A 113,985-nucleotide genomic window follows, 5' to 3' on the forward strand; every position below is an offset into this window, starting at 1 on the left:
CACGTACACGATCATTACCGGCGAACCGGGCAAGGTGGGCGGTGATATCCACGACCGGCAGCCGGTCATCCTCTCGCCGGATGCGTGGGAAGAGTGGCTGCTCGGCACCGCGGAGCAAGCCGTCGCATTGCTCGAGGCAGCCAACGAACCGGATCTCGTCTACTACCCGGTAACGAAGGCGGTCAGCTCACCAAAAAACAATGGGCCCGAACTGGTCGAGCCCATCGAGATCTAGATCTGGCGCATCGCAATCAGAGGCAGGAAATCGCTTCGTCGCGGTAGCTGCTGTTGTAGTCGCCCTTCACCTTCTGCAGTTCGTACATCACGACCTGCGAGCCGGAGCCGTTGGCGGTGATCTCGAGGCGCTCATGCGCGCCATCCTTGCTCGCGGTGACCGTACCCTTGTCGTCCTTGCCGTCGCCCTTGGCATCCGGCGACAGCGCCTGCCACTTGGGCACCACGCACTGCACGTAGGCCGGCACGGTCTTGCTCGACTTGCTGCTGAGCTTCGGCAAGGTGTCCTTCATGCCGCTGGTGGCACAACCAGCGAGGAGGACGGCGGCGGCGATCGCAAGAACGTGTTTCATGCTGGATTCCACGGTTAGGTCACCGGGATTCTAGCGGGTTCGGGCGCTTGCCATCAGCTACCCGCGCGCGCGACCGCATTGGCTTCCACATGCGCGAGCTGGCCGTTCGTGCATTTGAGGTAGCCGGACGACGAAAGCCAGCGCTTGTCGGGGTAGTACGAAAACACCATCTGGCCGCCCTTGAGGGCATCGATCAGCTGGTGGGCAATCGCCGTACGGACCGCCGGGCAACCCCAGCTGCGACCGATACGACCGGCCATCTTCGCCATCGCCTCGTTCACGTAGGCAGCACCATGGATGACGATGGCACGGGCCAGAGCCTGATCGTTCACCCCGGGCTCCAGCCCGGTCAGCCTCAGGGAATACCCGTTCTTGCCCATGTAGGTATCTGACGTGCGAAAGAGGCCAATACTGGAGGCGAGACTTTCCGGCGCGTTGGAGAATCGTGTGGCGTTCGCATCACCGCTGTTCTTGCCATGGGCGACCAGCTCCTGGAACAGCAGCTTGCGCTTCACGGTATCGAACACCCACAGGCGCGGCTCCGAGGAGGGCCGGGAATAATCGATCACGGCAAGGCGGTCCGAAGGCGCACCGCCCTGGGTCTGCGCGCACTCGGAAGCCTGGACAGCGAGTCCGATGACCTTGGGGTCGGCGTTGGGAGCCAGCTTGGCCAGTGCATCACCGAGCGTATCGGCAGCGTGGGCCTGGGCGGGGAGGAAAAAAGCGGCGCCGAGGAGCGGCGCGGACGCGAGGAGCGTTCGGAGCGATCGAATCATGCGGTGAGCCGGGGTGGTGTTACGACGGGGCATCCTAACGCGCTGATCATTTATTGACCACAACACCGTCACATCATTGCCCTTGAAGTATGTGAAAGCGTGCAGCTACGCCAACGAATTCGGAATCGATAGATCATGACTATGGAAAAACGCGTGCACGGTCGGCTGGCTATATCAGTCCTGGTCGCCCTTCTTCCCATCTGCGCGGCGGCCCAGGCCCCGCCGACAGCCGCTTCGGCGGCTGCACCACCCCCGATCGTCGCCCAGCTACCGGCGGTCCCGAGCACGGTCGCGGCGCCTCCTCCGCCCTCGGCAGACGACCCCGTGGCCACCGCCATCTACGGCCGCCTCCAGCAGATGACCCCTCTGCAGGGCGGTCCACTGAGCCGTCCTGATGCCGCGCTCGGCAAAGCGGTGAGCGACTTTTATGCGCAACGGCACTTCACGGCCGCCTGGTCCAACCCGACCAACGTTCAGCAGCTGCTCGCCAGCCTTGCCTCCGTCGATGGAGATGGCCTGCTACCCGACGACTACGACCTCACCGCTCTCAAATCCACCACGGAGGCGCCGGACTGGAGCACGGCGTCACCGGAGCGACGGGCCGATTTCGACGTCGCCGCCACCGGCGCCTACATCACCGCGCTGGTCCAGCTCGCACGCGGCAAGGTCGACCCCATGCGGCTGGACCCGACCTGGAACTTCGACCCCGCCGTGATCGACGCACAGCAAGGCATGTCGGTGCTGCAGACCTCGATCGACGAAAGCAGCGTGGACCAGGCCTTTGCCATGGCCCGACCGCAGAACCCCCTGTACGCCCAATTGCGTGATGCCCTGACGCAGCTACGGGCCACCGCGGCGCAAGGCGGCTGGCCGACCGTCCCCGATGGTCCCTCGCTGAAGCCGGGCATGAAGGATCCGCGCGTAGGTGCCCTTCGGGCCAGGCTGGTCGCTGGCGGCTATCTGGACACGACGCTCGCCCATGGCGATCACTACGATTCGCCGCTCACCGACGCCGTCAAGCGCTTCCAGACCGACCAGTACCTCGACGCGGACGGAAGCGTTGGCGCCGGTACGCTCGCTGCGTTGAACGTACCGATCGAGACGCGCATCGGGCAGGTGCGTGTCAACCTCGAACGTGCGCGCTGGCTGCTCCACGCCCTGGAAGGCACCTTCGTGGTCGTCGATGTCGCTGGCTACAAGATCAGCTTTTATCGCGACGGCAAGCCGGTGTGGAAGTCGCGTGTGCAGGTCGGCAAACCCTACCGCAGCACGCCGATCTTTCGTTCGCAGATCACCTACATCACCTTCAACCCGACCTGGACCGTCCCACCGACCATCCTGAAGAACGACATCCTGCCGAAAGTGCGCGCGAACGGCGCCTACCTGGCGAACAACCGCATCCGCGTGCTCGATGCCAATGGCAATACCATCTCTGCCGCCGGCGTTAACTGGTCCAACCCGCGCGGCATCACGCTGCGCCAGGACGCCGGGCCGGGCAATTCATTAGGCCAGGTAGTCATTCGTTTCCCGAATTCGTTCTCCGTATATCTGCACGACACACCCCATCAGGACCTCTTCTCCAAGGCCAAGCGCGATACCAGCTCCGGTTGTATCCGGGTCGAGCACCCTCTCGAGCTGGTGCAGCTGCTTTTCAACGACGACGCGAAGTGGAATCGCCAGGCCATCGACGATCGCATCGCCACGAAGAAAACGCAGAACGTGACGCTGCCGACCTCGGTGCCGGTGCTGCTGGCCTACTGGACTGTAGACATCGGCGACGATGGCAAACTGGCGTACAAACCCGATGTCTACGACCGCGACGGCCCGCTCCTGACCGCGCTGGACAAGCCGCAACCGCTGCGTACACCCTGAGCGGGTCGTATACTGCCGTCATGAACGTCCCCCTCGAAGCGACCGAAACGACCCTCCACGACCAGGTGCGAGATGAGGGCTTCGCCTTCGTACGTGGCGACGACATGCGCCGGCTGGTCGAGCACATCGCGCCCCTGGCCGACTGGGAAGCGTTTGCCGCCAGCTGGAATGCGCTGGAACCGGACACCTACCTCGCGGCAACAGGACGCTTCCGTCGACGCCGCCACGCGGTGTTCGCCGCGTCGCCCTTCGGGCACGTGGAAGAACGCCCCCATCAGGCGCACTTCCAGACGCTCTCGTACAACACCCTGCAAGGCGATATCGCGCGCTGGTTCGAGCCGATGCTCCCCGAAATCGTGCAGGGCGCGACGATGCGCGCGATCCTCGACTTCTGCCGCGACTTCTTCGGCGGCCTTTCGCCGGATGTCGCCCAGTGGCATGTCGAGGCTCATCAGTTCCGCATCGAAGCCACGGCGGGCGCCGCCGGCGAACCCACGCCCGAAGGCAGCCACCGTGACGGCGTCGACTATGTACTGGTACTGCTGATCGATCGCGAGAACATCGCCCGCGGTACGACCACCATCCACGCCCCGGACGGCCGCTCACTCGGCGAGTTCACCCTCGCGCATCCGTTCGACGCTGCACTGATCCACGATCCCCGCGTGTTCCACGGCGTGACGCCGGTGACGCCGCTGGACGAGGACAAGGCCTCGCATCGCGATGTGCTCGTCGTGACCTTCCGCGCAACCTGACCATCGCGCCGGCTGCACCGGCGTTTCACGGTCGCTGAGGCGTACTGCGCGCACCGCAGCCACGGAGCCTCACCGTGACCATCCGTTCGACCGCCCTGCTCCTTGTCGCCACCCTGGCGGCCACCTCCGCGTTCGCCCAGGACGCCTCCAAGGTCGACAACACCAGGATCAACCAGCGCGACCGGCAAGGTGCGAATACCACACCCTTCGACCAGCCGAACGACGCCGAAAACATCAAGGTCGCCGCTGCCGTGCGCAAGGCGATCATGGACGACGACTCCCTTTCGACGACGGCACACAACGTCAAGTTCGTCGCTTCCGACGGCACGGTGATCCTCCGTGGTCCTGTGAAGAACGACGCCGAAAAAGCGCGCGTCGAGTCGATCGTCAAAGGCGTGCCCGGCGTGGCGACCGTCCAGAACCAGCTCGACACCAAACACTGACCCGCGAGGCCCGTCATGAAAGCATCCGTCTATTGCACGACCCGCACCGTCGAACAAGCCGAGCATATCGTGCTCGAACTCAAGCAGGCCGGCTTCACCAGCGACGACATCTCGGCCCTGCTGCCCGATCGCCGCGGCACGCGCGATTTCGCGCACGAACACCATACCAAGGCACCTGAAGGTGCGACCACTGGCGGTGTCCTGGGTCTCGGTCTGGGTGCCGGGCTGGGCTGGCTCGCCGGCATCGGCGCGCTGGCGATTCCCGGCGTCGGTCCGTTCATCGCCGCCGGGCCGATCATGGCTGCGCTCGGCGGCGCAGCAGTCGGCACCGCCACCGGTGGCATCATCGGCGCGCTTGTCGGCATGGGCATCCCCGAGTTCGAAGCCAAGCGCTACGACGCCAAGGTCCGCGAAGGGAGCATTTTGATTTCGGTACACACCGAAAGCGGACACCAGCGCGATGTCGCGCGCGACGTGTTCAAACGCAACAACGCCGACGACATCTCCAGCGGCTCCGAAGCCAGCGTTCCCTCCTGAGCAAAGGCTCGTATTGCTTGGTTGTGTGGGAGCCGATTCATCGGCGATAAGGCTAGTGTGGGAGCCGATTCATCGGCGAAAAGCCAACGGAGCGGCGAGACCATGTGCCCAATCGCCGATGAATCGGCTCCCACAGAAAGCGCGCTTCAGTCAAACAGCGCGCTTCTACAGCAGGTTTAGGGCTCTCCTACAGCGCGCTGTCGAACAGCGCTTTCGCCTTCGCCAACGCCTCGGCGTGCGTCGCCTCCTGCGGCAGCTTCACATCGGCACAAATCGACACGCTCGCCTTCGCAGCAGCCGTACATGTGCTCAGAAAATCGTAATGCCCGACGCCGGGCAGACGCGTGATCGTCGCGCCAGGAATGGCCTTCACGGCGATGTCGCCATTGGTCGCCGGCTCGGCAACCTTGTCGTCCACACCCAGCACGATCGCCGTAGGCACATGGATGCGCGCAAAGCTATCAGGCGCAATGGCCTGCACAAGAGCCGGCGCGATGGCGAAAACCGCCTTCACCGCAGGAATGGAATGGTTGTCCTTCGCATGCGCAAGTTGCGCCTGCAGCACCGGATCGCTATAGACGCTGTTCCGCAGAGCAGGCCCGGAGATCTCCGGCGCTTCCTTCTGCGGTTTACACACCCCGTCGGCCGGATGCGCATCGCAGAATGCCTCCAGCCGAGGAAGATCGACGGTCGCCCCGGCCAGCAAGAACGCCGTGAACCCTCCGGCTGAGAATCCAGCAACGCCCAGACGCGCGGGATCGATATGCGCCGCAATGGTCTTGTCCTTGCGCACCGCGGCGAATGCAGCCTTGAGGTCTTCAGCACGCTCCCACCACAGCGCCGCACCCGCCACCGTCATCGGCCCCATGCCGTTGTTGCCCGGATGATTCACGCCGACGACGACATAGCCATCCCGAGCCAGTTCCGTGCCGAACCAGCTCATCATGCGTGCCGTCCCGCCGAAGCCATGCGACAGCAGCACAACCGGATGTTTGCCCGGCGCGAACGGCGCCTCCTGGGCGGCCTTTCCGGCCAGAAACAGCGGATGGCCGGGCGAGCCCATATCGAGTGGCTCTTCCCTGGCACCATCGATCGCGGGATACCACACCGTGATGGCCAGTGTGTCCGAGTGCGCCGCGTCTCGCAGGGCTGCGGTCGGCGTCGTCGTGCTGCGATGCGTCTCGCCGACCGTCGTCGCCGAAGCGACGCCGAGCACCGAGGTCAGGGCGAGCGCCAGACTGGCGCGCTTGATCATTGGCATGGTGAATCCCCTCGTTGGATAACGGATTGGATGGTTCAGGGCACCAGGGGCACCCAGATCTCGACGCCACCCATGCCTGTCAGGGGGTCGAAGTCGGCATCGTAGCGCTCGAAATCAGGCGCGTCGGCGGCCATAAGTCCCGAGGCAGGCAGCCATGTTTCGAGGAACGCGCGCCAGGTCAGCGGGATCGAGCCGATGTGCCCGGTGTGCCTGACGACGGCGTACGGCTGCCGGGCCAGGCGGAGGCGTGTGAATTCCGCGGGCACCGAGGTAAAGTTCTGCACTTCGTGGCCGCAGAGATAGTCGAAGTTGCCTTCATCGTCGTAGTTGAAGCACGCGCCATAGGCGTACTTACCCTTCGGGCGCGATCGCGCGTCGTGTTCATAGCGTTGCCACTGCGAGGGAATGGCCGCCGAGTTCGAGGCGAGATAACGCGCTCCGAGCCCTGCGATCAACAGCGGTCCGGCCTCCTCCACGCGCGGCACCTGGGCCTCGGGCACCGGTTCCTGCATCACGCGCATGGCCTCGACAACCGCCAGCCCCTCCAGCGATCCACCCTGTCGAACGTCCTCCGGGGTGCGTCCGAACTGGTCGCGGAACGCGCGGGTAAAGGCCTCGTGCGAGCCGTAGCCCGCTGAAAGCGCCACCTCGAGAATGTCGGACGCGCCGCCGGCCAGCACGCGGGCTGCCTCGGACAGCCGACGGGCACGCAGGTAACGCACCACGGGCCAACCTGTCGCTGCCTGGAAAACCCGCGTCAGATGAAACGGCGATACCCCGGCGGCCACGGCGACATCGTTCAGGGCCAGCGCGCCGCTGAAATGGGTTTCGATGTACCAGAGGGCTTTCTGCGCGGCCGCCATGAAGATGTCCTTCTCGGAGTAGGCGCAATCCTAGCGCCGTGTCGGCTATGGCACTTGATCGCGATTGCGGGGCAATGCCTCCACGAATCGTCCCGGCGCCCGTGCGACAATGACCCGACTTTTCGATCGAAGCAGTGCCATGAATTCGTCCGGTAAATATGACTTCAAGCAGTTCCAGGACGAACTCGCCGCCCTCGACCGCCAGAACGCTTCGAGCAAGCCCCCGGTGGTCGCCGCGCCTGTGGAGCCCCCGGCCCCGAAGATCCCGGAAAAACCCGTGGAGAAGCCACGCCGCGGCCGTCCGCCCAAGGTCGATCCCCTTGCCGAAGCCCGTGCGGCGTTCAACGCCCTGCGCGTGAGCTACGGCCTCAGCGTAGCCGACGTCGTGGCCTGGTTCCCGCCGGAAGAAGGCATCGCCTACCTGCAGTCGCTTATCGCCAGCGCGGAACCCAAGCCGCGCAAACCCCGGACCAAGCGCGTGCCGGACGCCGAATAAGCCACCGCGCCATGACCGTCCACTCACGCACCCCGACCGTCCGTTCCATCCTGTTCGCCCTCAACGGATCCATCATTCCGGTGATCTGGCGCCGGGTGGCGTACACGATCCTGCTCTCGGTCGTCGTGGTCCTGGCCGATTTCCACCTGTTCACGATGAAGGTCGGCCTGAACTCCGCACCGCTCACGCTGATGGGCCTGACCCTGGCGATCTTCCTCGGCTTCCGCAATACGGTGGCCTACCAGCGCTGGTGGGAAGCACGCACGCTGTGGGGCGACCTGATCATCGCCTGCCGCAACATCGCCCGGCAGGCGCTGGCCTTCCTGCCCGACGCCAGCGCGGCCACCCGCCGTGAGCTGGTGCACCCGTTGATCGCCTTCACCTACGCGATGCGGCACCACCTGCGCGGCAAAGACCCCGCCGCCGACCTCGCCCGTTGGGTGACGCCGGAGACGCTCGCCGCGGTCATGGCCTCGCCAAACCGCCCCGACGCCCTGATCGCCCACATGGGCGTGGCGTTCGCCACGGCGGCGCGCACCGAAGGCACCAGCCCGATCCTGCTGGCAGCCATCGACAAGGAGCTCGGCACCCTTGCGCATACGCTCGGCGGCTGCGAGCGGATCCAGGGCACACCCCTGCCCTACGCCTACATCCTTCTATTGCACCGGACGGTGCACATCTACTGCTTCCTGCTGCCGTTCTGCCTCGTTGGCCTGGTCGGCTGGTTCACCCCGCTGCTGGTGGGCGTGCTCGCGTACACCTTCTTCGGGCTGGACGCGCTGGGTGACCAGATCGAAGACCCGTTCGACATCCTGCCGAACGATCTGCCGCTGGATGCTTATTGCCTCACGGTGAAGAACGATCTGGTCGCGATGGTCGGCGACGCGCCCGCGGACCCTCAAGCCACGTAACGGAACACCCAGAACAGGCACGCCGAGAGCGCGACGGATGCCGGCACGGTCAGCACCCAGGTGACGATCAGCCTGACCACCGTCCCCCGCTGCAGGCCGGACCGGTTGCCCACCATCGACCCGGCCACGCCCGACGAAAGCACGTGCGACGTGCTCACCGGCGTCTCCAGCATTTCCGCCCCGCAAATGGTCAGCACCGTGGCGACTTCGGCACAGGCGCCCTGGGCGTAGGTCATGCGCTTCTTGCCAATGCGCTCGCCCACCGTGCGAGAGACCCGACGCCAGCCCACCATGGTGCCAAGCCCCATGGCCACGGCGACCGCCACTTTCACCCAGGCGGGAACGAAGCGCGTCGAGCTGTCGAGCAGGCCACGGTATGTCTCGAGCAGCTCGCGATCGTCTGCCGAGATCGGAATGCTTTCATCATCGTCCATCAGGCGTAGCGCCTCGGACGTCAGGTACATGCGCGTGCGCAGGTCGCCCACTTCGTGATGCGACAGATCGGCCAGCGAGCCGCCCTTGGCTACCTGCTGCGCGATACCGCGGGTGATCTGCGCGAGCGCACGGAACGTAGCGGGGGTAACCACACCCGTCTGGATGTAGCTTTCCACTACCTCGCGTTGCGCGACTTCGGTCATCCCAGCGTGAGGCACCGCTCCCGACGCGTACGTCGACAAGGTCTCGCTGGCGACATTCGCCACTGCGATGAAGATGCGTGTCTCGCCGGGCGTTACGGCGTGGTTTAGCGCATACGCTCCGGGCACCGCACCGACCAGAACCAGCATGATCAAGCCCATGCCCTTCTGCCCGTCGTTGGACCCGTGCACGAAGGACACGCCGGTGCAGGTCAGGATCAGCACGAAGCGAATCCAGAACGGCGGCGGTGCGTCGCCTTCAGGCGCCGCGAAAATGTCGGGGAGTGTCACGCAGCGCCGGAGCAGCACCAACAGTACGAAGGTCAGAACAAAACCGATCACTGCCGAGAAACGCATGGACTTACCTATTGCCATGGCCTGCGACCAGTCCACCTGTGCATCGACATCACCGGCATGCATCAGCTGGTTCATCAGCGCCACGCCGAGGATCGCGCCGATCAGGCTGTACGAACTCGACGAGGGCAAACCGAGATACCAGGTCCCCAGGTTCCAGACGATCGCAGCCAGCAGTACCGCGAAGACCATGGCGAACCCGACCGAGGATCCCGCGTTCAACGACAACGCGATGGGCAGCAACTGGACGAGAACGTAGGCGACGACACCACTGGAAAGCACGGCGCCGACGAAGTTCCAGCACCCTGCCCAAGCCACCGCAAACGACGGGTGCAAGGCGCGCGTGTAGATCACCGTGGCTACCGCATTCGCGCTGTCGTGGAAACCGTTGACGAACTCGAAACCCAGGGCCAGGGCGAGCGCGATGCCGAGAAGCAGGTACTCGACGGCGGTGTTCGAAGGCGCAAAGGCGAGATCGCTGCGCACCGCGACGATGACATAACAAGCGGCGCCGATGAGCACACCAGCGAACGCAACGCGGAGCAACACACGCACGCGACGGGACTCAATGCCCGATCCTTCCCGAATGATGTAAGACATGCCCGATCCTTGGCTACGGCGCGGCTCCAGACTAGCCGCGCCCAGCGAAGGATGTCTGTCGGTGACTGCTTACGTCCCTAGGTCGCGGACCTAGAAGACCTTGAGCAACATCCAGAACAGTCCCGCCGAGAGTGCGATCGACACGGGCAAGGTCAGCACCCAAGCCATCAGCATGCTGCGCACCGTGCTCCATTGCAGGCCCGAGCCATTGGCGACCATCGCACCGGCGACGCCTGACGACAACACGTGCGTAGTGCTCACCGGCAGGCCGAAGCGATCGGCGGCACCGATGGTGATCATCGCCACCACTTCGGCCGAGGCACCCTGTGCGTAGGTGAGATGCTGCTTGCCGATACGCTCACCCACGGTACGCACGATGCGACGCCAGCCCACCATCGTGCCCAGGCCCAGCGCGATCGCCACGGCCACCTTGACCCACGTCGGGATGAACTTCGTCGATTTGTCGAGCAGGCCGTGATAGTTGTCGAGCACCGCCTGGTCCTCGGGCGCGAACTGAGGCTGCTTGCTCTTGGCCATCAACCGCAGCGCCTCGGAACTTAGGTACATGCTGTTGCGCACGTTGTTGACCTCGCCCTGCGGGACATCGGCCAGCGTCGGACGCTGCGCGACCTGATCGCCGATGCGATTGGTCAGCGCGACCAGCGCGGAGAACGTCGCCGGCGTGGCCTGCCTGGTCTGGATGTAGTGCTCGATCTCGTCACGCGGCGAAGCGACCGCTTGCGCACCCGTCGCGTACTTGGCCAGCGTCTCACTCGCGTGGTGCGCGACCGAAACGAAGGTCTGCGTTTCGCCCGGCGTCACGGCCTTGTTCAGAGCGTAGGCGCTGGGCACCGTGCCGATCAGGATCAGCATGATCAGGCCCATGCCCTTCTGCCCGTCGTTCGAACCATGCGCGAAGGACACGCCGGTGCAGGTGAGGATCAGCAGGCTGCGAATCCAGAACGGCGGCGGCTTGTCACCGTGCGGCTCGGCGTAGAGCTCCGGTGCCTTGACGAAGTGCTTGAGGATCATCAGCAAGCCGAAGGCGAGACCAAAACCGATCAGCGGCGAAAAGAGCAGCGACTTGCCGACACTCAGCGCCTGGCTCCAGTCCACGGCCGCGTTGGCGTTGCCGGCATTCATCATCTGGTTCATCAGGCCCACGCCGATGATCGAACCGATCAGCGTGTGCGAACTCGATGAAGGCAAACCGAGGTACCAGGTGCCAAGGTTCCAGACGATGGCCGCCAGGAGCAAGGCGAACACCATCGCAAAGCCGACGTTCGTGCCCACGTTGAGAACGAGTGCGATGGGCAGCAGCTGCAGCACCGCGTAGGCCACCGCGCCACTCGAGATCAACACGCCAACGAAGTTCCAGCCACCCGACCAGACCACCGCGAAGGTGGCCGGCAGTGACCGCGTGTAGATCACCGTCGCCACCGCGTTGGCGGTGTCGTGGAAGCCGTTGACGAACTCGAAGCCCAGGGCGATCAGCAAGGCGACGCCAAGCAGGACATATTCGAAGGTGGGACTGGTGGGCGCTACCGTGAGATCGTGGCCCAACTGGGAGCCGACGTAGATCGCCGCGGCGAGCAGGACGGCGGCGAACACCCCCAGGCTCAGGTAGCGGGTAAGCGAGGAGCCGGCGGTCGGCTCGCTCAAAACCGTACTGTTCATGGTGCGCCTCCGGTTAAGACAGACCAGAGGTACCAACGGCGTGTGACCGTCTTGTGTCAGTTAGTGAAAATCAAGCTGAATGGCTGGGTTCGACGGGGGTGGTCCTGTGCACCCATCACGTCCATGGGCACGAAGCACCTACACGATCACTCAGGTCGAGATGCAGACGAATGCATCAGCATGATCGGCTGCTCGTACGCCTCCAGGTTGTCACTAATCCATTGCTCGTCGGTACGTTGCGACGTTAATTGCCCCCGGCAGCAACGCGATAAGCAAGTGACATTCATCCACGCAAACAAAACCAGCCTCAGCGATCGCCCGAAGTGAAGCGCTAGAGATACGGCGAGAGGGTACCCCTTCAACAAGCTCGCATGGGCGTATTAAGCTTGATGATGACGTTTCAAGGATCGAACGTCACCATATCTTGTACCAGGGGCGCTTCTTCTCAGCAGCGGACGAAGTACCCGAAAGAACTGGCGGAACCATCTTGCAACCTTCGATGAAGCCGAGGACCGCGACGTTGAACCCGACCACAGCACCGATCGTCGCCGCACACTCTTTAACCATGAACCCTGTAGCTACCGCTGCACAAAGGGCGGCATCTTCCAGACCAAGACCATTGGTGCGTACGATTTCCAGGGCATCGTGCTGCAGGGCCGAGAGAGATTGCATGACCGTAAGGTTTGGCTCGGCGCCGCGCTGAACGAGCTCGCTCCTCATCAATTCCTCGTCAAGCGAGACACTCGACTTGGATAGGAATGCAACCATCGCTCGAATGAGCAATGGCCCCTTCTCGTTGGCCTCGGTTGAGATGAGGATGGCACCGGGCTCGAGTGCCTCGACACCCAAGCTGAAAGATCTCAACAACAGAGATCCTGCAAGCCGCGCCCCGGTCGATATTGCCGTCTCGGGGTGAATTGCTCTACCTGATCCGAGCTTGCTCGCGACCAGGTCGACGAACTCACCAATCGTCTTGTCCTGCACATCTGAACTCGCCAATGAATCTCTCCTGGATTTCCAGTTTATGCCTGCATTGCCGCCGCCGAAGGCGCATGGGAACGCGTAGCTCCATACAGCGAAGGCACTACGCAACGTGCCTGCCATGCGCGCATTCATCATTCTAAACAGTTGACTTCTTAAGGATGAACGTAGACCAGTTGCTTTGCTGCATTCCGGGCTAGATACCTGCTGACGGGCCCTGAAGTTCGCGGACATTCATCGGGCACGATCAAGGGAAATGCGGTCCACGAATCCGGAAACAGCATCGACAAAATAATGAATCCGTTCGTCGCTCTCCGCCTCAGTCGCCGCTCTTCGGAAACCAGAAGATCGACGTACCGCCGATGCCTCCGATCAACGAAGCGACGACGCCTCCCGGGAAAAAATTGTGAACCAGGGCCGACAATGCTTTGGAAAAACCTGATTCAGCGCCTTCGATTAGGACGATCGCAAACAGGACAAAGATTGCGCCACCCATGAAGCTGAAGAAGTATTGACGTAGTGATGGATTCTCAACCTTTCGGCCTGATGTAAGGAGTCCAAATAGTACGGCTAACATCGATTCCATCGTAAGCTTCCCCGTCAAGCAGACATTTCAAAACTAGAGCATCAGGCGGCTTGTTGACGGTACTCGCTGGGTGTCATGTTGCCCAACGAGGCGTGCGGTCGTTGCTCGTTGTAGTCGATGATCCACCAGTGCGCTGCTTCGCGTACGTCTTCGAGGCGAGCGAAGAGGTGTTGATCGAGGACTTCCTCGCGGAAGGTTCGATTGAACCGCTCAATGTACGCGTTCTGGTTGGGCTTGCCTGGCTGGATGTATCGCAAGGCCACGCCGTTAACCTTGAGCCATTGAACGAAATTCTCGCCCAGGAACTCCGGGCCGTTGTCCGAGCGAATCACCTGCGGCAATCCGTGGTCGCGCTTGATCTGCTCGAAGATGCGCACCAGCCGGGCCGATGTGATCGAGGTATCGACCTCGATGTGCAAGGCTTCCCGATTGAAGTCGTCGACGACATTGAAGGTGCGGAAGCGTCGGCCGCACGCCAGCGCGTCGCTCATGAAGTCCATCGACCAGACAGTGTCCGGATGCCTTGGCACGTAGAGCGCGACCCGCTCGCGCTTGGGAAGCCGCCGTCGCGCAGCACGTCGAAGGTTGAGCTTCATCGCTTTGTAGACTCGGTATATTCGCTTCGGATTCCAGTCCGGACGCGTGCGCCGCAGGATGGCGCAGCACTTCCAGAAGCCGCGACTGGGTCGGTCCTCGACCACCTTGGACAAGGCCGCGATCAGCTCCGCATCACGTACCGCGGGGTCAGCCGGCGGCCGGTAATACGCGGCGCGAGAAAGCCCGACGCATTCACAGGACCGGCGGAGCGGGCGCGCATGCACCTCGATGAGGTACTGCACCGCCTCACGCTTGCGCGCCGGCCCTAGAGTTTTTTTGCAATCAGGTCCTTCATCGCGACGTTGTCCAACGCCAGTTCCGCGTACATCCGCTTGAGCTGGGAATTCTCCGCCTCCAGCTCCTTGACCCGCTTCAAATCCGACGCTTCCATGCCACCGTATTTACTCTTCCACTGGTAGTACGTCGCCGAGCTGATCGCTGCCTGTCGGCAGATATCCTTGATCGGCACGCCTGCATCGGCTTGCTTGAGAATGGAGACAATCTGCGTCTCGGTGAACTTTGATTTCTTCATGGATCCTCCGGAGGGAAAGATGCCAGAAGTTCTAGTTCTTGTGTGTCTACCTATTGGGGAAGCTTACGCGCGCACCTGTCGTCGGCTCCTTGTATGAGCGCAACTGAGCGCACCCACCCAAGGCGACCATGACGATCGTGGCGAGCAGAGGTAAGCGCCACTTGGCAGTTTTATTCATAGTTTTCCTTTACCCCGCGAGTTAGCAAGATCGTTTCATGGAGATCAATCTTCATCGTAGAAGCCATCATTCGAGATCAACGAGGACTCATATCATCTGGCATAGACGTCATTGACTTTTGACCGCTTCGGTCGACAACAGCCTCGAACCGATGGTCCACTCAACCGCACCGTACGGGGCCAAGTGGTCGAGACTCGACTTCATACTCAGCGCCCCTGCATCATCTTTCTTGACGTACTTCAGGTAGGCGCCTCGAAAGAAATAGAACTCTGCGAGCGCATCCTGTCGATCAGCGCCGCTGCGAATCGCCGCTATCCGCTCAGCCAGTTCCTCGGTGTTGTCGCTACCGTTCCACATGCTCAAGAGTGAGCTGCGATACCCAACATCATATGAGGCAAGAGCGGTCGCGTAAGATTCGAGTCGGGAGCTAGTCGCCAACGGATCATCCGTCCGGGCCCGGATATAGCGGTAATAGAGCGCCTTATAGGCCTGAAAGGATCGGCCCTCAATGAGGTCTTGCGATTCCTCGAGTGCGTGGACGGCGTCCTGCCACCGCTCAAGCTGCATATAGGCAAGTGCCGCGCCGAAGAATCCCTCGCTATCAAGGCTTCTCATCAGAGCGACATCGAAATTAGTCCTCCCCACCTCCGCTTCCTTTACCCTTGCCAGTATTGGCTTGAGCAATGCCAAGGCCCCGACCGGGTCATTCAGACTCAGGAGAATGCTGGCTTTGGTAAACGCAAAAGGCTTAGGCTGCGGCGCAGGAATCATGGATGTCGCGCGATCAATAGTGATAAGCGCCTCTTTTGATCGGCCCAATGAGTCTAGTGCGGCGGCCTGCGTCTTGACCGCAATCGCCTTCTCGATCGGAGACTTGGCGTCCGATTCCCTCTTACGTGCTACGCGCAGCGTCTCTTCCCATGATTCATGGAGATAGTTCTGGCTACTCGCTAATGGCGCACCGACCTGGATCGGCCGAACGACTTGTTGATTCTTCGATGCGCAGCCACTCAGGAATACGAGAGTGGACGCAACAGTGATAAGAACTCGATTCGTAGACATGCAACTCACTTGGTATCCATTCGTTGAAATTCATCTATGCCACGCGATATTGCGACTCACTTTTTTCGGAAGCGCGCCCATCAGTGCGTGATATTGCTACGGGTCTGCTCACTTCCTAAGCGACCCTGCAATAAACTGCAGAACGCATATGGCGCATCCCGTAAGTGCGGCTCCTCTTGAGGTCTTGACCAGTGCTATCGAGAACATGAACTCGACGTCGTTAAAGAAGCACTTGATATAGGTTGCAACCGGGACCAGAGCAAACGAAGCCGCAAACGCACGGCACTCGACATTAGCGACGCGGATAGCCGATTCATGGGAGATTCGTCGTCTGAACCGGGCGTAGCATCCTGCTGTTCCTGAAGCGCGCGCTCACGCTCCTGCTGACGCAACAACTCCTGAGCAGGAGACTGCTGGGCGATGGCCGTCGGGCCAAACGCAATCGTCAAAGCAATGGCAAGCGTCAACTTGCCGGCACCATGGCCTTTCATTCGAGTCGCATCCCTGCATTTCTTGATACGGCACGCCGCCGCCTACTGCCGGCGGCAATCGTGTCATTGATTGATTTCAGTGGTTTCCGCGACTACAGCAACCACCGTGGCGCGGTTGCAGTCCGTGCATGTGTCGCAAAACGTGGCGCATCTTAAGCGACCATTGCACAGCCGACAAGACACGATTCGTGCTATTTAGTTCCGATGCCACAGACACCCGCGCCCAGCATCCAAGCCGCCCTCGCCGCGCTGGCCGGTAGGGAATGCCGCGGTGCGGCGCGCGCCCTGGCTGACGTGAAGGATCGGCATCGCGGCATCCATGAAGCGCGCAAATCGTTACGACGGCTTAAGAGCCTACTTGCCCTCGGGGCGGACCCCTTCGCGAACCAGCTCCCTTCGCTGAACGAACGCATCGGCAAACTGGCCACCGCGTTATCACCGCTACGCGATTCCCACGTGGCGGTGCATACGGCGCAGACCCTGGGCGGTCCCGGCCCGTCTCCCGAGTGGCGACAAGCGATCCATGCTTTAGAGAACCGTCGTGACGGCCGCCTCGCTGCCGCACTGACGAAAGATCCGCGGTTCCTCAAGCGCCGCCACCAGATACGCGACCTCGGCGATGCGATCGAGGTGCTGCCCTGGAAGTCAGTCACACGGCGCAGCATCGAAGAAGCCATCGCGCGGTCCGAACGTCGGGTGGCTCGTGCCGAGAAACGGGTCCGCAAGGACGGCTCGGTCGCCAACCTGCACCGTTGGCGTCGACGCGCCAGGCGCCTCCGCATGCAGCTGGAATTCTGGCGCAAGGTGCTGAAAGCCAGCGGCAAATCCGCCCATAAGCGCGGCGCCAAAGACAAGGCGGCGGTGCATGCGATGACCCACCTTTCCGACGCCCTGGGTGCGAAGCAGGATCTGCGTGCCTTGCGGGCGACCTTGCGCACACTGAAGGCGCCCCTGACGCTGGAACCTCTGCTCGAACGCATCGCCCATGAACTGAAGGCGCGAAGAAAGATCCGATGATCGCGGGCGCGATGCCCTAAGATCGCCGTATGACCAATCTCTCCCCGGCCGCATCCACGGCCCTGATCGACGTACGCAAGGCCGCGACGGCCATGAAACAGGCCGCAACCGACACCGCCACGGTGGCCGACGAGCTGCGCCGTTATCAGAAGTTCGCCAAGCCCGGCCAGCCGTCGCCGCACCTTGTGCAGGTCCGGCAGAGCCAGGCGAAGGTCCGCCAGGCCAGCAATCACGCCAAGCAGGCGTTCCTGAAGGCATCCACCGTGTTCATTCGCGAGGCTGCCCTGAAGGTGCCTACGCATCAGTCGCTCGAAAGCTACATCAGCGTGTGGCTGGCAGCTCACCCGGAAGCGTAATCACCGCCCACCAGGCCGGGTGGCAAGCCCTCAGGGCTTGCTGCCGCTGAGCGCCTGGATGACTTCGGGATGGGTTTTCTTCATGTCGAGGTCCCCGGCGAGTTTTTCGCCGTGTGCTGCGAGGAACTTGCAGCCGTCGAGCGTCGTCGAGCCCGCATTCTCCTTTGCCGCGCTGTCCTGCAAGGCCTGGCGAACGTCGGGTTCCGACGAAGCGATCGTGCCCTTCAGCCTTGCCATCACCTCGGGCTCGGAGATTCCGTGCGCCTGCAGGACCGACATGGCCTTGGCATAAACACCGGCGTTTTCGTTGACGAAGGTATTCACGAAGACGCTCACATCGACCGCCTGCTTGTCGCAGACCTGCTTATAGGCCACGCGGTTGAACGTGTAGAACGAGACGAAGTTCTTTGCCGCTTCGAACTGTGGGTCGGCGGGCTTCTGCGCGGCGGGTGCTGCCGGCAACGCGGACGCCTGGGGCGCTGCCTGCGCGGCTGCCACGGAAACAGCGAAGCTGGCGATGAAACCTGCGGCGATCATGGTCGAACGGAACGGCATGCGTTGTTGCTCCTGGCCGGATCGGGTCCCGGTATCGGCTCACGGTGACATATCCGGTCGATCACGCCTACCCGGCGCTGAAAACCACTGGCCGTCGTTGTCATTCCGGACATTTGACGAGACAAGACAATTTCTCGCGGCTGCCGCGATGCATCAGGGCGTTTCGACGCGCCTGTAGCGCAGGAAGCGCAAACGGCGCGCTGGCGCCATTGCAGCGCCGCAAACGGTGTTAAATCGGTCTTCACGTTCACCGTCACATTTCGCCGAATGGCAAATAGACAACGTTGTCATCGAGGACTACATCAAACGCCACCAACCCAGGCAGGAGGCGTTCGATGTTCACGAAGACGACGAAGGTGCGGTCCCATGCGGTGCTCGGCGGTTGCTCGGGCACGTTGGGTGTAGCGATTGCTCTGGCCCTTTCCGCGGCTGTGCCCATGCAAACGGCCCATGCCGCCGGCGCATGTGCTGCAGCATGGACGGCTGGCTCGGTTTACACCGGAGGCAGCACGGCCAGCGAGAACGGGGTGAACTACCTCGCCAACTGGTGGACCCAGGGCGATGACCCTGCGACACACAGCGGCGCCAGCGGCTCCGGCCAGCCATGGACGAACCAGGGCTCGTGTACAGGGGGCGGCACCACACCCCCGCCCGTCGACCCGCCGCCGCCGACCAATCCGCCGCCGGCCGCAGGCGACCTGCTGTTCAGTCCGTACAAGGACATCACGATCAACCTCGACTGGAACACCAACATCATGTCGACGCTGGTCACCGGAACGCGTATCCCGGTCGTCGGCAGCGGCAGCCTGGTTTCGACCCAGGTGCCCAACCTCGGTGCGATCACGCTCGCCTTCGCCACCGGCGAATGCGGTAGCGAGAACTGGGGCGGCCTTCCCGCTGCATCGTTCGCGAGCGCCAATATCAGCCGCCTGAACAGTGCCGGCATCAACTACGTCGTCTCGACGGGTGGCCAGGCGGGTAGCTTCACCTGCGGCAGCAACGCGGGCATGGCGAAGTTCATTTCGACGTATATGAGTCCACACATGGTCGGCGTCGACTTCGATATCGAAGCCGGGCAGACACCGGCGCAGATCAACTCCCTGATCGCCGGGGCCGTCGCCGCACAAAGCCAGTACCCCAACCTGCGCTTCTCGTTCACGCTGGCAACACTCGCCGCTTCGGATGGCAGCTTTGGCGGCGTGAATGGCACGGGCGACATGGTGGTTCGTGCGGTCAAGGCGTCCGCATTGAACAACTACACGATCAACCTGATGGCCATGGATTACGGCTCGGGCGCGAGCGCCGGCATCTGCGTCGTCAGCAATGGCGCCTGCGACATGGGCCAGTCCGCGATCCAGTCGGTCACCAACCTGCAGCACACGTATGGCATTCCGCTGAGCAAGATCGAGATCACGCCGATGATCGGGGTGAACGATGCCTCCAGCGAAGTGGTCAGCCTGGCCAACGTCGACAAGATCGCGGCTTACGCCTCGACCAACAAGCTCGCCGGCGTGCACTTCTGGTCGCTCGATCGCGACACGCCGTGTGCCGGCGGCTCGGCATCGCCGACCTGTAACTCCGTGCCGAGCACGACACCACTGCAGTACACCAAGCGCTTCCTGAGCGATCTGGGGCGCTGAGTAACACCCCAGCCATCCCTCATGGCTGGCACCCTGTCCCCGGCGTCCGATAGCGGACTCCGGGGGCATTTCGTGTCAGGGATGCAAGCTTCAAGAACGCCATTGCAACGCGGAATCGGCAAATGTGTGGAAAGTGCTTAGAACGATCCACATGGCGCCAGGGTTCGTTGGCAGACTTAACTGAATAACACTTCGTAAGGATCAGGAGGTGGGCGTGGAAGGAACCAACAACGACCGTGTCTTGTGGACGCAGATGGCGGCCGTGGCCGCCGCGTATGCCGCTTGCTACGAGCTCACGCGCCATTTTTCCTCTTCACACTGGATCCTGCCGACCGGCCTGCGACTCGCCTGCGCGCTGCTGGTGCCGCGACGATTCTGGCCGGCCCTGGTCATCGGCGAGACCCTGCCGGTGCTCGAGAGCGCGGCACTGTGTATTCCCAGGTTCGGCATGCTTTGGGGTCTGCTCGCCTCCACCCCGCTTATCGCTCCGTGCATGTTGCTGGTTGCAGGGATACGGCGATATGCCGGCATTTACCGCGCCACCGGCGAAATCAACATGCCAACGATTCTCGTCGCCACTGCGGGCGCCGCTCTCATCACCGCGGTGTTCACCGAGGCGGCCCTGCTGGCCGCACTCGCCACGGCCCCTGGCGCATGGCCGGAGATCGATCCGGCCGGCTATTTCCGGGCGTATCTGCTGGGTGCCTTCCTCGGGGCGCTCGCCATTACACCCACCGTCCTGGCATTGCGCGAACGCTATGCGCGGGCAGGAACGGTTTCACTGTCCGTCGTATGGACCAGCCCCCTGGTGCGCGAACTGCTCTTCGGCGCGTTGCCCGTGCTGTTCGTGCTTGCACTGGGATCGCTCTCCGCGCAGGGCGCGCTGCAGCAGTGGCTTCGTCTTGCGATCGTGGTCCCGGTGGTCATCCTCACTGTCCGGCACGGTTGGCACGGCGCCGCCGTGGCCGGCATGGTCGCCAGCATCGCGCTGGCCACCACATCGTCGACGCTCATGGACCCGAAAATGATCCAGGCACAGGTCCTGCTGTCGCTCGTTGTTTCCGCTTCGCTCATGGCGCCTCACGGAAGCCGACGCCGACGCTCGGTGAGCGTCGGCGCGGCAAAGCCATCAGGGACCGTGGACGCTGCACTCGGCCGGATTGGTGCAGTCGCCGATGACTAGCGTGCGAAGGCCTCCCGTCGGCTGCGGCACCACCTGGACGCGGCTGCTGCCGTCCTGATAGACAGTCTCGCCCGCCGTCCCCGTAGTGTCGGCCGGTACGGCCGAAGGTTCCGTCGGTGTCTCCAGGCGATTGGCGTCCAGACCGATCGGCAGGCCAAAGAAGTTGCCACCCGCATTGCCGAACGCAGCGCGCACATTGCCGTTGAGATCGTTGATCTGTACATAGCGCACGCCCAGACGCTCGAACACGTACACGTGGTAGTGCGGGCTGGCGCTGACGTCGGTCGCGTTAGGCCACGCCTGGCCAAGGCCGGTTGACGGCGGCGCGGCAGCGGATGCAGTCGAGGCGAGACCAGCGGCGACCAGGCCGGTCAGGAAAAGCTGTTGCATGCGTCCCATGATGATTCCTTATCTGCGGTGAGTTCCTGGCCCGCGCGACCGCGCGGGCCGTCCGTCGGCCACACATCTCGCATGACGTCGCGACCGACTTCGCAACTTTCTCGGAAGCGGGTGACAAACGGGGGCCACGTGCCGAATCTGCACACTTCTGGCGGGGATTTCCGCCTTCCATGTCCGAAGTGTCCGGACGTCGGCCCTGCTTTTGAATGCACCGCGGGGACGCAGCTTGTGCACATGGCGCATCCAGCGCCCCACCTGCACGAGGTCAATCCCATGTCACGCATCGTCCTGTTCGAACGCTATGGCGCTCCCGAGGTTCTTCAGTTCCGCGACGTCGAGGTAGCGGCACCCGGACCCAACGAAGTCCGCATCGCGGTGCGGGCGATCGGCCTGAATCGCGCGGAGTCGATGTGGCGACTGGGCAACTACGTCGAGGAAGTGCGCCTGCCCGCGCGCCTTGGCTATGAAGTCGCCGGCGTCGTCGACGCGGTCGGCGCAGCAGTGACGCACGTCAAGGCGGGCGACAAGGTGACCACCATTCCCTCGTTCTCCCAGAACGATTACGGCCTCTATGGCGAGGTCGTTCTCGCACCGGCACACGCGGTAGTCGCCATCCCGGCAGGGCTCTCGTTCGAAGAAGCCACGGCTATCTGGAATCCGTACATCACACCGTACGGCGCATTCGCGGAGCGCCAGACACTGACACGCGACGACGTGGTGCTCGTATCGTCCGCATCGAGCAGCGTGGGCCTTGGCGCGATCGAGATGATCAACATGCTCGGTGCAACATCCATCGCTCTCACGCGCACGAGTGCCAAGCGCGACGCCCTGCTTGCCGCTGGCGCGAAGCATGTCATCGCCACGGAGGAGCAGGATCTCGTCGCCGAGGTGAAGCGCATCACTGATGGCAAGGGTGCCACGTTCGCCTTCGAAGCCGTTGGCGGCTCGCAGTTCCCCACCCTGCTCGCCTCACTCGCACACGGTGCGACCGTGTTCGTCTACGGCGCGTTAAGCGATGAGGTCACACCGCTGCCGCTGCTCGACATCATTCCGAACGAGCCGGTGATCCGCGGCTATAACCTCTTCGGCACGACAACGGACCCGGAGCGCCAGGCGCGCGCGGTGAAGTTCATCAGTGAGGGTCTGGCCAGCGGCAAGCTGAAGCCGCGCATCGCGCAGACGTTCGCCTTCGACGACATCGTCGAGGCGCATCGCACCCTAGAGAAGAACCAGCACGTGGGACGCATTGTCGTCACCGTGTGAGGGCGTGAACGGGTCGCCTGCCGCATCCGTTGCATCCGGACGCGGCAGGCGTGCGTATCACTTGGTACCCCAATCACGGGGACCGAGGATTCGCCATGAAGAACCGTTCGCTTGCCCGCACCCTCCAGTTCGCTCTCGCGCTCACCGCTGTCTGCGGCGTGGTCAACGTCGCCTTCGCGGACGACGCGATGGGTAGCCAGAAGACCGTGATGGTCGGTGGTGCCGCGATGTATCCGAACAAGAACATCGTGCAGAACGCCGTCAACTCGAAGGATCACACGACCCTCGTCGCCGCCGTGAAAGCCGCTGGTCTGGTCGACACGCTGTCGGGCCCAGGCCCCTTCACCGTCTTCGCGCCCACGAACGAAGCCTTCGACGCGCTCCCGGCAGGTACCGTCGACACGCTGGTGAAACCTGAGAACAAGGCGACCCTGACCAAGATCCTCACCTACCACGTGGTGTCGGGCCGTTATTCCGCCGCGGACCTGATGGCTCTGGTCGCCAAGGGCAACGGCAAGGCCAGCCTGACCTCGGTGGAAGGCGAGCCGCTCACCGTCATGCAGACCGGCAAGACCCTCTCGGTAACTGACGCCAAGGGTGGCGTGGCCCAGGTCACCATCGCCGACGTCATGCAGTCCAACGGCGTTATCCACGTCGTCAATAAGGTCCTGATGCCGTAATCCGGCACCGTAGCGGTTGCATGGTGGTTGTTGCCCCTAGGCGGATGGTGGAATCTCGATCATAATGCGAGCGATTCTCATTCCGCCCTCAGGACCACCATGCACACCGCGCTTCCGGCCCGCCGCCGTCTGACCCTCTCCATCCGCGCTGCCGTGCTCGGTACCCTCCTTGTCGCCGACGCCGTTCACGCCGCCGACGAGACCGACGATACCCAGCGGAAGACTCAGGACAACGCCACGACGCTGTCCGGCATCCAGGTCCGGGCTGATGTGGTGGCACCGACCGCCGCCTATGCAGGCGGTCAGGTGGCTCAGGGCGGCCGCTTCGGGGTCCTTGGCAACCAGGACATGATGAATGTTCCTTTCGCCATGACCAGCTACACGGACAAGTTGATCCGCGACCAGCAGGCTCACACCCTGGGCGACGTGGTCGCCAATGACCCGGCCGTCCGTACCGGCTTCGGCTACGGCAACTACTCGCAGACCTTCGTGATCCGTGGCTTCCAGCTGTTCAGCGACGACATCGGCTTCGACGGCCTGTATGGCCTGCTACCCCGCCAGCTGCTCGCTCCCGAGCTGGTCAGCCGCGTTGAAGTGTTCAAGGGCGCCAGCGCCTTCCTCAATGGCGTCTCGCCAGGCGGTTCGGGCATCGGTGGCAGCATCAACATCGCGCCCAAGCGTGCCACGGTGGACCCGATCACCCGCGTGGGCGTCGATTACGGCAGCGATGGCCAGATCGGCGCCACCGCCGATATCGGCCGGCGTTTCGGTGCGAACAACGAGTTCGGCGTTCGCGTGAATGCTGTATCGCGCAACGGCGGCACGGCGATCGATGGCGAAAATCATCGTGTAAACGCCCTTTCCGTTGGCTTCGACTACACGGGCGAGCGCCTGCGGGTCACGACCGATCTCGGTTACCAGAAGCAGACGATCAACGACGGCCGTTCGACGGTCTTCGTCGGTAGCGTCGTTCCGAAAGCGCCTTCGGCGAAGACCAACTATGCACAGTCTTGGTCGGGTTCGCAGTTGGAAGACACGTTCGGCGTGGTCCGTGCGGAATACGACATCAACGACTGGTTGACCGCGTACGCAGCGGCCGGCGCGCATCATGGCAACGAGTACGGTGACTACGTCAGCCCGACGGTAAGCAACGCTGCGGGGGATGCGACTGAATCCCGCTTCACCGTTCCGTACGTGGCGAATACCGCCACGGGCGAAGCCGGTTTCAATGCGCATTTCAACACGGGTGACGTGTCGCATCATGTGACGGTCGGCTTCTCCGCGCTGAATACGCGGAAGAAAGTTGCTTATGCGTATTCGGGCACCTTCGCCACGAATATCTACGACCCGATCGCCGTGTCGCGTCCCGAGTACGTCGGCGACTCCGGTGCGCCCGACATCACCGGCCGCACGATCACGCGTAGCCTGGCGATCTCCGACACCCTTGGTTTCATGGACGACAAGCTGCAGGTCACAGCGGGTGTTCGTCGCCAGCGCCTGCACACCATCGGGTACGACTACAGCAACCTCGGCGGCGGCAAGAACGCCGAGTACGACCGTTACACCAATAGCCCGATCCTCGGCGTGAACTATCGGATCAGCGAGCAGTTCTCGGTATACGCCAATCACATCGAAGCCCTCACCCAGGGCGACACGGCGCCGGTCCAGTTCGGCAACGTTCCGCTGACCAACGCAGGCAAGGTCTTCGCACCGTATAAGTCGAAGCAGAACGAAGTTGGCGTGAAGTGGGATGCCGGCGCTTTCGGCAGCACCTTCGGCCTGTACCAGATCAAGCAGCCGAGCGGCTACGTCGATACGACCACTAATACCTACACGATCGCCGGCGAGCAGCGTAACCGCGGCGCCGAGTGGAGCTTCTTCGGCGAGCCGACCCAGGGCGTTCGCGTCCTTGGTGGTGCCAACTACATCCAGCCCGAGCTGACCAAGACGGACGGTGGCGTCAACAACGGCAACGACGCGATCGGCGTGCCACGCTTCCAGGCTAACCTCGGTGCGGAATGGGACATCCCGAACACGCCGGACATAACCCTCAGCGCTCGCGCTGTGCGCACGGGCAAGCAGTACGTCAACGTCACCAACACGCTGGATATCCCGGCATGGACGACGTACGACGTGGGTGCCCGCGCAACCGCCACGCTGGAGAACACGCCGGTGACCTTCCGCCTCACGGTGCAGAACATCACCAACAAGGGCTACTGGGCGTCGGCCACGGGTGGTTACCTCACCCAGGGAACGCCGCGCACGTTCCTGGTCTCGGCGACGTTCGATCTCTGATCGGCAGTGTGTGGGAGCCGCTTCAGCGGCGATTGAGGTCACGGTGTCATCGCTCCGTTGGCTTTTCGCCGATGAATCGGCTCCCACATTTACTCTTCGCCGATGAATCGGCCCCCCATTTGCCCTTCTTGCTACCGCGAGGCGTGGATCTCGGCGACGTAGCCGCCGGGGAACTGGAGCATGGCGGCGTGACGGTCGCCCTCGGCGTGTGCCGGGACCACGACTTTCGCACCGGATTGCGTGGCGCGGGCCAGCGCCGCGTCGAGGTCGTCGACCTCGTAGCCGGTGACTTCGCTGCCATAGGGCCAGACCAGATGGCCGTCGGTCACCAGGACAGTTGCCTTACCGTAGCCGGACTCGAGACGGATGCGGCGATAGGTTCCCGAGGTGCCGCCGATGTCGCTCGTCGGTGCCTTCGCGTCGTCGGACACGACCTTGCCGTGCGCGAAACGTATGAATGCCTGGACGAACTTCGTCGCGCTTGCGGCGGGCAGGTAGATACGATTCTCAGGCACATGGCGTAGCGCGTCGTAGCTCGGCTTCTTTGTGTGCCAGTAGAGCTGCATGTTCACGCCACCCGGCCAGCTGATCACGGCGTCGCGCCCGATCGGGTCGTCGAACGCGGTCACGACCGTGGCGGCACCCGCCTGCTCCGCGGCCTTGATCGCGGCGTCGAGATCCGTGACGAGGTAACCCGTGCGTTCAAGGCCGAACGGATATGGTACCGGCGTGCGGAATCCAAACACCGACACCGCGCCGGAAGGACTCTGCACGAGCTGGGTAGAGGTGCTCGACGGCGTCGGGGTGACCGTGGCGATGCCCTGCTTCGTCGACTGCCCTTCGAAGGTGGCTGCGAAACTGCGCACGAAGGCGTCGACATCCTGAGGCGCGATGTAGACGTGGGTGGTGTCGTACTGGGGTCCGACTGAGAAATCGGGGGGAGTTGCGGCGAATGCGGACACGGGGACGGCGGCTAGCGCCATGCTGAGGAACAACGAGCGAAGGCGCATGAACGTTTCCTGCGGAGTATGGGAGTCCATCCGCACTATGCCATCACCCGCTCTTTGTGGGAGCAACTGTCTTTTTCAGACAGCCGCCTCATGCCGCCAGCCGACCTGGTCACGGACCATCGCATTGATCGCCGTGATCAGCCATCGCATGCAGGCGACGAGAGCCACCTTGGCCACTTTTCCTCGCGCCCGTAGGGCGCGGTAGCGCTCTCCGAGGGCGCTGCCTTTGGTTCGGATGGCTCCCCAAGCCGCCATATACAGCGCGCGCCGCACGATCCAGCGGCCGGCACGCACATGCCGGGCGCCGTCGCGGCGACCGCTCTGGTCGACGTAAGGCGCCACACCGACCAGGGCGGCAATCTGCTGCCGTGTCAGCTGGCCCAGTTCGGGTAAATACGCGATCAGCGTCGCTTGCACGACGGGTCCGACGCCCGGCACCTCGCGCAATCGCGATGCCGGATCAACGTCCTTCGTCGCCGTTGCAATCTGTCGGTCCAGGTCGCGGATTTGCATGCTGGCCGCATCGATCATGGCCTGTAACGCTTGGCGAGCCGCCGTCAGCCTCGTCTGCTTCAGCCGCCGGAAGTTATCGTCGCGCTGGCTCACCATCTGCAAACGGCAACGTACCAGCTCGGCCAGGTCGGCGCGCTCGGGTGCCGGCGTCTGATAAGGCTGCGGCGTGATATGCGCGGCCATCCGCGCCAGGATCTGCGCGTCGAGCGAGTCGTTCTTGGCGAAACGCCCCATCGCTCTTGCGTAAGCCGTGGCGCGATGCGATGCCAGCCGGGTGACGCAATAACCCGCTTGCGCCAAGGCATCGACGATGCCTCGCTCGTAACCGCCCGTCGCTTCGATCGCGATATGCGGCACGTCCAAAGGCGCCAGAACGTGCAGTAAAGCACGGTGGCCTTCGGCCGTATTAGCGAAGCGCTCGCAGCGCTCCCCAGGAAAAAAACCCACGTCCAGCATGGATTTACCGGTGTCGATTCCTACATGGATGCTCATGACTTCACTCCGGAGTACGATCGGAAGTGAGAGCACCTCCACCATGCCCCGGCTTGTGAATTCGAGGTACGACTCGGGCAACTGTTCGGGCTATTGGTGGAGGGAGTGCGGCAGCCCCAGCTCCCACACGTGCTCGCAGCACCGCCGATGACGGGCTTGCCGCACTCCGCTCTCACCCCTAAGCCTACGCCGGTCCTAAGACACAAGCCGATGAATCGGCTCCTACAGGAAGGCTACTTGTCGGCGACGGTCCACAGGAGGGGCAGATGCAGGTCGTCACAGCCTTTCTCGCAGACGAAGCTGCTCTGCTTGCCGGAGAAGGCCAGGTGCCGGCCGCTGCTCAGCTTCAGGTCCATCGTGCCGCTCCAGCCTGCCGGCTCGTGCGAGATATCTTTCTTCGCCAGCGTAAAAGGTTGCGCATAGGCTTTCGGACCCCAGTGCCAGCTCACCGTGCCGCGCGCGCCATCGAGGACGATATCTGCCCCGTCAACGGATTTGCCCGAGAGGTGAAAGTCGTCGCCGGTGCAGCCGGCGGCAAGGATCGCGAGAGCGGAAACGAGAGGCAGGAGGCGAAGGGTCACGGGCATTCCTGGTGCAAGGTGGCAGGATCATCGGCCTGCCAACCTCAAACTTGAGTGAGTCTGCCGAATCGGCCTGTCGATGATTCCGGCCCGTGGTGATGGGAATGCACAATCCACAGGTCTGGAAACGGGGGACACTGGGGGCCGGCTCCCCATGCACGGACTTTCGCGTGAACGTATCCGAGACGGCGCTCCTGCTCGCCCGCTGGCAGTTCGCCTTCACCGTGTCCTTCCACATCATGTTCCCGGCCATCAGCATCGGGCTGGCCAGCTTCCTCGCCGTTCTGGAAGGCCTGTGGCTAAAGACCGGCAAGGTGGTCTACAAGGAACTGTTCTTCTTCTGGTCGAAGATCTTCGCCGTCGGCTTCGGCATGGGCGTGGTCTCCGGCGTGGTCATGAGCTACGAGTTCGGCACCAACTGGGCAGGGTTTTCTACCTTTGCCGGTGCGGTCACCGGCCCCCTGCTCGCCTACGAAGTGATGACGGCCTTTTTCCTCGAGGCCGGCTTCCTCGGCATCATGCTGTTCGGCTGGAAACGCGTCGGCCCGAAGGCCCATTTCTTCGCCACGCTGATGGTGGCTACCGGCACGCTCATTTCCACCTTCTGGATCCTCTCGTCCAATAGCTGGATGCAGACACCGCAAGGTTACGAGGTGATCGGCGGCCGGGTCGTGCCGGTCGACTGGCTCAAGATCATCTTCAATCCCTCGTTTCCGTATCGCCTCGTGCATATGGCGCTGGCTGCCTTCATCGTGGCGGCGATGCTCGTCGGCGCGTGCGCGGCGTGGCATCTACTTCGCGGTCGGCGGGACCCGGGCATTCGCAAATCCTTCTCCATGGCCCTGTGGATGATCCTGGTGGTGGTGCCGATCCAGATCGCCGCAGGCGACGCGCATGGTCTCAATACCCGCGAACACCAGCCCGCGAAGATCGCCGCGATCGAAGGCCTGTGGGAAACCGAGCACGGTGGCACCTCGCTCAACCTGGTCGGCTGGCCCGACATGGAGAACGAGACCACCCACTTCGCGGTGAAGGTGCCGCACCTGGGCAGCCTGATCCTGACCCACAGCTGGAACGGCGAGATCCAGGGATTGAAGTCCTTCCCGCGTGAAGACCGGCCCAACTCGACCATCGTCTTCTGGAGCTTCCGGATCATGGTGGGCATGGGTCTGCTCATGCTGCTGGTCGCCGTTCTTGGTCTGCTGCTGAGGCGTAACGCACGTCTTTACGAAACACGATGGTTCCAGCGTTTCGTGCTGTTCATGGGACCCAGCGGGCTGATCGCACTGCTGGCCGGGTGGATCACCACCGAAGCGGGGCGCCAGCCGTGGGTCGTCTACGGCGTGATGCGCACACGCGATGCCGTCTCGCCAGCGCTGACGGTGGACCAGGTCGGCACCTCGCTGATGATTTTCATCATGGTGTACTTCCTGGTCTTCGGCACCGGCATTTACTACATGCTCAAGCTCATGGCGAAGGGTCCCGACCTGCCGCACGACGAGGCCGAAGGTTCCTCCTCCGGCGATACCGGCCTGGGTCGCGATCGCTTCGATCATCGTCCGCTGTCCCGTCCCACCGACCCCATCGACGAGTAGCCACGCCATGCATATCGACTTGCCTATGATCTGGGCGGCCATCATCGGCTTCGGCGTCTTCCTCTACGTCATGCTCGACGGTTTCGACCTCGGCATCGGCCTCATTTTTCCGTTCTTCGACCGCGAGGGCGAGCGCGAGGTGATGCTCAACACCGTCGCGCCGGTCTGGGACGGCAATGAAACCTGGATGGTGCTGGGCGGCGCCTGCCTGTATGCCGTGTTTCCCGTTGCGTACTCGGTGCTTCTTCCGGCCACGTACCTGCCGGTGATCGCCATGCTCTGCGGGCTGATCTTCCGCGGCGTGGCTTTCGAGATCCGTGCAAAGGCACGCCGTACTCAGTACCTCTGGGACCTCGCCTTCATCGCCGGCTCGGGCGTGGCCACGTTCGCCCAGGGCGTGATCCTCGGCAGCCTGTTGCAGGGAATCGACGTACGCGATGGCAAGTTCGTCGGCGGCCCGTTCGACTGGTTCTCGCCGTTCAACCTGTTCACGGGTATCGGGCTCCTTCTGACCTACGCCACGCTCGGCTGCGGCTGGCTGCTGATGAAGACCGAAGGCGAGCTGCAACGTCGCATGGCCGTGCTGATGCGGCCGCTCACCCTGTGTCTTGCCGCCGCGGTAGGCATCGTGAGCATCTGGACGCTACTGGGTCAGCCCTCCGTTGCCACGCGCTGGCTGACCATGCCGAACCTGCTGTTCTTCCTGCCGGTGCCGGTGCTGGTCATCGCCTGCGTGGTCGGCATCCTGGTCAACCTGCGTCGCGGCAATGACCGCGCACCGTTCCTGCTGACGCTGGGTATCGTTTTCCTTGGCTATAGCGGGCTGTTGATCAGCATCTTCCCGAACATCATTCCGCCGTCGCTGACGATTTATGCCGCCTCGGCGCCAAGGTCGAGCCAGGTGTTCACCCTGGTTGGCGCCGCCATCGTCATCCCGATCATCCTGGCGTATACGATCCTCGCGTACTGGGTTTTCCGGGGCAAAGTGCGGCAAGGCGACGAGGGTTACCACTGATGACGAAGCATCCGCGCCTGCGCCAGACCGCCTGGTTCGTCGTGCTTTATCTCGGTGGCGTCGCCGCGGTAGCCTGTGTTGCCGGCCTGTTCCGGCTGCTGGTGCCGCACTGACACCATCCGGAAGGGGATCGTCGTGAACGGAATCATCGACCTGCACGTATCGCACTATGCCGCCCACGGCGCCATGGCTGCGCACGCCCACGACGAGCCCTGGTTCTGCCTCGTGGTCGAGGGCCGCTATGAAGAACGTATCCTCGGCGAGACCAACGCCCATGATCCGGGCGACCTGCTGTTCTGTCCGGCCAACGCGGCGCATGCCCAGCGTTTCGGCCAGGAGGGCGCCCGCAAGGTGATCTTCTCCGCCGGTGAACAAACCACGGCGCTGCTCGCGGAACACGGGACACGACTCAATGGCCGGCCCCTGCTTCGCCGCTCTGCCGCCTTGCTCACGTTGGGCCGGAGCATCGTCGCGCAGCTCGCGCTGGATGACGCGTTCGCCTCGCTTTCTGCCGAAGCCCTGACGATGGAAGCACTGGCACTCACGGCGCGCGGCCTGGACCGGCGCTCGCGCCAGGAGCCCGCGTGGCTTCGCCGGGTGCGCGAGTTCCTGCAGGACGACCCGGCGCGCGAGGTGACGCTGGACCAGCTGGCCGTCGTGGCCGGGCGTCACCCCGTGCACCTGGCACGTACCTTCCGCACCGTGCACGAGTGCACGATCGGCGACTATGTACGTCGCCTCCGCGTGGACCGTGCAGCTGCCTTGTTGCGTACGACACGCCGTCCTTTGCTGGACATCGCGCTGGATTGTGGCTTCGCCGGCGCGGCGCAGTTCTCGCGTTCGTTCCGCGCCGTGCATGCCACCACGCCGAGTGCATGGCGTGTTAATCCGGGTAAAGCAGGTGGCCTTCGCGCTTGATACCGTCCAGGCATGCGCACACCTAGCCTGCTCCTCGCCCTGCTCTGCTCCCTGCCCGGCTTAGCCGTCGCCGAAACCTATCGCATCGACCCGGCAGCCTACTTCGCGTCCGCCGCGGACGAAGCCAGCGAACGCACGGCACTCGAGGCCGAAATCGCCGCCCTGCCCGTCCTGGCTGCGCCGTCGCCACCCGACCTGCTCGTCTATCTCCGTCGCGCAGAGTCGTTGCTGTCGCGCGATCAGCGGCACCTTGCCTACCTCCACCTGCGCACGGCGCTCGACATCGACGACCACGCTGCGGCCACTGCGTCCAACGCCGCGCAAAGCGACTCCAATGACATCGTCACCAGGGTCCGCAACACGTTGCGCGCCCTGGGCAAGCCGGGCTTCGACGAGGCAGTCCGCGCGGAACCCGCGCTGGGCCATTACAGCTACGTGCTGGATCGCGCGGTTCGTAGCCTTCCGCACGAGTTACCCGCCGAGCAACAGGCCATCCTCGACGAGGTTTCCGACGAGGGAACCACGGCCTTGTGGACCACCTACCAGAAGACGCGCCGGGCGACCGTCTACGGCAGCGTGCACACCCGGAACGGCGATCTCGATGCGGGCAAGGACGCCGAGCGGCTGGCCGTCGATCCGGATCGCGAAGTCCGGAAGCAGGCATGGCAACAGAAGCAGGCTGCGATGGCTATCAATGCGGAAACGTACGCGGCGCTGCTGATCGGCATCGTGCGTATCAACGACAAGACCGCTCATCTTCAGCACTTTAACAACGCACCGGAAGCCACCTACTTCGCTCGCCAGTTCGATCGGGCGGATGTGGATGCGACGGCTCACGCAGTGGAACAACAGGCATCGGTCCTGAAGGAGTACCAGCGTCTTCGTGCCAGCCGCATCGCCCGGGCCGCTAGCCTCGACGAAGCGCACAGCTGGGACATGACGCTGCCGCCACCGGGATTCACCGCGCCCACGTTCGATTACGCACAGGTGCGTCGCACCGTGCCGGCAGCGCTGGCGCCCCTGGGCAGCGACTACGTGACGCGTTTCACCGCCTTGCTGAATCCTGCCGCGCAGCGCACGGATCTTGCCACCGAGCGTGGCACGCGCGTCGACGACAACTTTTCGATTGCCGCACCCGGTGTTCCCCCTGGCCTTTTCCTGAGCCAGTGGAACCCGACCCTGAAGGGCGCAAGCGTCGTGGCGCACGAGGGCGGCCACGCCCTGCACAGCGAACTCATGGATGCACACGGGGTGTCGCCGTTCTACAACCGCGGGCCTAGCTGGATGCAGGAAGCGGTAGCGATCCTCAACGAGATGCTGTTTTACGAGTACCTTTACAAGCACGCTCCGGATCCCTCGACGCGCGCGTACTACCTGCAGGCGCAGCTGGATGAGATGACGTTCGAGATATTCACCTCCGCAGAGGAGGCCCAGCTGGAAGAAGCCATCTACGACGGCGTGGTCGGCGGAACGATCCGCAAGGCGGCCGACCTGGATGCGCTCACCCTGGCCACCACCAGCCGCTTCGAGATCTGGCCCGGCATCGATCCGGAGCTGAAGCACGCGTGGATCGGCAAGCGACTGATGTTCCAGGACCCGCTCTACCTGGCCAACTATCTCTATGCCGGGCTGCTGGCGACGAAGATGTTCGCCATGGCGACCCACGATCCGCGCGACTTCCAGAAGCGCTACGAAGCGCTGATGACCTCGGGTTTCGACGCCCCGCCGAAGGAGATTCTTCGTCGATTCTTCGGCCGTGACCTGAGTCCGGCCGATCTGGTCGGGGCGGACATGGAGGTCATCCGCAGCAAGACCGCTGCGCTGGGAAAGATTTCGAATCCTTGAGAGGCTTCACATTCTCATGACGCCCCGAACCGCTCTTGCCATGTATCCTTCACATGGGTCGATTCAGGGACTTATACCGTGCACCGCCAGGAAACCGACAGCTTCACGATGGGTGAAATCATCTTCGATGCCGTGGCCATGAATGAAGCCGCGGTCGCGGGCGACCTGGACGAAAGCCGCTTCCGCGCGCGCCGCATCGCCTCCCTGGCCGCACCCGAAGGCTTCGACGGTATCGCCGAAGCCGCGTCGCAGCTCAGCCGCCTGCTCGGGCCGCCGGGCAGCGAGCCGAAAGCCGGCTACGGCGCCGCCATGGTGGCCATCTCCAACGAGATCGACCTAGCCTTCGGCGATTAACGCGCCGGACAATCGTCCCGGCTGTTGTCCGCGATCCCCGTAATCAGCCAGCGACCGTCGACACGCGCCAGATTCACCGCGTCCGTACCGCAATGCTTCACCTGCCCGTTGACCAGGAAATCGTAAGGCGCCCAGACGATCGCGAGATCGCCATCGACGCGGACGAGCGGACTGTAAATACGCTCCTCGATACGGTCCTTCGCCGGCTTCATGTGATCGGCGAACTCGCCCAGCGTCATCCGCACGACCTTGCCCTTGCGCAACAGCGCCACGCTGCCTTCCGGCTGCACCGTGGCGCGTATCGCCGCGCTGTCGTACTTCGCCATGCCATCGAAGAAGGCCTGCACAGGCGCAAGGACGGCCTTATCGTCGGCATCCGCCGCTGAAGCGGATGCGGCGGCTGACAGACCAAGGAAGGTGAAGGCAACAGAACCAAGCAACCTGACGTTCATTGGGCAACCCGCGTTGAAAACGAGTCACACCAATAACGCCAGGCCGCAAGGGGGTCAAGTCAGAAACAGAATTCCTGACCCCTTGTGGGAGCCGCTTCAGCGGCGATCCCGCGGCAGCGGGCACCCCACCAAATCCCTCCCTCAACTCAAGCCAACGTCCTCACCCCAGCCTCCCGGGCAAACTGCCGAGTCATCGCCAGCTTCACAAACCCGTCGGCCTCAGATGCCTTGACCACCCCCGCGTCCGCCTCCAGGCCCGCCTTGGCAAACAGCGCCCTACCACCATCATCGAGCGCAATAGCCTTGAGGTGACCGAACGCATCACGAACGAAGTCGATCGCCGCAGCCTCCTTGATCAATGCGGCCGCACCGTCTGCCGACAGCACCACAGCCACCGCATCGAAATTAATCGACGGCGTACCAGCCAACTGGCCGTCCGCGACAAGCAGCTTTCCATCCGCCAGCTTCGCGCCGCCGACCTTGGGTGCAACGATCTTCACGGTGGCACCCGCCGCTTCCGCAGCTGTGCGCAGCTTCGCCACCGCGGCCGCATCCGAGCCATCATTGACAAGAATGCCCACGACACGGCCCTGCAGCGTCGCCTTCATCTTGCCGATGATCTGCAACGCGGGTGACGGCTTCATCGGCACGACCGGAGCCGCCGCCTTGGGCGCCTTCGGTAGCGGAGACATGGCCAGGCCAGCAGCAACGCGCTTCGCAAGATCCTCGTCGACATGACGCAGGTGGCCGACGATCGCCTCGCGCACATGCACGGTGTCCACCTTCGAAAGTTCGAACACGAAGGCCGAAGCGATATGCGCCTGCTCGAACGCCGTCTGGCTGGTGAAGAACAAGCGGGCCTGGCTGTAATGGTCCGCGAATGTCTCGGCACGAACGCGCTCACGCGTGCCGTCCTCCTGCACCGCCGCGCTACGGAAACCGCGGGCGGGATCTTCGCGCGGCGAGTCGGCTTGCAGCGAACTCGGCTCGTAGGCGACGCGGCCCTTTGGCACCTGCGTCTGCATATGACCGTCACGCTGCTGGTTGGCGAATGGGCACTTCGGCGCATTGATCGGCAGCTGGTGGAAGTTCGGCGAACCCAGGCGCGAAAGCTGCGTATCGAGGTAGGAGAACAACCGCCCCTGCAGCAACGGATCGTTACTGAAATCGATGCCGGGCACGAGATGCGATGGACAGAACGCCACCTGCTCGGTCTCCGCGAAGAAATTGTCCGGCCAGCGATCCAGCACCATCCGGCCGATGATTTTCAGCGGGATGAGTTCCTCCGGAATGAGCTTGGTCGAGTCGAGATGGTCGAACGGGAATGTCGCCGCCTGCGCCTCGGTGAAGAGCTGCACACCAAGTTCCCACTCGGGGAAATTGCCGGCCTGGATCGCCTCGAACAGATCGCGCCGATGGAAGTCCGGATCGGCACCTGCCAGCTTGACCGCTTCATCCCATACCGTGGACTGCAGGCCGAGCTTCGGCCGCCAGTGGAACTTGACGAAGGTGGACTTGCCCTTGGCGTTGAGCAGACGGAACGAATGGATGCCGAAGCCTTCCATCATGCGCAGCGAACGTGGGATCGTCCGGTCCGACATGGCCCACTGGATCATGTGCATCGACTCGGGGGTGAGCGAGATGAAGTCCCAGAACGTGTCGTGCGCGCTGGCTGCCTGCGGGAAGCCGCGATCGGGTTCCATTTTCACGGCGTGAATCAGGTCCGGAAACTTGATCGCATCCTGGATGAAGAACACCGGGATGTTATTGCCGACGAGATCCCAGTTGCCCTCTTTGGTGTACAGCTTCACGGCAAAGCCGCGCACATCGCGAGGCGTGTCCACCGAGCCCGAGCCGCCGGCCACTGTGGAGAAACGCGTGAACAACGGTGTTCTTTCGCCGACTTCGGTAAGGACGCGTGCCGTGGTGTACTCGGCCAGCGAGGCCGTCAGTTCGAAGAAGCCATGTGCGGCCGAGCCACGCGCGTGTACGATGCGCTCGGGAATCCGTTCGTGGTCGAAATGGGTGATTTTCTCGCGGAGGATGAAGTCCTCGAGCAGCGTCGGGCCTCGCGCGTTGGCCTTCAGCGAATTCTGGTTATCCCCGACGACCAGGCCTTGGTTGGTGGTCAGCGGCGCGTGCTCCCCGCCAGCCGTCTGGTGAAGTTCATCGCCATTCCCGCGTCGGTCTCTGGCGGTGTCTTTAGGAGCGGCATTCGCTACCGGCGCTGGAGCTTTCTTGGCCATGGCACACCTCGGCTTGGTCGGGCGCCTACCATGCACCACGTGCCGTCAAAGGGGCGTTCACCGTTGTGAATCGTGGCGCGAGGCGATCACGCGGTACGGTTGCGACCCGCTGCCTTGGCGCGATACACGGCCTCGTCGGCCAGATTGAGGAGCTTCTCGGCATCCACGGGGTCGGGCGCCCGATGGGTGGCGATGCCTGCGCTGATGGTCACCAGGCCATCTATGCCATGACGGTTCGCGATACCGAGCGCGTAGACCTCCCCACGCACGACCTCGACGATTTCCATCGCCGCGTCCGCACCGACGCCTGGCAGCACGGCAACGAATTCCTCGCCACCGTACCGCGCCACGAAGGAGCCCGGGACCATCACGAGAGCCGCACGAAGCGTATGGGCAACACGTGCAAGGCAGGCATCACCCGCCAGGTGGCCGTAAGCGTCGTTAAAGCCTTTGAAACGGTCCACATCGAGCATGGCCAGGCTGACACTGGGATGTTCATCGTCGACGCGATCAAGCGCGCGCCGCAGTGCCAAAAAGAGGCCACGGCGGTTCTGCAGGCCGGTCAGTTCGTCGTGATTGGCCGAGTACTGCAGCCCCCGCCGAAGCGTTCGCAGTTCGTCTTCGACAGCCATGTGGTATCCGATGACGATAGCGTTGCGCGCCGCGTAAACCGTCAGCGCGACGGCGAGGGTCACCATCGCCAGGACCGGCTCTGCCTTCAGCAGGAAAAAAGCCAGCGCGCACAGCGCCAGGCAGAGTACGAAGGGACTGACACTCCCCGATACATAAATGGCCGCCCGCGACGGGCGATAGCCACGCAGCCAGCCGATACTCCGGCGACTGACGAGCACGCCGAGAACAGCCAGGGGCAGCGACAGCAGGAGTTCGGGCAGGTACGACTCGGTGAGCGACAGCAGGCGGTTATGCGCAGCGGCGCAGATACCGTCTACCCATGCAAACGTCGTCAGGACGAAAAAAAACCGGCGCTCGTCCTTGCGACGCGTCCCGACCAACCGGATGGTCGCGAATACGGCGACGAACGCGTCGAGGCCATCGAACAGAAGGATAAGAAACATGGCCGACGACGCGGGAACCGCCGGGTCGAGAGCGCGATGCAACGTCACGTAGAACATCGCGGCGAGCGCCGCCGCCAGCAAGGTATCCGCCGCCGTGGTCCAGCGGAACATGGGGCCTGCCGGGTTATACGTCGCGGCGGCGATCATCAGCAGGCTGGCTACGCAGAACCAGAAGCTGGGATCGACCATCACCAGCGTGCCCTCCGCGTGCTGCAGCGAATCCACGAAAAGCAGCGCCAGCGCTGTCGTTTTTGCCAGCACCGCCCCCAGCAGGATCCACCACAGGGGCTTGTTATGTTCGACCGCCTGAACAATACGACGGCCACAGAGATACACCGCCATGACGGCCACGACCAGCACCGCCGCATAGCTCCAGCTGAGGGTTCCGGTCGTGACTCCAAGCGCGATGCCTGCGTGCACGCCGAGCAGCAGCCCGGTCACTCGCGGTGCCCACCGCTGGGTTATCAAGTGACCATCACCACTTTGCCGATCGCGGCGCGGCTCTCGAGGAAGGCGTGCGCTTTCGCACCATCGCGCAAGGCAAACGTTCCGGCAATGGTCGGTACCAGCGAGCCCTTGCGGATAAGGCCGAACAGTTCCGCCGCGCGCTGTCTGCGCACCTCGCCACTGACCAGCACGTTCCAGAGATCGCCCCCGGTGAGGGTGAGCGAGCGGTCCATCAGCAGGCGCGGGTCGACCGGGTCGGGATCGCCGGCGGCCATGCCGTAGAACACCACGGTGCCACCCGTGCGCGTAGCGGCCAGGCTGTCACCCAGCGTGCGACCGACCGAGTCGTACGTAACATGCACGCCGGCGCCTTCCGTAGCGTCCTGCACGCGCTCGACCAGATCCTCGTAGCCCATGACCATGTCGGCGCCGGCACGTCGCGCAGCGTCACGCTTGGCATCGGACGACGCCACGCCGACCACGAGCACGCCCTTCGCCCGGAGCATCTGCACCAGCAGGAGCCCAACGCCACCGGCGGCGGCATGGACAAGAGCAACCTGCCCCGGCTGCGGATTCGAGCTGTCCGTCACGAGGTATTGCGCGGTCAGGCCTTGCAGCAGCACGGCGGCGGCTGTTTCGGAGGAGATGTCGTCAGGTAGTGGAATCAGCTTGTCCACGTCGACGGCCACCAGCTCCGCATTCGCGAACGGCATGTCCGCGAAGCCCACCCGGCTACCCTGGGGGTACGGACTACCGGGCGACGCGATCACGCCGGCCCCTTCGTAACCGAGTATCCAGGGCGCCGATCCGGAAAGGTGATAGGTGCCGTTACGGCGATAAACGTCCGCGAAGTTCAGGCCGACGGCCTGCGTGCGGACCAATACCTGGCCAGGGCCCGGAACCGGGTCGGCGATGCTATCCCAGCGCAGGACGTCGGTACTGCCGAAACGGTCGAACAGGAGGGCATGCATGGGCGGACCTGTGGCCTTGTCGTGGGACGTGGGCCACATGGTAGGGCAGATATCGCCCGTTACGTCCGGGCAGCGTATAAATCGTGACGTCCGTCCCATCACCGCTTCCGGAGGCCCCATGACCAGTACTTTGTCGCTGCAGCACGCCAGTGGAAGTTTCACCGTCGAGGTCAAACCGCAGACGCCGGACAACCCGGCAGCCGAGACCTCCGGGGTTTCCCGGCTGTCGCTGCAGAAGCAGTTCCAGGGCGACCTGGAAGGAACGGGTCAGGGCGAAATGCTCGGGGCCGGGGATGGCAAAACCTCCGGCGGCTACGTCGCGATGGAGAAAATCAGCGGCACCCTGGGCGGCCGAAAGGGCAGCTTCGTCATGATCCACCGCGCCCTCATGGCTGGTGGCGTTCCCACGGAATGGACCATCGACGTGGTGCCGGATTCGGGGACAGAGGAGCTCAAGGGCCTTAGCGGCTCACTGAAAATCACCGTCGCCGACGGAAAGCACACCTACGAGTTCGCGTATTCTTTACCCGAGACCCCGTGACACCGCTGCCCCTGTGGGAGCCGCTGCCCCTGTGGGAGCCGCTTCAGCGGCGATGCCCCTGTGGGAGCCGCTTCAGCGGCGAACCCGCGGCAGCGGGACTCTGTCGCTTGCGCCAATCGCCGCTGAAGCGGCTCCCACAACATCGTCAGTCCCCTCATTGTCACGCCAGGGCGCTGGCGTATTTCCGGCAATGTTCGAGATAGCCGCCTTCGTGGGCTTGTACCAACTCGACGACGCTGCGCCACAGCCAGGAGGGCGCATCGATGTTCTGCGGACGGTTACGGGCGAGTTCGGCCAGCCAGCTCTTGCGCTGGTCACGGCTCAGCTGGGCCGCATGCGCCCTGCCCACCACGTTGCCAAGGTAACGGGCGACTTCCATGGCGTCGGCGGATTCCATGCGTTCGAGGTCGATCTTCAGGTCCTGCGGGCGTAGCTCGCGCACGAACACCGTCTTGCCCTGCACGCGTGCCGTCATCATGCGCTGGCCGAGATTAGGTGCGAGGTGCAGCGCGCCTTCCTTCACGCGCAGCGCGTTGTCGCGCGGCATGTCGGCCGACGCACTTCGCGGTGCGGCGGCACGCAAGGCCTCCTTGATGTCGACCAGGCACAACTCCTTCCCACCACTCACGCGCATCAGCAAGGCGTAGCGAAGCCGGCCCAGGGAGCTGCAACCTTTCACCCAGTACTTCGCATCGACCAGTTCGACCGTCGCGTCGTCCTCGCGGTGGACCAGTTGGGTGACCAGCTTCTGCATGTCGGCTCCGGACGCCAGCGCTTCCAGCTCGGCGCGCTCCTCGTCGGTGACGTCCCAGAAGCGACGGCCCAGCGGGATCGACGGTTTCGGACCCCGGATGCGTTCGTCCGCCAGGTGTTTCCAGCGGCGCTTCGTCGCCGCCTTCATGACCAACCGAATGCACGAGGGACGCGCGACGAGACGATATTCCTTCCGTCCGCTACCCATGGCTCGCTCGTAGCCGTCGATGAGCTGTTCGACCATGCGCGCCGTGATGACGCCGGGCAGATCGGAACCGCGTGCGGCGGTGGCAAGCGAGACAGCAAGGCGCACGATGTCATGCGCGGGGTTGCCCATGACGGTCTGGTCGAGGTCGCGGATCTGGACATCGATGCCGCCACTGTTGTCCGCGACGGGGCCGATGTTGCTGACGTGGCAATCGCCGCAGATCCAGATGTCCGGACCCTTCGGCAACGTTCGCCCCGCGTGCTCGAGCCAGTCGTAGAACTGCAGCGTATTGCCGCGGACGAAGGCGTGTGCGGAACGCGCCATTTTAAGGTTGCGCAGCGCCGTGAGGCGTTCCGCGCGGTCCTGCGGTTGAACGGGTCCGTTGACTGCCACGCTTGCCTCGTAAGTTCTTGCGCCACCGAATGGAGCGCAATGCAATGACGGAGCGTGTCGTGGGGCGTGTGAATCTGCTGCGACGTTGTTGGAAAGTCGTCCGCTGCGCGGGATCGCCGATGAATCGGCTCCCACAGGGAGCGTTAGCGTGCGGCTAGGTGGGGCGGGTGGAGACGAGGCGGAGGAAGGCCTCGTGCTGGTAGCGGCTCATGCGCAGCTTCTGGCCGGTGTCCATGGTGACCACGTGATGGCCGTTGAACCAGGGATGGATTGCTTGCACACGGCGGACGTTGATGATCGCGGAGCGATGGATGCGCGCGAACTGATTGGGATTGAGACGCTCGGCGAGGCCGGCCATGGTTTCCCTCAGCTCGTACTGCCGATCGGCCAGGTGGATCTGCACGATGTTCCCGCTGGCCTTGATCCACACGATATCGCCAACGTCGACGAAGGCGACGTGTTCGTCCGTGCGTACGGGAATACGTTCCAGGTAATTGTCGCGCTGGCGGAGCGCGTCGAGCACCTGCTGGATGCCCGAGCCTCCCGCCGCGTGTACGGCCGCGGCGGACAACCGTGACTTGGCGCGCTGCAGGGTTTCGGCAAACCGTTGCCGGCTGAAGGGCTTGACGAGGTAATCGACCGCGTTCGCTTCGAACGCCTTCACGGCGTATTGCTCGAAAGCCGTCACGAACACGGTTGCCGGCATGCGCGCCGCGCCGATCGTCGCCACGACATCCATGCCGTGGATGCCGGGCATCTGGATGTCGAGAAAAACGAGGTCCGGCGACTGATCGCGGATGGCCTGCACGGCGGAAACACCATCGCCACATTCGGCCAGCAATTCGACCTCGGGATCGTCGCGCAGGAGACGCACGATCGCGCTACGCGCCAGCGGTTCGTCGTCGACGACCAGCGTCGTGATCGTCATGCGATCTCGACCTCGGGCGCGTCGTCGATCTCCTCCACCTCACGGAACGGCAGCTGGATACGACACACCACGCCCTCCGGCCAGATCATGTCCAGGCGCACGTGCGCTGCATCGCCATAAAGTTCGCGCAGGCGCAGTTCGGTGTTGGACAGGCCGATGCCGTGCCCTGCACTCTTGCCCATCGCTTGCCCGTCTTTCTCCAGCGTGCTGTTGCGGTTGCGCACTTCGATACGCAGCGTGTCACCGTCACGCCGGCTCTCGATCTCGATGCAGTCCACGCCCAGCCGTTCGCCGATGCCATGCCGGATCGCGTTCTCGACGATAGGTTGCAGGATAAGGCTGGGAACGGCGCAGTCCAGCGTGTCGGGAGAAATGTAGATCCGTGTGGTGAGCCTGTCCTTAAAGCGCATCTGTTGGATGCCGAGGTACAGGTCCAACAAGACCAGCTCACGCCGCAGGCTGATTTCCTGCCCGTCGTAGTCTTCGAGAAAGGCACGAAGCAATTCGCTCAGGCGCAGCAACATGTCTTCGGCAGAGAGGGCGTCCTCCTTGAGCAGGGTGGCGATCGCATGCAGCGTGTTGAAGAGGAAATGTGGCTGCAGTTGCGACTTCAGTGCGTGCAGGCGCGACTGCGCGAGCTCGGTCGCCAGGCGGCCGGCTTCGACTTCACGGCGTGTCTTTTCGTCATGGAAGTGCATGGCCTGCTGAATCGCGAACAGGGCCCAGTAGGTCAGCAGACCCGTGGCGAAATGCTGGCCGACGAACTGATTCATCTGCTCGCCGAGGGAAGCCCCTTCGGTAAACATCGAGACGAACGAGCCGACCACCTGCGCGAGCATGGTCACGCCTAGGCTCAGTGGCAGCTGCATGCCGAGGCCGCGCAACCTCACGGGGGGCCGGATCGGGAAGCGGTCGGCAAGGCGGAACACGAGAGGCGCCAGCGCAGCCCACGTGTACCACTGGATGAGCGACCAGCGCAGGTAGTCGAAGGTGCCCCAGGTGTGGCCGGTGAGGTCGTCCTGCAGGTAATGCTGCTCCGCGAACACCACGGCCACGATCGTCCACAAGCCGATGTAACGTCCGAGTCCGATCTGGGTGGTTCCGAGTCGAACCTTCATGGCGATGCGTCCGAGCTGAAATGGCAACCCATGGTAGGACGGCATCCGGGCATCGGGAAGCGTGTCGTATGGCCCACTACGATTCGTCCGCGTGCTACGACGATTCGTCACATATCCCTTTGCGCACGGCGTGCGAAGCGGTTCCCTTCAGGCTCCAACAGCCAAGGAGAGCCCCATGTTTACCCATCCGCTACGTCTGGCCGGCACTGTCCTGTCCCTTGCCATCCTCGCTGCGACGGCGACCGCCAACGCTGCCGACTTCCAGCCACGCACCGCTCCCGGACGCCTCTTCCGCATCGTCAATGCGAGTTTCGACAGCGTGACAGGCGTGGAGATCGCCGATGCTTCGGCCTCGGCGGATGGGTACGCCGCAATCAAGCTGGGTGAGCCCCTGCAGGGTGGGCTTACGTCGACGACCGTCCGGTTGCCTGATGGGGCGTGCGTTCGCGATATTCGCGTGACGTTTCGCGATGGGCGGAGTGAGGTGTATCGCGATGTGGATGTGTGCAAGGCGACCGGGTTGAAGCTATCGCCGCTGAAGCGGCTCCCACAGGGGGCATAGGGTACGGGGTTACCAGCCACGCACCAGGGTGATGGTGATCTCGAGCATGATCAGTACGACGATGGATATCTCCAGTAGCTCGGCGCGGCGGCTGGAGGCTTCTTCGTAAAGGGCCGCATAGGTGTCACGGATGATCGCCAGCTTGCGGTCCACCGAGGCACCGAGCGTCGGCACGCGAAAGAGGCCCAGGGCGGTGCTGTAGACGCGCGCCAGGTAGACGTCTTCGGTGACCTGGAGCGCGTTGTCCACGCGCTCGGTCAGTTCGGTGACCTCGGCGACCAGCGTGTACAGACGGCGCGCAAGGTTGGCGAAACGCCGCGACGCAAATACCGAGGCGGCGCTACGGGCGTTCTCCACGCGGTCGTACATGCGTGGCAGCTCGTCGTCGAGCAAGGTGTCGTAATAACGGAACTCCACCAGCTGCGCATTGGCCACTTCGATAACGTCCGCCACGTCCGAGTCACGCCGGGGCTCGTAGATGAAAGCGCGATCCCAGGTGAGCACCACGAGGTCGTCGGCGTAATAGGAAAAACTGCGCGACATCAGCTCTTTCCGCGCGGCGGGAGAAAGCCGCCGTTTCTCACCGGAGAGAAGGCTGGTCAGGTCGACGCGTTCCTTCAGTGCCACCGCATCCATCGGCTCGTCGAAGGCGTGCACGGTGCAGATCAGGTAGTCCTCCTCCAGGGAGGCGTCGATGGCGGGGCGATCGAGGGCGGGCGAGATGATGTCACGCACGCGCGCCAGCAGATCGGTCCAGAAGTCGGCCGGGCCTGCGGCGCCAAGCAAGCGATCGAGGCCATCGAAGTCGGTGACGAACTGACTCCAGGGCTGGTCCTTCACCTTCAGGCGCGCCGCAAGCGCCGCTACGCCGAAGTCATAAAGGCGTACGGAGAGATCGAGCACGACGGACCGGGAGCCCAGCGACACCTCCGCTTGCCCCAGGGCCAGCCACAACGGCGCAACACCGAAGGCCACGGCCTTGGGCGGCGTGCTGGACAGCGTGGAACGACTGAAGGCGCTGCTGGCCCGTGCGGCCCAGAGCGTCTGCGCCTGCACGAGGTCGATGGTGTATGCGATGTCGATAAGCCGCAGGGCGGTGAGCTCGCCGGACGAGACGATCGGTTCCTGGGATGTCACGGGGGGGGCAACCTGCGCGAGAGACTCGGGCAGTTTAGAGCTTGTTCGTGACTGGGCTGTGGCTTTGGTGGGTGTATGGGCCTTGGGGGGAGAGCTTCGCCGATGAATCGGCTCCCACAGAAAGCTATCGGGCACAGAAACCGGGCGGGCACAGGAAGCGGGCAGGCACAGGAAGCGAATGTGCAAGAGGTTGCTTGTTCGCCGCGCTAGCTTGGGCGGGTATGCTGGGCGCTGCCCGGCCGTTCCCCACTTGCTCCGGAGTTCTCTCATGTTCGTTATTCGTCACGCCGCCGACCGCGGCCACGCCAATCATGGCTGGCTGGATTCGCACCATAGCTTCTCGTTCGCCGACTATCGCGACGAGGACCACATGAACTTCGGGCCGCTTCGTGTCATCAACGAAGACCGTGTCGCCGCTGGCGCGGGCTTCGGCACGCATTCGCATCGCGACATGGAAATCATCAGTTACGTGCTCGAAGGCGAGCTGGCCCATAGCGATTCCATGGGTAACAAGGTGGTGATCCGCCCGGGCGAGGTGCAGATCATGTCCGCGGGTAGAGGCGTGACGCATTCTGAAGAGAACCACGCCCAGACGCTCACCCACTTCCTGCAGATCTGGATCATCCCCAACGAGCGGGACCTCAAACCCGGTTACGAGCAGAAAACCTTCCCGGACGCCGAGAAGCGCGGCAAGCTGCGTCTGGTCGCCAGTCAACGTGGCGAGCATGGCTCGGTGACCGTGCACCAGGACGTCCGCGTCTACGCGGGCCTCTTCGGCCCGGACGAGACCGCGCACCACAACATCGACTACGAACGACTGGTTTACGTGCACGTGGTACGCGGCACCGTCCACGTCAACGGCCATCCGTTATCAGCCGGTGATGCAGCGAAGATCACCGCCGAAGATCGCGTCACCTTGACCGACGGCGTCGATGGCGAAGTGCTGGTGTTCGACATGGCACCCCTGGACTGACGCCTGTGCCCGCACCGACGCCGATATCCGACCGCGACCCGCTGGTCGTCCTGCTCACGCTGCTGTCGCTCAGTACCGGTATCGTCGACGCAACCAGCGTGCTGGGTCTGGGCAAGGTGTTCACGGCGAACATGACGGGTAATGTCGTGTTCCTGGGATTTGCCGCCGCGGGTGCGCCGGGATTTCACTGGGAGTTGTACGTCATCGCGCTGCTCGCCTTCGGCGCAGGGGCGATCGCGTCGGGACGGCTGGGCAGGTTCCTCGCCGATCGCAGCCGTCGCCGCTGGCTCGTCGTGTCCGCATCCATCGAAGCCGGCCTGCTGTGGATCGCGGCAGGCTGCGCCTTCGTTGCGGCCTCGGACGCCGCTTCGTGGCTGCGGTTGACGCTCATCGCCCTCGTCGCCATCGCCATGGGCGCGCGTAACGCAACGGTGCGGCAGCTCAACATTCCCGACCTGACCACCACGGTGGTCACCCGCACCATCACCGGTATGGCGGCAGACTCCCGCCTCGCTGGCGGCCCCGGGCACAATCTTGGCCGGCGGCTGCGCGCTGTCCTGTCCCTGTTCGTCGGTGCTGCCATGGGCGCGTTCATGGTCTTGCGCTGGGGGCTGGCCCCTCCGCTGGCACTTGCCGGTGCGGCGGTGCTCGTCTTTACACTGGTCCTGGCGAAGGACGAAGCGCCGCACTGACGTGCTGGAGCTTGTCGAACACTAGCCGTGGGTCCGCCTACTTTCTTTGATGCGCACCAGGCGTCGCCCCGCCGCCGTGATCTTCCAGTAGTCGTCTGCTTCGCGATGCACCAGCCCAAGGCGCGCCAGCCGGCCGCACGCTTCGCAATCGAGGTGGCCAATGGCCAGGAAGCTGGTGTCGTCGAGCTGGCGCAGCGTGGCCAGTTCCCCGTCGTCAAGATGAAAGGCCGCAGCCGGCTCTCCGGCTTCATGCGGTGATCGAGTCTGCGCTGGCATATGGTCTCCCTGTCCCAAGGCCATCATGGCGTTGGCGGGCGGACGAGTCACGACGGTTGGCGAGAACCTGCCGAATTTGCGCGTGGATAAAACGCCGGCGTCAGGAAGGGGCGTTATCCAGCATGCGGGCGCCGGTTATGATCATGCGCAGCATCTGCGAGATCTCCTCGATCAGCTCGGCATCGCGCTCGGGTGGCTTATCCATGGCCACGGCACCCATGGCGAACACCAGGCGGGTAATGGCCTTGGAGACAAGCTCGGGCGCATGCAGCCTGGCGCCTTCAGCCGCCGCCAGCCGGATCAGGTCGACCCGCAGTTCGTCTTCGAAGTAGCTGAGTTCACGCTCGACCGCCTGCTTGAAGGCATCCGAGCCCACCGCGCCTTCGCGAAGGAGCACGTGCAGCAGCTTGTCGTCGGCGCGCAGCTGTTCCATGAACGTCTCGACCGAAACACGGATCACGCTGCGATCGGTGGAGGTCGCGCGCTCACGGGCCTGGCCGATGATGGTGCGCAGCGAACGGCCGGCCAGGTCGATCAGGGCGATCGCCAACTCGTCCATGTCGCGGAACTGCCGGTAGAAGCTGTTGGGTGAGATACCGGCTTCCCGGGTCACTTCGCGCAGGCTCACCGTCGACAGGCTGCGATGAGGCCCGATCAGCTTCAGGGCGGCCACGATCAGGTCCTCACGCGCGATCGCCGGCTTCCGCGGCGGCGGGAGGTTGGATGACGGGGTGAGGATGATCGAGGTCATGGTGCGGCGCTGGCTGTCGTGGCCTGAATCATACCCTTCCCGAGCCAATGCACAACTGTATACACAGGTGTATGTGCATGCGTATAGTTAGCTCCATGAACGCGATTCTCGCATCCAGGCCCTCGTGGCCGACCCGTCTGGCCCGGCGCGCGGTATCCCCGGCCCTGTTCGATTTCTGGGCTACGCGGCTCAATCCGTTGTGGACCCTGGAGCAGCCCCTGGCGCGCATCGTTTCGCGCTCGCAGGCCAGTCGCGACGCGGTGACCCTGGTTCTCAGGCCTAATCGCCATTGGCAAGGGATGCATGCCGGTCAGCACGTGAACGTCGGCGTTGAGATCGACGGTCGGCGGCTGGTGCGCAGCTACAGCCCGACCCTTCTGGACGACGGCAACCTGGCGATCACGGTCAAGGCGATCACCGGCGGCCTGGTGAGCTGCCATCTGGCAAGCGACGCTCGCATCGGTGACGTACTGGCGCTGGACACTCCCTTTGGCGAGATGACCCTTCCTGCGACCACCGACGACCTGCTGCTCCTGGCAGCCGGCAGCGGGATCACGCCCATGCGTGCCCTGCTCCGCTCGCTCGCCGCGCGCGGCATGCCGGTGAACGTGGACCTGATGTACTGGGCCCGTCGCCGCGACGAACTCTGCTTCGTCGACGAACTCGATGCGCTCGCCGCCGAGCATCCGCGCTTTCGTGTGCGGTATCTGCTGACGCGGGACGATGCGGCCTCGCCGGATCCGCGTATCGATCTGGTAACCCTGGATGCAATCGCGGCGCTGGACCAGCGCCGCGTGCTCGCCTGCGGTCCCGGCGGTTTCGTCCAGGCCGCGCGCAACCGCCTGGACGGCCAGGTGGCCCACTTCGCCGCCGAAGCCTTCAGCATCCCGGTGCGTACCGATAGCGAAGAGGGCACTGTCGAGGTGCGCCTTGCTCGTAGCGGTCGCACGGTGCAACTCTCGCGTGGGCAGTCCCTGCTGGAAGGCCTGGAGGCGCAGGGCATTCGCCCGAGCCACGGTTGCCGCATGGGCATCTGCAACACCTGCGCCTGTGGCCGTCAGTCCGGCACCACCCGCCAACTCCTTACCGGTGCGCTAAGCAGCGAACCGTCCTCGCAAGTGCGCTTGTGCATCAGCGCGCCGAGCACCGACCTGATTCTGGACCTCTGAGTACCCTTATGAGCCGTGTCCGCAACCGCACCCTCTCACCCGCCGACCTGCAGGCCTTCGGTGATGAACTCGACGCCATCCGCGCGCGGGTCACTGCCGATATCGGCGAGCGCGACGCGAAGTACATCCGCCGCATCGTTGCCTCGGTACGCTGGTGCGGTGTCGCCGGGCGCGCCCTGCTGTTCCTGGGTGCCTTCGTGCATGCCGTGCTGATTCCGGCTTGGATCGCGGGCGTCGTGTTCCTGTCCCTGTCGAAGATCCTGGAGAACATGGAGCTCGGCCATAACGTCATGCATGGCCAGTACGACTGGATGAACGATCCCAAGCTCAATGGCCACACCTATGAGTGGGACATCGTTGCGACCGGCGAAAACTGGCGCAAGACGCACAACTTCCAGCATCACACCTACACCAACGTCCGCGGCATGGACGACGACATCGGCTACGGCCTGCTGCGCATCTTCCCCGAGCAGCGCTGGCGTCCGTTCTACCTGATGCAGCCGTTCATCGCGATGGTCTTCATGGTGCTGTTCCAGTGGGGCGTGGCGATCCAGGAACTTCGCGTGGGCCGCTGGTTCGCCGGCAAGAAGTCCACCGCCCAGATGCGCAAGGACTTCAGCCCGGTCGGCCGCAAGATGGGTCGGCAGCTGCTGAAAGACTATGTGGTGTTCCCGTTGCTGGCCGGTCCGTTCTTCCTGCCGGTGCTTCTCGGCAACATGCTTGCCAACGGCATTCGCAGCGTCTGGACCTTCGTCATCATCTTCTGCGGCCATTTCACCGCCGATGCCGAAGTGTTCCCGAAGGAATCCATCCGCAACGAATCACGTGGTCACTGGTACCTGCGTCAGCTGCGCGGTTCGTCGAACATCGCGGGCGGCAAGCTGATCAACGTGCTCTCGGGCAATCTCAGCCACCAGATCGAGCACCACTTCTACCCCGACCTGCCGGCGAACCGTTACGCCACGATCGCGGTCGAGGTGAAGGACATCTGCGCGCGCTACGGCCAGCATTACAACACCGGCTCCCTGCCCCGTCAGTTCGGCCAGGTGATCTGGCGCATCTGGCGCCATGCGCTGCCCAGCCGTCCTGGCAGGAAGCTGCGGGTGACGGAAGCGGCGTTGCAAGGCAGCTGATCGACGCCTTCAGTGCTTTTGTGACAGGCCATGCAGGCGCCGCATGCCGGCGAGCAGGCGGTGGAAGATATCCGCGTGGGAGTCCGCGTGCACCGGCAGGTCCTTGAACGCTTCGGCGGCAATTGCCTGGAAGGCAACCAGACCGTCAAGCATGTCCTGGCCGGCGGCGGGGTTGGCCTGGAGGATCGGTGTCAGGGCCGTCTTCGGCACCCAGGCCACTGATACGTGGCCAATGGCGCGAAGCTTGATCGGCACGCTTTCACCCGTAAGGACACCCGCCCTGCCCACGGCATCGCCGGGTGACAGACGCGCGATCTCGACGTAGCGCCCCGCGTGTTCCGCAAGCAGCCCGGCGACACCGGAGGTAACGATGTAGAGCGCACGCCGCTCGTCCGGGCATTGCACGCCTACCTCGTAGATCATCTGGCCCGGCTCGAACTGCTTTCGGCTCATCGCCCCGGCGAGCTGGCCGAGTTCGGCGTCGCTGAGCGAGCGGAACATCTCGATTTCCCGGAGCAGGCTCACGGCATCCCTGGAAAGGTCGTGCACGGGCTGCCCGGAAGAGAGCGGGATGCCGTTGGCGAGGAAGTGCCGGTGGATCTGGTCGATCAATTGATTGCGTACTTTCAGCTTCGCATTCATCGCGTCCACGTAGACGACGACGCGGTAGTCGATATGCTTGCCTCGAAGACCGATGGCGCCCACCGTAGGTGCTGGATTCGCAAGAATGCCGCGCGTGCTGGTCACGGCGTCCGTAAGCGCGGCGATGACCGTGGCGGGCCGCGCGTGCGTCGTGACCTGGACAGGCACATCGACACCATGCGTTTTCTCAGGCCGGCTCTGGTTGATGATGTTGGACTTCGCCGCCGAGCTGTTCGGCACGATGACCGTATTACCGTCGCCATTGAGCAAGGTCGTCGCGCGCCAGTTGCTCTCGATCACCTCACCCTGGATATCGCCGATGGTCACCGAGTCACCGATGCCATAGGGCTCGGTTGCGCTGAGTACGACACCTGAGAAGACGTCCGCCAGCGTGCTCTGTACGGCCAGGCCGATCACGATGGCCACGGCGCCCGAGGTGGCCAGCAATCCACCTATCGGCATGTTGATGACGAAGCCCAGTCCGGCGACGAGTGCCCCCATAAAGGTCAGGGCGCGTACCACGTCGCGGAACAGCTTCTCCCGCAACCCCTGCGGAAGGATGTACGCGCTCATCAGCGCCGTCGCGATCTGCGCGAACTGCAGCCACCAGGTCAGCTCGAGCGCCTGGGCGACGAAATGCCGGAAGGGATCGTCCTTCCACGGTGCCTCCGCGAACGGCACCATGCCATGGGTCCACAGCACGTAGGACAGCAATGCGAACAGCGGTATCCGGACGAACGTGTGACCTTTCCGGCCGCCGAAACGCAGGAAACGCCAAGACAGGAAATCGAGCGCGAGGACGCCGACGCCGAGCAACATTGCACTATCGAGGAAGGTCACGTGGTCTCGCCCTGGGGTCGGATGGCAGCGTCCCTGCTTCCAGCTCTAAGGCGGCCATCCTTTCACGGAATCGCGTTTACCGACAAGGATTTCCGTTTGGCTAAACCGAACGAATAAACGCCGTCAACGCCTTCGCCGCCGGGGTGAACGCAATCGGCCCCGTGATAAGCATGCTGACCACGATGGTCGAAACACCCCAGATATAAGCCGGGTGGACACGGCGCCGGATGATCACGTCGTAGATCGGCCCTGTCAGCCCGAACATCAGGATGACAGCGAACATCACCAGGGGCGCGGCGCGGCCGAACGACTCCATCGGCAGCAGGCGACCGACACCCGGACCGAGAATGGAAATGGTCGCGCAGAGCATCAGCCGCTTATGCCACTCGGCCTTCTTGCGCTGCATGACGCCCGCCGTCACCAGTCCACCGAACACCGCGATACCGATCGTATTCATCACCAGGAACAGCGACGGCGGGAAGAACGAGGGCATGGCGTTCGAGTGCACCGCATAGAACGTGGCTGCGAGGCCCATGACGACCATTGCGGCGGCGAGCCCGGCGCCTATCCATCCGATCCGGCGGTGCAGCTTGAGCGAGCCGCGTGCGACGATGGCGGGCTGCGCGACGAAGAGCACGATCCACAGGGTGAAGACGGTTCCATGGATGGCCAGCAGAAGTGGGAATTTCGTCCCGGCCGTGAAATCGTCGGGCACCGTTCGCGAGAAGCCGGCGATGATCACCGCAGCCATCGCCAGCGACATGACAAGGTAAAACGGTGGCCGCACGACCCGTGACGAGGTCCGGCCGATATCTACACTGCTCATTCCTCATCCCCGGGAAAGCTGGCACCGACGAGCCTAACGGCGATGCCAGGGCTCCGGTAGCACCCAAAAGTCCGATACGTAGAGGTATGTCGCAAGGATTACTGCGACGCACCCTGGCCGTGCAATGCCGCGATGATGCGTGCAACCACCTCGCCGATACCGGTACCGCCGTGGATACTGACACCAAGGCGCGCGACCACCAGGTGCTCGGAGGGCACGATGACGATGTACTGGCCGAAGGCACCGCGGGCGAAGTACATGTCCTTCGGCAACTCCGGCAACCCCCACGGGGCATCCCACACGGGCACGGTGCCCGTGTTGACCCGATTGGTCCAGAAGCCCGCGCCATAGCCGGTGTCCAGCGTCTGCGAGTGACTGTAGGCCGCCCAACCTTCGGGCAGGACGCGACGGCCATCGACAACTCCGTCGTCGAGATACAGCTGCCCGAAACGCGCGAAATCCCGGGTCGATGCGTACACGTGACTCGACCCCACCGGCGTGCCTGCCCCGTCGGTTTCGATCACCGCATGGCGCATGCCCAACGGAGCGAACAGTTCACTTCGCACGAAGCGCTCCGCCGCGACCGCGTCATGTGCACCCGCGGCATCCATCGCCGTGCGGGCGAGCAGCACATAGCCGAGATTGCTATATGCCCAGGCCTCGCCTGGCGGATTAATCAGCGGCAGTGTTCTTGCGTATCGCGCCATGTCGTCTTCGAGAAAGAACATGCGTGACATCGGATTGAGCGGACCATCGGTTTCATCGAAAGGCAGCCCGCTTTCCATCCGCAGCAATTGATCGATGCTGGCCTCATGCTGCCCCGCGAGCGTCACTGGCTGGTCGAGCCGCAGTTTGCCCTCGCGCACCAGGATGCCGACCAATGCGTTGGTGATCGATTTCGACAGTGAGTGGCCCCAGATCGGCGTGTCCGGACCGTAGCCGGGGGCGTAGCGCTCGGCGATGAGCTTGCCGTCGTGTAGCACGACGATGCCCTTGGTGAGGCGTGGACTGGCCGGGTCGGGTTCCGAGAAGGCCAGGTCCAGGGCACGTCGAATGGCCGGGTCCGGCGATTCGACGACGACATTGCCCATCGGGTCTGGCTCGCCAGCGGGGGGCGTGCCTGCGCCGGCGACTGCGCCGAGGCCGGCAGGATCAGGCACGACCTCGCTGCCGTGCACAAGCAGGCACCCGAGCCCTTCCCGGTAAACGGCGCGCGCGCCGAATGCCCCCAGCACCGACGTTCGCACCTCGTGCTGGTCGATATCCACGTCATAGCGAAGCGCCCAACCGATACTGCGCATGTTCGGCAGTTGCTCTTCCTTGAACAAACGATCGGGATCCACGTGTGAAATGAAGGCCGCGCCGCATAGCGAGCGACTGACCGAGTTGGTGGCTGTGCGCAAAAGGTCTCCGACGGACAGCGCGTGGAACGTCGCCGTCGCCGCGACGATGACCACCACGGCACCGACAACCGACTTGAAGCTACGGGAAGCCATATGCACCCTTTTCCTTCACACTCACGGACGGTGACTGTGGCGCGTATGCCCGGCGCGTGCCACCGAAAAGGGACGAAGCGCCCTGGCTCAGGGACGAACGCGCGCGCGGCCAGACCGTGAGGATGCCTTCACCCGGCTTTGCCGCTTCCTGCGAGGCGGTTGGGCACATTAGGGCCCTGAAGGGGCGCCGCCGTGGCTGCCCTGACCCAGGGAACCAGCCAATGAAGATCAAGACATCCCGCACGCTTCTCGCCATTGCCCTCGGCCTTGCCGTCACCTGCGGCTCCGTATCGGCACAGACCAACGAAGCGCAGTCCGATCGCGCCGCGCCCACGCCGTCCACGCGTAGCAACGCACCGGATGCTGCTTTCGTCGAGAAGGCCAGCGCTGCCGGACTGACCGAAGTGGCCGCAGGCAAGGCCGCGACCGAGAAGAGCCAGTCCGATCAGGTGAAGACGTTCGGCCAGCAGATGGTCGACGACCACACCAAGGCCGGCGATGAATTGAAGTCGATTGCGCAGACCAAGGGTATTGCGGTGTCTCCCACCCCCATGGCGGCGGACACGAAAGCGCTGGCGTCCATGGACAACCTCAGCGGCACGGCGTTCGACGCGGCGTTCAAGAAGAAGATGGTCGCCGACCATGAAAAGGTCATCGCGCTGTTCAAGAAGGAATCCTCCGGTGGCAGCGACCCGGACCTGAAGGCCTTCGCGACGAAGACGCTGCCGACGCTGCAGCACCACCTCGAGATGGCGAAGGCCCTTCCGGCGGCTAAATAACGGGGAGATAACGCGTGAAAGCACTGACCTACCACGGCTCCAAGGATGTACGCGTCGAGACGGTCGCCGATCCGACGCTGCTCGCGGCTGACGATGTCATTCTCCGTGTCACCGCGACGGCGATCTGCGGCTCGGACCTTCACCTGTTCCACGGCAAGATCCCCGAAACAAAGCATGGCGACATCTTCGGGCACGAGTTCATGGGTGTCGTGGAGGATGCCGGCGCCGACGTCACCAACGTCCGCGTCGGCGACCGGGTCGTCATCCCGTTCGTCATCGCCTGCGGCCAGTGTTTTTTCTGCGAGAACGACCTGTTCGCCGCGTGCGAAACGACGAACCCGGACCAGGGCTCCAGCCTTCGCAAGCGAGCGAAGATGACACCGCCTGCGGCGCTCTTCGGTTACTCGCACTTGTATGGCGGCGTTCCCGGCGGGCAGGCGGAATTCGTACGCGTGCCCAAGGCCAATGTCGGGCCTTTCAAGGTACCTGGGAGCCTTTCCGATGAGCGCGTCCTCTTCCTGTCCGACATTCTGCCGACGGGTTACCAGGCCGTGCTGAATGCTCAGATCGAGCGCGGCTCGACCGTCGCCATCTTCGGTGCCGGGCCGGTCGGCCTTATGGCTGCGGCGTGCGCCCGCATGCTCGGCGCCGAGCGTATCTTCATGGTCGACTCCGAGCGCTACCGCCTCGACTTCGCCGTGGCCGCTTACGACGTCATTCCCGTCGATTTCTCAAACGTGGATCCTTCGGAATTCATTCTGGAGCAGACGGCCGGCCACGGTGTCGACGCGTCCATCGACGCCGTCGGCTTCGAAGCCAAGGGAAGTACCACCGAGACGGTCCTGAGCACGTTGAAGATCGAAACCAGCTCCGGCGAGGTACTACGCCAGTGCATCACGGCTACCCGTCGCGGGGGCATCGTCAGCATCCCCGGTGTCTATGCCGGCTTCATCCATGGCTTCCTTATCGGAGACGCCTTCGACAAGGGCCTGACCCTCGCCATGGGCCAGACGCACGTGCAGAAGTACCTGCCCGATCTGCTTGAATTCATCGAGGACGGCAAGCTCGAGCCTGACATCATCATTTCGCATCGGATGAAGCTGGCGGATGCCGCGGAGGGCTACAAGATGTTCGACGAGAAGAAGGATGCGTGTCGAAAGATCGTGCTGACACCCTAGGCCACTATCGGACGTCCATACTGCTATCTTCACTTGACTTTGATGCCGGCGCGTGTGAATCCTCTGCAAGTCATCGCAGCCCGAAGTCGCTCACATGCCAAGCTCCCCGTCTCTGGCGATCGTTTACGAACATCCCGAATGGTTCAAGCCACTGTTTGCCGCCCTCGATCGCCGCGGTGTGGCTTATCAACCCATCCGGTTCGAGGACCACGGATTCGATATCGCCGAAAAAGACGCCCCGGCGCCCCTGGTGTTCAGCCGTCTCGCCATGAGCTCGTTCCTGCGCCAGGATGAGCACCCGATCTTCTACGCCCAGTCGCTGTACGCGCACTGGGAGTTGAACGGAACACGCGTGATCAACGGCACCCCTGCCCTCTCGATCGACGCCTCCAAGGCGCGGCAGATGTCGGTGATCAAGTCGCTGGGGCTGGATATCCCCGCGACGCATATCGTCCACCGGCAAGCCGACATCATCGGTGCCACCAGGGGGCTGCGCTTCCCGGTCATCGTCAAGGTGAATATCGGCGGGTCGGGTGCCGGCGTCTCTCGCTACGACACGCTGGGAGAGCTCACCCAGGCCGTTGCCGACGGGACCACGCCGAGGGGTATCGACAGCGTCACCCTGGTTCAGGAATACGTACCCGCCCGCGATCAGCACATGGTCCGCATGGAAACACTCGACGGGAAGTTCCTCTATGCCATCTCGCTGAACACGGACGGCGGGACCTTCGACCTGTGCCCCGCCGACGTCTGCCTGGTAGATAAACCCACGGTCACGGTGCGCGAGTACAAGCCGGATGCCGAAGCCATACGTGCTGTCGAGGCGATCGCACGTGCTGCGAACCTCGACATCGGCGGCATCGAATTCATGATCGACGACCGCGACGGCGCTCGCCGTTTCTACGACATCAACGGTCTCTCCAACTTCGTCGCGGATCCGCTCAATGTCCTGGGTTGGGATCCCCACGAGAAGCTGGTCGACTATCTTGCCCACGCCATCGATGCCACCACGGGGAAAGCAGCATGAGGTACGGATTCTGGGCGCCTGTCTTCGGCGGATGGCTTCGCAACGTTCGCGACGAAAACATGGAGGCCAGCTGGGCGTATCTCAGCCACCTGTGCCAGCGTGCCGAGGAAATCGGTTACGACCTCACCCTGATCGCCGAGCTCAATCTCAACGATATCAAGGGCATCAGGGAGCCCGCCCTCGATGCGTGGTCGAGTGCGGCTGCGCTGGCCGCGGTCACGCACAAGCTGGAAATCATGGTGGCGGTACGCCCCAACTTTCACCAGCCTGCACTGTTCGCCAAGCAGGCGGCGAATATCGACCGCATATCAGGTGGACGATTGGCGCTGAACGTGGTGTCTTCGTGGTGGGCCGACGAGGCCACCCAGTACGGTCTACAGTTCGACCAGCATGACGACCGCTACGCGCGCACCAACGAGTGGTTGCAGGTGGTCGATGGCCTCTGGTCACAAACGCCGTTCACCTTCACCGGCGAGCGCTACCAGCTGAAAGATGCCATCTGCGAACCGAAGCCGCTTTCGTCACCACGGCCGACCATCTACGCCGGCGGCGAGTCCGAAGCCGCGAAGACGCTCATCGCGGAACGCTGCGACGCCTACGTCATGCATGGTGACGAGCCCGAATTCATCGCCGAGAAGATCGCGGACATGCGCGCGCGCCGTGAGCGTACCGGCCTGCCACCGATGCAGTACGGCATGGCGGCCTATGCCATCGTGCGGGATACCGAGGAAGAAGCGCTGGCCGAAGTCGAGCGCATCACCGAACTGGACACCGAGGCCCCCGGGTTCGCCAACTTCGACCAATGGCTCTCGGGAACGCAGCTCGAGCGCGAACTGAAGATCAAGGAATATTCGGTATCCAACCGCGGCCTGCGCCCGGGCCTGGTCGGCACGCCCGAACAGATTCGCGCCCGCGTCGCGGAATTCTCCGCGGCGGGTCTCGATCTGCTGTTGTTGCAGATGAGCCCGCAGCTGGAGGAAATGGAGCGTTTCTCGCGGCAGGTCATCCGGCCTGCCGCGTGACATCGGTCACCAGCGATAACTGACCCGCGTATACAGGTAGCGACCGCTGTACCCGAACGGCGAGTAGTCCGGGTACGGCCACGTGCCGCCGACGGCGCCGTCGCTGCCGGCCTTGTACTTCTGCGGATAGACATTGGTGAGGTTGTCGGCCCCTGCGGTGAAGGTCCACCCGCTGACGGCATAGCTGGCCGACAGGTCGAGCAACCAACGCGCCGGGAAGACCTGGTCGAAACCAGGATTGCTCACAGGATCCTGGTTGATCGTGAATTGTCCGTAGCGTGTCAATGCGCCGTGGAAGTTCCAGTGGCCCAGGCCATAGTCGGTGCCGAGGGCAATCTTGTCGCGCGGCGCGCCATTGGTGATGTACCCCTGCGCGATATGCCCCACACGTACCAGTTCGAGGCCGCTCGCAGCAAGCGAGGGTGGATTCGGCGCGACGGAAAGGATCGATGTGTGGTTGCGGTTGTACGCCGCCGTGAACTGCAACGTGCCTGCCGTGCCGAGATCCAGGCGATACCCGCTGCTGAAGTCCACGCCGCGCGTGCGCGTCTTCAACGCATTGGTGAAGTAACTGCCACCCTGGATATTCGCGAAACCCTGGCTGGCGAGGTAGGCCTGCACCGGGTCGCCAACCAGATTCTCCGACGGGACGATCCGGTCACCGATGGTGATCTGGTAGAGGTCCAGCGATAACGTCCATGCGCCCGGCGCATAGACCGCGCCGAGGGTGTAGTTGTGCGATTTCTCGGCTTTCAGGGGCTCGGCACCGAGGGCCTGTGCGACCGGATTGCTTACCGCGAAATTACGGATCTGGGTGGGCACGCCGCCGATCACGTTGGTCGATGTCGTCGAGTAGAACTGCTGGGGCAACGACGGTGCGCGGAAGCCCGTGGCCGCCGTACCGCGGAGTGCGAAGCTATCGGTGAAGTCATAGCGTGCGGACAGCGTGCCGGAGGTCGTATTGCCGAAGTCACTGTAATCCTCGTGGCGAAGGGCCAGCGAGCCACTGAGCTTGTCAGTGATCTGGTTCTCCAGGCTCACGTACTCGGCGATGTCGTGCCGCGAGTTCGTCCCCGCATCGCCTGGCTGGAAACCGGGAAAGCCTTGCGATCCCGTTCCCACATACGACGCCGGATCGCCCGGCTCGATCTGATATTCCTGATGCAGGTATTCGACACCGAAGGCCAGGGTCACGGGATTGTCGAGCCACCCCAGCGTGAGATCACGCGCGATATCCACATCGAACGCTTTCTGCGTCGCGATCAGCCGGCCCGCATTGAACCGGGTCGGGCTGGCCGCTCCCAGGTCCACGTTGAGTGTATGGATCGGGTCGATGCTGACCCGGTTACGCCCGTAGTTGCCGCTGATATCCCAGCGCCACCCGCCCTCGGTCGTGCCGCGCACGCCAGCCACTACCGCGCTGTCGATGGAACGCACATCGTTCAGTGGCAGATAGCCATCGGGGTAGATGGAGGGGACGTTCCGGGAGCTGTTGTAGGTACGAAAGAGCGCCGGCGACGTGCCTTCGCGGCTGCTCGTATCGGCAAACGCGTAGAAATCGACATTCGATGCCAGGGCGTACTGCACGTTCAGCAGGGCCTGGTGGGTCGTGATGTCCGGCTCCCCGATACGTTGCGTCTTCTGTCCGTACACCGGGGATGTCGGGTCCCGGTAGTCGCGCCCTCCCCGATCGGTCGCATCGGCGTGCCCATCGACCACGCTCAGGCGCGCCCAACCCTTGTTACCGCCAAGCGGAACGCCGAGGCTGGCCTCGCCCTGCCACTGCTTGCCATCACCGGCGCTGTATCGACCCGCCGTCACGCTGGCCTCGTTGGTGCCCGGCCCCGCAGCCCCCTTCAGCACGATATTGATTACGCCCGCGATAGCGTCAGAGCCGTACTGCGCCGACGCGCCATCCCGGAGAATCTCGATATGGTCGATCGCGGATATCGGAATGGAATTGAGATCCGCTGGCGCGGACCCTCGGCCGAGCGCGCCCTGCAGGTTGAGCAATGCACCCGTATGCCAACGCTTTCCGTTTACCAGCACGAGGGTCTCGTCGGGCGAGAGCCCTCGCAACGCGGCCGGACGCACGATGCCCGAGCCGTCGTTACCGGGTGCGCGCGGGAAATTCAATGACGGTGCCAGGCGCGACAGCACGGCGCCAAGCTGGGTGTCGCCGAACGACTGCAGATCCTGTGACGAGACGACATCGATCGGCGACAGTGAGCTGCTCTGGCTACGATTGACCGAGCGTGTACCGGTCACCACGACGGTCTGCAACCTGGTAGCGGAGTCGCCGGTGTCGCCACCGGGCTTGTCCTGCGCGTGGGAGGCATGGGTATAAAGCGTGGCCGCGATGAGTACGGACAGGGCGGCGCGCGAGCGCTGGGGATGCCTCATGAGGGTTCCTTCGTATTTTCTTCAGGCAACGCGATGACGACACGGCGAGCAGCCGCGCGTGGTCGGGGTTCTGGAAAAGCGGACCGCCCTGGTGGCGGTGCGGCTCAGCGCCTCAGCGCCGGCGGATCAGGCAGTGAGGCAACAACAACACGCAGCGATCGACGAAGCGACGGCCGTGGAATGCGTGTTGGTGAGCTGCTGCGGGATCAAGATGGTGTTGCCTCGCGATGTGTCCGGGGGGATGGGACGTTTAGATGTCCGAACCTCATCACATGCTGCGGCAGGATGTTGCGAATGTCAAATTGTCGCAGCGACCGCGGTGGAAGCGCCCGGCGAAACCCGCTTTCCGAGGGCATTAGCGGGCAACTCGACGTAAGTGTGAACAAGACACGCAACGATCGTGGCGCCGCCAAGGCATGTCATCCACGCCAGCGTGTAAGGCATGCCGCGATCGATAAGGATTGGCATCGCCACGTAGCCGATCGTCGAATGCACCAGGTAAAGCGGAAAGCTGATGTCCGCCAGGAAGTCCAGAATCGTGTTTCGACGGAACCTGTGCCGAAGCAGATAGCACGCCGAGAAGGCGATGAGCGCGTAGGAGTAATTCCTTACCAGCGGACCGAATAGCTCTCTCTCATGCATCGACCCGATAGCCACGAAGAACCCGAAGATCAGCAGGCCATAGCCAAGAGCCGACCGCGTATCGAGCTCGCCATACAGCAGGTAGTAGAACAGGCAGCCGAGGAACATGAAGCTCATGTACTTCATGTCGGATACCAGGTATGCGACAACCGACGCCGGATCGTTGCCATGCGTGGTGACATAGGTGGCTGCACAGCAGAGTGCCAGGAAGCCAATGCAGATCGACACGACCTGATGTGCGTTCTTTCCGACGAGGAAGATCACGGCGAAAACGAGGTAGAACTTCACCTCCACCGCCAGCGACCAGCACACGAAATCCAGCGATGGTATTCCGCTTGCGCTATGCAGGAGTGCAAGATTGCTCGCCAGGTATGACCAGCTCACCCTCTCAGAGAGGGGTGTGGACCAGTACCACGCACTCGCCGCGTACATGGCGAGGCTGATGAGAAGGCAGAACCAGTACACGGGGTAGATGCGGAAGAACCGCCTTATAAGAAACTGCCCCGTCGAAAGATTCCTGAGGCTGATCGGGATGACGAAGCCGCTTATCAGGAAGAACACGGCCACGCCGAAGGCGCCGTAGAGGAAGCCCCCTGCGCCCGGTGCGAGCACGTGTCGCGTATATCCGGGTTGGGCCGGAACAAACGCCGCCGGAACGCTGACGATCGCGCGTATCGCGGGTACGAAGAAGATGCCCCAGTAGTGGTTGACCACCACCGACAGGGCCGCCAGGGCGCGCAGTTGATGAGCAAAAACGATCTTCATGTAAATCGGCTCCCACAGGACCGCCAGGCTTCGCACGCTAGTGCGGAGCCTCCTGTAGGAGCCGATTGATCGGCGATGGGGACCGCGGCGGCCTTGCCCGCTGCCGCGGATCGCCGATCAATCGGCTCCTACACGTCTTGGCAGGGGTGGGTGCTGGCGGCGGCATAAAAGGTTTAAGTGCCGGGGGACGCGCAGGCTGGCTAGTGTGACTGGCCAGCCTGCGCGCGCTCCGCGTGCAGCACGAAAGCCAGGGCCTGCTGCAGTTCGCCATAGCCGACCGGCTTGACCAGGTGGTAGTCGAAACCGGCGCGGGCGGTCGCCGCCTTGTCGGCCTCCTGCCCCCAGCCGGTCTGGGCGATGATCGGCAGGTAGCGGAGTGCCGGGTCGTCGCGGAACGCACGGCAGACCGCGTAGCCATCGATCGACGGCATGCCGATATCCAGCAGCACCACGTCCGGCTGGAAATCGCGCGCGGCTTCCAGGGCTGTCCGCCCGTCGAGCACGAGGCGATGCTGGTGGCCCATGTCGCTCAGCAACCAGCCGATGGTCTCGGCAATGTCGGCGTTATCGTCGATGACGAGGATCTTGAGGGCCTGCGTGCTCGTGGCTGCATCCGGTACAACGCGCTTGCCCGCTTCGTCGTCGCCCGAAGCCAGGAGCGGAAGGCGGACGGTGAAAGTGCTGCCCATGCCCTCGCCGTCACTGCTTACCGCGATCGACCCCTCGTGCATCGACACCAGCTGCTTGACCAACGCAAGGCCGATACCGAGGCCGCCCTGCGAGCGGGTCAGGTGCTCGCCGACCTGGGTGAACAGTTCGAAGATGTTCGACTGCATGGACAACGGAATGCCCATGCCGTTATCCGACACCGCGATCACGACATCCTGCTGGTCACGATGGGCCTGAAGTGTCAGCGTGCCACCGGGTGGCGTGTACTTGGCCGCATTGTTGATGAGGTTCCCGATCACCTGCGTCAGCCGTGTCTTGTCGCCATTGACCCATAGCGGGCGCGTCCCCGCGTCGACCCGCAGCGTGTGGTTGCCGCCTTCAATGAAGGGCTGGCTCGCTTCGAGCGCCGCCTGGATGATATCGGCGACATCGACCTTCTCGCGCTTCAGCACGATCTTCCCCTGGCTCACGCGCGACACGTCGAGCAGGTCGTCGACCAGTCGCACGAGATGCACCAGCTGCCTGTCCATGACGCCGTGGATCTGCGTCATCCGCTCGGGCGTCGGCTGCCCCCGGAGCACGTCCAGGCCCATGCGCAACGGCGTGAGCGGATTCCGCAACTCGTGCGCGAGGATGGCCAGGAACTGGTCCTTGTAGCGATCCGAGCGGGTCAGCGTCTCGGCGTAGGCTTCGAGTTCGTCGCGCTGCGCGGCGATCTGCTGCTTCTGGCGATGCAGGTCGAAGAACACGCGCGTCTTGCTGCGCAGGATGTCCCACTCGACCGGCTTCTGGATGAAGTCCACTGCACCGGCTTCGTAGCCCCGAAATTTCCTCTGGCTATCCGTATTGCTCGCGGTGAGGAAGATGATCGGGACATTCCGGGTGCGCTCGTTTCCGCGCATGAGCTCGGCGAGTTCGAAGCCATCCATGCCCGGCATCTGCACATCGAGCAGGCCCAGGGCCACGTCGTGCACGAGCAGCAGCTCCAGGGCTTCCTCGCCCGAACGTGCCCTGAGCAGCACCAGGTCATCGCGACGCAGGAGTGCCTCGAGCGCAACGAGGTTGTCCTCGAGGTCGTCGACAAGTAGAAAATGAACCGGGGCCATGGAAGCCATGTCAATGATCCTGCTTCTGGTAGATGCGTTCCTCGAGGACGAAGTCCTGGAAAGCGCCGGCGTGGGTGGAGAAGCGCAGGCTTTCCTTCGAACCGAGTCCCAGGAACCCCTTGCGTATGAGCGAATCGCTGAAAAGCCCGATGGTACGGTCCTGCAGGCTGCTGTCGAAATAGATCAGCACGTTGCGGCAGGAGATCAGGTGCATCTCGCCGAATACCGCATCCGTCACCAGGCTGTGGTCGGCAAACACCACCCTCTCCCGCAACGAGCGATCGAACGTGGCCTTCCCGTAGGCAGCCGTGTAGTAATCCGATAGCGACGAACGGCCGCCCGACTGCTGGTGGTTCTCGGTGAAACCGCGGACGCGATCGAGGTTGTACACCCCTGCGGACGCGGCCTCCAGTGCCCCGGCGTTGATATCCGTGGCATAAAACATGGTCCGTTGCTCCAGGCCCTCTTCGCGAAAGAGGATGGCGAGGGAATAGAACTCCTCGCCGCTGCTGCAACCTGCCACCCACACCTTCAACGACGGGTACGTGCGCAGATGCGGCACGACCTGCTCGCGCAGTGCGCGGAAGTAGGAGGGATCACGGAACATCTCGCTGACCTGTACGGTCAGGTAGCTCACGACCTGGGGCCCGACGGATGCATCGTGCAGGAGTGCCTCAAGCATGGCCGACAACGTGCGGTAGCTGAGCTTGTCGCGCAGTTGGCGCAGGCGCCGCGTCACGGACGCGCGGGAGTAGCCACGAAAGTCGTAGTGGAAGCGCTGGAACAGTGCCTCCAGAATCAGCTCGACTTCGATCGCCTCGACGCGCTCCGCCGCGTTGCCCGGTATCGCGCTCATTGCGCGAGCCACACGCGAACGAGCGAAAGCAGCTTGTCGACATCCAGCGGCTTGGCCATGTAATCGCTCGCGCCCGCCTTCAGGCAGGTCTCCTGGTCATCCGGCATGGCCTTGGCCGTCAGCGTGATGATGGGCAGCTTTTTGAAGCGCGGATCGGTGCGAATCTGGCGCGTCGCGGTCAGGCCGTCCATCACCGGCATCATCACGTCCATCAGCACCAGGTCGATGTCCTGGCCCGAGCCGTTGCTCGCCTTGTTGAGTGCGTCGATCGCTTCCTGGCCATTGCGGGCGACCGTCAGCACGCAGCCTCGCGGTTCGAGGATATTGATCAGGGCATAGACGTTGCGCACATCGTCCTCGACGACCAGCACGTGCCGGCCTTCGAGCAAGGCGTCACGATGCTGCGCCTCCTGGATCATCTTCTGATGTTCCGCCGGCAGTTCGGTGACCACCTGGTGCAGGAACAGCGACACCTCGTCCAGCAGGCGCTCGGGCGACTTCGCACCCTTGATGATGATCGAGCGGGAGTAGATGCGTAGCCGCGCCTCTTCCTCGGAGGTCAGATCCCGCCCCGTGTAAACGATGACCGGCGGGAACGCGTGGATGCCATCCTCACTCAGCGTCTCGAGCAGCGAGAAGCCAGATGCGTCCGGCAAGGACAGGTCAAGCACCATGCAGTCGAAGGTCTGGCTCTTGAGATGTTCCAGGCATTCTGCGGCGGTCGCTGCGGCCACGGTCTCGACATCCGCCGATGCCAGCAGCTGGCGGATGGCATCGCGCTGCACGTCATCGTCCTCGACCACGAGCACGCGGCGAACCGGCTGCGAAAGTCTTGCATCGAGCTTGCTCAATACCTCAGCCAACTGCGCGCGTTTGACCGGCTTCAGCAGGTAACCCACCGCGCCCATCGAAAGCGCTGCGTGCGAATGGTCGCTCGCCGACACGACATGGATCGGGATGTGACGCGTGCGAACGTCGCGCTTGAGGATGTCGAGCACCGAAAGGCCCGACTGATCCGGCAAACCGACGTCAAGCACGATGGCCTGCGGCAGGTGATGTCGCGCCAGGGCAAGAGCCTCCTGTGCGCTGGTCGCGATCAGGCAGCGGAAGTTCATCTCACGCGCCAGTTCGAGCAGGATCTGGGCGAACAGTTCGTCGTCCTCGACGACAAGGATCGCCCGGCGCTGGTCGGCTGGCTCGAAGCGGTCGTCAGGAACCTTCGGGGCGGGAACCAGGACCGGCGGCGCCACGTCGGCGCGTGACACCGCATTCGCGGCACCCGCAGGCACGACGATCTCCTCGCGCCCCGGTGCACGCACCGTGCCCAACAGCGGCGGGATCGTCAGGCTGAAGGTGCTCCCCCTGCCCACCTGGCTATCGACCGCGATGCTACCGCCAAGCAGACGCGAAAGCTCGAGCGAAATGGACAGGCCCAGACCGGTGCCGCCGTACTTACGACTGATCGTGCCGTCCGCCTGCTGGAAGGCCTCGAAGATACGCGTCTGCTGCTCGACCGAGATACCGATGCCGGTGTCGCTGACGGCGAATACGAAGTCACCATGCACGTCGCAGGATACGTGCAACTGCACACTGCCCTGCTCCGTGAACTTGAACGCGTTCGACAGCAGGTTCTTGAGTACCTGCTCCAGGCGCTGCCGGTCGGTCTCGACGATCGGCGGACAATCGGGGGACGTCGATACCTCGAAGATCAGGCCCTTCTGGTCAGCCATGGGCTGGAACTGCGGCACCAGCCCCTTGACCAGGCGCTCCACGGACAACGACTCGGCATGGATCTCGATGTGACCCGCCTCGATCTTCGACAGATCCAGGATGTCGTTGATCAGCGTGAGCAGGTCGTTGCCCGACGAGTGGATGGTGTTGGCGAACTTGACCTGCTCTTCCGTCAGGTTGCCGCGCGGATTGTCCGCAAGCAGCTTGGACAGGATCAACGCCGAGTTCAGCGGCGTGCGCAGTTCATGCGACATGTTGGCGAGGAAGTCGGACTTGTAGCGGCTCGCACGCAGCACCTCCTTCGCCTTGTTTTCGATCACCTCGTTCGCCCGCGCGAGATCGTCGCGCTGCGATTCGAGCTGGTTCGCCTGTTCTTCCAGATGGGCGTTGGTCTGCTCCAGTTCGGCCTGCTGCTGCTCGAGCTCGTGCTGGGACTGCTTGAGTGCGCGGCTCTGTTCCTCGAGCTCTTCGTTGGAAACGCGAAGCTCTTCGCCCTGCACCTGGAGCGAATCCGACTGTCGCCGGGTTTCCTCGAGCAGACGGTTGAGATCGGCGCGATAGGTTGCCGAGCGGAGCGCCACACCGATGGCGGCGGAGGCCTGCTCGAGAAGGGTAACGACCTCCTCGTCCACGGCGCTGAAGAAGCCGAGTTCCATGACGCCGTTGACTTCACCATCGACGACGGTCGGGAGGAGAACGAGGTGCCGTGGCTTGTCCTGGCCCAGAGCCGAACCGATCGCCAGGTAGCCATCCGGCACGTCGTCGATGACGAACGTCCTGCGTTCCGCGGCCGCCTGACCGAGCAGACCCTCGGTGGGCAGGAAGCGCTCGACCACGTTGTGACCAGGCGCGAGGCCGTAGACGCTGATTCGCTCGTAGAAATTGGCAGCGTTGACGAAAACCGCTCCGGCCTGCGCGTCGACGAAGCGGCCAAGGAACGCGAGGATATTCGCGCCGAGCGTCTCCGTTTCCTGCTCGCCGGCCATGACGGCGGCCAGTTCAAGCTGGCCGGCCTGCAGCCATGCAGCCCGCTGCCGGGTACGCGACGCGTTGCGGAGCATCACGGCAACGAACACGGTGAGCGCCACACCCAGGAGGCCGCTCAACAATCCGCTTGTCAGTGCGTTAGCGTACGCCGACGTCATCTCGACGACACGCTTGTCGCGCAGCGCCAGCTCCTCGGACTGCATGCTGGACAACTGGGTACGGACGGCGTCCATGGCTGCCTTGCCGCGGTCGCTGTTGACGACGGCCAGAGCCGCATCGAGGCCACGGGTCCGGCGAAGGTCGATCGTTTCCTTGAGTTCGGCGAGCTTGTCGCCGAGCCGACCGGTGAGTTCCTTCAGGCGCGCCTGCTGGGCGACGTTGTCCTGCGTGGTGGCCCGAACGGTGTCGAGGCGGGCCGGGATGCTGGAAAGTGCGGCGTTATACGGCTCGAGATACCTCTCGTTTCCCGTCAGCAGGAACCCTCGCTGCCCGGTTTCCGCGTCCTGCGCGGCAGAGAGGATCTCGTTCAACGCAGTGACCGTCTGCTGCGACTGGATCACCTTCTGGTTACCGTCGCGAATGCTCCGGATGTTCAGATAGGCCAGCGCCCCACTGACCACGAAGAAGATAATGACGGCGACCAGTGCTATGGACGTGCGCTGATCCATCGCGCGCGAACGCGACGCACGGGGTACTTGTGAGGTCATGAGGGCCAGGCTGGTTAACTGTCGTAGCGGGTAAATATATCATCACGAGTGCGTAATCAAGACGGTCACGGGGTGCGCAACAAAACAAGCGGAACTGGCCGGTTTCGCGGGGAATTTCACTCCATTTTCACCACCTTTCATGCAGCCGGCGACCACTCGAAACCCTTACTCCGGCAACAGTCAGAAATGCTCCAGCCTGGGCGGATCGGCTCTCTCAAACGTCAGTTGACGGCTGAAGTAAGAGCCTGTCGGAAGTCGAGCATCAGGTACCCCGGAGCCCCCGGCGGCGTGATCCGCTCACTGGCCTTCGTCCAAGGGGAGGTTCAAGCTACGACGCCACGGACGCTCCTGTCGACTATCTACTGGATCTCTGGCACCTATGAAGCACCTGGCGATCATCACCGCTGCCCTGCTCTGCACCGCCCTTCCCCTCCATGCTGCCGAGAAGCCGATCTCGACCGTCAACGGAACAGTCCATCTCGGCGGCGTTCTCGACACGGCCGACGCGAAGAACACGCCTGTCGTCCTGATCATTCCCGGATCCGGCCCCACCGATCACGACGGCAACAATCCGCTAGGGGGCAAACCGCAGTCGTACAAACTGCTCGCGGCGGCCCTCAATGAGCGAGGTATCACGGTAGCTCGCATCGACAAGCGAGGCATGCCCGGAAGCCAGAACCCTGGCGTCGATCCGAACAACGTCACTCTGGCGCTTTATGCGAGCGACACGGCGGCGTGGGTTGCGACGCTGCGCAAGGAAACCCATGCGCCTTGCGTCTGGCTTCTGGGACATAGCGAAGGCGGCCTGATCGCCGAGGTCGCCGCGGAGAACACTCCTCATGTTTGCGGCCTCATCCTGGCGTCGGCACCGGGGCAACCGCTGGATGCCGTGCTCCGCCACCAGCTCCATGCGAACCTCGCAGGCGGCCCACAGGCGGTCTTTCTTCCGGCGTTGGATAGTGCAATCGACCAACTCAAGCGAGGCCAGCATTTCGATGCGACGGCGTTGCCGCCTTTTGCCAAGGGGCTGTTTCGAGCGGAGGCCCAGGGCTATCTGATCGACCTGTTCGCCCACGATCCGGTGGCTGAATTGGCCAAATCAAAAGGACCGGCACTTGCCATCCACGGCAGCAACGACCACCAGGTCGATCCCACCGACGGAGCCCGGTTAAAGGCCGCGCGACCGGGCGTGGAATCGGTGGTGATCGATGGGATGAACCATGTGTGGAAGAGCGTCCCGGCCGGCGGCGGCCAGGATGCTCCGCTGTCACCGCCCTTCGTCGATGCAATAGCCGCTTTTGTGGAAGAGCATCGCCGATGAATCGGCTCCCACATCGCGCAATTCCAGGTTATGGCAAATCCGGGATCTGGCAGATCCGGGATCGGCAAATCAAGGCAGTTGCCTTTGGCGGCTCTAGGCGGTCACCTTGCCCTCGACGCGTTTGAGCAGCTCGTCCCAGGCGGTAACGAATGCAGCGCCGCCTTCGACCTGAAGCTGGATGGCCAGGGCGTCGACATCGAGGCCGCCTTCGCTGGCGGTACGTCGTAGCGCCGCGCCCGCATCACGATCGAGGCCAACCGCAGCTGGCACCTTTCCGTGGTCGGCAAACGCACGCAGCGTCGCATCCGGCATGGTGTTGATGGTCTCCGGCGCGGCCAACGCCGTGATGTATAGCGTGTCATCCGCTTCGGGATCCTTGACGCCCGTGCTTGCCCACAGGAGGGTCTGTGGCATCGCGCCTGCGGATGCGAGCGTCTTCCAGCGCTCCGATGCGAGCACGGCCTGGTAGGCATCCCATACGTCCGCGGCAACAGCCAGTCCAAGGCGGTTGCGAAGGTCGGCACGCCCCTGCTTGGCGGCTGCGGCATCCCAGCGACTGACAAACACCGACGCTACCGAGCGAACCTTCGGATCCAGTCCACCAAGAATGCGCCGCTCGATGCCACGCATATACGCCTCGGCCACGGCCAGGTACTGGTCGCGCGAGAACAACAGCGTGACGTTGATCGCGATGCCCTGGAAAATGGCCTCCTCGATGGCGACCGCACCTTGCGACGTGCCTGGAATCTTCACGAAGGCGTTCGGACGATCCATCTGCGCATGAAGCTGCTGCGCCCACTCCAGTGAGCCCTTCGCGTCATTGAGCAGGTAAGGCGACACCTCGATGGACACCCAGCCGTCCTTGCCGGCTGTCTTCGCATGGATCGGCGCAAAAAGATCGGCGGCGCGACGAAGATCCTGCACCATGAGCCGGAGCACGATCTCTTCGGGCGTGGCACCCGTCGCCCGCTCGCTGGCGATCTGGGCGTCATAGTCGGACCCACCTGCGACAGCCTTGGTAAAGATGGACGGGTTCGAGGTCAGGCCGGTGATCGAGAAGTCGCGGATGTACGTCTCGAGCAGACCCGTGTCGATCATGTTCCTGGAGATGTTATCGAGCCAGAGGCTCTGGCCGAGTTCCTGGAGTTTCGCAGTCGCGTTCATGGGCGGTCCTGTGTGTGACAGCCCTTGCGCCGGCCGGCTGCCGACGTGACTGCCAGGGTGACGAAAGGCGGGACCCCCTTTCGGGGGGCACCGGGCTTAAAACCACAAAAAACTACCGCATGGTGGAGCGCGCGGTATTGAAGAAACGTCTGTCGCGCGAGAACGGGCCGCCGCGCCATCAGGGCAACGACCCGCTCAGGCCGTCACTCCGCCGGAAAGTCCGAGCTCACCGAGAGCTCTTTCCACGCCGTGAAGTTGTCTCGCAGCGCGTCCAGACGCTTGATGCCCATGTCGTAGGCATCCGATCCCAGCAGCAGCCGGAGGGGCGGGTGCTCCGCGTCGACCGCCTGGATGATGGCCGCGGCGCCGCGCACCGGATCGCCCGGTTGCGTACCGGAATAGGCACGGGCCTGTTCGCGCCGTTTGCCCGCCGTCTCGGCATAGTCGTCGATGATGGTTTTCGACTCGATCACGGAGCGACCTGCCCAGTCCGTCCGGAAGCGGCCCGGCTCAACGATCGTGACCTTGATGCCCAGCGGCGCGACTTCCATCGACAGCGACTCGGAGAATCCCTCCACCGCAAACTTCGACGCGTGGTAGTAACCCGTCGCTGCGAAAGCGACCAGGCCGCCGATCGACGACACGTTGACGACATGGCCGCTGCGGCGAGCCCGCATGCCCGGTAGCACATGACGCGTCAGCGCGAACAGGCCGAACACATTCGTTTCGAACTGCCGACGGATTTCCGCGTCCTCACCTTCTTCGATCGCGGAGAAGTAGCCATAACCTGCGTTGTTCACGAGCACGTCGATATGCCCGAATCGTGCCTCGGCCGCAGCGACCGCCTCGTGAATCGTGTGCTCCTTCGTGACATCGAGCGCGAGAGGCAGCGCGCGGTCGGGATGCAGCGCGGCAAGGTCCGCGACCTGCGCGGGATTGCGGGCGGTGAGGGCGACGCGGTCGCCACGCTCCAGCGCCTGCCTGGCCAGTTCGCGCCCGAAGCCGGTGGAGCATCCGGTAATCAACCAGACTTTGGTATTCGACATGACAGTTCCTGTTGGGGAGAGGGAGAGGGCCGGCGAATCCGGCACCTGGACAGGATGATCCCGGCCTGGCCCGGGGTATACGCCGATGCTGCCAGCCTTTTGTACGATCCTGCCAAACTCATGCGTCACCCGTTTCCTTGCTGCGCCTTGCACCGCCATACTCAGCAAATGGAAAACCTTCTCGAGCCCATGTGCGCCATGGTGGAAAGGCATGCGAGCCAGCATCGCCAGGCCACGGCGATTCCCGGCCTGACCTTGTACCGGGCCGACCAACCCGTGCATCCGGCTCACACGTTCTATCAACCTCGAATGGTCGTAATACTGCGCGGCGGCAAGAGTGTGTCGGCCGGCGAGGCACCGTTTCTGGCTGATGCCTCCACGTTCCTTCTCGTCACGGTCGACCTGCCCGTCGCGACCCGGATCTTCCTCGCGGCCGACGGCGGCTCGCATCTTGCGATGACGCTCGACATCGACCGGGCACTGCTCGCAGCAACCATGCAGCGCGTGCCACCACAATCAGTCGCGGTGTCGCGGCCCGCTGGCGTCGTGGCGGCTCCGATGTCGGTTGAACTGCTTGAAGCATTCGCGAGATTGCTTGCCCTGCTGGACCATCCGGCGGACATCGGTTTCATCAGCCCGCTTATCCTCCAGGAGATTTACTACCGGGTCTTCCGCAGCGGTGTCGGCGGCGCTCTGACGCAACTGGCGCAGGGCACGTCCCACCTGTCGCAGATAAGCCGGGTAACCCACTGGATACGCGCCAACTACCAGCTGCCAATGAGCATCGACGCCCTCGCCGAAGCAGCCAGCATGAGCGTCACCTCGTTTCATCGGCACTTCAAGGCGATCACGCTCATGACGCCGGTGCAATACCGCACGCAGATCCGGTTGCAGGAAGCCCGGCGCATGATGATCGCCGAGGGCCAGCCGGCAGGTGTCGTGGCGGCAAGCGTGGGTTACGACACGCAGTCGCAGTTCACGCGTGAGTACAAGCGATTGTTCGGCGCGCCGCCGGTGGCGGACACCTCACGCCTGTCCGGCGGAGGTTGATTCCTTTCGCTCGTCAGGGTTTCGCTGGTTTCGCCAGGTTCGACACCAACGCCTTGTCCAGGCTCGCCGCGACACCGACGCTTCGTCCGGCAAGGTTGGCAACGGAGTAATGGACCGCGCTCCCCAGCACCTGGGCCGACTCCGAAAGCGTCAGGCCATAGTCCTGCGAGAGCCACTTGATCAGCCCGGTCGTGGCCGCGCGAGTCGCCTCATCGATCGACCCCGCCTGCCCCAGCACCATGATCTGCGTCGGCGATTCGACACGCGGAATCTGTACCGCTTTACCGTGGATGACGTCGACCGAGATCTCGACATCCATCGACGTCTCCAGTGCGTACTGCGAGGTCTCGCCATCGCCCTGGAGCGCGTGCGCGTCCCCGAAGTAAAGCAGCGCACCCGGCTGATATACCGGCAGGTAAACGGTATTGCCTTCGACGACCTGGTTGAAATCCATGTTGCCGCCAGAGCGGCCCGTATCACCTGTCGACACGGCAGGCGAACCGAAACCGGGTGCGACGGCCATGCCACCCAGCATCGGACGGACCGGTACGCTGTAATGCATGAGCGCGGGCGATGCATTCATCGGGCTGGCAACACCCTTTGCGATGTCGAGCTTCCACTTCACCGGCTTGCCCAGCTCCTGCGCCTTGCCGGCGAGCGACTGACCCAGTGCGGGCCCGACGATGCTGTCGAGGCTATCCGCATAATCGCGGTTGAGGCGAAGACGCTTGATGTGCACAGCCAGCGTATCGCCCGGCTCGGCCGACATCACGTAGAACGGACCGACCTGCGGGTTGCCGAACAAGGCAACCGTGTTGCCCTTCTCGTCCACGCCGCCCGAATCGATGGTTCGTGTCTTGATGCTGTCGCCAGGCCATACCGTGAGCACGGGTGTGCGGCTGGCTGAGAACTCGTTGGCATAGTCCTTCGGCGTGAACGTGTAGACCTTGGGGCCGTCCGCAGCGCGTTCGGGCAAGCGGCGGCCAGTGAACGTGTGGCTCACGCGCTTACCCGGACTGTTCGTATCCGGGTCATCCGCGGCGCCCGACAAAGCCGCCCCGTCGACGGTGGCCTTCAGATGGTAGGTCGCCTTGTCCGCATCGGTCACGGTGAAGTCCAGCAGGTTGCCCTGTCGGGTTCCCAACAGCGCGTCCCCGTCGAACGTTCCGCTCAGGGCCTGGCCATCCTGGTGAAGGCTCAACGTCTGGTACGCGGTGTTACCCCACATATCGGTCTTGATCAGCCAGGTTTCGATGGATGACCCGGTAGCGTGAGCCGCGAGGGGAAGACACACACCGAGCAGGACGAGGCGACGGAGCATGGTGATCCTTCATGGGAACGAGGCCTGAGCCTAGCAGTGCCCGCGGCTGCCAGGCATGTGGCTGATGGGCCAGAGGAGGTGCACGAGGCTGGCCATATAACGTGACGTGATGGCGTGACTGTTCGGACTATTAAGAACGTAATCTCTTGCCGGAAGCGTGAATCCGGACACGTTCGAAGCGCGGCAAGCGGGCCACCATGCAGCACCACACCACCCATTTGGACGTCCATGTCACTGAGAAAGACGCTCGCCGCGATGATAGCGCTTGCCTGCCTCCAGCCAGCCTTTGCATCACCCGCGGATGTCACCGATACGTCGACCGTCCTCGACAAGGTCTTCGCGGCCTACCAAGGGTGGTTCCACTGCCCTGGTGCACCGAGCCCGGAGAGCAACTGGTTTCACTGGACCTACATCTCGCAGATCGACCCCACCGCGACGAACAGTTCCATCCCCACCTTCCCCATCACCGATGAATACCCTGCCGAGGCGCTATGCCCCGCCCCGGGACTGACTGTCGGCGGAAAACAGGCAAACTTCTTCTCGTCGCTGAATGCCGGCACGGCACAGACGCATTTCCGCTGGATGCGCGAGTACGGTGTGGACGGCGCGATCCTCCAGCGCTTCCTCGGCTCGCTGGACATGCTCTACCAGGAGAACGACATCGTGCTGCGCAACGCGATGCAGGCTGCCGGCGATAACGGCCGCTCGTTCTTCATCGAATACGACGTGAGTGGCCAGTTCGAAAACACCGCCACGCAGGCAGACGAAGACGCCATCTTCAACAAGTTGACGGCTGACTGGCTGCACCTGGTCAACGACCTCCATGTCACCCGGAGTGCGATGTACCAGCAACAGGGCGGGCGCCCCGTCGTTTCCCTCTGGGGTATCGACCAGGGCGGAAGCGAAACCACCTGGCAGATGAAGCCGGCCCTTGCGTCACGCGTGATCGACTGGTTCCATAACGTCGCCCATGCGACGGTCATGGGCGGTGTGAGCAACACGTACCTCGAGCAGCCGGCATACGCGGACGTGGTGAAGAAGTTCGACATCATCCAGCCGTGGAACGTTGGCGTGTACCAGGACAGCGACCTGGACTGGTACGAAACCAATCGCACGCGCGTCCACCTCGCCGCTACGGCTGCCAATGGGCAGATCTATATGCCGACGATCCTCCCGGCATCGTCCAGCCGCGACCAGAGCAACGGCAACCTTCCCCAGGAAGGGGCGAAGAGCCTCGGTGGCAAGTTCTTCTGGGACCAGGCATACCGCGACCGCAGCGCCGGCGTGCGCACCGTCAAGATCGCCATGTTCGATGAGCTCGGCGAAGGCACCTCGCTGCTGAAGGTCGCATCGAACGCCTCGCAGGCGCCGTCGCAGTACCCCTGGCTCACGCTGGATGTCGATGGGTATCGCCTGCCAACGGACTGGAATCTGCGCATGACCCACGAAATCGCCGCGATGTTCCATGGCGACAGCCCGGTCACCGCGACCATGCCGACCGATCCCGGTCCGTTCGATGTCGTACCCGAATGCGGAGTGCTCCATCCGAACGAGGTGCTCGATCCCGCCCATCCGCTGACCTCGTGTGACGGCCACATCAGCCTGTCGCAAGATGCGAATGGCGACCTCACGGTCTATCGTGATGGTGCACGGCTCTATTCCAGCGGAACCGCAGGCCAACCCATCAAGACGACGATCATGCAGGGCGATGGCAACCTGGTCGAATACGACCAGAGCGGTCAGCCGCGCTGGGCCAGCGGCACCGCCGGACATCCCGGCGCCTATCTGTATCTACGCAACGACGGCACCACCTGGGTCGTCGACGCCGGCAAGCCCATCTGGCAAGCCACCCCATAACCCAGCTGCAGTTTTCTGTGGGAGCCGCTTCAGCGGCGATGGCCCGTTGGCCGCACACTTGGGCGTCTGGCGGGGAGACCTTGGCGCCCACCCTCGCTGCTCAGACAGTCCTCCGCGTTTCGTACCGGAAGGCCGCTACCGCGGCTCATGTACTTATCTGGCCTAAGGCCGCTCCACTTGTCCGGAACTCGCATCGAGGGTGGACACCAAGGTCTCTCACGACGATACGGTTGAGTGGAAGGAGAGCCAACAGCCAAAGCGGCGTTGCTTCGTCGGCTCGACCCGCACGAACCTCAGGGATGGAAAGAGCCTTCGGTGCCCACCCTCGAGGCGAGTTCCCGACAAGTGGAGCGGCCGTAGGCCAAATGAGTACATGGCCGCGCAGCGGCCTTTCCGATACGAAACGCGAAGGGGTGTCTGAGCAGCGAGGGTGGGCACCGAAGGCTCTGCGCCGACCGTACAGGCACCGAAGGCCCTGCGCCGCAACGCCTTCAGCTTCCCGGAATTCCGCAAAAAACCTGAAAAAACACCGCCAAGGCACACCCGGGCGGTGTTTCGCTTTCTTCAGGCAATACCGAGCAGATTCTGCAACTGCGCCGACACAGTCGACGCAAGCGTCGAAGCCGTCGAAGCCGTGCTCGCCGAAGCCGTCGTTGCGGCGGTTGGAGCGCCGGTCAACGGATCGGTCGACGTTGCCGAGGTCAGGCTATCGGTGAACGGCGAATCCGTCGTCGAGTCGGTGTCCGTGTTGAGCAGACCCTTACCGCCGCCGTGGCCGCCGTGGCCGCCGCGGACGTGCATCTGGGGCATGGGATTGACGCTGGGCGTCGAACCGATCGTAGTCATTTACGGTTTCCTTGCTGTGGTGGTTCTGCGTATCAGCAAGGGGTGTGCCAAGTGGGGTGTTTTGTCGAGAACGGGCGTTCGTGTCGGTGTGTTGACGGGTGGGAGACCGTCGCCGATGAATCGGCTCTCACAGAAGACTTTTCCGTCGGGAGTTTGACTGGAGGTGTCAAATAAAGCGCGGCGATTCCTTGCGTTATGCGTATGACGCTACGAATCGCCGCCTGAAACTACGAGCTATAAACGCTGGCGTTGTCAGCTCTTGATGAAGGCGAGAAGGTCGGCGTTGATCGTATCCGCGTGCGTGGTGGGCATGCCGTGCGGGAAGCCCGGATAGATCTTCAGCGTCGCATTTTTCAGGACCTTCGCCGAGAGCACGCCGGCGTCTTTGTAAGGGACGATCTGGTCGTCGTCGCCGTGGAGGACGAGGGCCGGCTTGTCGATCTTCTTCAGGTCATCGTTGAAGTCGGTTTCCGAGAAGGCCTTGATGCAGTCGTAGTGGGCCTTCGTGCCACCCATCATGCCCTGGCGCCACCAGTTGGTGATGACGCCCTGCGACGGTGTCGCACCCGGACGGTTATATCCATAGAACGGGCCGGACGCCACGTCCATGTAGAACTGCGACCTGTTGGCCGCCAACGCGGCACGCAGGCCATCGAACACGTCGATGGGCAAGCCGTCAGGGTTGGAAGCATTCTTCACCATGATCGGAGGGACGGCACTGAGAAGCGCGATTTTCGCCGTGCGGTCCTGGCCGTACTGGGCGACATAGCGAGCAACTTCACCGCCACCAGTCGAATGCCCGATGTGCACGGCATCGCGAAGATCGAGGTGTTCCGTCAGCGCCGCTAGATCCGCAGCGTAATGATCCATGTCGTTGCCGTCTTCAGTCTGGCTTGAACGGCCATGTCCACGACGGTCATGGGCGATCACGCGAAAGCCCTTGCTCAGGAAGAACAGCATCTGCGTGTCCCAGTCGTCCGCCGAAAGCGGCCAGCCGTGGCTGAAGACCAGCGGCTGACCCGTACCCCAGTCCTTGTAATAGATGGTTACGCCGTCTTTCGTCTTGATCGTGCCGTCCATACAACATTCCTCACGGGTGGGGTGAGTGAGGAATGTTTGTGCAAGCGAGGCCGGTTTTATTGAATAAACATCCTCTCAAACGTGATGCCCATCGTTACGCACGACCTCGGTCAGCTCGCCCGTGTCGATGTTGTAGAAAAAGCCGAACACGTTCACATGTTTCGGCACGCCAGGGCTGGCACGCACGAGGGCGACGTCGTAATGGAGCGAGGCTTCGTAGTCCGAGATGCTGATGCTGCCGCGGTCGTACTCCGAGGAGATATCAATGCCATGCTCATGCTCGAACGCGTTGAGCATGCCATCGGTGGTGAACGACGTCGCGCCACAGTAGGAGTGATGGACTACGACCACGTTCTCGAAGCCGAAAAGATGCTCCATGGTCGATATCGACTGCAGGCCCGCGACGGCGCGCCCGCCTGCCACCGACACGGCGAACAGCGTGCGCGTGTGACCCGCTTTGTTGCCGGCCTCGTCGAACACGTTCTCGCCAGGGTAGATTTCGCCCGGGAACCGTTTGGCGACTGCTTCAGGAATTTCGACGGCGCGCGGATCGAAGCAATGGATCACGATGGTCTTGAGGTTGATAGCCTGCGCGAACAGCTTGCGGAAGCTGGATTCGTCGAACCCGGGCATGGCGCTGAACACGTACTCACTGAACTTCGCTTTAGACGTGGACATGACGTATCTCCTGGTACGGGGAAATGGACCCTGTCGTGGGCCGGGAGATACCTATTATGAGAATGCGCAGACGACTGACAATGACGCCGCGGGTAATAAGGGCGCGATGACTGGCGTCGGCGCACTTGGCGCTTCACGGAGTTTCTATTACTCCGCAGGTCATTGACGTCCATGCCAGCACGTCGAATGCTTCTCCCTTCAGCCCAGGCGGAACCATGACATGACCACCCATGCAGGCAGCGCCACAGGCGAGCTCGGCCGTATCCTCAAGACCTGGCGAGGCATGCGTGGCCTCAGTCAGATCGAGCTTTCCCTGGACACCGGCATCTCGCAGCGGCACCTGAGCTTCATCGAGAGTGGCCGCAGCGCCCCGACCCGGCAGACGCTCATGGTCGTCGCCGATGGGCTCCGCATGCCTTATCGCGAACGTAACCAGCTATTGCTTGCCGCCGGCTACGCGCCGATTTACACGGAAGAATCATGGGACGCCGCCTCCTTCGCCATTGTCCGCCATGCCCTGGAAGGCATGCTCGCCCAACATGAGCCCTTCCCTGCCCTGGTCATGGACAGGTACTGGAACGTCGTCATGGCCAACGAGGCCACCAAGACGATGCTCGGATCCTTTGTCGACCTCGATCGCTGGTCGCGCCCTCGGAACATCCTGCAGATGATCTTCGACCCCGAGTGCCTGCGCCCGTTCGTTGCCGACTGGGAGCGTTTTTCCGCGGCGATGCTACAGCGCGTGCGCCGCGAGGCCGTCGGTGGCGTCATCGATGAAGGCACCCAGGCTCTCATCGACTCACTCAAGGCCTATCCGGACGTCGCGGAGGCCCTAAGCGACGGCGACGCTCCCGACCTTCCAGTCATTCCCTTCACCCTGGCCGATTCGAACCACCGTCTCAGCTATTTTTCGCTCGTCACAACGGTGGGCTCGCCCCGCAGCCCCAGCCCCCAGGAACTGAGGGTGGAATGCATGGTGCCGGTGGACGAGGCGACCAAGGCATGGCATCTGACCTTATGAAATGAGGGACCCGATAGAGGTGTGGGAGCGCGCTGTCGAGCGTTCTCAATTATTTCGTCATTCGTGACTGGTGGCACGGGCCGTTCCTCACGGCGACGAGCAGCATTCGGGCGACATGACCAAGCCCTCCAGAATCCTCATCGTCGCGGCCATCGCCTCGGCCTCCCTCGTGGTGGTCCTGCTCGCCGCGGGCACCGTCTACAACCAGTGGTCGCTTCGCCGGGAGCGCACGTTGGCCCATGCTCCCGGAGAGACGTATCAGGTCGACGGCTATGACGTGCACATGGTCTGCACCGGCGCAGGGTCACCCGCCATCATTCTAGATACCGGGCTTGGCGACGACTTCACGACATGGCTGAAGGTCCAGCCAGAACTGTCGAAGATGACACGCGTCTGCTCGTTCGACCGAAGCGGGTTCGGTACGAGTGCGATGACGCCGCGGCCGCACGATGCAGACACGCTCGCCAAGCAACTGCATGACCTGGTTGCGGTCGCCGCGATCGGCAAGCCCTTTGTCCTGATCGGCCACTCCATTTCCGGACTTTATCTTCGGGCCTACGCGAAGCATTACCGGAGCGAGCTCGCAGCGCTGGTCTTCATCGATGGTGCCACGCCACTGCAAGACGATCGCGTTCCACGCAGCCTCGTCGCTATCCAGAACACCCAGCGTGCTGAAATGCCCTGGCAGAAGCTGCTCATGACGATCGGCTGGTATCGCCTGCAAGGTGTCTGCTCGAATGTTCCCGCTGGCTTCGAGGCGTATGGCGCGGTGATCAAGGCGAACAACTGCGATCCCACACAATTCGACGCACTCGAAGCGGAACTCGACGCCGTACGCCAGTCCGGCGACGAGACCCGAAACGTGGGCCCCTTCCCCGGCCTGCCCGTCCTCATTCTCTCCCGCGACCCGGCATCCATGCCTTCGAACTGGCCACCCGAAGTCGCCAGGGCAAACTCCCTTGTCTGGAACCAGATGCAGGAAGAGAGCAAGGCGCTCTCGCCAATCAGCCGTCGCGTCATCGCCAAAGGCAGCGATCACTACATCCACGTGGACCGGCCTGATCTGGTCAATCGTGAAGTCGGTGCACTCATCCAGGCGCTGCGGCAAGGGAACGTCCCTTACGCCCAGGCAGATCCGACGACCGAACAATAAACGCTACTGACTCCTGGCGTTCGGTCGTGTGTTGCTGCGGTAGATCAAGAACAACGCCAACGCCAGTAACGCCATGGCGGCATAGCGCGAGCCACTCAACGAAATGACCGGGTTATTCAACCAGCCGAAGTTGTCGATGAGAAGGCTCATCAGAAGCTGACCACTGATGACCGAAACCGTGGCCGCGGCGGTGCCGATGCGCGGCATCGCAAACACGATGACCAGCATGTAGACCACGCCGAAGAAGGCGCCGGTCACCTGCCAGCGCGGTGCCGAAAACAACGTCATCGCGTGTTGCGGTTCAAACAGGAACGCATACAGGAAGCTAAGGAGCGCGCCGAGCGTAAAGGTGAGCCACGCGCTTTCCAGCACGCCAACCTGCGAGCCCAGGCGACCATTGATCGCGGATTGCGCACACAGGATGGCGCCACTGGCCACCACGATGAGGATCATGAGGATAAGCATGGAAGGGATCCTTAGTGAATCAGCCAGAGGGCGGCGAGAATCGCGACAAGTGCGGTGGCCCGATAGCCATCGACCTCGCGTTTTGCACTACCCAGCCAGCCGAAGTGATCGATGACCAGACTCGCGGCCACCTGGCCGAACAGGATGCCGACCATGGTCAGACCGACACCGATGAACGGCGTCGCGATCGTCAGCGCTGCGACGTAAAGCGGTCCAAGCACACCGCCCGTCAGCAGCCAGCGCGGCTGGGAGAACATCAGCGCCAGGCGCGGTCGGCCGAAGATGAGGCCAAAGGTAAGCAGCAAGGAACCGAGACCGAAGATGCCCAGGACCGCCCACGAGTGCCCCACTTCCTCGCCCAGGGGCCCGAGCAGGCCTGCTTCCACGGAAAGCCCCATGCCGGCCGCGACGACCAGGGGAATGAGCCAGACATGTTTCATGCAGGGGGTTCCACCACGAAGAGGCAGAAAGATAGGGTGGTGCCATGAAAGGAACAATGCGCCAGAATGAGAATACATTATTGCCTTGCGGACAACTCGATGAAGCTCAACGCCTTGCGTTACTTCGCCATGGTCGCTGCCACGGGAAGCTTCATCGCGACGGCACGTCACTTTCGGGTCCCCGCGTCATCGGTCTCCCGGCACATCGCCGAACTGGAAAAAGAGGTCGGGCAACAGCTGCTCTACCGGCACACGCGTGCGGTACGCCTGACCGACTCGGGCGAGCGCTATTACCTCACCGTGCGGGAAGCGCTCGATCTGCTGGACATGGCTGCGGAACAAGCCGCCGACAAGGACGCCGCGCCCAAGGGCCTGATCCGGGTGAATGCGCCCGTCGCCCTGGGCCGCCTGCACATCGCCCACCTGCTGCACGATTTGCAGAAGGAATATCCGGAACTGTCGGTCCAGCTGACCCTCACCGATGCTTTCATCGATCCTGTCCAGGAGGGTGCGGACATCACGGTGCGCGTCGGCACACTCGAAGATTCAGGGCTCGTTGCGCGGGCGATAGGCGGCCAGCGCTACATCCTCTGTGCGAGTCGCGCGTATCTGGACAGCCATGGCACGCCCGATAGTCCCGACCAGTTGAGCGAGCACAACTGCCTGGTCTATCGCGGCCAGTGGGGTGCGCAACGTTGGTATTTCCGTAAGCCCGGCGACGCACGCTATGAAGCGTTTGCCGTGACCGGGCGCTTTCAGAGCAACAACGCGGAGACGCTTGTATCAGCGGCAGAGGCATCACTCGGTATCGTCCTGTTCCCGACCTGGCTATTCCAGTCGGGGAGCTTCAGGAAGGCTCGCCTGGTGAAACTGTTGCCGGACTGGGAGGCATCCGTCGAAGCCGAACCGCCGGGGATTCATCTGGTCTCGCCGGAGAACCGCTCACGATCGAGGAAAGTACGTCTGGTGACGGACTTCCTGCTCGAACGCATCGGAAGTCCGCCGTACTGGGATCGTGTCTGACGCGGCTCTCATCGCACGCCTCGGTTTTCGATTCTCTGTGGGAGCCGATTCATCGGCGATGGGGTTGAGGCAACCTGGCTATCGCCGATGAATCGGCTCCCACACAAAGCATCACGGCATCAGGGCATCAGGGCATCGGGGCATCACAGTATTAATGTTCGATCGGCTCGTGGGAGATCACCGGCACCTCGCCCGGGTCGAGGCCCTTGTCCGGGCGGATGCGGAACCACAAGGCGTAAAGCGCCGGCAGGAACAATAGCGTCAGTACCGTGCCGCCGATGGTTCCGCCGATCAGGGTGAAGGCCAGCGAGCCCCAGAACACCGAGAAGGTCAGCGGAATAAAGGCGAGCACCGCGGCGAGTGCCGTGAGGATCACCGGCCGTGCGCGTTGCACGGTGGCCTCGACGACGGCGTGGTAGGTATCCAGGCCCTGACGCTGGTTGGTGTGGATCTGCCCGATGAGGATGAGCGTGTTGCGCATGATGATGCCGGCCAGGCCGATCAGGCCCAGGATGGCGTTGAAGCCGAACGGCTGGTGGAACAGGATCAGCGTCGGCACCACGCCGACCAGAGCCAACGGCGCTGTCGCAAGGATCATGAACATGCCGGCGATCGAGCGCACCTCGAAGATGATCACGATCATCATCAGCAACAGCATCACCGGGAAGACAGCGGCCAGAGCTACGTTGGCCTTGCCCGCTTCCTCCAGCGCGCCAGCGGTCTGGATCGAATAGCCCGGCGCCAGCGTGGTCATCAGCGGCTTCAGATCGTTGAGCACCTGCATCGAGACATCCGGCGGCTGGAACTCCTCGCCGATGTCTCCACGCACGGTGAACGTCGTCATGCGATCGCGGCGGCGCAGGATAGGATCTTCCATGCGAACTTCGGCATGTCCCAGCTGATCCAGGGGCAAGCGCTCGCCATGCGCCCCGACGAGGGTGAAGGCGCCGAGTTGCGCAGGGTCGAGCCGGGTCGGGCCGGAACTGCGTGCGACGACGTCGACCGAGCGGATGTCTTCGCGCACCTTCGTCACGGTAATGCCGGTGAGCAGGAACTGCAGCTGGTCGGCGGCGTCTCGCGAGCTGAGGCCAATGGCCTGCAGGCGATCCTGATCGAGCACGAGGTGCAGTGTCGGTACACGCTCGCCCCAGTCACTGTTGACGGTACGCATGCTCGGGTTCTTCTGCATCACGTCGCGGACCTTGGCGGCGAGTTCGCGCACTTTGGTTTCGTCGGGCCCGGACACACGGAACGCCACCGGGAACGGCGAGTAAGGACCGAACACGATCTGCGTGGCGCGCACGCGTGCTTCCGGGGCAAGCCCGTCCTGCACGGCCTTGCGGATGCGCCGTTTCAGCGTCTCGCGCGTCTTCTCGTTGTCCGTCAACACGACGATCTTGGCGAACGAGGCATCGGGAAGCTCGGGCGCGATCGCGAGGTAAAAGCGTGGCGCACCTTGCCCTATATAGCTGGTGACGATCTTTGCCTCGGGCTGCTTGCGCAGCCACGCTTCAACCTCGCCCACCGCCTTGCTGGTCGCCTCGATCGACGTCCCCTCGGGCATCTGCACTTCCACCAGGACTTCCGGGCGATCGGACGCGGGGAAAAATTGGTTCTTCACGAAGCCCATGCCCACGACCGCCAGCACGAACAAGCCGACCACGGTAAGCGCAACGGCCAGCTTGCGGCGCACTGCAAAGGCGATCAGCCTGCGCAGCTTCTTGTACCGCGGCGTGCCATAGATTGCCGCGTGACCCCCTTCCACCGGACGGATGTTCGGCAACAGCTTGACGCCGAGGTACGGGGTGAAAATGACCGCCACGAGCCAGGAGGTGAGCAGCGAGAACATCACCACCCAGAAAATATTGCCGGCATATTCGCCTGCACTCGACTTGGCAAAGCCGACCGGCATCAAGCCGATCGCCGTCACCAGCGTACCGGCCAGCATGGGCGCGGCCGTGTGTCCCCAGGAATAGGTCGCGGCCTCGATGCGATCCTTGCCCTCCTCCATCTTCACCACGATGGTCTCGATGACGATGATCGCGTCATCCACCAACAGGCCCAGCGAAAGAATCAGCGCACCGAGCGTGATGCGGTCGAAGTCGCGCCCTGTGACCAGCATGATGACGAACACGCCAGCCAGCGTCAGCGGCACGGCCGCTGCAACGACAAGGCCGACACGGAAACCGAGGCTGACCAGGCTCACCGCAATCACCACCGCCAGGGCGACGAAGAACTTCAGCATGAACTCGTCGTACGCCTCGGCGATATTCACCGCCTGGTCCGTGACCTTGGAGAAAGTCAGGCCCACGGGCATCGTCGACGAGATCGCCGATGCTTCTTTCTCCAGCGCCTTGCCCAGATCGAGGCCGTTGTACCGATCCTTCATCACCACGCCGAGAATGAGCGCGGGATCGCCGTCGTTACGGATGAGGAACGTTGCCGGGTCTTCATAGCCGCGGCGTACGGTGGCCACGTCGGCGAGGCGCAGCGTGCGGCCGTTGACAACCACCGGCGTGTCTTCGATGCGCGTGAGGTCGTCGAAGGCGCCATCCAGGCGGACGACGACGGACGGACCCTGGGTCTCGATCGAGCCGGCGGCGGCCAGCACGTTCTGTTTGTTGAGCGACTCGAAGATCGTCGTCGGTGCAATGCCCAGCGTGGCAAGCCGCTCATGCGAGAACTCCACGAAGATTTTCTCGGGACGCTCGCCGATGATGTTGACCTTCTTGACGCCCGGCACATGCAGCAACTGCTGGCGAACGGTTTCCGCCTCGCGCACGAGCAGACGGTGCGGTTCACCACGTGCCTTCAGCGCGTAGAGCGCGAATGTCACGTCGGCATATTCGTCGTTGACCAGCGGGCCAGAGACGCCTGGCGGAAGCTTTGCCGCTTCGTCGCCGAGCTTCTTGCGCGCCTGGTAGAACTCGCCTTCCACCTCGGACGGCGGCGTGTCGTCACGCAGCGTCAGGGTGGTAAAGGCCAGGCCGGGACGAGTGAAGGTTTCGCTGCGGTCGTACCACTTCAGTTCCTGCAGGCGCTTCTCCAGCGGCTCGGCAATCTGGTTCTGCATTTCCTCGGCAGTGGCGCCGGGCCAGGCGGTGACGACCGTGAGCACCTTCACCGTAAAACTCGGGTCTTCCGCGCGACCCAGGTGGAAGAACGCGAACAGTCCCGCCATCGATACCGCGATGATCAGGAAGAGCGTGACGGCGCGCTCGCGTACGGCGAGCGCGGAAAGATTGAAGCCGCTGCTCATTTCGCGGCTTCCTGTGTCTCGCCCGTGCGCACCTGCTCGCCTTCATGCAGCTGGTGCGCGCCCAGGGACACAAAGCGCTCGCCGGGCGTCAGCCCGCTGGTCACGACCACGGTTTCGTCGCTCAGGCTGCCCAGTTGCACGTGGCGCCAAGTGACCGCCGGCGTCTTGCCTTTCAACACCCACACACCCGGACCCGCACCGTTGTCGTACACGGCGGCGAGCGGCACCGTGGTCGCTGCGGCGCGACCGTCGGGAAGCCGTACGACGACCGTGGCGCCGAGCGGCGCGTCGGCGGCTTTGCCTTCCAGCACGTAGCGCGCCTCGAACGTGCGCGTCGCGGGGTCGGCAGCGTCGGACAGCACGCGTAGACGTGCCGGTCCCGCTTCGCCTGTTCCCCCGAAGATCGACGCCTGCGCCGTCGAACCGATGGCAGGACGCACGGTTTCAGGGAGGCTGACGAGTGCCTCGCGCGGGCCAGCATGCGCGAGGTGGATGACGATCTGCCCTGCCGCAACGACCTGACCCGGTTCGACCAGCGTGTCGATCACGGTGCCGTCGGCGTCTGCGACCAGCACGGAATAGCCCGCTTCGTTGGACGAGACCGACGCCTGCGCCTGCGCTGCGCGAAGACGCGCTGCACCGGCGTCGGCAGCGGCCTTGGCAAGGTCGTAGGCCGAGTGCGATACGGCGCCGGCGTCGACGAGCCCACGCAGACGTTTTTCATCGGCAGCGGATTGCACGGCCTGCGCACGCGCCGCTTCCACCTGCTCCGTCGACGCGGCATTGGCGAGCGCGAGGTCGGTGCGATCGATGCGCATCAGCGGCTCGCCCTTCTTCACGACCTCACCGGCATCCACGAGGCGCTCGATGACTTTCCCGGGAACCCGGAAGCCAAGCCCGCTCTGGACGCGGGCTGAAACGATGCCGGAAAAGGCACGCTCGCCCTGCGTGGTCGGGGCGACGGTGGCCGTGCGCACCAAAGGGGCCTGAAGGCGAGGATCCGCCTGCGATTGCGAGCAGGCGGCAAGCGCCAGTGCCAGGACAGCCGCCCCGGGAGGCAGCAAACGACGGATCAGGGGCGACGGATTCACGGCAGGCTTCCTTCAGGAAAGCCGTAGCTTCGCTTCTTGTGACCAATGTGTCAACTGGTCACTGGAAACTCAGTTCGTCCGTTTATGGCGCCAGACTACGCAGCACCAGACTGGTAACCGCAGGCAACCCATGCTCGATCTGGTCGAGGTTGTGCTGGAGCAGGAGCGGGTGCGTGAACGGCGACGTGGCCAGGCAAATGGCCCTCAGGACCTCGTCAGCCGGCGTCTTGCGTTCGAACTCGCCCGACTCACGTCCTTCCCTGATGATGCTGGCTAGCAACGCCTCGAACTCTACGACGTACGTCGTTGAACTTGCCCAGTTTTCCGCGCAGGAATACGTCACGATGTCGTAAAGCTGGCGGTCTTCGAAAAACTGCGCACGGTTCTCTTCCACTGCGGTGCGAAAGAGCACGCGCAGCTTCTCGTGTGCGCCCTGCGCGGCCTCGACAGCCTCCGTGATCGTGGCGAGCTGGGCCGACAGGCAGCGCCAGCAGATGGCTTCGCCAATGGCCTGCTTGGAATCGAAGAACTTGTAGATGTACGCCTTCGAGAAGCCGATGGCCTTCGCCAGGTCGGCAACGGTGGTCTTGGCGTAGCCGTAACGGCTGAAATGCGCGTCGGCGGCTTCCACGATCTGCTCGCGGATACCGGGAGCGCCCGTCGGGGTTGCCTCGGGTGTCGTAATCGCGTCGGTCATACGCAAGGATATACCGGATGCGGCGCTTCTTGACAACCAGTGACCATTTCGTATTCTGGTCACCTTCATTGTCCTGAGATGCCCCGATGACGCGCGCCCTCCTCGCCTCCCTAGCGACGGCCATTGCCCTGACCGGCTGTGCGGTCGGCCCCGACTACACCCGTCCGACGCTCGATGCACCACCTGCCCGCTTCCACGCTGTCGGCACCTTCGCTGGCAGCAACGCCGACCATCCGACCGCCGACCTCACGCAGTGGTGGGATGCGTTCGGCGATCCGACGCTCTCGCGCCTAGTCAGTCAGGCGATGACTTCGAACCTCACTCTCGAGCAGGCCCGCGCCCGCGTGAGTCAGTCGAGCGCCTACCTGACCTCGGCCACGGCGGCCTTGCTTCCGTCGGCCTCCGTCGAAGCCTCCGGTGCACGCGCACGGCAGTCCCTCGAAACGCCTTTGGGTCAGGTACTCGCCACCCAACCGGGATTCGATCGCTACGGCAACCAATATGACGGCAACCTCGTCGCTGGCTGGGAACTCGATCTGTTTGGCGGCCTGCGCCGTGGGCACGAGGCGGCGCAGGCCGATTTCGAAGCAAGTCAGGCCGGCCTGGTGGCTGCGACACTCGCCGTGCAGGCCCAGACCGCGGACACCTACGTCGTCATTCGCGGCCTGCAACATCGCCTCGCCGTTGCCCGCGACCAGGTCACCACGCAGACGCGCCTGACCGACACCATTCGCCTGCAGTTCAACGCCGGGGTCGCACCGGAGTTGCAGTTGAACCAGGCCGAAGGTGCACTGGCGCAGGTGAAAGCCACGGTGCCCGAACTCGAGAGCGGTCTCGAGAACGCGATGAACGCCCTCGACGTCCTGCTCGCACGCCAGCCCGGGTCCTCCCAGGACGAACTGCGCACCGTCACGCCGATGCCGCAGGCGCCGAACATCGGCGATGCCGGCGGTCCGGCCGATCTGCTTCGTCGTCGCCCCGACCTCATCGCGGCTGAGCGTCAGCTAGCCGCTTCCAACGCCCGCATCGGCCAGGCAATCGCCGAGTACTACCCGACGTTCTCCCTCTCGGCCCTGATCGGCACCTCCACGACGACGGCCGGTAGCCAGTTCTCCAGCGCAGCCAACCAGGCGCAAGGCGTGCTTGGCCTTCGCTGGCGGCTGTTCGACTTCGGCCGTGTGGACGCCGATATCCGCGCCGCCAAGGGCAAGAAGGCCGAAGCCCTCGCCACATATCGACTGGCCGTGGTGCGCGCCTCGGAAGATGTCGAGGACGCCCTCACCGCCGTGGTGAAGCGACAGGAGCAAGCGACCATCCTCGACGGTGGCGAGACGTCGCTGGCCAAGGCCGAGGTCGCTTCTGAGAAGGCCTATCAGGGCGGCGCCGTCAGTCTCATCGAAGTGCTCGATGCGAACAGCCGCCTGCTCGCGACGCGTGACGCGAAGGTTCGCGCGCAGACGGAGTCGATCCGTGCCGCCATCGCAACGTTCCGCGCCCAGGGTGGCGGATGGAATGCCCCTGGCTCAGGCCAGCGGGTCGCTGACGCGGGGAAAGAAATCTAGCTCGCGTCGCCGCGTGTAGACAATCTCAGCGAAATTCATCTGGATCGCGCCGGGCGTCGCCACGGAAATGATGTGGTCGGCGATCGGCGCGAAGTTGGTGTGGAAGTGATGGCTGGACTTCACCGCGATCAATCGTTTCCCTCTCAGATCGATGCCCAGTCCGGTGAACGCGTCCGGAGAGAACACCTGTCCCCGGATCGAGTTGACCACCACGTCGATGCCATCGCAGGACAACCAGACCGATAGCCCCATCGGTTCGGGGGTTCCTCCCAGCCCCACCTGGGCGTGTGATTCACGCAGGGCTCGTACCGTCACCATCACGTCGAGCGGATCGCCGGATGAGGCGCCACACTTGCCGCCCAGACGGAGCATGAGACACGCGCCGACGCCGGCTTCCGCGCACACCAGCGCGCTCATCGGATCCCATATCGCGCCGAAGGCGGCGTCTTCGAGACCGCGCGCCAGCATCTCGCGAAGCAGGCTGACGTTGTCACCGGGCGCACCGCCGCCCGGGTTATCAGCGGTATCGGCGATGACGACGGTCCCCGACAATGTCGCTGCCTGGTCGAGGGCGTCGGCGATGTTCGGCATGCGCGGCAACAAGGCCTCGCGCTGCGCATAGATGCGCCTGCCGAGTTCTTCAGCCATGCGTACGGCCAGTGCTTCGTCGCCATCGGCGATGACCAGCATCTTCGATCCGGTTTCCGCGGTATCCCCCCAGGGGAAGCCATGCACGAAGCTCACTGACAGGATGCCGGGCCGTTGCTCCGCCTCGCGCAAACCCGCCAGCAGTTCACTCATTACCTCGCCGGTGGTCGGATAGAAGCCGATCATGCGGCAGTCGAACACGGCGCTGACCGGCTGCAGGCGACCCAGCGCTTTGCCGACGCAGAGCGCGTACAGCTCCCTCGCGCGGTCGACGTAATCCACATGCGGATACTCCTTCATCAGGATCACCGCGTCAGACGCATCGACCAGCGCCTGCGAAAGATGGCAATGCGGATCGAGCTCAACGCCTATCGAGGTTTCCGCCCCGCAGCGCGCGCGTAACCGGGCGACCAGGTCGGCTTCGCAATCGTCACAGCCTGTGGCGACCATCGCGCCATGCAGGAGCAAAAGGATCACGTCGAACGGCCCCTCCGCCACCGCCTGCCCCACGATGTCGTCGCGCAACGCTTCCCAGACATGCTGGACAGTCGGTCCTGACGGCTCCGCGTTGGCGAACAATCCCTCGACAAGCTCGTGTCCGTCTGCCGCCGCCAGTTCTCCGAAAAGCCGCGCTACCAGTCCATTCGTACCGTGGTCCGCAACACTCGCGTTGCCTCGGTACAGGCCACCCTCTTCAAACCCGCGCAGGCCCGTGGGCCATGGTGCGAACGTATTAGTCTCGGTGGACACACCTGCTACGAATATGCGCATGGATAAGTTATCTCATACGTGATAGTTAGGTATCTTACAAACGAACTTGTTATATCACGAACCAAAGGAATGCTTCATGGCCACTCCACACCTCAGCCCCTTCGTCGACACCGGCTCCCTCGTGTTTCTCTCCGGCCAGATCGCCTTCGACGAGAACGGCGTCATCACTGGCGACGTCGCCGCCCAGACCCGTCGTTGCCTCGAGCGTCTCGAGGGCGTGCTCCGCGATGCGGGGCTCACGCTGTCGCAGGTGGTCAAATGCACGATCTGGCTTCGCCATGAGCGTGACTTCGCTGCGTTCAACGACGCTTACGCCGGCTACTTCGGTTCGCACAAACCGGCACGTTCCACTGTCATCAGCGGCCTCGCCCTGCCCGACGCGCTGGTCGAAATCGAGGCCATCGCCAGCCGGAGCGCATGACGATGCAGGAGGCGATTTTCGACATAGCGATCATCGGTGGCGGTATTGCCGGTGCCGCGGCCGCCGCCAACCTGGCGCCGCATGCGCGTGTGCTGGTACTGGAACGGGAGAGCCAGCCCGGCTATCACGCCACCGGCCGTTCGGCGGCACTGTTCTCGGAGATCTACGGCAACGCATCGATCCGTGCACTGACCCGTGCCAGCCGAGCCTTTCTCTGCACGCCACCGGAAGGGTTCGCTGAGGCCTCACTGGTGTCGCCGCGCGGTGCACTTTACGTGGCCACGGCCGAACAATTGAGCGCACTGGAGGCCTTCGCGTCGCTGCCGGACGTCGCCGCTGGCACCCGCCGGCTAGACGCCACCGAAGCGCGCGCTCTCTCGCCGAGCTTGCGCGAGGATTACGTGGCAGCCGCGGTCTATGAGCCGGACGCGCAGGACGTGGACGTCCATGCCTTGCACCAGGGCTTCCTGCGATGGCTGCGCGAGCGCGGTGGCAAGCTGGTGAACAACGCCGGCGTGACGTCCCTGCAACGGCAGGACGACGCATGGACCATTGGTACTGAGTCCGGCGAGTTTCGCGCGCGCGTGCTGGTCAATGCCGCGGGCGCCTGGGTCGATGAGATCGCCCACCTCGCCGGGGCCGCGTCCATCGGCATCCAGCCGCTGCGACGCACGGCCTTTATGGTCGATGCTCCGGCAGGCAGCGACTCCGATCACTGGCCGATGACGATCGACATTGACGAGACGTTCTACTTCAAGCCGGATGCCGGCCGTCTGCTTCTGTCTCCGGCCGACGAAACACCGAGCGCGCCCTGCGATGCGTTCCCCGACGATATGGATGTCGCCATCGCCGTGGACCGCATCGAGCAGGCCACGACGCTTCCAATCACCCACGTGCGCCAGAAATGGGCAGGTCTGCGCAGCTTCGTCGCCGACCGCAGCCCGGTGATCGGTCATGACCCGCTCGTCGCGGACTTCTTCTGGATTGCCGCGCTGGGCGGCTATGGCATCCAGACGGCACCCGCCGTTGGCCGTCTTGCTGCAGCCCTGATTCAGGGACACGACGCACCGTCGGACCTGGTGGCGCTCGGACTCGACATGGCGTTGATCACGCCGGAGCGCCTGGCCTGACGGCTGAGCCTTAAGGCGAGGCGCTGGGGGCGACGGAGGCGCTCGACGCAACCGGCGTGAACCGCAGATCCTGGTAATCCCAGCTGAAGTCGGCCACGGGCGACACGGCCTTCATGCTCACCTGGTCGATGTGTCCATCGGCCTTAAGCGCGAACGTGACATAGGCGTCCTCGTAGCCCGGCGTCGTGAAGTGCGTCCGGAAGGTGTCGTACTGGACATGCTCGAGAGGACCGTCCAGGCCTGGCGAGCGTTCGAAGCGAATCGCCAGCGCATCGTCTTTTCTGCTGATCGTGATGTTGCCGTACCAGGGGTCGTTATACGCACCCACGTAGTCGGCCAACGGCAGCGACGGGCCGCGATCCTTATGGCTCGCCGTGTCGCTCGCGGCCAGCGCCTTCCGCGCCTCGGCTTCTTCCTTCCCCATCACGTCGCCGTAATTGGCGATCCAGTCCGGCGACGTCAGGTCCAGGTAGGTGTCGAGCAGATGCTCGCGCATCGCGAAAAGCGTGCCCGCATCTTCCGAATTGATCATCACGGCAAAGGCGACATGCTTCTCGGGAATCAGCACCACAGCGGAGATGCCTCCGAGCACGCCACCCAGGTGGGTGACGATCTTGTGTCCACGATAGTCACGCACTTCGAAGCCCAACGCGTAAGCCAGAAATTGAGGATCGGCAAGCGCCAGCGAAGGCGGCCCCGGCGTGATCGGCATCAGGGTATGTGGCGTCCACAGCGCCGCGGAGGCGGCCGGGCTGAACAAGGGTTTGCCATCGGGCATGACGCCGCGGTTGAGCTGCACCTGCAGCCACTTGCCCATGTCATCGGCGCTGCTCATCAGCGCGCCGGCGGGCGCAAAGGAGTCGCCGGTCATGACGTTGGTAAGCACGGACTGTCGCCCGGAGCCGCGTACCGGCGTGGAGATCTTCGCGTGAAGCGCGACCTGGTCCGCCACTTTCGCGTCGATGCTCACCTGCGTGTCGTGCATGCCCAGCGGGTTGAGGATTCGCTGCTGCACGAAGTCCTCCCAACGCTGGCCGCTGACGGCCTCGAGAAGTTGTCCCGCGGCAATGTAGAGCACGTTGTCGTAATCGTAGCTGGCCCGGAACGAGTGCGTTGGTTTCAGGTAACGAATCGCGTGGACGAGTTCAGCGCGCGTGCGATTGGTCTGGGGAACGAGCATCAGGTCGCCCTCTCCCAAGCCCAGGCCGCTGCGATGTACCAGAAGATCCGTCACCGTCATTTCGCTGGAGGTGTAAGCGTCATACATGCGGAAGCCCGGGAGCTTGTCCTGCACGCGATCGCTCCATTGCAGCTTGTCCTGGTCGACCAGCATGGCCAGCGCCGTACCGGTGAAGGCCTTGGTGTTCGAGCCCAAGGGGAAAATGGTGTGGGCATCCACCCGTGCCGATGTCCCCAGCTTCCTCACCCCGTACGCATGCGTCGTCACGCTCTTCCCGTCGACGATCACCACCGCCATGCCGGGCGTGTCGAAAGCCTTCATGGCTTTATTGGCGTACGCGTCGAGGTCGGCCGGGCTGGCGTGCTCCGCTGGCGACGCAGCGAAAACGCCAAGAGGCAGGAGCAGCCCCGTCGCAACAATCAGAAGCATGCGGATACGCATCGGGGCGGCCTTCTTCAGGGTTTGGGTTTTTTCTTCGCGGGAGCTTTGGACGGTGCGGGAGTTTTCGACGGTGCGGGGGCCGGCGCCTCGACATAGCCGACGAAGGTTTGCCGCAGCTGGGTGATGTCCCCGATACGCTCGAACCGATCACCCATGTCGTTGCTCACCGCGCCGATCAGCAGGCTGAAGAGGCTGTTGGCCGCGCTGAAGTTATGCCACGCACGGTGGTCGTCGATCGGCAGCATGAGCACGTGGTCGGTGAGCTGCCGTGCCCAGTAGCACTGGGCATCCGTGATGATGACCAGGGGGATGCCGCGGCGCGCCACTTCTTCGGCCAGCAGGCGGAAGTGCCGCGAATAGCGACGGAAGTCGATCAGGATCACGCAACTGTTCTTTGTCGAATCGAGGAGGACGTCGGCATAGGCACCATCCTGTCCGTCGGCAAACGACGTACGCGGTTTGACATGCTGCAGCAGGTTCGCGAGTCCCATGCCGAGGAAGCGTCCATGGTGGAAGCTGGTCACCGACACACGATCCGCGCGAACGATCAGATCCACGATCGCGGTCCATTCGCGCGTTTCCGTCAGCGCGTGCACGGCGGTCAGGCCACGGATCTCCGACTGCAGCGCCTCCGACGGCGACGACGCCTTGCCACCGGCGGGGCTGCTGTAGAGCTGCATCCAGGGCGTGCCGCCGCGGAGTTCTTCCTTCAGTTCCGCCAGGCCGGCGTAACCGAGGTTGCGCAGGAATCGCCCCACGGTCATCGGGCTCACATCGACCTGCTTGCCCAGTGACGCCGCTGTTTCGAACGGAATGCTGTCGATGTTCTGCAGCAAATGAGCCGCGATCTTCTGTTCGGCCGTGGTGAAGGTATCCCACCGGCTCTTCAGTTTCTTCTTGATGTCCTTGCTCATCGTCTCGTGCTCATCGTGTCATCACCATTGCCGGTTCCAGGGCTCCGTGTCGTTCCACGTCCCCCAACCGACGGCCAAGCATATACAGGAGCGACGCGGAAAGGCCCGCAACGCCGCCAATCAGCACGAAGAACCAACCGTGGCTGAGTGAGCTCCACAAAGTGCCCAGACCACCCGCCAGAAGATTGCCGAAGAAACCCGCAAAGAACCATGTGGCAATGCTGGTCGCACGAAATCCTTCCGGCGCAAGGCGTCCGAACAAAGCCAGCCCCACTGGCAGGATGTAGAGCTCGCCGATGGTGAACAGCAGGAACCAGCCGAACAGCCAGAGCCAGCTCGCACGGGTGCCATGAGCGTCGTTCCAGGCAGCCACGGCGCCCAGCGCAATGAAGGACAGGCCCACGATCGTGGCGCCGAACGCCATCTTGCCCAGCAGCGAGGTCTCCACGCCATGACGGGCCAGCCGCGACCAACGCGCCACCAGGAACGGGGTGAAGGCGAACACAGCCAGCGAGTTAACGGACTGGAACCAGGTCATCGGTATCACCCAGCCCGACGCGAGGTGCCGGTCGATACCGGTGTCGGCCCACAGGGCGATGGTGTTGCCGTTCTGTTCGTACGCGCCACGGAACACCACGACGATGGCGGCGATCCCGATCAGCAGGGCGAAGCGATCGCGCGCCGCGCGGTCCAGCGGCGCCCTGGCCGCGCGCATGGCGGCGCCGCGCGCGGGTTCGGGCGGCAGGTAACGGCGGCCGCCGAGATAAATCACCAGCGACAGCAGCATGCCGAAACCAGCTGCCGCGAAACCCCAGTGCCAGCCATAGACCTCGCCCAGCGTGCCGCACACCAGCGGGGCCAGGAATCCGCCCAGATTGATGCCCACGTAATAGATGTTGTAAGCACTCTTGCTGCGCACGTCGCCGTCGCGATAGAGGCCTTCGATCTGGCTGGCGAGACTTGGCAGGAAGAGGCCGTTGCCCAGCGCGATCGTGATCAGCGCCGGATAGAACAGTGCCTCCGACGACATCATGAAATGTCCGAGTGCCATCGCCGTGCCACCGATCACCACGGCATTACGCTTGCCCAGCCAGCGGTCGGCCAGCATGCCGCCGAACAGCGGTGTGAGGTAAACGAAAGCAGCGTAGGCACCGTACACCAGCGAGGCGTACTGCTGGCTCATGTCCAGGTGCTTGGTCATGTAATAGACGAGGATCGCGCGCATGCCGAAGAAGGAGAACATCTCCCACATCTCGGTAAGGAACAGCACGCTCAAACCGCGCGGGTGTCCGAACCAGTCGCTGCCTCTTGCCGCATTCATAGGGGCGCGCCCCACAGGGATTCCGGACACCATATCTTCCCGTCCTCGTAGCTAGCCGAAGGGTTGCGGTCGGTGGTCAGGAACGTCGGTCCGTCCAGATCGACAACGTCACATAGCTGGCCGACGACGAACGCCGGTGCCATCGCCAACGACGAGCCGGACATGTTTCCCACCATCAGGTCGAAGCCGAGTCTGCGCGCTTCCGATGCCAGCGCCAATGCCTCGGTCAGTCCGCCGCACTTGTCCAGCTTGATATTGATCATGTCGACCCGACCCAACACCTTCGGCAAGTCGCTTCGGTCCTGCACACTCTCGTCCGCGGCGATGCGAATCGGGCGCTCCAGTCCGTCGAGCCAATCCTCGTTGCCGACGGGAAAGGGCTGCTCCACCACATCCACCCGCGCTTCGACCAGTGTTGGCAGGAGGCGCGCGAACGATTCGCGTGTAAGCCCCTGGTTGGCGTCGACCATCAGCCAGACATCGGGTCGCGCCGCTCGTACGGCGAGCACGCGCTGGGCGTTCAGGTCGTCGCCGGTGAGCTTGAGCTTGATCGCGCGGGCACTGGTATAGGCTGTCGCGTCCCTGGCCATCACGTCGGGGGCATCGGCGCTTACCGTGAACGTCGTGAGCAGCGCCTTCGGCGCCTCCTGCCCGGCCAGCTTCCACACGGGCTCACCAGAACGCCGGGCTTCCAGCTCCCACAGGGCACAGTCGAGCGCGTTACGCGCACCGCCGGCGGGAAGCACGTGCTGCAGCTGCTCGCGCGTCATGCCTGCCTCGATCCTCGGCCGCAGGGATTCGATCTGCGCGAGCATCGAGGTGGGTGTGTCGTTCTTGTAGTAGACGCCGAGCCCTTCTCCACGGCCAGTCAGCCCCCCGTCGTGAAGGCTCACCACGACCGCCTCGAAGGCGGTGAACGTGTAACCAGTGATGTGGAACGGTGCCTTCGTCGGCCACTTTTCGACGCTCGCCTGCAGTTGCAGGCGAGCACGCGGATTGCTTTGCATGACGACTCCGAATGCTTGCGCTCAGTAGCGAGCGCTGAAGCTGACCAGTCCGAAGACCAGGATGAACCACGCCAGGTAGATCGCTGACAGAGCGAGCAGAGATTCGCCGACCAGCACCCATCGACCGCGACGAGGAGCCATCCAGCTGCAGACCGCATGCACCACCACGGCAACGGCACCGATCAAGCCCATCACGCCGAGGACGTAGAGCACATAGAGCCACGGTGTGATTGTGCCTTGCACCAGCGGCACCGCATTGGTCGCAGTCAACACCACCATCAACACCAGCCAGCCGAACACGGCGAGGAACAGAAGCAGCGCACCAAGACGAGACAGGCTGCGCGTGCGCCGCTGGGCTGCCGTGAGCTCGAGCTTCCGGAGGTAATGCCTGCGGATGCCCCATCCCAGCGGCCAGAGCACCAACGTGACAAGCACGACCAGGCACGAAAGCGACGCCAGCCAACGCACCGAACCCCATGCCCTGAAGCCCGTTACCGACTCGAATACGAACACCGGTGGCTCGGCGTCCGTCGCCCAGTAACGAATGGCGCCCTGCGCGTCGGTGACGAAGGCGAGCTTCCTGCTGCCGTTGACCTCGCGATAAACCAGCGGACCCACCTCGCGCCAGTGCAGCGGTACGCCTGCGTCGCTGGTCAGGGCGGATACCGCGATCGTGTCATCCGGCAACGCCGCGATGCTGACCTGCGTCAGCAGGTAAAGCGGGCGCATCGCGCTCTCGTTGCGACGGCTGGACGAATACCAGCCCGCTACGCGCGCCGCATCGGCTTTGGCGCTGGCCACGGTCGGTGGCGCTGGCGTGTTGTCCGGGAAGTAGCGATCGAGAAAGGCGCGGAACATCGCCGCGCGGATCACGCCTGCGCCGCCTTCGTTGCCGGCGCTGTTCATCGAGATGAAGAAGCCGACGTGTGCATCCAGCATCAGATGCAGATCGGTGTGGAAATAGTCCAGGTCGCCGGCATGGCCGACGATGCGCTGGCCGTGACTGTCTTCCTGGTAGAAACCGAGGTCGAAGCCGTTGAGGCTGGGTGCCGCCGTACGCTGCGGCGTATGCATCTGCGCAATCGTGGCGGGCTCGAGAATGCGCGCACCGTTGTAGCTGCCGCCCTCCAGCTGGGCGATCATGAAATGCGCCATGTCGATCGCGGTGCTGCTCATACCGCCGGCAGGAACGGGATTGACCACCTCGAAGGCCTGGGCCTCACCCGATGATGCCGTCATGTAGCTGCTGGCCATCGAGGCAGCCAGCGTTCCCGTCACTGGCTGGTCATTCGTGGAATGTTGCATGTCGAGCGGTGCGAAGATGTGCTGCTTGACGTAATCCTCGAACCGCTGGCCGGATATGCGCTCGACGATATAGCCAGCGATGCCGCAGCCATAGTTGGAATAGGCGACGATCTGCCCCGGCGGAAAGATGCGCGCAGGCACATGGCTTTTCAGGTAATCGCCCAGCGTCACCTGCTTGCTTCCCACCGCGGTGATCAAGCCTTTCGCGCTCTCTTCAAAGCCGGGCGTGTGGGTCATCAGGTCGCGGAGCGTGACGGGTTTTCCATCCAGTGGCGGCAGCGTGAAGTCCAGGTAGCCGTTAACGTCGCGATCGAGATCCAACTTGCCCTGCTCCACCAGCTGCATCACCGCCGTCCACGCGAAGAGCTTCGACGTGGAGCCCGGGCGAAACAGCGTGGCTTCCGGCGAGGGCGTCGCAAGGGTCTTCAGGTCCGCGTAACTGTAGCCCTTCGCAAAGACGACCTTGCCGTCCTTCACCACCGAAATCACTGCGCCGGCGACATCACCGCGCTGCAATGCGAAGGGCAACAAGCCATCGAAGAAGGTCGACAGGTCTTTGTCCGTCAACGTGGGCCGCGCGTCGGCATCCGTCGCATTCGCGCCCGCGGTGGCGGCGACGGGCGGCGCATCCGTCTTGACGGGCGCCGGGTTCAGCGGCTGGGGCACCTGCGCCGACGCGATGCCGACGGCACAGGTAACGGCAAACGCCGTGAGTATCCTGGTGTAGCGATTCATGAGCGCTCCGGTGCCGAGGGGATGGTCGACTTAGAAGTCATAGGTGACATTGACACCGACCGTGCGCGGCGGCACGTAAGACGCCGCGAACGGGCTGCCCTGCGGATCGATCGTCTCGGAGGTAAGCGAGGTGATGCCTCGCTGGTTGGTCAGGTTCTTCACGTAAGCCTGGAGCGTCCACGAGCCGTAGTAAGAACCCGCATGCACATCAATGCCGTGATAGCTCGGTGCGGTCAGGCGCGGCCCCGGAACAGGAAGGAAATCGGTCTTCCTGCCGCCCACATAGTTATAGGTAGCGCCGGCCGAACCCGACCAACCTCCGCCCAGCGGAAAGTCGTAATCAAGGCCCACGGTGGCATTCCATTTCGGTACCCACGGCAGCCGGTCGCCGTCGAAGCCGAACAGGCCCGGCGGCGTATCCGCGGTGAGGGCGGCATCGGTGTAGCTCGTGTTCGCCGACAGAACCAGACCGCGGGCCGGTGCGTATTTCCAGCTCGCTTCGACGCCTTGGCTCTTCGCCTTGCCGCCATTGCCGAGGAAGCTGAAGCCGCCCGAGGTCGAGGTCAGCTGGATGTGGCTCCAGTCGATATAGAAGACATCGGCATCGAACGACATGCGCCGATCGAGCATCGTCGCCTTGAAGCCAAGCTCGTAGCTGGTCAGCTTGTCCGGTCCGAAACTCACTGGCGCACCCAGGCCCGGCGGCACACCGACGTTCGGCCCGCCCGGGCGGAAGCCCGAAGCAACGCGGATATACGCCATCACGTCGTCGTTGAACTTGAAACTGGGATTGAACAGGAAGGTGGTGGGGTTGTCCTTGCTGCGCGTGGTGACGCCGATATCCCCCACCAGCAGGCCGGAGCCTGTCTGCGTAAACGTCGTCTTGTCCTTGCTGTAACGCCCGCCCACCAGGATGCTCAGCTGCGAGGTCACGTGCCAGGTCACGTCCGCGTAGGCCGCCCATTCCTTGAAGATGCCCGGCCCCACGTTGATCGCGCCCAATGGCGGAAGATCGAGTGGCACGCCGGTGGTCGCGTCGAACCCATTCACCAGCTGCTGATTGGTCGTGCTTTCACGTGTGTAGAACACGCCCACGCGCCACTCGATGGCCTGGTCTTCCGGTGACTGCAACCGAAGATCCTGGGTGAATTTCCCCAGTGTGATCGGATTCGTGATGGAGTAGCCGCCGTTATCCAGCCCGAACGCCGGATTTAGGACCGGACCGTAGGCAGCGGTAACGTCCTGGTCCGTGTTGACCTTCTGCGTGCTGTAGCTGCTCGACGACACCAGCTTCGCCCAGCCGAAATCGGCGTTGACGGACGCGTCGTACAAACGGTATTTGATCTTGAACAGACCGGTGCCAGCTGCCCTGCTCTGCTTCTGGTAGCCATAGAGCGGCAGCAACGTCGTGGGGTCGACATCGACGCCCGTGTTGGCAAGCCCGTCACTGCTGAGGTTCTGTGCGAGCGCCGAGAGACTTACCGATAATTTGTCGGTGGGCGTCCAGAGCATTTCCGCGCGGCCACCGCGAACCGTCGCCTCGTTGACGTTGGACTTGCCCGTAGCGACGTTGTCGATGTAGCCGGGATCTTTGCGGCTATACGCGTTGACGCGGAGCGCCAGCGTGTTCGCGATCAAGGGTACGTTGAACATGGCGCGCTCGTTGAAGCCGCTGCCGCCCGATTTCACGCTGCTGTATCCCGTCGACACGTATCCGAATGCGCGCGTGGCGTCTGGTTTAACGGTAACGAACTTGACCAGCCCACCGAGTGAATTCGCGCCGTAGAGAGTGCCTTGTGGCCCGCGCAATACTTCGATGCGCTCCAGGTCCGCGGGATCGAGGTCCGGCGTGAGCAGACCGCCTCCGGAGTACACCGTGCTCGAGCCGTAGGGCGCATCGTTGATATAGGTGCTGACGGCGGAGTTCGCCTGGCCGCTCCCCGAGGTGATGCCTCGTAGCACGAGCTGGGTCTGCCCTTCCGAGGTCGATATGACATTGAGGCCCGGAACCTGGGTGGCGTAGTCCGCGAAACTGACCGCGCCAGCGCGTTTGAGGTCGTCACCAGAGACGGCGGAGACGGCCATCGGCACGTCCTGAAGCTTCTCGGTGCGCTTGTTGGCCGTGACCACGACCGCCGGAAGGTCAGCCGCCTGCTTGCGCTGCGTGCCCGGCTGTTGCTGGTCCTCCGGAGCGTCCGAGGCGGTAGCAACGTTACCTGCGCCGATCAACGCGATAGCGATGGCGGCGCAGACAGCACGCCGATTGTGCTGAAGATAGCGATGCCCCATGACGTCTCCCCGTGATAAGCGAATGGCTTGCCCCGGGACGCATTGTTAGCTCGTTATCATTTACGTGTCAATGATATTTCAATATCTTTTCCACAACCTCAGACAAAGGCGATGAAAGCTCGTGTGTCGCCACCCAGGTCCGCCGCATTCAAGAGATGAGCGCCGGCCGACGCCAGTAGGGTCAGCGTGCGGTCCCGATGCGACACCATCGTCCACGCCAGGTCATGCGCTTGCGTTAGCGCATCCAACGACGCCGCGTCGAGCGCCTCGAAGGCTTCGAGGAAGCGCGCTCGTTCCGGCGTATATGTCACTACGCCTTCGTTCGTAAGCCCAGCCTCCGAAATGCCGAGCCGTTCGCACAGCAGGGCTTTCGCGGATGCCTCGCGATAGTCCGAGCCGCGACGACTCTCCACCGCCTCGGCAACCGTCGCATCCGCCCATTCGCCCGTATCCGTCTGCAACACGGCCGTGCTGTCCCATGCCTCGGGCGGGCAGAGTTTCTGCGCAGGCTCAACGGAAAGAAAGGGATTCACCTCGGCAGGATAGATACGGCATGCCATCGGCCGGCGCTCGTAGATACCGCAGGTCATGTCGCTTTGCAGATTCGGGCATGCGCCCGCGAACGTAGCTAGCAGGGACACGATGACGCGTACCGGAAGCGTTCCGCTCATCGCAGGGAAGGAGCGCTTGCGCTTGTGCTGCGCCATGCCATCCTCCGCTGGCATTTCCTGCGGCCAGGGAATCGCTTCGCAGAAGATTTCGACGCTGCCTCCCTCGCGGAGCCAGGTACGGGCCTCCGCCAGTCCGAGGGGTAAACGCAGATTGTGACAACAGCGGCCACACAGGGTGCAAGAGAAATGCAGGGGCATGGAGATCCGGATCCGGGACAGGAATGATGCCTCTGCCCATTCGGTTCAGGTCGCGGTTTGGTTACAGAAAAGGGCCACGGCGTGTCCACCGTGTGCGCTGGCGCACGTTATGGAATGTTCCTTTAGCGGTTTGAACGCGCTGGTGTCACATGGATGAAGCCGCAAATCACAATGTTTCGCGCCTCGCACGACGCCGGGACGGTAAAGCTTTCGCCATGATTACCAGCCTCAAGGCCGCTCCCATGACCCTAAGCCCGTCATCGTCGATCATCATCGACCTCCTTCTTCTCGCCGACGCGACCGTTGCCGGGGATAAGGCGGAAGTCCGACGTTTGGCAAGGCGCGTCGAGAAAATGGCGGAAGCACGCAGTTCGTGCGTTATTGCGAAACACGCACGCGTCGTCGAGATGCTCGCCATGGAAGACGCGCCGATTGCCGATCTTTCAGTGGCGGTGGACCGCCTGCTTTCTGCGTCGGAGCGCGAAGTTCATGACATCGGCATCTGGGCTGAGGGAAGCGAGAGCGATTCCGATCGACGCTCCGCGTAGAGCAGCGAAGTCGTCAGCTGTCGTCACGGCTCAACAACGAGCCGACGATGCCACCAAGCAACGCACCGCCCACCCCTGCCCGGCCACGACCACCCTCGCTCGGCATGTACTCGGCAATCTGATGCGCGAGCCGTGAGATCGGCAGCGTCTGTAGCCACACCGTTCCGGGGCCCGTGAGCGCCGCCAGGAAGATACCGTCCCCACCGAAGATCGCATTGCGGATGCCTGGCACGGTCGTGATCTGGAAACTGACCGACGACTCGAAGGCGCCCACATGTCCGGGGTGAACCCGCAAGGTTTCACCGGGTGCAAGGTCTTTGCGAATAAGTTCACCGGAAAGCTCGAGCCATGCCGTACCGGAACCCCCGATCCTCTGCAGCATGAAGCCACTGCCGCCGAAGACGCCGGCGCCAAGTGACTGCTGAAAGCCCATGCCGATCGTGACCTGCGGGGTGGCGCAGAGAAAGCCGTGCCGGTGCACCAGGTACTCGTTACCCGGATTCACCGAGACAGGAACGATGTGGCCAGGCACCTTGGTCGCGAAGGCGACCTCCCCGGCGAAGCGGTTGGCCCGGTACTCCGTCATGAACAAGGTACCGCCGCCGACGACCCGCTTGAACACGCCCAGGAGCCCACCACCGCCGCCCATCTGGGTGTGGGTGGTCATCTGGATCGATGCGGTCATCCACGAGAGCTCTCCGCTTTCGGCGAAGACGCTGTCACCCGGTTCGAGCTGTACTTCGAGCACAGGCATCACGGTGCCCTGAATGCGCGTCTGCATGGCATGTTCTCTCAGCGGAAGTCCCCGCGCAGAGTCTTGCTCAGGAGGCGCGCCAGTACAAGGGAGTGTTACCTGGCATTGAGTGCATCGAGGTGTGCCCTGGTTTCGGTAAGTGTGGGCACGCCCATGGACTCTCGCTGTGCTTCGGTTACAGCTGTGGGGTCCGTCGCTGGCATGAGCCACTTGCCCGTCGCCGGATCCTTGCTCAACTGTGTGCCATACCACTGTGGCCTGCCGCTCTTGACCATGGTGCGGTCCCACGCCTGAGCCATGAGGAGCTTTGCGTCCTTGTTCGTACCATCAATGCGCGCGGCCATCGTCGCCAGTGCGTACGCGAGTTGCGTGTCTTCAACGGCGTCGCCGTGCTGGAAAATAATGGCTGCATTCCAATAGTCGTTGGCGGAATGCAGGTCACCGGAACGCATGATTTCCGACACGCGTTCTCGACGAACCGCGTCGCGTTTACCGACGATGTTCCAGTCGATCTTGTTCGATCCGGAGGCACGATCAGCCTGATCGGCCTCCTCCAGCTTCTGAAGCTCTGGATTCGACGAGGCGGCGAGGCATCGGGCCGGTGCCGCGGCCATGAGCGCCATGCCGATCGCCACCAGGCAAAGTCTTTTCGATACCGTGCTGTCCATAGCGTGACGATCCATGACGAAGAGGATGCCATCGTGTCCGAAGCCGCGCCGCGGAGTCAAACGGTCACGAACCCGAATAATCCATCCGCTTCAGGTCATCGAGTATGCCCGGGCCGGTCGGCGTCCAGCCGAGATACTCGCGCGTCCAGGCACTCGAGGCAGGCATGTCGACACCAACGAACATGCCCATCCAGCCGAAGTGCTCCGCGGCTTCCTGAGGCGACAAGGAAACCACGGGCAACTGCAGGCCAGCACCGACGACTTCTGCGATGTCACGCGCCGCGACGCCCTCCTCGTCCACCGCGTTATAGCGCTTGCCGGCCTCGCCCTTTTCCATCGCGCGCACGTAGAGCTTCGCCACATCGAGCACGTGCGCGGCAGGCCAGCGATTGTTGCCCTCGCCGACATAGGCCACCTTGCCCTTTGCACGGCAGATGTCGATATACGGCGAGACAAGACCTTGTTTCACGGGATCATGCACCTGCGGAAGGCGCATCACGGATACATTCACGCCCGCGCCCAGCAGAACATTGCCAGCGAGTTCCGATGCGACGCGCGGGTTCGGATTGCTTGCGTCGAAGACATCTTCTTTCGCCATGCCGCTGTGATTCACGGCACCCAGGCCCGTGCCTGACGTGATGAGCAGCGGACGGGAAGAACCCTTCACGACGGAACCCAACGCCTCGATGACGCGCTTGTCCTTCTGGCAATTCGCGACAAAGTTCGAGAAGTCGTGGTCGAACGCCGTGTGGATCACGGCCTCCGCCTTTTCCGCGCCGGCACGGATGCTGTCGAGGTCTTCCAGCGTGCCCCTGTGCGCTTCGGCACCGGCGGCAGCGAGTGCTCGCTCGCCGGCATCGGATCGGGTCATCCCGATCACGTGATGACCCGCAGCAACGAGTTCGGGAACGATGCGGGAACCGATGAAGCCGGTGGCACCAGTAAGAAATACGCGCATGAAGCCATCTCCGTTGTGTCAGGAGGGCTTTATCGCGCTATGCCCCGATACCTAAAAGTAGGGACGTTATCGGGGTACCCGGACTAACAGGATGCGCGGGCGCGCCGATCAGGCCGTATAACCGCGCTCGGCCATCGTGCTCGCGACCGCGGCTTCGACATCCTTGAACACCTGGTCGAGCGGCTGGTTGGCGTCGATGTCGACGATCGGCGCGCCGCCGTAGGTCAGATAGGGCGTCACCGCGATCTTCCGGGCCAGCGCGTCGCGCCGATGGTCGGGCTTGCGGGCGAAGGCAACGTCCACGTCCACGTTGAGCCTCAGCACCAGGTCGGGCTTGTAGCTGGCCATCCACTCGAACATGGCCCGTTCGCGACGTGCCAGCGCCAACACCACGGGCGAGCCGCCCGGCGCATCCGGAAAGCCCGGACCGTCATAGGCCCCCGGCACCGCGACCTGCGGGAAACGGTCGGTAACCACGATCAGCCCCTGCTTGCGCATGTCGAGCATGCGCTTGAAACGGCGCTTCCGGCGGATCGTGAAGGCGCTGATGACCAGGGCCGGCAACAGGCTGGGCTGCTTGTCTTCCTTCAGCCGACGATTGACGTCGTCCGCCTTGCGGTGGATCGCCCGGTCAAGCATCGGCCCGATGAGCGGCCACTGGCCGATGGCGCGGCCGACGTTACCGGATTGTTTACCCAGATGTGCCTGCCCGGCAGGACCGTAACGTCCTATCCACGAAAGGACGTGCTCTGCCACTGTGGACTTACCGGAGCCATCGCTACCGATTATTGCAATCAGCGGCGCCATTGCGCCCGACTCTGCCCGCATTACTGTACCCGCGTTAATAAAGGTGTCATTGAAATGATACCAGCGTGCAGCCACATTGAGACAAATCGTAGGTCTGCCCTTCGCTTATGTGAAGGGCTGGTCGTGGTCAGGTAGACGCAAGTATGAACAATGTAATAAAATTGTTTCCGTCCAGCGCAAACCGGGTATCTGGTGTGCCTATGTCTTCTTCTTCCGAATTCTCGCGCCCCTTGTCTGTCATCGCCCTTACGGGAAGCGATGGTTCGGGCAAGTCGACGCTGCAGGCAGACCTGGTCGCCCACCTGCGTGATCACGGTCCGACCGAGGCGCTCTACCTGGGCCAGTCGTCGGGTCGTATCGGTGAATGGATTGCGACGCTGCCGATTATCGGCCCGTCGTTCAACCGTTATCTCCTGAGCAAGTCGGACAAGGTCCACGACCGTCCGTCCGCCCCTCCCGGCAACGTCACGGCACTGGCTATCTACCTGCTGTCCCGTTGGCGCGCCCATAAGTTCGGCCGCATGCTGGCCATGGCCCGCCGCGGCGTACTCGTGGTGACCGACCGGTACCCGCAGGTCGAAAAGGCCGGCTTCAGTTTCGACGGCCCCCAGCTGGCAAAGACCGAAGGCGGCAATTGGTGGGTCCGTCGCCTGCGCGCCAGCGAGCGTCGCCTTTACGAATGGATGGCGGCCAGCGTTCCCATGCTGGTGATCCGCCTCAACGTGGACGCCGAGACCGCGCACGCCCGTAAGCCAGATCACAAGCTGTCGTCGCTACGCGAGAAGGCCGCTGGCTTTCCGCTGCTCCGCTTCAATGGCGCGCCCATCCTCGACCTCGACGCGCGTGACGCCGCCGCTTCGGTCCTGCAGGACTCGCTCAACGCGATTTTTGCGGCACTCCAGACATCGCCGGCCCAGGCGGCCGCGGCGTGACGGCAGCTCCGATGAACACAATCCACGGGCTCATCGCGGTGGTCGGTTGCGACGGTACGGGCAAGTCGACCCTCACCCACGACCTCGTCAAGGTGCTGGGCCAGGACGGCCCTGCCGTGCGTCGGTACCTTGGCCTGGTCTCGGGCGAAACCGGTGACAAGATCAAGCGCCTGCCGCTGATCGGCCCCCGCCTGGAGAAGCGCCTCGCCGCCAAGGCAGCGCACGCCCAGGACATGAAGAACAAGCTGCCGAATGCCTTCGGCGCCCTGGTCATGTACGGCCTTTCGCTTTGGCGTGCCGCCCACCTGCGCCGCGTGGTTCGCCTCGCGGAGCGCGGCGTGACCGTCATCACCGACCGTTATCCGCAGGCCGAAATCCCGGGCTTCCGTTACGACGGCCCGGGGCTGGGCATGGCGCGCAGCCACAACTGGCTGGTGCGCAAGCTGGCGGCGCGCGAGCAGGCGCTATACGAGCGCCTGGCGCAGATCCGGCCATCGCTGGTGATCAAGCTGGATATCGACCTGGCTACCGCGCAGGGCCGCAAGCCCGACCACGGCACGGCCGAGTTGAACGACAAGATTGCGGTCATGCGGCGGCTTCGCTTCAACGGCGCGCCCCTGTTCGAGCTGGACACCCGTGTGCCCTACGCCGACGTATTGCAAAAGGCGCTCGGGGCCATCACTTCGCTTGGCTCGACGCTTCCCCTCGCCCACGACGCTGCTGCCTGAGCGCGCGTTCCTGAGAACCGAACAGACGTGAACACGATTTCTCCGACTGCCTCGAAAGCACCGCTATGGCGCCGCGCCCTCATTCGGGGCGGCAAGCGCTTCCTGCGCTGGAGTGGCGACTTCCAGGCGAAGCATTCGCTCGTGCCGACGACACCGGTGATCGACAACACGGAGTTCGACTGGGTACCGCGCCTTGAAGCGGCGTGGCCCCGGATTCGCAAGGAGCTTGACCACATCCTGTTGCACCCTGAAGACATCCCCGCCTTCCACCAGCTCTCGCCGGACCAGAAGCGGATTTCGAAGGGCGATAACTGGAAGACGTTTGGCTTCTACATTTACGGCAAGCGCGTGGATGAAAATTGCGCCGTGTGCCCGGATACGGCCGCCGCGCTGGATGGCATCCCCGGCATGCGCACGGCCATGTTCTCGATCCTGAAGCCGCAGTACCGCATCGCCGCCCACCGTGGCCCGACCCGTGCGGTGATCCGCGCGCATCTGGGCGTGAAGGTCCCGGCGGACTGGCAGAACGTGTGGATCCGGGTCGACGACCAGATCCTGCACTGGCACGAAGGCAAGGTCGTTTTGTTCGACGACAGCTACGAGCACGAGGTCCACAACGATACGGACGAGTATCGGGCGGTCCTGTTCATCGATATCGATCGGCCGATGGATAAAGTCGGCACGCTATTCAATCGCGCGATCTTCGCCCTGATCCAGGCGAGCCCCTATGTGAAGGCTCCGCTGAAGAATCTGGCGAAGTGGAATCAGGAACATAAGCGGCGCTAGCCGAAAGGGTTCGGAAAGCACCCCTACTTCTGGCTGTAGCGTTGCTGAAGCAATTTCCGTATTCTTTAACGAAAGATTGAGTAAATTCTTAACAAACCGACCAATTATGGTACCATTAGGTACAGTAACCTCCTAGAAACAACGTGGGAATGTCCCCATCTAGTTTCGGAGAACGCTTGAGAACGCGATAAGACCATGAGCGCAGACGGAAACATTGCCATCCAGGTTGGGCTAGCCACGCCCACCATGAACACGGTGCCTTTGCGCCGTGCGGACTTTGCCAGCCTTGCAGAAGTGCTGGACTACGCCGCATGTGGCGTCACGGGTGCCAACTTCTACGCGGGCGGCAAGCTGGATCTGGCCCTGCCCTACCGGACCCTCCGTAAGGAAGCCCTTGAGCTGGCGCAGCGACTCGCGACGCTCGGGCTGAAGCGCGGTGCCCGACTGGCTATCGTGGCGGAAACCAACGCGGATTTTCTGCGTTACTTCTTCGCCTGCCAGTACGTCGGCCTCGTTCCCGTGGCGCTACCGTCCACAGTGAATCTCGGCGGCCATGATGCCTACGTGAAGAAGCTTCGCGGCATGCTGCAGGCCGCTGGCGCCTCCGTGGCCGTCGCTTCGGAAGCCTTCATCGGCTTCCTCGGCGAAGCCGTCGTTGGCCTCGATATCGTCAAGTGGGGCACCCCCGCCGCGTTCGCCGAGCTGCCGATCCACAACGTTGAACTGCAGCCGCTCGGCCCGACCGAAGTGGCCTACCTTCAGTTCACCTCGGGCAGCACCGGTACGCCGAAGGCGGCGATGATCACCGAGCAGGCGCTGATGGCGAACCTGCAGGGTTCGAACAATCACGGCCTCGATCTGCGCGACGACGACCGTTTCGTGTCGTGGCTCCCGTTCTATCACGACATGGGCCTGGTCGGCTGTCTGCTCACCGTCATGGCGGGTCAGCGCTCGATCGACTATCTGGACACGCGCGAGTTCGCGATGCGTCCGCGTCGCTGGCTCGAGCTGATGAGCTCGTCGAAGGCCACGATCGCCTATAGCCCGCCGTTCGGTTACGAGATGTGCGCGCGTCGCGTCAAGCCGTCCGATATCGCTTCGTACGACCTGTCGAACTGGCGCGTCGCCGGCATCGGCGCAGAGCCCATCCTGCCCGAAGTCCCGGCTCGCTTTGCCGAACTGCTCGCCCCGGCCGGTTTCGACGCCCGTGCGTTCGTGCCGTCCTACGGCATGGCCGAGGCTTCGCTGGCGATCAGCTTCTCGCCGCTGCAGGCTGGCATCGTGGTCGAGTGGATCGATCCGACCAACCTGGCTGAAGACCTCGTCGCGACCCCGGTCGCTGCTGGCACCGGCACGGGCTTCGTCCGTTGCGGCGGTCCGCTCCCGGGCCATGAGCTCGAGATCTGGAACGACGCCGGCACGCAGCTTGCCGACCTTCATGTCGGTCGCATCATGGTTCGTGGCCCGAGCGTCATGTCGGGCTACTTCCAGCAGCCGGAAAAGACCGCTGAAGTGCTGGCCGCCGATGGCTGGCTCGACACCGGCGACATCGGCTACGTCGTTGACGGCGAAGTCGTCGTCACCGGCCGCCACAAGGACATGATCATCGTCAACGGCCGCAACATCTGGCCGCAGGACATCGAGCGCATCGTCGAGCGTCAGCCGGAACTGCGTTCGCAGGACGCTTCTGCGTTCGGCGTGCCGGGCCCGGGTGGTGCGGAAGTGGCTGCCGTGGTCGTCCAGTGCAACACCGACGACGTCGAAGTCCGCGAGTCGCTGGTCAACCGCATCCGTGGTGACCTGCTCGAAGAGCTTGGCATTGCCTGCCTCATCGAACTGGTGCCGCGTCACACCCTGCCGCGCACCTCGTCCGGCAAGCTGTCGCGCTCGGCCACGCGCGTGGGTTACCTGGAGCGCCAGGCCAAGGCTCTGGAACAGGCGCCGCAGGCCGTCGCCGCGGCATGAGCGACGTTGCTGCCGCAAGGCAGCCCGTCGTTGCGTTGACGGGTGCCACCGGTTTCGTTGGCACCGCGTTGCGGCAACAGTTGGTAGCTTCGGGCTACAAGGTTCGCGCCCTGTACCGCCCCCGTCCGGGGCGGGATCTGAAAGACACCGATAACCTCGAATGGATCGCCGGCGACCTCGGCGACCCCGCTGCGTTGGCGACCCTGGTGAAGGGTGCCGACGCCTTCGTGCATTGCGCGGGCAGCGTTCGCGGCGCCCGCCGTGCCGACTTCGACCGCGTTAACGAACAAGGCGTCCTGGACACCGTCCAGGCCGCGAACGGCGAGCCCGGTTGCCGCCGATACCTGCTGATTTCCTCCCTCGCCGCACGCGAGCCGCAGCTGTCCGACTATGCGGGCAGCAAGTGGCGTGGCGAACGCGCGCTCGAATCCCACGCCGGCCGGCTGAGCTGGGCTGCCCTGCGCCCGCCGGCCGTCTACGGTCCCGGCGACCGCGAGATGCTCCCGCTGTTCGAAGGCATGGCCCGTGGACTGGCGCCTATCCCCGGCGACGGGCGCGGCCGGTTCTCGCTGATCCACGTCGCTGACCTCGCCACGGCCGTAACGGCCTGGCTGGCGTCCGAAGGCGATTCGGGAAATACTTATGAACTGGATGACGGTCACGAGAATGGCTACGACTGGGACACCGTGCTCGCCACGGCATCCCGGGTGCTCCGTGGTAACGCGCCGATTCGTCGGCTGACGATTCCCGCGTCATTGTTGCGACTTATTGGCGGGGTTAATCTCGCCGCGGCGCGCGTCTTCGGATACGCGCCCATGCTCACCCTCGGCAAGGTGCGCGAAGTGACGCACGCCGACTGGGTGGCCGATGGCACTGCCTTCGAACACGCGACCGGCTGGCGGCCCGTCTTCGGCTTCGAGCGCGGTCTTGCCGACACGCTCGGCAAATCCTTGCCGCACTGAACGGAGTGCTCCCATGAATCACCAAGATGTTGTTACCCAGCTGATCGAACTCATCACCCCCATCGCGGAAGGCCGCGTGGCGGTGATCGACGAGAACACCGGCATTACCAGTGAGCTGGGAATGGACTCGCTCAAGGTCATGGACCTGGTCGTGGCTGTCGAAGACCACTTCGACATTTCCGTGCCGATCAACGCGCTTTCGGAAGTTCGGACCGTCGGCGACTTCGCCACCTTGATCCTGAAGTCCACCGGTGAGAGCGCTTAAGCGTTAAGGCTTAGACGAGCGAGCATCGTCGCTTCACTGTTCCAGCATTCCACGGGCAAAAATCGAATGAAAGAGAATCCCAGGCTGAAGGCGGTTCGTGCCGTCCGCGCGGAGCTGGCCGAGGTCGGAATCGATCCGTTCGGCGTGCAGATCGACCGCATCGTCTCTCCGACCGAAGGCATCATCGACGGCCGGCCGACCATCCTTGCCGGCACCAACAATTACCTCGGCATGACCTTCGACGCGGACTGCATCGCGGCCGCGCGAGAGGCCCTGGAAAGCGCAGGTACGGGCACCACCGGCTCGCGCATGGCCAACGGCAGCTACGCCTCGCATCGTGAGCTGGAACTCGATCTGGCCCGCTTCTACGGCAAGCGCGACGCCATCGTGTTCTCCACGGGCTACCAGGCCAATCTCGGCATGATCTCGGCCCTCGCCGGCCCGGGCGACACGGTGATGATCGACGCCGACAGCCATGCCAGCATCTACGACGGCTGCACGCTGGCTGGTGCGAACACCATCCGCTTCCGCCACAACGATGCCGACGACCTGGCCAAGCGCATGCGCCGCCTGGGTGATGAAGCCGCCAACGCGCTCATCATCGTCGAAGGCGTTTACAGCATGCTGGGCGATCGTGCGCCGCTACGCGACTTCGTCCGCGTGAAGCAGGAGTTCGGCGCCACGCTGCTGGTCGATGAAGCCCATTCCATGGGCGTGCTCGGTGAGAAAGGCCAGGGGCTGGCGGAAGAAGATGGCGTCCTCGCAGACATCGACTATGTCGTCGGTACCTTCAGCAAGAGCCTCGGCAACACCGGTGGTTTCTGCGTCGGCGACTCCGCCGATATGGACGTACTGCGTTACGCCAGCCGTCCCTACGTGTTCACCGCTTCGCTTGCGCCGGCCACCATCGCGGCAACGCGCACGGCCCTGCGCAAGCTGGAGAAAGCCACCGACCTCCGCAAGCGCCTGCAGGCGAATGCGGAACGGCTGCATGCCGGTCTCTCGGCGCTGGGTTTCCGCCTTGGCGCACCCGCCAACGCGGTCGTTGCCGTGCTCGTCGGTGAAAAAGTGGGAGCCCTGAAGTTCTGGGACCACCTGCTCAAGGCCGGTGTGTACGTGAACCTGATGGTGCCGCCGGCCACGCCGGGCAACGAATCGCTGCTTCGCTGCAGTGTCAGTGCCGCACACACGTTCGAGCAGATCGATGCCATCTGTGCCGCGTTCGGCAGCTGGAACGGCGCAAAGGCATGAAGCACTGGTTCTCCGATGGCGCGTTTCGCGCCATCGTGCGCAACGCGTCCATCCTCGGCTCGAGCAACGTCGTCAGCGCCCTGCTGAGCCTGCTCGCGCTCGGCTGCGCCGGTCGCGGCATGACACCGGCGCTGTTCGGCACCCTGGTGGTCGTGCAGGCGTACGCCAAGACGGTCAGCGATATCGCCAAGTTCCAGACCTGGCAGTTCGTCGTCCAGTTCGGCACCCCGGCCCTCGCCCACAAGGATGTCCAGCGCTTCCGTGACGTCACGGGGTTCTCGTTCGGCCTGGATCTTTCCAGCGGCATCCTCGCCGCCATCGGCGGCATGATCCTGTTGCCCCTGCTCAGCCAGAAGGTAGGGATCTCGACGGAAGATTTCTGGTGGGCGCTGGCCTACTGCACGCTGATTCCGACCATGACGGCGGCGACGCCGACCGGCATCCTGCGTTCGATCGATCGTTTCGACCTGATCGCCATCCAGCAGGCGGTCACGCCCTTCCTGCGCGCGATCGGCAGCGTCATCGCATACTTCGCCCACCTCGGTTTCCCGGGCTTCCTGGCGACGTGGTACGTATCCAGCCTGGTCGGCGACATCGCGCTGTGGATCTTCGCCGTGCAGGAACTGCGCCGGCAGAACATCGACCATGCTTTACGACCGGGGTTGTTCGGCCCGGCCCGCCGCATCAAGGGGGCCTGGGATTTCGTCTGGACGACCAACTTCTCCCACTCGATCTGGTCGGCCCGTAACGCCGGCAGCAACGTGCTGGTCGGCCTCATGCTCGGCCCCACGGCGGCCGGCCTGTTCAAGGTCGCCCTGACCTTCTTCGACGCGGCCGGCACGCCTGCCTCGCTGATGCAGAAGAGCTTCTATCCCGAAATCATGCGGCTGGATCCGGCCAGCACGCGGCCGTGGAAGCTGGGCATACGCGCAGGCGCGCTCGCCGGCGGCCTGGGCGTGCTCGTTGCCATGTTGGTATTCGTCGTGGGCAAGCCACTGATCTCTGGCGTGTTCGGCGCGAAGTACCTCGAGTCGTACAGCCTGCTCCAGGTCATGTGTGGCGCCCTGGTGGTATCCATGGCGGCATTCCCCCTCGAATCCCTGCTCTACATCGCCAGCCGTCAGCGTGCGGCGCTGGTGGCGCAGGGGCTCGCGGCGATCATTTATGTCGGGTTGCTCATCGGATTGACACATCACCTGGGCATCATGGGTGCGGCCCTGGCGTATTTCGGTGGTCAGTGCCTGGAAGCGCTTTTCTTCCTGGTCCCGACCATTGCCTCTTACCGGAACCGGCATACGCTTTCGTTCTACAAGCCTGAGGAAGCGCAGTAATGACCCGCCCTCGTGGGGAGCCCTGGCAGACCTTTCCGGACGACACGCTTCGGCGCCTGTTCGACGCCGTGGATGTCAACGATCTCGTCGACGCCCATGTCGCCCTGCCCGACCCGATCAACCTGGCATGCCCCGAGGAATCGATCGGGCAGTGTTACGCGCTGTGCCTGCAGTTCTGGAAAGACGGTGTCACGCGCACGGACGCGTTGCGCCTGGTCGAGAAACTGCTTCGCAACGAAGGGCTGAGCGCCGACGAACGCCTCGAGTTCAAGCGCATCCGCGCGCGCTATAAGCACCTGCGCTTTTCGCAACGCCTGTACAGCAAACGCCACGTTTCGGACTACCTGTTCGATAAGACCACGCGTCAGCTCGGGAAGCTGCAGGATGCGTTTCGCAGCGGAAGGCGCAACGGCATCGTCCGCAGTGGCCTGAGGTTGCGAGTGCTGCTGTCAAAACCTGTCTGGGCAATTGTCCAGCGTTCGATGGATAACACGTGCCTGGATGACGAGGCGGGGCTCATC

Annotated in this window: 105 protein-coding genes (2 of these 105 only partly in view); 49 read left to right on the forward strand and 56 right to left on the reverse strand. The window is 63.5% G+C overall.

The window, feature by feature from the left end; all coding sequences use genetic code 11:
* Positions 1-235, forward strand: the 3' portion of a protein-coding gene (locus ACVWWJ_RS10925) for an SOS response-associated peptidase (RefSeq protein WP_456967813.1). The gene continues 452 nt to the left of window position 1, outside the view; 235 of the gene's 687 nt are visible here — the last part of the coding sequence; its start codon lies off the left edge, out of view; it ends in the stop codon at positions 233-235.
* A gap of 16 nt (positions 236-251) precedes the next feature.
* Here the strand turns inward: ACVWWJ_RS10925 and ACVWWJ_RS10930 are convergent, their stop codons facing one another.
* Together ACVWWJ_RS10930 and ACVWWJ_RS10935 are read right to left on the reverse strand one after the other, a co-directional pair.
* On the reverse strand, positions 252-587 hold the full coding sequence (locus tag ACVWWJ_RS10930; protein ID WP_159894499.1) for a hypothetical protein: 336 nt from the start codon (positions 585-587) through the stop codon (positions 252-254).
* A 53-nt stretch (positions 588-640) separates the two neighbouring features.
* Positions 641-1,363 (reverse strand): murein L,D-transpeptidase catalytic domain family protein, encoded by a 723-nt coding sequence (locus ACVWWJ_RS10935; protein ID WP_159894497.1) that lies wholly within the window; start codon positions 1,361-1,363, stop codon positions 641-643.
* A gap of 135 nt (positions 1,364-1,498) precedes the next feature.
* On the opposite strand from ACVWWJ_RS10935, the gene ACVWWJ_RS10940 reads away from it, so the two are divergent.
* From ACVWWJ_RS10940 to ACVWWJ_RS10955, 4 genes are all read left to right on the forward strand, one after another.
* A complete protein-coding gene (locus ACVWWJ_RS10940) occupies positions 1,499-3,235 on the forward strand; it encodes a L,D-transpeptidase family protein (RefSeq protein WP_456967814.1) in 1,737 nt (578 codons plus the stop codon).
* Between the two features lie 20 nt (positions 3,236-3,255).
* Entirely contained in the window at positions 3,256-3,987 is a 732-nt protein-coding gene (locus tag ACVWWJ_RS10945; RefSeq protein ID WP_159894493.1) for a 2OG-Fe dioxygenase family protein, read from the forward strand.
* A 74-nt stretch (positions 3,988-4,061) separates the two neighbouring features.
* The gene (locus ACVWWJ_RS10950; RefSeq protein WP_456967815.1) at positions 4,062-4,430 is read left to right on the forward strand and encodes a BON domain-containing protein; all 369 of its coding nucleotides are present in this window, start codon (positions 4,062-4,064) and stop codon (positions 4,428-4,430) included.
* A 15-nt stretch (positions 4,431-4,445) separates the two neighbouring features.
* Positions 4,446-4,967, forward strand: a complete 522-nt coding sequence (locus ACVWWJ_RS10955) for a hypothetical protein (protein WP_159894491.1) — start codon at positions 4,446-4,448, stop codon at positions 4,965-4,967.
* Positions 4,968-5,154: 187 nt separating this feature from the next.
* Here the strand turns inward: ACVWWJ_RS10955 and ACVWWJ_RS10960 are convergent, their stop codons facing one another.
* Together ACVWWJ_RS10960 and ACVWWJ_RS10965 are read right to left on the reverse strand one after the other, a co-directional pair.
* Complete coding sequence (locus ACVWWJ_RS10960) at positions 5,155-6,222, reverse strand: alpha/beta hydrolase family protein (RefSeq protein ID WP_456967816.1); 1,068 nt, start codon at positions 6,220-6,222, stop codon at positions 5,155-5,157.
* Positions 6,223-6,263: 41 nt separating this feature from the next.
* Positions 6,264-7,091 (reverse strand): AraC family transcriptional regulator, encoded by an 828-nt coding sequence (locus ACVWWJ_RS10965; protein WP_456967817.1) that lies wholly within the window; start codon positions 7,089-7,091, stop codon positions 6,264-6,266.
* 139 nt (positions 7,092-7,230) lie between these two features.
* On the opposite strand from ACVWWJ_RS10965, the gene ACVWWJ_RS10970 reads away from it, so the two are divergent.
* On the forward strand, positions 7,231-7,587 hold the full coding sequence (locus ACVWWJ_RS10970; protein ID WP_159894487.1) for a 2-hydroxyacyl-CoA dehydratase: 357 nt from the start codon (positions 7,231-7,233) through the stop codon (positions 7,585-7,587).
* Between the two features lie 11 nt (positions 7,588-7,598).
* Positions 7,599-8,498, forward strand: coding sequence for a bestrophin family protein (locus tag ACVWWJ_RS10975; protein ID WP_456967818.1), 900 nt, complete (start codon positions 7,599-7,601; stop codon positions 8,496-8,498).
* On the opposite strand, the gene ACVWWJ_RS10980 is transcribed toward ACVWWJ_RS10975, so the two are convergent.
* The 6 genes from ACVWWJ_RS10980 to ACVWWJ_RS11005 form a co-directional block, all read right to left on the reverse strand.
* A complete protein-coding gene (locus tag ACVWWJ_RS10980; protein WP_456967819.1) occupies positions 8,486-10,087 on the reverse strand; it encodes an inorganic phosphate transporter in 1,602 nt (533 codons plus the stop codon). The genes ACVWWJ_RS10975 and ACVWWJ_RS10980 overlap by 13 nt on opposite strands.
* A gap of 90 nt (positions 10,088-10,177) precedes the next feature.
* The gene (locus tag ACVWWJ_RS10985) at positions 10,178-11,764 is read right to left on the reverse strand and encodes an inorganic phosphate transporter (protein ID WP_456967820.1); all 1,587 of its coding nucleotides are present in this window, start codon (positions 11,762-11,764) and stop codon (positions 10,178-10,180) included.
* Between the two features lie 414 nt (positions 11,765-12,178).
* Positions 12,179-12,868, reverse strand: coding sequence for a hypothetical protein (locus ACVWWJ_RS10990; protein WP_456967821.1), 690 nt, complete (start codon positions 12,866-12,868; stop codon positions 12,179-12,181).
* Positions 12,869-13,064: 196 nt separating this feature from the next.
* Entirely contained in the window at positions 13,065-13,331 is a 267-nt protein-coding gene (locus tag ACVWWJ_RS10995; RefSeq protein ID WP_456967822.1) for a hypothetical protein, read from the reverse strand.
* A gap of 41 nt (positions 13,332-13,372) precedes the next feature.
* Positions 13,373-14,460, reverse strand: a protein-coding gene (locus ACVWWJ_RS11000; RefSeq protein WP_456967568.1) for an IS3 family transposase whose coding sequence is annotated in 2 segments (ribosomal slippage) — positions 13,373-14,208 and positions 14,208-14,460 — 1,089 coding nt in all. Because the reading frame shifts where the segments join, the coding sequence is not laid out codon by codon here.
* 286 nt (positions 14,461-14,746) lie between these two features.
* Positions 14,747-15,700: a hypothetical protein gene (locus ACVWWJ_RS11005; protein ID WP_456967823.1), complete on the reverse strand. Its 954-nt coding sequence runs from the start codon at positions 15,698-15,700 to the stop codon at positions 14,747-14,749.
* A 695-nt stretch (positions 15,701-16,395) separates the two neighbouring features.
* Here ACVWWJ_RS11005 and ACVWWJ_RS11010 point away from each other — a divergent pair.
* Positions 16,396-17,208 (forward strand): CHAD domain-containing protein, encoded by an 813-nt coding sequence (locus tag ACVWWJ_RS11010; RefSeq protein ID WP_456967824.1) that lies wholly within the window; start codon positions 16,396-16,398, stop codon positions 17,206-17,208.
* Between the two features lie 29 nt (positions 17,209-17,237).
* The gene (locus ACVWWJ_RS11015) at positions 17,238-17,564 is read left to right on the forward strand and encodes a hypothetical protein (RefSeq protein ID WP_456967825.1); all 327 of its coding nucleotides are present in this window, start codon (positions 17,238-17,240) and stop codon (positions 17,562-17,564) included.
* A gap of 30 nt (positions 17,565-17,594) precedes the next feature.
* Here the strand turns inward: ACVWWJ_RS11015 and ACVWWJ_RS11020 are convergent, their stop codons facing one another.
* Complete coding sequence (locus ACVWWJ_RS11020) at positions 17,595-18,119, reverse strand: hypothetical protein (protein ID WP_159896321.1); 525 nt, start codon at positions 18,117-18,119, stop codon at positions 17,595-17,597.
* A 335-nt stretch (positions 18,120-18,454) separates the two neighbouring features.
* On the opposite strand from ACVWWJ_RS11020, the gene ACVWWJ_RS11025 reads away from it, so the two are divergent.
* Together ACVWWJ_RS11025 and ACVWWJ_RS11030 are read left to right on the forward strand one after the other, a co-directional pair.
* Complete coding sequence (locus tag ACVWWJ_RS11025) at positions 18,455-19,759, forward strand: carbohydrate-binding protein (RefSeq protein WP_456967826.1); 1,305 nt, start codon at positions 18,455-18,457, stop codon at positions 19,757-19,759.
* A 214-nt stretch (positions 19,760-19,973) separates the two neighbouring features.
* Complete coding sequence (locus tag ACVWWJ_RS11030) at positions 19,974-20,942, forward strand: MASE1 domain-containing protein (RefSeq protein ID WP_456967827.1); 969 nt, start codon at positions 19,974-19,976, stop codon at positions 20,940-20,942.
* Here the strand turns inward: ACVWWJ_RS11030 and ACVWWJ_RS11035 are convergent.
* Entirely contained in the window at positions 20,889-21,341 is a 453-nt protein-coding gene (locus tag ACVWWJ_RS11035) for a hypothetical protein (RefSeq protein WP_456967828.1), read from the reverse strand. The genes ACVWWJ_RS11030 and ACVWWJ_RS11035 overlap by 54 nt on opposite strands.
* A 273-nt stretch (positions 21,342-21,614) precedes the next feature.
* Here ACVWWJ_RS11035 and ACVWWJ_RS11040 point away from each other — a divergent pair, with 273 nt between their 5' ends.
* The 3 genes from ACVWWJ_RS11040 (at position 21,615) to ACVWWJ_RS11050 (ending at position 25,579) form a co-directional block, all read left to right on the forward strand.
* Positions 21,615-22,604, forward strand: coding sequence for a zinc-dependent alcohol dehydrogenase family protein (locus tag ACVWWJ_RS11040; protein WP_159895363.1), 990 nt, complete (start codon positions 21,615-21,617; stop codon positions 22,602-22,604).
* Between the two features lie 95 nt (positions 22,605-22,699).
* The gene (locus ACVWWJ_RS11045; protein ID WP_159895361.1) at positions 22,700-23,284 is read left to right on the forward strand and encodes a fasciclin domain-containing protein; all 585 of its coding nucleotides are present in this window, start codon (positions 22,700-22,702) and stop codon (positions 23,282-23,284) included.
* A 99-nt stretch (positions 23,285-23,383) separates the two neighbouring features.
* The gene (locus tag ACVWWJ_RS11050) at positions 23,384-25,579 is read left to right on the forward strand and encodes a TonB-dependent receptor (protein ID WP_456967829.1); all 2,196 of its coding nucleotides are present in this window, start codon (positions 23,384-23,386) and stop codon (positions 25,577-25,579) included.
* Positions 25,580-25,710: 131 nt separating this feature from the next.
* Here the strand turns inward: ACVWWJ_RS11050 and ACVWWJ_RS11055 are convergent, their stop codons facing one another.
* From ACVWWJ_RS11055 to ACVWWJ_RS11065, 3 genes are all read right to left on the reverse strand, one after another.
* Positions 25,711-26,589 carry a glyoxalase gene (locus tag ACVWWJ_RS11055; RefSeq protein ID WP_456967830.1) on the reverse strand — a complete coding sequence of 293 codons (879 nt, stop codon included), beginning with the start codon at positions 26,587-26,589 and terminating at the stop codon, positions 25,711-25,713.
* 75 nt (positions 26,590-26,664) lie between these two features.
* The gene (locus ACVWWJ_RS11060; protein ID WP_456966652.1) at positions 26,665-27,594 is read right to left on the reverse strand and encodes an IS110 family transposase; all 930 of its coding nucleotides are present in this window, start codon (positions 27,592-27,594) and stop codon (positions 26,665-26,667) included.
* 233 nt (positions 27,595-27,827) lie between these two features.
* Positions 27,828-28,175 (reverse strand): hypothetical protein, encoded by a 348-nt coding sequence (locus tag ACVWWJ_RS11065; RefSeq protein WP_456967831.1) that lies wholly within the window; start codon positions 28,173-28,175, stop codon positions 27,828-27,830.
* A 170-nt stretch (positions 28,176-28,345) separates the two neighbouring features.
* On the opposite strand from ACVWWJ_RS11065, the gene ACVWWJ_RS11070 reads away from it, so the two are divergent.
* From ACVWWJ_RS11070 to ACVWWJ_RS11095, 6 genes are all read left to right on the forward strand, one after another.
* The gene (locus ACVWWJ_RS11070) at positions 28,346-29,770 is read left to right on the forward strand and encodes a cytochrome ubiquinol oxidase subunit I (RefSeq protein ID WP_159895353.1); all 1,425 of its coding nucleotides are present in this window, start codon (positions 28,346-28,348) and stop codon (positions 29,768-29,770) included.
* Positions 29,771-29,777: 7 nt separating this feature from the next.
* Entirely contained in the window at positions 29,778-30,785 is a 1,008-nt protein-coding gene (cydB, locus tag ACVWWJ_RS11075) for a cytochrome d ubiquinol oxidase subunit II (RefSeq protein WP_159895351.1), read from the forward strand.
* Positions 30,785-30,898: a DUF2474 family protein gene (locus ACVWWJ_RS11080; protein ID WP_159895349.1), complete on the forward strand. Its 114-nt coding sequence runs from the start codon at positions 30,785-30,787 to the stop codon at positions 30,896-30,898. The genes cydB and ACVWWJ_RS11080 overlap by 1 nt, the downstream gene beginning before the upstream one ends.
* 22 nt (positions 30,899-30,920) lie before the next feature.
* Positions 30,921-31,703: a helix-turn-helix domain-containing protein gene (locus ACVWWJ_RS11085; protein WP_456967832.1), complete on the forward strand. Its 783-nt coding sequence runs from the start codon at positions 30,921-30,923 to the stop codon at positions 31,701-31,703.
* Between the two features lie 12 nt (positions 31,704-31,715).
* A complete protein-coding gene (locus ACVWWJ_RS11090) occupies positions 31,716-33,548 on the forward strand; it encodes a M3 family metallopeptidase (RefSeq protein WP_456967833.1) in 1,833 nt (610 codons plus the stop codon).
* A gap of 78 nt (positions 33,549-33,626) precedes the next feature.
* Entirely contained in the window at positions 33,627-33,902 is a 276-nt protein-coding gene (locus tag ACVWWJ_RS11095; protein WP_159895343.1) for a hypothetical protein, read from the forward strand.
* Here the strand turns inward: ACVWWJ_RS11095 and ACVWWJ_RS11100 are convergent.
* From ACVWWJ_RS11100 to ACVWWJ_RS11115, 4 genes are all read right to left on the reverse strand, one after another.
* Positions 33,899-34,354 (reverse strand): nuclear transport factor 2 family protein, encoded by a 456-nt coding sequence (locus ACVWWJ_RS11100; protein ID WP_456967834.1) that lies wholly within the window; start codon positions 34,352-34,354, stop codon positions 33,899-33,901. The two genes, ACVWWJ_RS11095 and ACVWWJ_RS11100, sit on opposite strands and share 4 nt — an antisense overlap.
* Before the next feature lie 146 nt (positions 34,355-34,500).
* Positions 34,501-36,600 (reverse strand): catalase, encoded by a 2,100-nt coding sequence (locus ACVWWJ_RS11105; protein ID WP_456967835.1) that lies wholly within the window; start codon positions 36,598-36,600, stop codon positions 34,501-34,503.
* Between the two features lie 86 nt (positions 36,601-36,686).
* On the reverse strand, positions 36,687-38,117 hold the full coding sequence (locus tag ACVWWJ_RS11110; RefSeq protein WP_456967836.1) for a diguanylate cyclase domain-containing protein: 1,431 nt from the start codon (positions 38,115-38,117) through the stop codon (positions 36,687-36,689).
* 23 nt (positions 38,118-38,140) lie between these two features.
* A complete protein-coding gene (locus ACVWWJ_RS11115; RefSeq protein ID WP_159895335.1) occupies positions 38,141-39,094 on the reverse strand; it encodes a quinone oxidoreductase family protein in 954 nt (317 codons plus the stop codon).
* A 118-nt stretch (positions 39,095-39,212) separates the two neighbouring features.
* On the opposite strand from ACVWWJ_RS11115, the gene ACVWWJ_RS11120 reads away from it, so the two are divergent.
* On the forward strand, positions 39,213-39,635 hold the full coding sequence (locus ACVWWJ_RS11120) for a DUF3224 domain-containing protein (RefSeq protein WP_456967837.1): 423 nt from the start codon (positions 39,213-39,215) through the stop codon (positions 39,633-39,635).
* Between the two features lie 160 nt (positions 39,636-39,795).
* On the opposite strand, the gene ACVWWJ_RS11125 is transcribed toward ACVWWJ_RS11120, so the two are convergent.
* The 3 genes from ACVWWJ_RS11125 to ACVWWJ_RS11135 form a co-directional block, all read right to left on the reverse strand.
* Positions 39,796-40,989, reverse strand: coding sequence for a DUF2252 family protein (locus ACVWWJ_RS11125; RefSeq protein ID WP_456967838.1), 1,194 nt, complete (start codon positions 40,987-40,989; stop codon positions 39,796-39,798).
* A 154-nt stretch (positions 40,990-41,143) separates the two neighbouring features.
* Positions 41,144-41,917 carry a LytR/AlgR family response regulator transcription factor gene (locus ACVWWJ_RS11130; protein WP_456967839.1) on the reverse strand — a complete coding sequence of 258 codons (774 nt, stop codon included), beginning with the start codon at positions 41,915-41,917 and terminating at the stop codon, positions 41,144-41,146.
* On the reverse strand, positions 41,914-43,035 hold the full coding sequence (locus tag ACVWWJ_RS11135) for a histidine kinase (RefSeq protein WP_159895329.1): 1,122 nt from the start codon (positions 43,033-43,035) through the stop codon (positions 41,914-41,916). The genes ACVWWJ_RS11130 and ACVWWJ_RS11135 overlap by 4 nt, the downstream gene beginning before the upstream one ends.
* Before the next feature lie 175 nt (positions 43,036-43,210).
* Here ACVWWJ_RS11135 and ACVWWJ_RS11140 point away from each other — a divergent pair, with 175 nt between their 5' ends.
* Positions 43,211-43,597 (forward strand): hypothetical protein, encoded by a 387-nt coding sequence (locus tag ACVWWJ_RS11140; protein ID WP_456967840.1) that lies wholly within the window; start codon positions 43,211-43,213, stop codon positions 43,595-43,597.
* A 9-nt stretch (positions 43,598-43,606) separates the two neighbouring features.
* Here ACVWWJ_RS11140 and ACVWWJ_RS11145 read toward each other — a convergent pair whose 3' ends face one another.
* The gene (locus tag ACVWWJ_RS11145; RefSeq protein ID WP_456967841.1) at positions 43,607-44,734 is read right to left on the reverse strand and encodes a hypothetical protein; all 1,128 of its coding nucleotides are present in this window, start codon (positions 44,732-44,734) and stop codon (positions 43,607-43,609) included.
* A 268-nt stretch (positions 44,735-45,002) separates the two neighbouring features.
* On the opposite strand from ACVWWJ_RS11145, the gene ACVWWJ_RS11150 reads away from it, so the two are divergent.
* Together ACVWWJ_RS11150 and ACVWWJ_RS11155 are read left to right on the forward strand one after the other, a co-directional pair.
* Complete coding sequence (locus ACVWWJ_RS11150) at positions 45,003-45,707, forward strand: pirin family protein (protein WP_456967842.1); 705 nt, start codon at positions 45,003-45,005, stop codon at positions 45,705-45,707.
* 5 nt (positions 45,708-45,712) lie between these two features.
* Positions 45,713-46,399 carry a YoaK family protein gene (locus ACVWWJ_RS11155; protein ID WP_200851975.1) on the forward strand — a complete coding sequence of 229 codons (687 nt, stop codon included), beginning with the start codon at positions 45,713-45,715 and terminating at the stop codon, positions 46,397-46,399.
* Between the two features lie 21 nt (positions 46,400-46,420).
* On the opposite strand, the gene ACVWWJ_RS11160 is transcribed toward ACVWWJ_RS11155, so the two are convergent.
* Both ACVWWJ_RS11160 and fabR read right to left on the reverse strand, forming a co-directional pair.
* Positions 46,421-46,675: a hypothetical protein gene (locus tag ACVWWJ_RS11160; RefSeq protein WP_159896430.1), complete on the reverse strand. Its 255-nt coding sequence runs from the start codon at positions 46,673-46,675 to the stop codon at positions 46,421-46,423.
* A gap of 100 nt (positions 46,676-46,775) precedes the next feature.
* Positions 46,776-47,426 carry an HTH-type transcriptional repressor FabR gene (gene fabR, locus ACVWWJ_RS11165; protein ID WP_159896436.1) on the reverse strand — a complete coding sequence of 217 codons (651 nt, stop codon included), beginning with the start codon at positions 47,424-47,426 and terminating at the stop codon, positions 46,776-46,778.
* 77 nt (positions 47,427-47,503) lie between these two features.
* Between fabR and ACVWWJ_RS11170 the strand changes: the two genes are divergently transcribed.
* Both ACVWWJ_RS11170 and ACVWWJ_RS11175 read left to right on the forward strand, forming a co-directional pair.
* Positions 47,504-48,595 (forward strand): ferredoxin reductase, encoded by a 1,092-nt coding sequence (locus ACVWWJ_RS11170; RefSeq protein ID WP_456967843.1) that lies wholly within the window; start codon positions 47,504-47,506, stop codon positions 48,593-48,595.
* An 8-nt stretch (positions 48,596-48,603) separates the two neighbouring features.
* Positions 48,604-49,728, forward strand: a complete 1,125-nt coding sequence (locus tag ACVWWJ_RS11175) for an acyl-CoA desaturase (RefSeq protein ID WP_159896426.1) — start codon at positions 48,604-48,606, stop codon at positions 49,726-49,728.
* Between the two features lie 9 nt (positions 49,729-49,737).
* Here ACVWWJ_RS11175 and ACVWWJ_RS11180 read toward each other — a convergent pair whose 3' ends face one another.
* From ACVWWJ_RS11180 to ACVWWJ_RS11190, 3 genes are all read right to left on the reverse strand, one after another.
* Positions 49,738-51,210, reverse strand: coding sequence for a mechanosensitive ion channel domain-containing protein (locus ACVWWJ_RS11180; RefSeq protein WP_456967844.1), 1,473 nt, complete (start codon positions 51,208-51,210; stop codon positions 49,738-49,740).
* 100 nt (positions 51,211-51,310) lie between these two features.
* Entirely contained in the window at positions 51,311-52,036 is a 726-nt protein-coding gene (locus tag ACVWWJ_RS11185) for a hypothetical protein (protein ID WP_456967845.1), read from the reverse strand.
* Between the two features lie 98 nt (positions 52,037-52,134).
* The gene (locus ACVWWJ_RS11190; protein WP_456967846.1) at positions 52,135-53,532 is read right to left on the reverse strand and encodes a serine hydrolase domain-containing protein; all 1,398 of its coding nucleotides are present in this window, start codon (positions 53,530-53,532) and stop codon (positions 52,135-52,137) included.
* A gap of 221 nt (positions 53,533-53,753) precedes the next feature.
* Between ACVWWJ_RS11190 and ACVWWJ_RS11195 the strand changes: the two genes are divergently transcribed.
* The 4 genes from ACVWWJ_RS11195 to ACVWWJ_RS11210 all read left to right on the forward strand — a co-directional run bounded on the left by ACVWWJ_RS11195 (position 53,754) and on the right by ACVWWJ_RS11210 (position 57,538).
* Positions 53,754-54,311 carry a DUF4142 domain-containing protein gene (locus tag ACVWWJ_RS11195; protein WP_456967848.1) on the forward strand — a complete coding sequence of 186 codons (558 nt, stop codon included), beginning with the start codon at positions 53,754-53,756 and terminating at the stop codon, positions 54,309-54,311.
* Between the two features lie 14 nt (positions 54,312-54,325).
* On the forward strand, positions 54,326-55,489 hold the full coding sequence (locus ACVWWJ_RS11200; protein WP_456967849.1) for a zinc-dependent alcohol dehydrogenase: 1,164 nt from the start codon (positions 54,326-54,328) through the stop codon (positions 55,487-55,489).
* Between the two features lie 94 nt (positions 55,490-55,583).
* Positions 55,584-56,516: an ATP-grasp domain-containing protein gene (locus tag ACVWWJ_RS11205; protein WP_456967850.1), complete on the forward strand. Its 933-nt coding sequence runs from the start codon at positions 55,584-55,586 to the stop codon at positions 56,514-56,516.
* Positions 56,513-57,538: an LLM class flavin-dependent oxidoreductase gene (locus ACVWWJ_RS11210; RefSeq protein ID WP_456967851.1), complete on the forward strand. Its 1,026-nt coding sequence runs from the start codon at positions 56,513-56,515 to the stop codon at positions 57,536-57,538. The genes ACVWWJ_RS11205 and ACVWWJ_RS11210 overlap by 4 nt, the downstream gene beginning before the upstream one ends.
* A 6-nt stretch (positions 57,539-57,544) precedes the next feature.
* On the opposite strand, the gene ACVWWJ_RS11215 is transcribed toward ACVWWJ_RS11210, so the two are convergent.
* The 5 genes from ACVWWJ_RS11215 to ACVWWJ_RS11235 form a co-directional block, all read right to left on the reverse strand.
* Entirely contained in the window at positions 57,545-59,941 is a 2,397-nt protein-coding gene (locus ACVWWJ_RS11215) for a TonB-dependent receptor (RefSeq protein ID WP_456967852.1), read from the reverse strand.
* A 297-nt stretch (positions 59,942-60,238) separates the two neighbouring features.
* Positions 60,239-61,348: an acyltransferase family protein gene (locus ACVWWJ_RS11220; RefSeq protein ID WP_456967853.1), complete on the reverse strand. Its 1,110-nt coding sequence runs from the start codon at positions 61,346-61,348 to the stop codon at positions 60,239-60,241.
* A gap of 200 nt (positions 61,349-61,548) precedes the next feature.
* Positions 61,549-63,132 (reverse strand): response regulator, encoded by a 1,584-nt coding sequence (locus ACVWWJ_RS11225; protein WP_159891206.1) that lies wholly within the window; start codon positions 63,130-63,132, stop codon positions 61,549-61,551.
* A gap of 1 nt (position 63,133) precedes the next feature.
* Entirely contained in the window at positions 63,134-63,979 is an 846-nt protein-coding gene (locus tag ACVWWJ_RS11230; RefSeq protein WP_159891208.1) for a CheR family methyltransferase, read from the reverse strand.
* Positions 63,976-67,404 (reverse strand): response regulator, encoded by a 3,429-nt coding sequence (locus ACVWWJ_RS11235; protein WP_456967855.1) that lies wholly within the window; start codon positions 67,402-67,404, stop codon positions 63,976-63,978. Before ACVWWJ_RS11235 ends, ACVWWJ_RS11230 begins: the two co-directional genes overlap by 4 nt.
* A gap of 379 nt (positions 67,405-67,783) precedes the next feature.
* Here ACVWWJ_RS11235 and ACVWWJ_RS11240 point away from each other — a divergent pair, with 379 nt between their 5' ends.
* Complete coding sequence (locus tag ACVWWJ_RS11240; protein ID WP_456967856.1) at positions 67,784-68,725, forward strand: alpha/beta hydrolase; 942 nt, start codon at positions 67,784-67,786, stop codon at positions 68,723-68,725.
* 93 nt (positions 68,726-68,818) lie between these two features.
* Here ACVWWJ_RS11240 and tal read toward each other — a convergent pair whose 3' ends face one another.
* Together tal and ACVWWJ_RS11250 are read right to left on the reverse strand one after the other, a co-directional pair.
* Positions 68,819-69,889: a transaldolase gene (gene tal, locus ACVWWJ_RS11245; RefSeq protein ID WP_159891214.1), complete on the reverse strand. Its 1,071-nt coding sequence runs from the start codon at positions 69,887-69,889 to the stop codon at positions 68,819-68,821.
* A 203-nt stretch (positions 69,890-70,092) separates the two neighbouring features.
* Positions 70,093-70,935: an oxidoreductase gene (locus tag ACVWWJ_RS11250; RefSeq protein WP_456967857.1), complete on the reverse strand. Its 843-nt coding sequence runs from the start codon at positions 70,933-70,935 to the stop codon at positions 70,093-70,095.
* A 168-nt stretch (positions 70,936-71,103) separates the two neighbouring features.
* On the opposite strand from ACVWWJ_RS11250, the gene ACVWWJ_RS11255 reads away from it, so the two are divergent.
* Positions 71,104-71,985: an AraC family transcriptional regulator gene (locus ACVWWJ_RS11255; RefSeq protein ID WP_456967858.1), complete on the forward strand. Its 882-nt coding sequence runs from the start codon at positions 71,104-71,106 to the stop codon at positions 71,983-71,985.
* 13 nt (positions 71,986-71,998) lie between these two features.
* On the opposite strand, the gene ACVWWJ_RS11260 is transcribed toward ACVWWJ_RS11255, so the two are convergent.
* Complete coding sequence (locus ACVWWJ_RS11260) at positions 71,999-73,306, reverse strand: acetamidase/formamidase family protein (protein ID WP_456967859.1); 1,308 nt, start codon at positions 73,304-73,306, stop codon at positions 71,999-72,001.
* A 228-nt stretch (positions 73,307-73,534) separates the two neighbouring features.
* Here ACVWWJ_RS11260 and ACVWWJ_RS11265 point away from each other — a divergent pair, with 228 nt between their 5' ends.
* Positions 73,535-75,163, forward strand: coding sequence for a hypothetical protein (locus ACVWWJ_RS11265; RefSeq protein WP_456967860.1), 1,629 nt, complete (start codon positions 73,535-73,537; stop codon positions 75,161-75,163).
* A 564-nt stretch (positions 75,164-75,727) separates the two neighbouring features.
* Here the strand turns inward: ACVWWJ_RS11265 and ACVWWJ_RS11270 are convergent.
* The 3 genes from ACVWWJ_RS11270 to ACVWWJ_RS11280 form a co-directional block, all read right to left on the reverse strand.
* A complete protein-coding gene (locus ACVWWJ_RS11270) occupies positions 75,728-76,009 on the reverse strand; it encodes a hypothetical protein (RefSeq protein WP_456967861.1) in 282 nt (93 codons plus the stop codon).
* A gap of 252 nt (positions 76,010-76,261) precedes the next feature.
* On the reverse strand, positions 76,262-77,089 hold the full coding sequence (locus ACVWWJ_RS11275; protein ID WP_456967862.1) for an alpha/beta fold hydrolase: 828 nt from the start codon (positions 77,087-77,089) through the stop codon (positions 76,262-76,264).
* 75 nt (positions 77,090-77,164) lie between these two features.
* The gene (locus tag ACVWWJ_RS11280) at positions 77,165-77,767 is read right to left on the reverse strand and encodes a hypothetical protein (RefSeq protein ID WP_456967863.1); all 603 of its coding nucleotides are present in this window, start codon (positions 77,765-77,767) and stop codon (positions 77,165-77,167) included.
* A gap of 220 nt (positions 77,768-77,987) precedes the next feature.
* Between ACVWWJ_RS11280 and ACVWWJ_RS11285 the strand changes: the two genes are divergently transcribed.
* Both ACVWWJ_RS11285 and ACVWWJ_RS11290 read left to right on the forward strand, forming a co-directional pair.
* On the forward strand, positions 77,988-78,788 hold the full coding sequence (locus ACVWWJ_RS11285; protein ID WP_456967864.1) for a helix-turn-helix domain-containing protein: 801 nt from the start codon (positions 77,988-77,990) through the stop codon (positions 78,786-78,788).
* A gap of 115 nt (positions 78,789-78,903) precedes the next feature.
* Positions 78,904-79,941, forward strand: coding sequence for an alpha/beta fold hydrolase (locus tag ACVWWJ_RS11290; protein WP_456967865.1), 1,038 nt, complete (start codon positions 78,904-78,906; stop codon positions 79,939-79,941).
* Positions 79,942-79,944: 3 nt separating this feature from the next.
* On the opposite strand, the gene ACVWWJ_RS11295 is transcribed toward ACVWWJ_RS11290, so the two are convergent.
* Together ACVWWJ_RS11295 and ACVWWJ_RS11300 are read right to left on the reverse strand one after the other, a co-directional pair.
* The gene (locus ACVWWJ_RS11295; protein WP_159891234.1) at positions 79,945-80,406 is read right to left on the reverse strand and encodes a DMT family transporter; all 462 of its coding nucleotides are present in this window, start codon (positions 80,404-80,406) and stop codon (positions 79,945-79,947) included.
* A gap of 11 nt (positions 80,407-80,417) precedes the next feature.
* Positions 80,418-80,846, reverse strand: coding sequence for a DMT family transporter (locus ACVWWJ_RS11300; RefSeq protein WP_159891236.1), 429 nt, complete (start codon positions 80,844-80,846; stop codon positions 80,418-80,420).
* Between the two features lie 66 nt (positions 80,847-80,912).
* Here ACVWWJ_RS11300 and ACVWWJ_RS11305 point away from each other — a divergent pair, with 66 nt between their 5' ends.
* Positions 80,913-81,869 carry a LysR family transcriptional regulator gene (locus tag ACVWWJ_RS11305; RefSeq protein WP_456967867.1) on the forward strand — a complete coding sequence of 319 codons (957 nt, stop codon included), beginning with the start codon at positions 80,913-80,915 and terminating at the stop codon, positions 81,867-81,869.
* Positions 81,870-82,020: 151 nt separating this feature from the next.
* On the opposite strand, the gene ACVWWJ_RS11310 is transcribed toward ACVWWJ_RS11305, so the two are convergent.
* The 3 genes from ACVWWJ_RS11310 to ACVWWJ_RS11320 all read right to left on the reverse strand — a co-directional run bounded on the left by ACVWWJ_RS11310 (position 82,021) and on the right by ACVWWJ_RS11320 (position 86,916).
* Positions 82,021-85,128: an efflux RND transporter permease subunit gene (locus tag ACVWWJ_RS11310; RefSeq protein WP_456967869.1), complete on the reverse strand. Its 3,108-nt coding sequence runs from the start codon at positions 85,126-85,128 to the stop codon at positions 82,021-82,023.
* Positions 85,125-86,219: an efflux RND transporter periplasmic adaptor subunit gene (locus ACVWWJ_RS11315; protein ID WP_456967870.1), complete on the reverse strand. Its 1,095-nt coding sequence runs from the start codon at positions 86,217-86,219 to the stop codon at positions 85,125-85,127. The genes ACVWWJ_RS11310 and ACVWWJ_RS11315 overlap by 4 nt, the downstream gene beginning before the upstream one ends.
* 82 nt (positions 86,220-86,301) lie before the next feature.
* The gene (locus tag ACVWWJ_RS11320; RefSeq protein WP_456967871.1) at positions 86,302-86,916 is read right to left on the reverse strand and encodes a TetR/AcrR family transcriptional regulator; all 615 of its coding nucleotides are present in this window, start codon (positions 86,914-86,916) and stop codon (positions 86,302-86,304) included.
* 86 nt (positions 86,917-87,002) lie between these two features.
* Here ACVWWJ_RS11320 and ACVWWJ_RS11325 point away from each other — a divergent pair, with 86 nt between their 5' ends.
* Positions 87,003-88,478: an efflux transporter outer membrane subunit gene (locus ACVWWJ_RS11325; RefSeq protein WP_456967872.1), complete on the forward strand. Its 1,476-nt coding sequence runs from the start codon at positions 87,003-87,005 to the stop codon at positions 88,476-88,478.
* Here the strand turns inward: ACVWWJ_RS11325 and ACVWWJ_RS11330 are convergent.
* A complete protein-coding gene (locus ACVWWJ_RS11330) occupies positions 88,440-89,897 on the reverse strand; it encodes a M81 family metallopeptidase (RefSeq protein WP_456967873.1) in 1,458 nt (485 codons plus the stop codon). The two genes, ACVWWJ_RS11325 and ACVWWJ_RS11330, sit on opposite strands and share 39 nt — an antisense overlap.
* Positions 89,898-89,973: 76 nt before the next feature.
* On the opposite strand from ACVWWJ_RS11330, the gene ACVWWJ_RS11335 reads away from it, so the two are divergent.
* Together ACVWWJ_RS11335 and ACVWWJ_RS11340 are read left to right on the forward strand one after the other, a co-directional pair.
* Positions 89,974-90,318, forward strand: a complete 345-nt coding sequence (locus ACVWWJ_RS11335; RefSeq protein WP_456967874.1) for a RidA family protein — start codon at positions 89,974-89,976, stop codon at positions 90,316-90,318.
* On the forward strand, positions 90,315-91,448 hold the full coding sequence (locus tag ACVWWJ_RS11340) for an NAD(P)/FAD-dependent oxidoreductase (protein WP_456967875.1): 1,134 nt from the start codon (positions 90,315-90,317) through the stop codon (positions 91,446-91,448). The genes ACVWWJ_RS11335 and ACVWWJ_RS11340 overlap by 4 nt, the downstream gene beginning before the upstream one ends.
* Positions 91,449-91,458: 10 nt before the next feature.
* On the opposite strand, the gene ACVWWJ_RS11345 is transcribed toward ACVWWJ_RS11340, so the two are convergent.
* The 7 genes from ACVWWJ_RS11345 to ACVWWJ_RS11375 all read right to left on the reverse strand — a co-directional run bounded on the left by ACVWWJ_RS11345 (position 91,459) and on the right by ACVWWJ_RS11375 (position 101,509).
* Complete coding sequence (locus tag ACVWWJ_RS11345; RefSeq protein ID WP_456967876.1) at positions 91,459-93,069, reverse strand: serine hydrolase; 1,611 nt, start codon at positions 93,067-93,069, stop codon at positions 91,459-91,461.
* Positions 93,070-93,083: 14 nt separating this feature from the next.
* Positions 93,084-93,983, reverse strand: a complete 900-nt coding sequence (locus ACVWWJ_RS11350; RefSeq protein WP_456967877.1) for a MurR/RpiR family transcriptional regulator — start codon at positions 93,981-93,983, stop codon at positions 93,084-93,086.
* 10 nt (positions 93,984-93,993) lie between these two features.
* Positions 93,994-95,304: a peptide MFS transporter gene (locus ACVWWJ_RS11355; RefSeq protein ID WP_456967878.1), complete on the reverse strand. Its 1,311-nt coding sequence runs from the start codon at positions 95,302-95,304 to the stop codon at positions 93,994-93,996.
* Complete coding sequence (locus ACVWWJ_RS11360) at positions 95,301-96,311, reverse strand: dipeptide epimerase (protein ID WP_456967879.1); 1,011 nt, start codon at positions 96,309-96,311, stop codon at positions 95,301-95,303. Before ACVWWJ_RS11360 ends, ACVWWJ_RS11355 begins: the two co-directional genes overlap by 4 nt.
* 21 nt (positions 96,312-96,332) lie before the next feature.
* Positions 96,333-98,351 (reverse strand): serine hydrolase domain-containing protein, encoded by a 2,019-nt coding sequence (locus ACVWWJ_RS11365; RefSeq protein ID WP_456967880.1) that lies wholly within the window; start codon positions 98,349-98,351, stop codon positions 96,333-96,335.
* Positions 98,352-98,381: 30 nt separating this feature from the next.
* Complete coding sequence (locus ACVWWJ_RS11370) at positions 98,382-100,640, reverse strand: TonB-dependent receptor (protein WP_456967881.1); 2,259 nt, start codon at positions 100,638-100,640, stop codon at positions 98,382-98,384.
* Between the two features lie 98 nt (positions 100,641-100,738).
* Positions 100,739-101,509, reverse strand: coding sequence for a YkgJ family cysteine cluster protein (locus ACVWWJ_RS11375; RefSeq protein ID WP_456967882.1), 771 nt, complete (start codon positions 101,507-101,509; stop codon positions 100,739-100,741).
* Between the two features lie 215 nt (positions 101,510-101,724).
* Between ACVWWJ_RS11375 and ACVWWJ_RS11380 the strand changes: the two genes are divergently transcribed.
* Positions 101,725-102,057: a hypothetical protein gene (locus ACVWWJ_RS11380; protein WP_456967883.1), complete on the forward strand. Its 333-nt coding sequence runs from the start codon at positions 101,725-101,727 to the stop codon at positions 102,055-102,057.
* Positions 102,058-102,070: 13 nt separating this feature from the next.
* On the opposite strand, the gene ACVWWJ_RS11385 is transcribed toward ACVWWJ_RS11380, so the two are convergent.
* The 4 genes from ACVWWJ_RS11385 to ACVWWJ_RS11400 all read right to left on the reverse strand — a co-directional run bounded on the left by ACVWWJ_RS11385 (position 102,071) and on the right by ACVWWJ_RS11400 (position 105,193).
* Positions 102,071-102,838, reverse strand: a complete 768-nt coding sequence (locus ACVWWJ_RS11385; RefSeq protein WP_159891260.1) for a TIGR00266 family protein — start codon at positions 102,836-102,838, stop codon at positions 102,071-102,073.
* Positions 102,839-102,906: 68 nt separating this feature from the next.
* Positions 102,907-103,479: a hypothetical protein gene (locus ACVWWJ_RS11390; RefSeq protein ID WP_456967884.1), complete on the reverse strand. Its 573-nt coding sequence runs from the start codon at positions 103,477-103,479 to the stop codon at positions 102,907-102,909.
* A 64-nt stretch (positions 103,480-103,543) separates the two neighbouring features.
* Entirely contained in the window at positions 103,544-104,437 is an 894-nt protein-coding gene (locus tag ACVWWJ_RS11395; protein ID WP_456967885.1) for an SDR family oxidoreductase, read from the reverse strand.
* A 108-nt stretch (positions 104,438-104,545) separates the two neighbouring features.
* Positions 104,546-105,193, reverse strand: a complete 648-nt coding sequence (locus ACVWWJ_RS11400; protein ID WP_456967886.1) for a hypothetical protein — start codon at positions 105,191-105,193, stop codon at positions 104,546-104,548.
* Between the two features lie 251 nt (positions 105,194-105,444).
* On the opposite strand from ACVWWJ_RS11400, the gene ACVWWJ_RS11405 reads away from it, so the two are divergent.
* The 9 genes from ACVWWJ_RS11405 to ACVWWJ_RS11445 all read left to right on the forward strand — a co-directional run.
* Positions 105,445-106,176, forward strand: coding sequence for a hypothetical protein (locus tag ACVWWJ_RS11405; RefSeq protein ID WP_456967887.1), 732 nt, complete (start codon positions 105,445-105,447; stop codon positions 106,174-106,176).
* 11 nt (positions 106,177-106,187) lie between these two features.
* Positions 106,188-106,904: a nucleoside/nucleotide kinase family protein gene (locus tag ACVWWJ_RS11410; protein ID WP_159891268.1), complete on the forward strand. Its 717-nt coding sequence runs from the start codon at positions 106,188-106,190 to the stop codon at positions 106,902-106,904.
* A 27-nt stretch (positions 106,905-106,931) separates the two neighbouring features.
* On the forward strand, positions 106,932-107,690 hold the full coding sequence (locus ACVWWJ_RS11415; RefSeq protein ID WP_456967889.1) for an aspartyl/asparaginyl beta-hydroxylase domain-containing protein: 759 nt from the start codon (positions 106,932-106,934) through the stop codon (positions 107,688-107,690).
* 195 nt (positions 107,691-107,885) lie between these two features.
* Complete coding sequence (locus ACVWWJ_RS11420; RefSeq protein ID WP_456967890.1) at positions 107,886-109,655, forward strand: fatty acyl-AMP ligase; 1,770 nt, start codon at positions 107,886-107,888, stop codon at positions 109,653-109,655.
* Positions 109,652-110,617 carry an NAD-dependent epimerase/dehydratase family protein gene (locus ACVWWJ_RS11425; protein WP_456967891.1) on the forward strand — a complete coding sequence of 322 codons (966 nt, stop codon included), beginning with the start codon at positions 109,652-109,654 and terminating at the stop codon, positions 110,615-110,617. The genes ACVWWJ_RS11420 and ACVWWJ_RS11425 overlap by 4 nt, the downstream gene beginning before the upstream one ends.
* 13 nt (positions 110,618-110,630) lie before the next feature.
* On the forward strand, positions 110,631-110,882 hold the full coding sequence (locus tag ACVWWJ_RS11430) for an acyl carrier protein (RefSeq protein ID WP_456967892.1): 252 nt from the start codon (positions 110,631-110,633) through the stop codon (positions 110,880-110,882).
* 66 nt (positions 110,883-110,948) lie between these two features.
* Complete coding sequence (gene spt / locus ACVWWJ_RS11435; protein WP_456967893.1) at positions 110,949-112,133, forward strand: serine palmitoyltransferase; 1,185 nt, start codon at positions 110,949-110,951, stop codon at positions 112,131-112,133.
* The gene (locus ACVWWJ_RS11440) at positions 112,130-113,464 is read left to right on the forward strand and encodes a lipopolysaccharide biosynthesis protein (RefSeq protein WP_159891278.1); all 1,335 of its coding nucleotides are present in this window, start codon (positions 112,130-112,132) and stop codon (positions 113,462-113,464) included. The genes spt and ACVWWJ_RS11440 overlap by 4 nt, the downstream gene beginning before the upstream one ends.
* Positions 113,464-113,985: the 5' portion of a hypothetical protein gene (locus tag ACVWWJ_RS11445; RefSeq protein ID WP_456967894.1), read on the forward strand. The gene runs 318 nt beyond the window's last position; 522 of the gene's 840 nt are visible here — the first part of the coding sequence; its start codon is at positions 113,464-113,466; the stop codon falls past the right edge of the window. The genes ACVWWJ_RS11440 and ACVWWJ_RS11445 overlap by 1 nt, the downstream gene beginning before the upstream one ends.

This window comes from Luteibacter sp. HA06, assembly GCF_054061215.1.

Bases quoted from the DNA above. Each gene is read 5' to 3' on its own strand.
- ACVWWJ_RS11115 (WP_159895335.1), bottom strand. From the start codon at position 39,094: ATGCATGCCCTCCTGTTCGACCGTTTCGGCAGTACCGACGTCCTGCGC.
- spt (WP_456967893.1), top strand. From the start codon at position 110,949: ATGAAAGAGAATCCCAGGCTGAAGGCGGTTCGTGCCGTCCGCGCGGAG.
- ACVWWJ_RS11340 (WP_456967875.1), top strand. From the start codon at position 90,315: ATGACGATGCAGGAGGCGATTTTCGACATAGCGATCATCGGTGGCGGT.
- ACVWWJ_RS11250 (WP_456967857.1), bottom strand. From the start codon at position 70,935: ATGTCGAATACCAAAGTCTGGTTGATTACCGGATGCTCCACCGGCTTC.
- ACVWWJ_RS11295 (WP_159891234.1), bottom strand. From the start codon at position 80,406: ATGCTTATCCTCATGATCCTCATCGTGGTGGCCAGTGGCGCCATCCTG.
- ACVWWJ_RS10970 (WP_159894487.1), top strand. From the start codon at position 7,231: ATGAATTCGTCCGGTAAATATGACTTCAAGCAGTTCCAGGACGAACTC.
- ACVWWJ_RS11135 (WP_159895329.1), bottom strand. From the start codon at position 43,035: ATGAAGGTTCGACTCGGAACCACCCAGATCGGACTCGGACGTTACATC.
- ACVWWJ_RS11045 (WP_159895361.1), top strand. From the start codon at position 22,700: ATGAAGAACCGTTCGCTTGCCCGCACCCTCCAGTTCGCTCTCGCGCTC.
- ACVWWJ_RS11230 (WP_159891208.1), bottom strand. From the start codon at position 63,979: ATGAGCGCGATACCGGGCAACGCGGCGGAGCGCGTCGAGGCGATCGAA.
- ACVWWJ_RS11260 (WP_456967859.1), bottom strand. From the start codon at position 73,306: ATGCTCCGTCGCCTCGTCCTGCTCGGTGTGTGTCTTCCCCTCGCGGCT.
- ACVWWJ_RS11050 (WP_456967829.1), top strand. From the start codon at position 23,384: ATGCACACCGCGCTTCCGGCCCGCCGCCGTCTGACCCTCTCCATCCGC.
- ACVWWJ_RS11360 (WP_456967879.1), bottom strand. From the start codon at position 96,311: ATGCAAAGCAATCCGCGTGCTCGCCTGCAACTGCAGGCGAGCGTCGAA.
- ACVWWJ_RS11255 (WP_456967858.1), top strand. From the start codon at position 71,104: ATGGAAAACCTTCTCGAGCCCATGTGCGCCATGGTGGAAAGGCATGCG.
- ACVWWJ_RS11335 (WP_456967874.1), top strand. From the start codon at position 89,974: ATGGCCACTCCACACCTCAGCCCCTTCGTCGACACCGGCTCCCTCGTG.
- ACVWWJ_RS11365 (WP_456967880.1), bottom strand. From the start codon at position 98,351: ATGAATCGCTACACCAGGATACTCACGGCGTTTGCCGTTACCTGTGCC.
- ACVWWJ_RS10990 (WP_456967821.1), bottom strand. From the start codon at position 12,868: ATGGCAGGCACGTTGCGTAGTGCCTTCGCTGTATGGAGCTACGCGTTC.
- ACVWWJ_RS10960 (WP_456967816.1), bottom strand. From the start codon at position 6,222: ATGATCAAGCGCGCCAGTCTGGCGCTCGCCCTGACCTCGGTGCTCGGC.
- ACVWWJ_RS11300 (WP_159891236.1), bottom strand. From the start codon at position 80,846: ATGAAACATGTCTGGCTCATTCCCCTGGTCGTCGCGGCCGGCATGGGG.
- ACVWWJ_RS11275 (WP_456967862.1), bottom strand. From the start codon at position 77,089: ATGGACGGCACGATCAAGACGAAAGACGGCGTAACCATCTATTACAAG.
- ACVWWJ_RS11190 (WP_456967846.1), bottom strand. From the start codon at position 53,532: ATGGCTTCCCGTAGCTTCAAGTCGGTTGTCGGTGCCGTGGTGGTCATC.
- ACVWWJ_RS11185 (WP_456967845.1), bottom strand. From the start codon at position 52,036: ATGAGCAGTGTAGATATCGGCCGGACCTCGTCACGGGTCGTGCGGCCA.
- ACVWWJ_RS11105 (WP_456967835.1), bottom strand. From the start codon at position 36,600: ATGGCCAAGAAAGCTCCAGCGCCGGTAGCGAATGCCGCTCCTAAAGAC.
- ACVWWJ_RS11060 (WP_456966652.1), bottom strand. From the start codon at position 27,594: ATGAGCATCCATGTAGGAATCGACACCGGTAAATCCATGCTGGACGTG.
- ACVWWJ_RS11160 (WP_159896430.1), bottom strand. From the start codon at position 46,675: ATGCCAGCGCAGACTCGATCACCGCATGAAGCCGGAGAGCCGGCTGCG.
- ACVWWJ_RS10965 (WP_456967817.1), bottom strand. From the start codon at position 7,091: ATGGCGGCCGCGCAGAAAGCCCTCTGGTACATCGAAACCCATTTCAGC.
- ACVWWJ_RS11390 (WP_456967884.1), bottom strand. From the start codon at position 103,479: ATGGACAGCACGGTATCGAAAAGACTTTGCCTGGTGGCGATCGGCATG.
- ACVWWJ_RS11265 (WP_456967860.1), top strand. From the start codon at position 73,535: ATGTCACTGAGAAAGACGCTCGCCGCGATGATAGCGCTTGCCTGCCTC.
- ACVWWJ_RS11025 (WP_456967826.1), top strand. From the start codon at position 18,455: ATGTTCACGAAGACGACGAAGGTGCGGTCCCATGCGGTGCTCGGCGGT.
- ACVWWJ_RS11010 (WP_456967824.1), top strand. From the start codon at position 16,396: ATGCCACAGACACCCGCGCCCAGCATCCAAGCCGCCCTCGCCGCGCTG.
- ACVWWJ_RS10940 (WP_456967814.1), top strand. From the start codon at position 1,499: ATGACTATGGAAAAACGCGTGCACGGTCGGCTGGCTATATCAGTCCTG.
- ACVWWJ_RS11120 (WP_456967837.1), top strand. From the start codon at position 39,213: ATGACCAGTACTTTGTCGCTGCAGCACGCCAGTGGAAGTTTCACCGTC.
- ACVWWJ_RS11020 (WP_159896321.1), bottom strand. From the start codon at position 18,119: ATGCCGTTCCGTTCGACCATGATCGCCGCAGGTTTCATCGCCAGCTTC.
- ACVWWJ_RS11205 (WP_456967850.1), top strand. From the start codon at position 55,584: ATGCCAAGCTCCCCGTCTCTGGCGATCGTTTACGAACATCCCGAATGG.
- ACVWWJ_RS11140 (WP_456967840.1), top strand. From the start codon at position 43,211: ATGTTTACCCATCCGCTACGTCTGGCCGGCACTGTCCTGTCCCTTGCC.
- ACVWWJ_RS11170 (WP_456967843.1), top strand. From the start codon at position 47,504: ATGCGTATAGTTAGCTCCATGAACGCGATTCTCGCATCCAGGCCCTCG.
- ACVWWJ_RS11410 (WP_159891268.1), top strand. From the start codon at position 106,188: ATGAACACAATCCACGGGCTCATCGCGGTGGTCGGTTGCGACGGTACG.
- ACVWWJ_RS11175 (WP_159896426.1), top strand. From the start codon at position 48,604: ATGAGCCGTGTCCGCAACCGCACCCTCTCACCCGCCGACCTGCAGGCC.
- ACVWWJ_RS11195 (WP_456967848.1), top strand. From the start codon at position 53,754: ATGAAGATCAAGACATCCCGCACGCTTCTCGCCATTGCCCTCGGCCTT.
- ACVWWJ_RS10985 (WP_456967820.1), bottom strand. From the start codon at position 11,764: ATGAACAGTACGGTTTTGAGCGAGCCGACCGCCGGCTCCTCGCTTACC.
- ACVWWJ_RS11320 (WP_456967871.1), bottom strand. From the start codon at position 86,916: ATGACCGACGCGATTACGACACCCGAGGCAACCCCGACGGGCGCTCCC.
- ACVWWJ_RS11325 (WP_456967872.1), top strand. From the start codon at position 87,003: ATGACGCGCGCCCTCCTCGCCTCCCTAGCGACGGCCATTGCCCTGACC.
- cydB (WP_159895351.1), top strand. From the start codon at position 29,778: ATGCATATCGACTTGCCTATGATCTGGGCGGCCATCATCGGCTTCGGC.
- ACVWWJ_RS10935 (WP_159894497.1), bottom strand. From the start codon at position 1,363: ATGATTCGATCGCTCCGAACGCTCCTCGCGTCCGCGCCGCTCCTCGGC.
- ACVWWJ_RS10975 (WP_456967818.1), top strand. From the start codon at position 7,599: ATGACCGTCCACTCACGCACCCCGACCGTCCGTTCCATCCTGTTCGCC.
- ACVWWJ_RS10945 (WP_159894493.1), top strand. From the start codon at position 3,256: ATGAACGTCCCCCTCGAAGCGACCGAAACGACCCTCCACGACCAGGTG.
- ACVWWJ_RS11385 (WP_159891260.1), bottom strand. From the start codon at position 102,838: ATGCAGACGCGCATTCAGGGCACCGTGATGCCTGTGCTCGAAGTACAG.
- ACVWWJ_RS11040 (WP_159895363.1), top strand. From the start codon at position 21,615: ATGTCACGCATCGTCCTGTTCGAACGCTATGGCGCTCCCGAGGTTCTT.
- fabR (WP_159896436.1), bottom strand. From the start codon at position 47,426: ATGACCTCGATCATCCTCACCCCGTCATCCAACCTCCCGCCGCCGCGG.
- ACVWWJ_RS11375 (WP_456967882.1), bottom strand. From the start codon at position 101,509: ATGCCCCTGCATTTCTCTTGCACCCTGTGTGGCCGCTGTTGTCACAAT.
- ACVWWJ_RS11310 (WP_456967869.1), bottom strand. From the start codon at position 85,128: ATGAGCAGCGGCTTCAATCTTTCCGCGCTCGCCGTACGCGAGCGCGCC.
- ACVWWJ_RS11220 (WP_456967853.1), bottom strand. From the start codon at position 61,348: ATGAAGATCGTTTTTGCTCATCAACTGCGCGCCCTGGCGGCCCTGTCG.
- ACVWWJ_RS11235 (WP_456967855.1), bottom strand. From the start codon at position 67,404: ATGACCTCACAAGTACCCCGTGCGTCGCGTTCGCGCGCGATGGATCAG.
- ACVWWJ_RS11405 (WP_456967887.1), top strand. From the start codon at position 105,445: ATGTCTTCTTCTTCCGAATTCTCGCGCCCCTTGTCTGTCATCGCCCTT.
- ACVWWJ_RS11430 (WP_456967892.1), top strand. From the start codon at position 110,631: ATGAATCACCAAGATGTTGTTACCCAGCTGATCGAACTCATCACCCCC.
- ACVWWJ_RS11440 (WP_159891278.1), top strand. From the start codon at position 112,130: ATGAAGCACTGGTTCTCCGATGGCGCGTTTCGCGCCATCGTGCGCAAC.
- ACVWWJ_RS11035 (WP_456967828.1), bottom strand. From the start codon at position 21,341: ATGGGACGCATGCAACAGCTTTTCCTGACCGGCCTGGTCGCCGCTGGT.
- ACVWWJ_RS11280 (WP_456967863.1), bottom strand. From the start codon at position 77,767: ATGTCCACGTCTAAAGCGAAGTTCAGTGAGTACGTGTTCAGCGCCATG.
- ACVWWJ_RS11015 (WP_456967825.1), top strand. From the start codon at position 17,238: ATGACCAATCTCTCCCCGGCCGCATCCACGGCCCTGATCGACGTACGC.
- ACVWWJ_RS10980 (WP_456967819.1), bottom strand. From the start codon at position 10,087: ATGTCTTACATCATTCGGGAAGGATCGGGCATTGAGTCCCGTCGCGTG.
- ACVWWJ_RS11080 (WP_159895349.1), top strand. From the start codon at position 30,785: ATGACGAAGCATCCGCGCCTGCGCCAGACCGCCTGGTTCGTCGTGCTT.
- ACVWWJ_RS11215 (WP_456967852.1), bottom strand. From the start codon at position 59,941: ATGAGGCATCCCCAGCGCTCGCGCGCCGCCCTGTCCGTACTCATCGCG.
- tal (WP_159891214.1), bottom strand. From the start codon at position 69,889: ATGAACGCGACTGCGAAACTCCAGGAACTCGGCCAGAGCCTCTGGCTC.
- ACVWWJ_RS11210 (WP_456967851.1), top strand. From the start codon at position 56,513: ATGAGGTACGGATTCTGGGCGCCTGTCTTCGGCGGATGGCTTCGCAAC.
- ACVWWJ_RS10995 (WP_456967822.1), bottom strand. From the start codon at position 13,331: ATGGAATCGATGTTAGCCGTACTATTTGGACTCCTTACATCAGGCCGA.
- ACVWWJ_RS11130 (WP_456967839.1), bottom strand. From the start codon at position 41,917: ATGACGATCACGACGCTGGTCGTCGACGACGAACCGCTGGCGCGTAGC.
- ACVWWJ_RS11370 (WP_456967881.1), bottom strand. From the start codon at position 100,640: ATGGGGCATCGCTATCTTCAGCACAATCGGCGTGCTGTCTGCGCCGCC.
- ACVWWJ_RS11350 (WP_456967877.1), bottom strand. From the start codon at position 93,983: ATGAGCAAGGACATCAAGAAGAAACTGAAGAGCCGGTGGGATACCTTC.
- ACVWWJ_RS11345 (WP_456967876.1), bottom strand. From the start codon at position 93,069: ATGCGTATCCGCATGCTTCTGATTGTTGCGACGGGGCTGCTCCTGCCT.
- ACVWWJ_RS11240 (WP_456967856.1), top strand. From the start codon at position 67,784: ATGAAGCACCTGGCGATCATCACCGCTGCCCTGCTCTGCACCGCCCTT.
- ACVWWJ_RS11330 (WP_456967873.1), bottom strand. From the start codon at position 89,897: ATGCGCATATTCGTAGCAGGTGTGTCCACCGAGACTAATACGTTCGCA.
- ACVWWJ_RS11305 (WP_456967867.1), top strand. From the start codon at position 80,913: ATGAGAATACATTATTGCCTTGCGGACAACTCGATGAAGCTCAACGCC.
- ACVWWJ_RS10930 (WP_159894499.1), bottom strand. From the start codon at position 587: ATGAAACACGTTCTTGCGATCGCCGCCGCCGTCCTCCTCGCTGGTTGT.
- ACVWWJ_RS11005 (WP_456967823.1), bottom strand. From the start codon at position 15,700: ATGTCTACGAATCGAGTTCTTATCACTGTTGCGTCCACTCTCGTATTC.
- ACVWWJ_RS11380 (WP_456967883.1), top strand. From the start codon at position 101,725: ATGATTACCAGCCTCAAGGCCGCTCCCATGACCCTAAGCCCGTCATCG.
- ACVWWJ_RS11425 (WP_456967891.1), top strand. From the start codon at position 109,652: ATGAGCGACGTTGCTGCCGCAAGGCAGCCCGTCGTTGCGTTGACGGGT.
- ACVWWJ_RS11355 (WP_456967878.1), bottom strand. From the start codon at position 95,304: ATGAATGCGGCAAGAGGCAGCGACTGGTTCGGACACCCGCGCGGTTTG.
- ACVWWJ_RS10955 (WP_159894491.1), top strand. From the start codon at position 4,446: ATGAAAGCATCCGTCTATTGCACGACCCGCACCGTCGAACAAGCCGAG.
- ACVWWJ_RS11270 (WP_456967861.1), bottom strand. From the start codon at position 76,009: ATGACTACGATCGGTTCGACGCCCAGCGTCAATCCCATGCCCCAGATG.
- ACVWWJ_RS11285 (WP_456967864.1), top strand. From the start codon at position 77,988: ATGACCACCCATGCAGGCAGCGCCACAGGCGAGCTCGGCCGTATCCTC.
- ACVWWJ_RS11055 (WP_456967830.1), bottom strand. From the start codon at position 26,589: ATGCGCCTTCGCTCGTTGTTCCTCAGCATGGCGCTAGCCGCCGTCCCC.
- ACVWWJ_RS11225 (WP_159891206.1), bottom strand. From the start codon at position 63,132: ATGGCTTCCATGGCCCCGGTTCATTTTCTACTTGTCGACGACCTCGAG.
- ACVWWJ_RS11090 (WP_456967833.1), top strand. From the start codon at position 31,716: ATGCGCACACCTAGCCTGCTCCTCGCCCTGCTCTGCTCCCTGCCCGGC.
- ACVWWJ_RS11100 (WP_456967834.1), bottom strand. From the start codon at position 34,354: ATGAACGTCAGGTTGCTTGGTTCTGTTGCCTTCACCTTCCTTGGTCTG.
- ACVWWJ_RS11290 (WP_456967865.1), top strand. From the start codon at position 78,904: ATGACCAAGCCCTCCAGAATCCTCATCGTCGCGGCCATCGCCTCGGCC.
- ACVWWJ_RS11395 (WP_456967885.1), bottom strand. From the start codon at position 104,437: ATGCGCGTATTTCTTACTGGTGCCACCGGCTTCATCGGTTCCCGCATC.
- ACVWWJ_RS11420 (WP_456967890.1), top strand. From the start codon at position 107,886: ATGAGCGCAGACGGAAACATTGCCATCCAGGTTGGGCTAGCCACGCCC.
- ACVWWJ_RS11150 (WP_456967842.1), top strand. From the start codon at position 45,003: ATGTTCGTTATTCGTCACGCCGCCGACCGCGGCCACGCCAATCATGGC.